This window comes from Leifsonia sp. PS1209, assembly GCF_012317045.1.
Classification (GTDB): Bacteria; Actinomycetota; Actinomycetes; order Actinomycetales; family Microbacteriaceae; genus Leifsonia.
This window is the reverse complement of record NZ_CP051154.1, coordinates 1-111,406: the sequence shown is the minus strand read 5'-3', so window position 1 is coordinate 111,406 and position 111,406 is coordinate 1. Positions and strand designations below refer to the sequence as shown.

At 68.4% G+C, this 111,406-nt stretch carries 117 protein-coding genes and 3 tRNA genes (1 of these 120 cut by a window edge); 48 read left to right on the top strand and 72 right to left on the bottom strand.

The annotated features are described in order from the left end of the window. The 7 genes from HF024_RS00595 to HF024_RS00565 all read right to left on the bottom strand — a co-directional run. A protein-coding gene (locus HF024_RS00595) for a hypothetical protein (protein ID WP_247597228.1) crosses the window boundary here: on the bottom strand, positions 1–167 show its start. It extends 745 nt beyond the left edge of the window; the window shows 167 of its 912 coding nt (coding positions 1–167); it begins with the start codon at positions 165–167; the stop codon falls past the left edge of the window. A gap of 394 nt (positions 168–561) precedes the next feature. Next, on the bottom strand, positions 562–2,301 hold the full coding sequence (locus HF024_RS00590) for a hypothetical protein (RefSeq protein ID WP_168688307.1): 1,740 nt from the start codon (positions 2,299–2,301) through the stop codon (positions 562–564). Positions 2,302–2,318: 17 nt separating this feature from the next. After that, entirely contained in the window at positions 2,319–2,981 is a 663-nt protein-coding gene (locus tag HF024_RS00585) for a response regulator transcription factor (protein WP_168688306.1), read from the bottom strand. A 115-nt stretch (positions 2,982–3,096) separates the two neighbouring features. Continuing rightward, positions 3,097–6,165, bottom strand: a complete 3,069-nt coding sequence (locus HF024_RS00580; RefSeq protein WP_168688305.1) for a glycoside hydrolase family 38 C-terminal domain-containing protein — start codon at positions 6,163–6,165, stop codon at positions 3,097–3,099. Positions 6,166–6,192: 27 nt separating this feature from the next. Beyond that, positions 6,193–7,029: a carbohydrate ABC transporter permease gene (locus tag HF024_RS00575; protein ID WP_168688304.1), complete on the bottom strand. Its 837-nt coding sequence runs from the start codon at positions 7,027–7,029 to the stop codon at positions 6,193–6,195. Next, positions 7,029–7,988 (bottom strand): sugar ABC transporter permease, encoded by a 960-nt coding sequence (locus HF024_RS00570; RefSeq protein WP_085367532.1) that lies wholly within the window; start codon positions 7,986–7,988, stop codon positions 7,029–7,031. Before HF024_RS00570 ends, HF024_RS00575 begins: the two co-directional genes overlap by 1 nt. Before the next feature lie 7 nt (positions 7,989–7,995). Beyond that, on the bottom strand, positions 7,996–9,345 hold the full coding sequence (locus HF024_RS00565) for an extracellular solute-binding protein (RefSeq protein WP_168688303.1): 1,350 nt from the start codon (positions 9,343–9,345) through the stop codon (positions 7,996–7,998). 144 nt (positions 9,346–9,489) lie between these two features. Between HF024_RS00565 and HF024_RS00560 the strand changes: the two genes are divergently transcribed. Further along, positions 9,490–10,002: an ASCH domain-containing protein gene (locus HF024_RS00560; protein WP_168688302.1), complete on the top strand. Its 513-nt coding sequence runs from the start codon at positions 9,490–9,492 to the stop codon at positions 10,000–10,002. Here the strand turns inward: HF024_RS00560 and HF024_RS00555 are convergent. After that, positions 9,999–10,142, bottom strand: coding sequence for a hypothetical protein (locus tag HF024_RS00555; RefSeq protein WP_168688301.1), 144 nt, complete (start codon positions 10,140–10,142; stop codon positions 9,999–10,001). The genes HF024_RS00560 and HF024_RS00555 overlap by 4 nt on opposite strands. Positions 10,143–10,337: 195 nt before the next feature. Here HF024_RS00555 and HF024_RS00550 point away from each other — a divergent pair, with 195 nt between their 5' ends. Together HF024_RS00550 and HF024_RS00545 are read left to right on the top strand one after the other, a co-directional pair. After that, positions 10,338–11,519 carry a histidine kinase gene (locus HF024_RS00550; RefSeq protein ID WP_247597227.1) on the top strand — a complete coding sequence of 394 codons (1,182 nt, stop codon included), beginning with the start codon at positions 10,338–10,340 and terminating at the stop codon, positions 11,517–11,519. Positions 11,520–11,562: 43 nt separating this feature from the next. Further along, positions 11,563–12,240, top strand: a complete 678-nt coding sequence (locus HF024_RS00545) for a response regulator transcription factor (RefSeq protein WP_168688299.1) — start codon at positions 11,563–11,565, stop codon at positions 12,238–12,240. Between the two features lie 8 nt (positions 12,241–12,248). On the opposite strand, the gene HF024_RS00540 is transcribed toward HF024_RS00545, so the two are convergent. From HF024_RS00540 to HF024_RS00495, 10 genes are all read right to left on the bottom strand, one after another. Then, positions 12,249–13,184, bottom strand: coding sequence for a hypothetical protein (locus HF024_RS00540; protein WP_168688298.1), 936 nt, complete (start codon positions 13,182–13,184; stop codon positions 12,249–12,251). Next, positions 13,181–14,437: an insulinase family protein gene (locus tag HF024_RS00535; RefSeq protein ID WP_247597226.1), complete on the bottom strand. Its 1,257-nt coding sequence runs from the start codon at positions 14,435–14,437 to the stop codon at positions 13,181–13,183. Before HF024_RS00535 ends, HF024_RS00540 begins: the two co-directional genes overlap by 4 nt. After that, positions 14,434–15,312 carry a hypothetical protein gene (locus HF024_RS00530; protein WP_168688297.1) on the bottom strand — a complete coding sequence of 293 codons (879 nt, stop codon included), beginning with the start codon at positions 15,310–15,312 and terminating at the stop codon, positions 14,434–14,436. The genes HF024_RS00535 and HF024_RS00530 overlap by 4 nt, the downstream gene beginning before the upstream one ends. Beyond that, positions 15,309–15,977, bottom strand: a complete 669-nt coding sequence (locus HF024_RS00525) for a flavoprotein (protein ID WP_247597225.1) — start codon at positions 15,975–15,977, stop codon at positions 15,309–15,311. The genes HF024_RS00530 and HF024_RS00525 overlap by 4 nt, the downstream gene beginning before the upstream one ends. A gap of 99 nt (positions 15,978–16,076) precedes the next feature. Further along, positions 16,077–16,244, bottom strand: coding sequence for a hypothetical protein (locus HF024_RS00520; protein WP_168688295.1), 168 nt, complete (start codon positions 16,242–16,244; stop codon positions 16,077–16,079). 82 nt (positions 16,245–16,326) lie between these two features. Then, positions 16,327–17,283, bottom strand: coding sequence for a T3SS effector HopA1 family protein (locus tag HF024_RS00515; RefSeq protein ID WP_168688294.1), 957 nt, complete (start codon positions 17,281–17,283; stop codon positions 16,327–16,329). Beyond that, positions 17,280–18,392, bottom strand: a complete 1,113-nt coding sequence (lxmK, locus tag HF024_RS00510; protein WP_168688293.1) for a class V lanthionine synthetase subunit LxmK — start codon at positions 18,390–18,392, stop codon at positions 17,280–17,282. The genes HF024_RS00515 and lxmK overlap by 4 nt, the downstream gene beginning before the upstream one ends. A 188-nt stretch (positions 18,393–18,580) precedes the next feature. Further along, on the bottom strand, positions 18,581–19,402 hold the full coding sequence (locus tag HF024_RS00505) for an ABC transporter permease (RefSeq protein WP_247597224.1): 822 nt from the start codon (positions 19,400–19,402) through the stop codon (positions 18,581–18,583). An 86-nt stretch (positions 19,403–19,488) separates the two neighbouring features. Further along, the gene (locus tag HF024_RS00500) at positions 19,489–20,427 is read right to left on the bottom strand and encodes an ATP-binding cassette domain-containing protein (RefSeq protein WP_168688291.1); all 939 of its coding nucleotides are present in this window, start codon (positions 20,425–20,427) and stop codon (positions 19,489–19,491) included. A gap of 119 nt (positions 20,428–20,546) precedes the next feature. Continuing rightward, a complete protein-coding gene (locus HF024_RS00495) occupies positions 20,547–21,788 on the bottom strand; it encodes an ROK family transcriptional regulator (RefSeq protein ID WP_168688290.1) in 1,242 nt (413 codons plus the stop codon). A 141-nt stretch (positions 21,789–21,929) separates the two neighbouring features. Between HF024_RS00495 and HF024_RS00490 the strand changes: the two genes are divergently transcribed. From HF024_RS00490 to HF024_RS00480, 3 genes are all read left to right on the top strand, one after another. Beyond that, positions 21,930–22,583 carry a hypothetical protein gene (locus tag HF024_RS00490; protein WP_085367529.1) on the top strand — a complete coding sequence of 218 codons (654 nt, stop codon included), beginning with the start codon at positions 21,930–21,932 and terminating at the stop codon, positions 22,581–22,583. A gap of 87 nt (positions 22,584–22,670) precedes the next feature. Next, entirely contained in the window at positions 22,671–23,396 is a 726-nt protein-coding gene (locus tag HF024_RS00485) for a YcnI family protein (RefSeq protein ID WP_168688289.1), read from the top strand. Further along, positions 23,393–24,076, top strand: coding sequence for a copper resistance protein CopC (locus HF024_RS00480; protein ID WP_168688288.1), 684 nt, complete (start codon positions 23,393–23,395; stop codon positions 24,074–24,076). Before HF024_RS00485 ends, HF024_RS00480 begins: the two co-directional genes overlap by 4 nt. An 87-nt stretch (positions 24,077–24,163) precedes the next feature. On the opposite strand, the gene HF024_RS00475 is transcribed toward HF024_RS00480, so the two are convergent. Continuing rightward, positions 24,164–25,057, bottom strand: a complete 894-nt coding sequence (locus tag HF024_RS00475; protein WP_085367526.1) for an SDR family oxidoreductase — start codon at positions 25,055–25,057, stop codon at positions 24,164–24,166. Between the two features lie 77 nt (positions 25,058–25,134). Here HF024_RS00475 and HF024_RS19950 point away from each other — a divergent pair, with 77 nt between their 5' ends. After that, complete coding sequence (locus HF024_RS19950) at positions 25,135–25,263, top strand: hypothetical protein (RefSeq protein WP_256921822.1); 129 nt, start codon at positions 25,135–25,137, stop codon at positions 25,261–25,263. A 36-nt stretch (positions 25,264–25,299) separates the two neighbouring features. On the opposite strand, the gene HF024_RS00470 is transcribed toward HF024_RS19950, so the two are convergent. Next, positions 25,300–25,470, bottom strand: coding sequence for a hypothetical protein (locus tag HF024_RS00470; protein ID WP_168688287.1), 171 nt, complete (start codon positions 25,468–25,470; stop codon positions 25,300–25,302). A gap of 154 nt (positions 25,471–25,624) precedes the next feature. On the opposite strand from HF024_RS00470, the gene HF024_RS00465 reads away from it, so the two are divergent. Both HF024_RS00465 and HF024_RS00460 read left to right on the top strand, forming a co-directional pair. Then, positions 25,625–26,812 (top strand): MarP family serine protease, encoded by a 1,188-nt coding sequence (locus tag HF024_RS00465; RefSeq protein WP_168688286.1) that lies wholly within the window; start codon positions 25,625–25,627, stop codon positions 26,810–26,812. Positions 26,813–26,883: 71 nt separating this feature from the next. Then, on the top strand, positions 26,884–27,903 hold the full coding sequence (locus HF024_RS00460; protein WP_085367524.1) for an NADPH:quinone reductase: 1,020 nt from the start codon (positions 26,884–26,886) through the stop codon (positions 27,901–27,903). On the opposite strand, the gene HF024_RS00455 is transcribed toward HF024_RS00460, so the two are convergent. Beyond that, positions 27,887–29,143: an MFS transporter gene (locus tag HF024_RS00455; protein ID WP_168688285.1), complete on the bottom strand. Its 1,257-nt coding sequence runs from the start codon at positions 29,141–29,143 to the stop codon at positions 27,887–27,889. The two genes, HF024_RS00460 and HF024_RS00455, sit on opposite strands and share 17 nt — an antisense overlap. Before the next feature lie 89 nt (positions 29,144–29,232). Between HF024_RS00455 and HF024_RS00450 the strand changes: the two genes are divergently transcribed. From HF024_RS00450 to HF024_RS00430, 5 genes are all read left to right on the top strand, one after another. Then, positions 29,233–29,787, top strand: coding sequence for a TetR/AcrR family transcriptional regulator (locus HF024_RS00450; RefSeq protein ID WP_085367523.1), 555 nt, complete (start codon positions 29,233–29,235; stop codon positions 29,785–29,787). A 66-nt stretch (positions 29,788–29,853) separates the two neighbouring features. After that, a complete protein-coding gene (locus HF024_RS00445; protein ID WP_168688284.1) occupies positions 29,854–30,594 on the top strand; it encodes an AzlC family ABC transporter permease in 741 nt (246 codons plus the stop codon). Next, complete coding sequence (locus tag HF024_RS00440; RefSeq protein ID WP_168688283.1) at positions 30,591–30,896, top strand: AzlD domain-containing protein; 306 nt, start codon at positions 30,591–30,593, stop codon at positions 30,894–30,896. Before HF024_RS00445 ends, HF024_RS00440 begins: the two co-directional genes overlap by 4 nt. An 82-nt stretch (positions 30,897–30,978) precedes the next feature. After that, entirely contained in the window at positions 30,979–31,377 is a 399-nt protein-coding gene (locus tag HF024_RS00435) for a hypothetical protein (RefSeq protein ID WP_168688282.1), read from the top strand. Further along, on the top strand, positions 31,374–31,880 hold the full coding sequence (locus HF024_RS00430; protein WP_085367519.1) for a DUF6328 family protein: 507 nt from the start codon (positions 31,374–31,376) through the stop codon (positions 31,878–31,880). The genes HF024_RS00435 and HF024_RS00430 overlap by 4 nt, the downstream gene beginning before the upstream one ends. Here HF024_RS00430 and HF024_RS19720 read toward each other — a convergent pair. Further along, positions 31,855–32,613: a GntR family transcriptional regulator gene (locus tag HF024_RS19720; protein WP_085367518.1), complete on the bottom strand. Its 759-nt coding sequence runs from the start codon at positions 32,611–32,613 to the stop codon at positions 31,855–31,857. The two genes, HF024_RS00430 and HF024_RS19720, sit on opposite strands and share 26 nt — an antisense overlap. Before the next feature lie 260 nt (positions 32,614–32,873). Between HF024_RS19720 and HF024_RS00420 the strand changes: the two genes are divergently transcribed. Beyond that, positions 32,874–33,530: a GntR family transcriptional regulator gene (locus HF024_RS00420; protein ID WP_168688281.1), complete on the top strand. Its 657-nt coding sequence runs from the start codon at positions 32,874–32,876 to the stop codon at positions 33,528–33,530. Between the two features lie 169 nt (positions 33,531–33,699). Here HF024_RS00420 and HF024_RS00415 read toward each other — a convergent pair whose 3' ends face one another. From HF024_RS00415 to HF024_RS00390, 6 genes are all read right to left on the bottom strand, one after another. After that, positions 33,700–34,335, bottom strand: coding sequence for a hypothetical protein (locus tag HF024_RS00415; protein ID WP_168688280.1), 636 nt, complete (start codon positions 34,333–34,335; stop codon positions 33,700–33,702). 109 nt (positions 34,336–34,444) lie between these two features. After that, positions 34,445–35,536, bottom strand: coding sequence for a sugar-binding protein (locus tag HF024_RS00410; RefSeq protein ID WP_085367515.1), 1,092 nt, complete (start codon positions 35,534–35,536; stop codon positions 34,445–34,447). Positions 35,537–35,608: 72 nt separating this feature from the next. Beyond that, the gene (gene mmsB, locus HF024_RS00405; RefSeq protein WP_168688279.1) at positions 35,609–36,949 is read right to left on the bottom strand and encodes a multiple monosaccharide ABC transporter permease; all 1,341 of its coding nucleotides are present in this window, start codon (positions 36,947–36,949) and stop codon (positions 35,609–35,611) included. Next, complete coding sequence (mmsA, locus tag HF024_RS00400) at positions 36,949–38,496, bottom strand: multiple monosaccharide ABC transporter ATP-binding protein (protein WP_085367513.1); 1,548 nt, start codon at positions 38,494–38,496, stop codon at positions 36,949–36,951. Before mmsA ends, mmsB begins: the two co-directional genes overlap by 1 nt. 140 nt (positions 38,497–38,636) lie before the next feature. Next, positions 38,637–39,827 carry an ROK family transcriptional regulator gene (locus HF024_RS00395; protein ID WP_085367512.1) on the bottom strand — a complete coding sequence of 397 codons (1,191 nt, stop codon included), beginning with the start codon at positions 39,825–39,827 and terminating at the stop codon, positions 38,637–38,639. A gap of 83 nt (positions 39,828–39,910) precedes the next feature. Further along, entirely contained in the window at positions 39,911–40,258 is a 348-nt protein-coding gene (locus tag HF024_RS00390) for an L-rhamnose mutarotase (RefSeq protein WP_168688278.1), read from the bottom strand. Positions 40,259–40,363: 105 nt separating this feature from the next. On the opposite strand from HF024_RS00390, the gene HF024_RS00385 reads away from it, so the two are divergent. Next, positions 40,364–41,215, top strand: coding sequence for a fumarylacetoacetate hydrolase family protein (locus HF024_RS00385; RefSeq protein ID WP_168690700.1), 852 nt, complete (start codon positions 40,364–40,366; stop codon positions 41,213–41,215). Positions 41,216–41,232: 17 nt separating this feature from the next. Beyond that, positions 41,233–41,982 (top strand): SDR family oxidoreductase, encoded by a 750-nt coding sequence (locus HF024_RS00380; RefSeq protein ID WP_085367510.1) that lies wholly within the window; start codon positions 41,233–41,235, stop codon positions 41,980–41,982. Positions 41,983–42,010: 28 nt separating this feature from the next. Here HF024_RS00380 and HF024_RS00375 read toward each other — a convergent pair whose 3' ends face one another. From HF024_RS00375 to HF024_RS00340, 8 genes are all read right to left on the bottom strand, one after another. Continuing rightward, on the bottom strand, positions 42,011–43,303 hold the full coding sequence (locus HF024_RS00375) for an enolase C-terminal domain-like protein (RefSeq protein WP_168688277.1): 1,293 nt from the start codon (positions 43,301–43,303) through the stop codon (positions 42,011–42,013). Positions 43,304–43,529: 226 nt separating this feature from the next. Beyond that, positions 43,530–44,243 carry a GntR family transcriptional regulator gene (locus tag HF024_RS00370; protein WP_168688276.1) on the bottom strand — a complete coding sequence of 238 codons (714 nt, stop codon included), beginning with the start codon at positions 44,241–44,243 and terminating at the stop codon, positions 43,530–43,532. 55 nt (positions 44,244–44,298) lie between these two features. Next, the gene (locus tag HF024_RS00365; RefSeq protein WP_247597223.1) at positions 44,299–45,285 is read right to left on the bottom strand and encodes an aldo/keto reductase; all 987 of its coding nucleotides are present in this window, start codon (positions 45,283–45,285) and stop codon (positions 44,299–44,301) included. A gap of 14 nt (positions 45,286–45,299) precedes the next feature. After that, on the bottom strand, positions 45,300–46,499 hold the full coding sequence (locus HF024_RS00360) for a mandelate racemase/muconate lactonizing enzyme family protein (RefSeq protein ID WP_247597222.1): 1,200 nt from the start codon (positions 46,497–46,499) through the stop codon (positions 45,300–45,302). Then, positions 46,499–47,371, bottom strand: a complete 873-nt coding sequence (locus HF024_RS00355; protein ID WP_085367507.1) for a carbohydrate ABC transporter permease — start codon at positions 47,369–47,371, stop codon at positions 46,499–46,501. The genes HF024_RS00360 and HF024_RS00355 overlap by 1 nt, the downstream gene beginning before the upstream one ends. Continuing rightward, positions 47,361–48,353 carry a sugar ABC transporter permease gene (locus tag HF024_RS00350; RefSeq protein WP_085367506.1) on the bottom strand — a complete coding sequence of 331 codons (993 nt, stop codon included), beginning with the start codon at positions 48,351–48,353 and terminating at the stop codon, positions 47,361–47,363. The genes HF024_RS00355 and HF024_RS00350 overlap by 11 nt, the downstream gene beginning before the upstream one ends. Positions 48,354–48,357: 4 nt before the next feature. Continuing rightward, positions 48,358–49,554 carry an extracellular solute-binding protein gene (locus HF024_RS00345; RefSeq protein ID WP_247597221.1) on the bottom strand — a complete coding sequence of 399 codons (1,197 nt, stop codon included), beginning with the start codon at positions 49,552–49,554 and terminating at the stop codon, positions 48,358–48,360. Between the two features lie 224 nt (positions 49,555–49,778). Beyond that, complete coding sequence (locus HF024_RS00340; protein ID WP_168688274.1) at positions 49,779–51,143, bottom strand: alpha-L-fucosidase; 1,365 nt, start codon at positions 51,141–51,143, stop codon at positions 49,779–49,781. Between the two features lie 103 nt (positions 51,144–51,246). Between HF024_RS00340 and HF024_RS00335 the strand changes: the two genes are divergently transcribed. The 5 genes from HF024_RS00335 to HF024_RS00315 all read left to right on the top strand — a co-directional run bounded on the left by HF024_RS00335 (position 51,247) and on the right by HF024_RS00315 (position 55,055). Beyond that, positions 51,247–52,590 carry an alpha-L-fucosidase gene (locus tag HF024_RS00335; RefSeq protein ID WP_247597467.1) on the top strand — a complete coding sequence of 448 codons (1,344 nt, stop codon included), beginning with the start codon at positions 51,247–51,249 and terminating at the stop codon, positions 52,588–52,590. 2 nt (positions 52,591–52,592) lie between these two features. Next, positions 52,593–53,420: an amidohydrolase family protein gene (locus HF024_RS00330; RefSeq protein WP_168688272.1), complete on the top strand. Its 828-nt coding sequence runs from the start codon at positions 52,593–52,595 to the stop codon at positions 53,418–53,420. 17 nt (positions 53,421–53,437) lie between these two features. Further along, on the top strand, positions 53,438–54,253 hold the full coding sequence (locus tag HF024_RS00325) for a shikimate 5-dehydrogenase (RefSeq protein ID WP_168688271.1): 816 nt from the start codon (positions 53,438–53,440) through the stop codon (positions 54,251–54,253). A 65-nt stretch (positions 54,254–54,318) separates the two neighbouring features. Then, positions 54,319–54,570 carry a DUF6458 family protein gene (locus tag HF024_RS00320; protein WP_085367500.1) on the top strand — a complete coding sequence of 84 codons (252 nt, stop codon included), beginning with the start codon at positions 54,319–54,321 and terminating at the stop codon, positions 54,568–54,570. 47 nt (positions 54,571–54,617) lie between these two features. Further along, a complete protein-coding gene (locus HF024_RS00315; protein WP_168688270.1) occupies positions 54,618–55,055 on the top strand; it encodes a MarR family transcriptional regulator in 438 nt (145 codons plus the stop codon). 42 nt (positions 55,056–55,097) lie between these two features. Here HF024_RS00315 and HF024_RS00310 read toward each other — a convergent pair whose 3' ends face one another. Next, positions 55,098–55,307, bottom strand: a complete 210-nt coding sequence (locus HF024_RS00310; RefSeq protein WP_055897053.1) for a hypothetical protein — start codon at positions 55,305–55,307, stop codon at positions 55,098–55,100. Between the two features lie 101 nt (positions 55,308–55,408). Between HF024_RS00310 and HF024_RS00305 the strand changes: the two genes are divergently transcribed. After that, positions 55,409–55,777 carry a MerR family transcriptional regulator gene (locus HF024_RS00305; protein ID WP_085367498.1) on the top strand — a complete coding sequence of 123 codons (369 nt, stop codon included), beginning with the start codon at positions 55,409–55,411 and terminating at the stop codon, positions 55,775–55,777. A gap of 23 nt (positions 55,778–55,800) precedes the next feature. On the opposite strand, the gene HF024_RS00300 is transcribed toward HF024_RS00305, so the two are convergent. Further along, the gene (locus HF024_RS00300) at positions 55,801–57,624 is read right to left on the bottom strand and encodes a glycoside hydrolase family 2 TIM barrel-domain containing protein (RefSeq protein WP_168688269.1); all 1,824 of its coding nucleotides are present in this window, start codon (positions 57,622–57,624) and stop codon (positions 55,801–55,803) included. A gap of 80 nt (positions 57,625–57,704) precedes the next feature. Further along, positions 57,705–58,715, bottom strand: a complete 1,011-nt coding sequence (locus HF024_RS00295; protein ID WP_168688268.1) for a LacI family DNA-binding transcriptional regulator — start codon at positions 58,713–58,715, stop codon at positions 57,705–57,707. A gap of 154 nt (positions 58,716–58,869) precedes the next feature. Here HF024_RS00295 and HF024_RS00290 point away from each other — a divergent pair, with 154 nt between their 5' ends. The 4 genes from HF024_RS00290 to HF024_RS00275 are packed head-to-tail and all read left to right on the top strand — an operon-like array spanning position 58,870 to position 63,061. Continuing rightward, positions 58,870–60,180, top strand: coding sequence for an ABC transporter substrate-binding protein (locus HF024_RS00290; protein WP_168688267.1), 1,311 nt, complete (start codon positions 58,870–58,872; stop codon positions 60,178–60,180). Further along, positions 60,170–61,150, top strand: a complete 981-nt coding sequence (locus HF024_RS00285; protein WP_168688266.1) for a sugar ABC transporter permease — start codon at positions 60,170–60,172, stop codon at positions 61,148–61,150. Before HF024_RS00290 ends, HF024_RS00285 begins: the two co-directional genes overlap by 11 nt. Continuing rightward, complete coding sequence (locus HF024_RS00280; RefSeq protein ID WP_085367495.1) at positions 61,147–62,058, top strand: carbohydrate ABC transporter permease; 912 nt, start codon at positions 61,147–61,149, stop codon at positions 62,056–62,058. The genes HF024_RS00285 and HF024_RS00280 overlap by 4 nt, the downstream gene beginning before the upstream one ends. A 4-nt stretch (positions 62,059–62,062) precedes the next feature. Beyond that, positions 62,063–63,061 (top strand): glycoside hydrolase family 43 protein, encoded by a 999-nt coding sequence (locus HF024_RS00275; RefSeq protein ID WP_168688265.1) that lies wholly within the window; start codon positions 62,063–62,065, stop codon positions 63,059–63,061. A gap of 271 nt (positions 63,062–63,332) precedes the next feature. On the opposite strand, the gene HF024_RS00270 is transcribed toward HF024_RS00275, so the two are convergent. Then, positions 63,333–64,418, bottom strand: coding sequence for a hypothetical protein (locus HF024_RS00270; RefSeq protein WP_168688264.1), 1,086 nt, complete (start codon positions 64,416–64,418; stop codon positions 63,333–63,335). A 150-nt stretch (positions 64,419–64,568) separates the two neighbouring features. Here HF024_RS00270 and HF024_RS00265 point away from each other — a divergent pair, with 150 nt between their 5' ends. Beyond that, positions 64,569–64,811 (top strand): hypothetical protein, encoded by a 243-nt coding sequence (locus tag HF024_RS00265; RefSeq protein ID WP_085367493.1) that lies wholly within the window; start codon positions 64,569–64,571, stop codon positions 64,809–64,811. A 61-nt stretch (positions 64,812–64,872) separates the two neighbouring features. Further along, positions 64,873–65,436, top strand: a complete 564-nt coding sequence (locus tag HF024_RS00260; RefSeq protein ID WP_168688263.1) for a dihydrofolate reductase family protein — start codon at positions 64,873–64,875, stop codon at positions 65,434–65,436. Here HF024_RS00260 and HF024_RS00255 read toward each other — a convergent pair. Continuing rightward, on the bottom strand, positions 65,423–65,986 hold the full coding sequence (locus tag HF024_RS00255) for a hypothetical protein (protein ID WP_168688262.1): 564 nt from the start codon (positions 65,984–65,986) through the stop codon (positions 65,423–65,425). The genes HF024_RS00260 and HF024_RS00255 overlap by 14 nt on opposite strands. A 191-nt stretch (positions 65,987–66,177) precedes the next feature. Here HF024_RS00255 and HF024_RS00250 point away from each other — a divergent pair, with 191 nt between their 5' ends. Then, entirely contained in the window at positions 66,178–68,112 is a 1,935-nt protein-coding gene (locus HF024_RS00250; protein WP_168688261.1) for a PKD domain-containing protein, read from the top strand. A gap of 24 nt (positions 68,113–68,136) precedes the next feature. Here HF024_RS00250 and HF024_RS00245 read toward each other — a convergent pair whose 3' ends face one another. The 6 genes from HF024_RS00245 to HF024_RS00220 all read right to left on the bottom strand — a co-directional run bounded on the left by HF024_RS00245 (position 68,137) and on the right by HF024_RS00220 (position 74,430). Then, complete coding sequence (locus HF024_RS00245; RefSeq protein ID WP_168688260.1) at positions 68,137–69,018, bottom strand: CPBP family intramembrane glutamic endopeptidase; 882 nt, start codon at positions 69,016–69,018, stop codon at positions 68,137–68,139. A gap of 115 nt (positions 69,019–69,133) precedes the next feature. Then, entirely contained in the window at positions 69,134–70,282 is a 1,149-nt protein-coding gene (locus HF024_RS00240) for a serine hydrolase domain-containing protein (protein WP_168688259.1), read from the bottom strand. Then, positions 70,279–71,256, bottom strand: a complete 978-nt coding sequence (locus HF024_RS00235) for a glycoside hydrolase family 68 protein (RefSeq protein ID WP_168688258.1) — start codon at positions 71,254–71,256, stop codon at positions 70,279–70,281. Before HF024_RS00235 ends, HF024_RS00240 begins: the two co-directional genes overlap by 4 nt. 5 nt (positions 71,257–71,261) lie before the next feature. Then, a complete protein-coding gene (locus tag HF024_RS00230) occupies positions 71,262–72,086 on the bottom strand; it encodes a carbohydrate ABC transporter permease (RefSeq protein ID WP_085367486.1) in 825 nt (274 codons plus the stop codon). Continuing rightward, a complete protein-coding gene (locus HF024_RS00225) occupies positions 72,083–73,075 on the bottom strand; it encodes a sugar ABC transporter permease (protein WP_247597220.1) in 993 nt (330 codons plus the stop codon). The genes HF024_RS00230 and HF024_RS00225 overlap by 4 nt, the downstream gene beginning before the upstream one ends. 2 nt (positions 73,076–73,077) lie before the next feature. Further along, complete coding sequence (locus HF024_RS00220; protein WP_085367485.1) at positions 73,078–74,430, bottom strand: extracellular solute-binding protein; 1,353 nt, start codon at positions 74,428–74,430, stop codon at positions 73,078–73,080. Between the two features lie 173 nt (positions 74,431–74,603). Between HF024_RS00220 and HF024_RS00215 the strand changes: the two genes are divergently transcribed. Further along, on the top strand, positions 74,604–75,608 hold the full coding sequence (locus HF024_RS00215; protein WP_247597219.1) for a LacI family DNA-binding transcriptional regulator: 1,005 nt from the start codon (positions 74,604–74,606) through the stop codon (positions 75,606–75,608). 73 nt (positions 75,609–75,681) lie between these two features. Here the strand turns inward: HF024_RS00215 and HF024_RS00210 are convergent, their stop codons facing one another. From HF024_RS00210 to HF024_RS00185, 6 genes are read right to left on the bottom strand one after another with little or no spacing between them, the layout of a single operon-like run. Beyond that, positions 75,682–75,855, bottom strand: a complete 174-nt coding sequence (locus tag HF024_RS00210; protein WP_168688256.1) for a CsbD family protein — start codon at positions 75,853–75,855, stop codon at positions 75,682–75,684. Between the two features lie 28 nt (positions 75,856–75,883). Then, positions 75,884–76,513: a hypothetical protein gene (locus tag HF024_RS00205; protein WP_168688255.1), complete on the bottom strand. Its 630-nt coding sequence runs from the start codon at positions 76,511–76,513 to the stop codon at positions 75,884–75,886. Then, positions 76,510–77,082: a DUF6286 domain-containing protein gene (locus HF024_RS00200; protein WP_168688254.1), complete on the bottom strand. Its 573-nt coding sequence runs from the start codon at positions 77,080–77,082 to the stop codon at positions 76,510–76,512. Before HF024_RS00200 ends, HF024_RS00205 begins: the two co-directional genes overlap by 4 nt. Next, a complete protein-coding gene (locus tag HF024_RS00195) occupies positions 77,079–77,408 on the bottom strand; it encodes a hypothetical protein (protein WP_168688253.1) in 330 nt (109 codons plus the stop codon). The genes HF024_RS00200 and HF024_RS00195 overlap by 4 nt, the downstream gene beginning before the upstream one ends. Continuing rightward, positions 77,405–77,596: a hypothetical protein gene (locus HF024_RS00190; RefSeq protein WP_168688252.1), complete on the bottom strand. Its 192-nt coding sequence runs from the start codon at positions 77,594–77,596 to the stop codon at positions 77,405–77,407. The genes HF024_RS00195 and HF024_RS00190 overlap by 4 nt, the downstream gene beginning before the upstream one ends. Next, positions 77,593–78,030: an Asp23/Gls24 family envelope stress response protein gene (locus HF024_RS00185; protein WP_168688251.1), complete on the bottom strand. Its 438-nt coding sequence runs from the start codon at positions 78,028–78,030 to the stop codon at positions 77,593–77,595. The genes HF024_RS00190 and HF024_RS00185 overlap by 4 nt, the downstream gene beginning before the upstream one ends. A gap of 194 nt (positions 78,031–78,224) precedes the next feature. Here HF024_RS00185 and HF024_RS00180 point away from each other — a divergent pair, with 194 nt between their 5' ends. Genes HF024_RS00180 through HF024_RS00170 form a run of 3 tightly spaced genes read left to right on the top strand, consistent with a single transcriptional unit; the run spans position 78,225 to position 79,728 of the window. Then, the gene (locus HF024_RS00180; RefSeq protein WP_085367477.1) at positions 78,225–78,788 is read left to right on the top strand and encodes an RNA polymerase sigma factor; all 564 of its coding nucleotides are present in this window, start codon (positions 78,225–78,227) and stop codon (positions 78,786–78,788) included. Next, positions 78,785–79,378 carry a hypothetical protein gene (locus tag HF024_RS00175; protein ID WP_168688250.1) on the top strand — a complete coding sequence of 198 codons (594 nt, stop codon included), beginning with the start codon at positions 78,785–78,787 and terminating at the stop codon, positions 79,376–79,378. Before HF024_RS00180 ends, HF024_RS00175 begins: the two co-directional genes overlap by 4 nt. After that, positions 79,375–79,728, top strand: a complete 354-nt coding sequence (locus tag HF024_RS00170) for a hypothetical protein (protein WP_168688249.1) — start codon at positions 79,375–79,377, stop codon at positions 79,726–79,728. Before HF024_RS00175 ends, HF024_RS00170 begins: the two co-directional genes overlap by 4 nt. On the opposite strand, the gene HF024_RS00165 is transcribed toward HF024_RS00170, so the two are convergent. Next, positions 79,703–80,710, bottom strand: coding sequence for a hypothetical protein (locus HF024_RS00165; protein ID WP_168688248.1), 1,008 nt, complete (start codon positions 80,708–80,710; stop codon positions 79,703–79,705). The two genes, HF024_RS00170 and HF024_RS00165, sit on opposite strands and share 26 nt — an antisense overlap. A 121-nt stretch (positions 80,711–80,831) precedes the next feature. Between HF024_RS00165 and HF024_RS00160 the strand changes: the two genes are divergently transcribed. Then, positions 80,832–81,860 carry a diacylglycerol kinase family protein gene (locus HF024_RS00160; RefSeq protein WP_247597218.1) on the top strand — a complete coding sequence of 343 codons (1,029 nt, stop codon included), beginning with the start codon at positions 80,832–80,834 and terminating at the stop codon, positions 81,858–81,860. Between the two features lie 49 nt (positions 81,861–81,909). Next, complete coding sequence (locus HF024_RS19945; protein WP_168688247.1) at positions 81,910–84,315, top strand: FUSC family protein; 2,406 nt, start codon at positions 81,910–81,912, stop codon at positions 84,313–84,315. Between the two features lie 34 nt (positions 84,316–84,349). Here HF024_RS19945 and HF024_RS00150 read toward each other — a convergent pair. Next, a tRNA-Leu gene (locus tag HF024_RS00150) sits at positions 84,350–84,433 on the bottom strand. A gap of 116 nt (positions 84,434–84,549) precedes the next feature. On the opposite strand from HF024_RS00150, the gene HF024_RS00145 reads away from it, so the two are divergent. The 7 genes from HF024_RS00145 (at position 84,550) to pknB (ending at position 93,482) form a co-directional block, all read left to right on the top strand. Beyond that, on the top strand, positions 84,550–85,296 hold the full coding sequence (locus HF024_RS00145) for a DUF3662 and FHA domain-containing protein (RefSeq protein WP_168688246.1): 747 nt from the start codon (positions 84,550–84,552) through the stop codon (positions 85,294–85,296). Continuing rightward, entirely contained in the window at positions 85,293–85,880 is a 588-nt protein-coding gene (locus HF024_RS00140; RefSeq protein ID WP_168688245.1) for an FHA domain-containing protein, read from the top strand. Before HF024_RS00145 ends, HF024_RS00140 begins: the two co-directional genes overlap by 4 nt. 2 nt (positions 85,881–85,882) lie before the next feature. Next, entirely contained in the window at positions 85,883–87,133 is a 1,251-nt protein-coding gene (locus HF024_RS00135) for a PP2C family serine/threonine-protein phosphatase (RefSeq protein WP_168688244.1), read from the top strand. After that, positions 87,117–88,514 carry an FtsW/RodA/SpoVE family cell cycle protein gene (locus HF024_RS00130; RefSeq protein WP_168688243.1) on the top strand — a complete coding sequence of 466 codons (1,398 nt, stop codon included), beginning with the start codon at positions 87,117–87,119 and terminating at the stop codon, positions 88,512–88,514. Before HF024_RS00135 ends, HF024_RS00130 begins: the two co-directional genes overlap by 17 nt. Further along, entirely contained in the window at positions 88,515–89,969 is a 1,455-nt protein-coding gene (locus HF024_RS00125) for a penicillin-binding protein 2 (protein ID WP_085367466.1), read from the top strand. It begins immediately after the preceding gene. Further along, the gene (locus HF024_RS00120) at positions 89,966–91,711 is read left to right on the top strand and encodes a serine/threonine-protein kinase (RefSeq protein ID WP_085367465.1); all 1,746 of its coding nucleotides are present in this window, start codon (positions 89,966–89,968) and stop codon (positions 91,709–91,711) included. The genes HF024_RS00125 and HF024_RS00120 overlap by 4 nt, the downstream gene beginning before the upstream one ends. 79 nt (positions 91,712–91,790) lie before the next feature. Beyond that, complete coding sequence (gene pknB, locus HF024_RS00115) at positions 91,791–93,482, top strand: Stk1 family PASTA domain-containing Ser/Thr kinase (protein WP_281727826.1); 1,692 nt, start codon at positions 91,791–91,793, stop codon at positions 93,480–93,482. 23 nt (positions 93,483–93,505) lie between these two features. Here pknB and HF024_RS00110 read toward each other — a convergent pair whose 3' ends face one another. Genes HF024_RS00110 through HF024_RS00100 form a run of 3 tightly spaced genes read right to left on the bottom strand, consistent with a single transcriptional unit; the run spans position 93,506 to position 95,111 of the window. Next, positions 93,506–94,144, bottom strand: a complete 639-nt coding sequence (locus tag HF024_RS00110) for a gamma-glutamyl-gamma-aminobutyrate hydrolase family protein (RefSeq protein WP_168688241.1) — start codon at positions 94,142–94,144, stop codon at positions 93,506–93,508. After that, entirely contained in the window at positions 94,141–94,299 is a 159-nt protein-coding gene (locus HF024_RS00105) for a DUF4175 domain-containing protein (RefSeq protein ID WP_143465528.1), read from the bottom strand. Before HF024_RS00105 ends, HF024_RS00110 begins: the two co-directional genes overlap by 4 nt. Before the next feature lie 5 nt (positions 94,300–94,304). After that, positions 94,305–95,111, bottom strand: a complete 807-nt coding sequence (locus HF024_RS00100) for a class E sortase (protein WP_168688240.1) — start codon at positions 95,109–95,111, stop codon at positions 94,305–94,307. A 121-nt stretch (positions 95,112–95,232) separates the two neighbouring features. On the opposite strand from HF024_RS00100, the gene HF024_RS00095 reads away from it, so the two are divergent. Continuing rightward, complete coding sequence (locus HF024_RS00095) at positions 95,233–95,475, top strand: cell division protein CrgA (protein ID WP_055897136.1); 243 nt, start codon at positions 95,233–95,235, stop codon at positions 95,473–95,475. Positions 95,476–95,700: 225 nt separating this feature from the next. Here the strand turns inward: HF024_RS00095 and HF024_RS00090 are convergent, their stop codons facing one another. Both HF024_RS00090 and HF024_RS00085 read right to left on the bottom strand, forming a co-directional pair. Next, positions 95,701–96,537, bottom strand: coding sequence for a rhomboid family intramembrane serine protease (locus tag HF024_RS00090; RefSeq protein ID WP_168688239.1), 837 nt, complete (start codon positions 96,535–96,537; stop codon positions 95,701–95,703). Positions 96,538–96,560: 23 nt separating this feature from the next. Then, positions 96,561–97,100 (bottom strand): peptidylprolyl isomerase, encoded by a 540-nt coding sequence (locus HF024_RS00085; RefSeq protein ID WP_085367460.1) that lies wholly within the window; start codon positions 97,098–97,100, stop codon positions 96,561–96,563. Positions 97,101–97,201: 101 nt separating this feature from the next. Here HF024_RS00085 and HF024_RS00080 point away from each other — a divergent pair, with 101 nt between their 5' ends. After that, positions 97,202–97,747 carry a hypothetical protein gene (locus tag HF024_RS00080; RefSeq protein WP_168688238.1) on the top strand — a complete coding sequence of 182 codons (546 nt, stop codon included), beginning with the start codon at positions 97,202–97,204 and terminating at the stop codon, positions 97,745–97,747. Positions 97,748–97,888: 141 nt separating this feature from the next. Next, on the top strand, positions 97,889–98,086 hold the full coding sequence (locus HF024_RS00075) for a PspC domain-containing protein (protein WP_168688237.1): 198 nt from the start codon (positions 97,889–97,891) through the stop codon (positions 98,084–98,086). On the opposite strand, the gene HF024_RS00070 is transcribed toward HF024_RS00075, so the two are convergent. Next, the gene (locus HF024_RS00070) at positions 98,083–98,499 is read right to left on the bottom strand and encodes an NUDIX hydrolase (protein WP_085367458.1); all 417 of its coding nucleotides are present in this window, start codon (positions 98,497–98,499) and stop codon (positions 98,083–98,085) included. The genes HF024_RS00075 and HF024_RS00070 overlap by 4 nt on opposite strands. 47 nt (positions 98,500–98,546) lie before the next feature. Between HF024_RS00070 and HF024_RS00065 the strand changes: the two genes are divergently transcribed. Beyond that, entirely contained in the window at positions 98,547–99,410 is an 864-nt protein-coding gene (locus HF024_RS00065) for an Fpg/Nei family DNA glycosylase (RefSeq protein WP_168688236.1), read from the top strand. A gap of 3 nt (positions 99,411–99,413) precedes the next feature. On the opposite strand, the gene HF024_RS00060 is transcribed toward HF024_RS00065, so the two are convergent. Further along, positions 99,414–99,854 carry a rhodanese-like domain-containing protein gene (locus HF024_RS00060; protein ID WP_168688235.1) on the bottom strand — a complete coding sequence of 147 codons (441 nt, stop codon included), beginning with the start codon at positions 99,852–99,854 and terminating at the stop codon, positions 99,414–99,416. Positions 99,855–99,947: 93 nt separating this feature from the next. On the opposite strand from HF024_RS00060, the gene HF024_RS00055 reads away from it, so the two are divergent. Next, entirely contained in the window at positions 99,948–100,412 is a 465-nt protein-coding gene (locus tag HF024_RS00055) for an Lrp/AsnC family transcriptional regulator (protein WP_085367455.1), read from the top strand. Positions 100,413–100,441: 29 nt separating this feature from the next. On the opposite strand, the gene HF024_RS00050 is transcribed toward HF024_RS00055, so the two are convergent. The 10 genes from HF024_RS00050 to dnaA all read right to left on the bottom strand — a co-directional run bounded on the left by HF024_RS00050 (position 100,442) and on the right by dnaA (position 111,406). Continuing rightward, a tRNA-Ala gene (locus tag HF024_RS00050) sits at positions 100,442–100,514 on the bottom strand. A 43-nt stretch (positions 100,515–100,557) separates the two neighbouring features. Further along, positions 100,558–100,634: transfer RNA gene (locus tag HF024_RS00045), tRNA-Ile, on the bottom strand. Between the two features lie 59 nt (positions 100,635–100,693). Next, the gene (locus tag HF024_RS00040; protein WP_085367453.1) at positions 100,694–101,107 is read right to left on the bottom strand and encodes a DUF3566 domain-containing protein; all 414 of its coding nucleotides are present in this window, start codon (positions 101,105–101,107) and stop codon (positions 100,694–100,696) included. Further along, on the bottom strand, positions 101,097–103,637 hold the full coding sequence (gyrA, locus tag HF024_RS00035; RefSeq protein ID WP_168690698.1) for a DNA gyrase subunit A: 2,541 nt from the start codon (positions 103,635–103,637) through the stop codon (positions 101,097–101,099). The genes HF024_RS00040 and gyrA overlap by 11 nt, the downstream gene beginning before the upstream one ends. Before the next feature lie 28 nt (positions 103,638–103,665). Then, the gene (gene gyrB / locus HF024_RS00030; RefSeq protein WP_168688234.1) at positions 103,666–105,639 is read right to left on the bottom strand and encodes a DNA topoisomerase (ATP-hydrolyzing) subunit B; all 1,974 of its coding nucleotides are present in this window, start codon (positions 105,637–105,639) and stop codon (positions 103,666–103,668) included. Positions 105,640–105,763: 124 nt separating this feature from the next. Next, positions 105,764–106,279: a DciA family protein gene (locus tag HF024_RS00025; RefSeq protein WP_085367451.1), complete on the bottom strand. Its 516-nt coding sequence runs from the start codon at positions 106,277–106,279 to the stop codon at positions 105,764–105,766. Next, positions 106,272–107,474: a DNA replication/repair protein RecF gene (gene recF, locus HF024_RS00020; protein ID WP_168688233.1), complete on the bottom strand. Its 1,203-nt coding sequence runs from the start codon at positions 107,472–107,474 to the stop codon at positions 106,272–106,274. The genes HF024_RS00025 and recF overlap by 8 nt, the downstream gene beginning before the upstream one ends. Positions 107,475–107,480: 6 nt before the next feature. Continuing rightward, a complete protein-coding gene (gene gnd, locus HF024_RS00015) occupies positions 107,481–108,368 on the bottom strand; it encodes a phosphogluconate dehydrogenase (NAD(+)-dependent, decarboxylating) (protein WP_168688232.1) in 888 nt (295 codons plus the stop codon). A gap of 35 nt (positions 108,369–108,403) precedes the next feature. Beyond that, positions 108,404–109,549 carry a DNA polymerase III subunit beta gene (gene dnaN / locus HF024_RS00010; RefSeq protein WP_085367448.1) on the bottom strand — a complete coding sequence of 382 codons (1,146 nt, stop codon included), beginning with the start codon at positions 109,547–109,549 and terminating at the stop codon, positions 108,404–108,406. Positions 109,550–109,981: 432 nt separating this feature from the next. Next, entirely contained in the window at positions 109,982–111,406 is a 1,425-nt protein-coding gene (dnaA, locus tag HF024_RS00005; RefSeq protein ID WP_085367447.1) for a chromosomal replication initiator protein DnaA, read from the bottom strand.

The following is a 111,406-nucleotide window of genomic DNA, read 5'->3' as shown; positions in this document are numbered from 1 at the left end:
GTGACGTGCACCGTGCGGAAGATGCCCCGCGTGGGAGCGGCGGCGGGTCCTGGCTGTGCGGCAGCGCGCGCGGCGGCAGCAGCGGATCGCCTGGTCGGCTTGACCACGATGCGCTCGCGCTTCGCGGGCCGCTGACGCTCGTGCTCGACGCGTGCACGACGGCTCACGAATACCTGTCCGGGGTCCGTCGAGAGCTCCGCCGGCTCCTGGACGTCGACGACGACCGGAGCCCGATAGGTGCGGCGAGACCGCGACGGGGCACTGGACTGGGGCAAACCGTAGGCTTTCTGAGCGGGGGTAATGCGCCGGGCCTGGCGCAAACGCGTACTGACTAGTTTTACCCGATTTCGCCTGAAGGTTCCATCAACATGCATGGATTTCCCGGCCGCAGGGGCCCGTCCCGCGCGTTCGGGTCACGCAGGAATGGGCCCCTGACCGGGGGTTTCAGCACGGATCGCTCCGCGTTGATGCATCCAAATCTACGATGTCCGCGTTTTGGAGGACCGGCGGGGTACGGCTGTTACGACAGAGGCGCGTGAACACCCCTGATCGCGACCGGAATCAGCGGATCGCGACGGCCAGTTCGACGCCGCCCGCGCGTTCGCGCAGCGCGACCTCTGCGCGGCCCGCGAGGTCTTTCAGCCCGATGCCCGCGCCCGGCGAGGCGAGTTCGCCGCCGGAGGTCACGAGCACCAGTACGCCGTCGTCCTCGCCGCGTTCGAGCTCCAGGGTCACCGGGGATCCGTCGCCGTGCCGCACCGCGTTGGCGAGGCCCTCGGACATCGCATCCACCACCGCCTCGCAGCGGCGGTCGTCGCCGTCGAGGCGACCCCAGACCTCGTCGTCGATGCGCACGTCGAGGGTCATCGCCGAACGCCAGCTGTCCGCGAGCATCCGGATGCGGGTGCGCGCGTCCGTCCTCGGCCGCGCGCCCCGCAGTTCGCTCCGGATGCGGTCGACGGCGTCGCGCACGGCGGCGGACGCGTCCGCGGGGGTGCCGCCGCTCATCCCGACGGCGAGGGCGCTGGCGATCAGCTCGGACTGGACGCCGGAGTGGAGCAGCCGGGCGATGCCTTCGCGCTCGTGGTCGTATTCGGCCCGCGCCCGAGCCGCGGAGTCGACCGCGGCCTGCATAGACTCCTCGATGGCGCTCTGGTCGGCGCGCACGCGTACGGAGAGCGACGACACCAGGGCGACCGCTGCCGCGACCACCGGGTAGACGAAAGCCTGGAACGCGATCAGCGTGGTCGAGTACCCGGCCGCGCGCAGGAACAGGGAGCTCTCGACCGTCAGCAGCACGCCCACCGCGATGTAACCGGTCAGCACGGTTGCAACCCGGGCTCCCGCACGTTTCACCCGCGAGGAGAGTTTGGCCACGGCGATGTTTCCCAGCAGCAGGATGATCAGGGAGGCGGGCGTCTGCCCGAGAGCCACCCCGATCCCGTACTCCCCGACGGCGAACGGCGCGACCATCCCGACGAACAGCACGGCTGTCGGGAGCGCGGGAGCCGGCCGGATGCCGCTGACCACCGAGCGCAGCCAGCCGATCCGTCCCGGCGCCGGCGCCGGCGGCTCAGCCGCAGCCTCCGCGCGCGACTCCGCACGAACCTCCTGGCGCGCGGGCTGCGCCTCCTCGGCGACGTACAGCTCGTGGCTCGCCGGACGCACGATGTCGTTCGCCAGCGAGCGCAGCAGCCGCGAGGCGTCCGCCGGTTCGATGCCGGCGAGCATCGCGGGGGCTGCGGCGTCCTCGATCTGCGCGAGCACCGCATCCACCGACACCGCCCGCAGGTTCCGGATGCGGCCCAGAGCGGCCAGCTCGTCGGCCTCCGCCGCCTGCCGCACGGCGTTGAGACGCCGGAACACGCCGCGGTGGTCGCGCACCAGGTCGACGCCGATGGCGATGAGGGAGAACACCGACAGGCAGGTGACGACGTTGATGGCGACGCGGACGCCGAGCTCCCCGACCGTCACCGGAATGCCGAGCAGCGCGGCCGACCCGAGGAACACGAACGGCCGGGCGGCGCCGACCGCTGCGAACAGCAGCAGCGCGACGACGGCGCGCATCCGGTCGGGCGTCACCTGCAGGATCCCGTACGCCGCCGCCAGGAGCACGCCGATGCCGATGTGCTCGACGCCCGCGACGGCGGCGGCGCGCCCGAGCGACCGGCCGCCGTCGACGTACTGCAGGCCCGACATGACCGTCATGGCGAACGGGAAGGTGATGATCCAGGTCCACCAGGTGATGGCGTTGCGTCCGGTCGCCCTGGCGAGCAGGCGGCGGGTGGAGACGAGGTTCATCGGACGCTCACCCGCCCTCAGCCGAGGCCCGTGCGCGGGTCGCCGAACGTGGCCGTGTAGAGCGTCGCCGCTGCGACCCTCGGGGTCACGCGGTCGTCTCCGGAGACGCCGAGCGCGCTGAAGATCCGCTCGACGCTCTTCTCGACGGCGCGCACGGTCACCCCGCGGCGGCGGGCGATCTCGGCGTTCGAGAAGCCCGCGGCGAGCAGCCGCGTGGTCTCCAGCTGCGCTTCGCTCAGCCGCAGCATGGCGGCCCGGCCGTCGCCCTCCGGCGCCTCCCGAGAGAGCGGACGCTCCGCCAGCGCCGCCTCGGCGGCGGCGACCAGTTCGTCGATGTCCTCGATGGCGCCCTTGTTCACGAACGACGCGCCGCTCACCGTCTCCCGCGCACGCGCGACGGCCGCCTCCCTCGACAGGTTGCTGAGGAACACGATGGCGATGTGCGGCGCGCGCTCGCGGAGGATGGTCGCCAGCTCCAGGCCGTTCGGCCGCTCCCCCAGGTCGATGTCGGTGACCAGTAGATCGGGGTCAGCCGTGTCGGCCAGGCGCAGCGCTTCGGCGGCGGACGCGGCGGGCGTGACGTCGAACCCGCGCCGTTCGAGCGCCTCGGCGACGAGGGAACGCATCAGCGCGTGGTCCTCGACCACCAGCGCTCTGCGTCTCCACCCGTTGATCGTCATTTCCGACAGGATAACCGGGCGCGGAGGGGGCTTCGGACCGCGCAGTGCACCCCAGTTCGGGGACGTGAGGATGCCCGCCCCGGGGTTCGCGCGGCCCGGGGCGGACAGTCTGGGGTCAGCCTCGCGCGAAGCGGAGGGTGACCAGCTGGAAGGGCCGGAGGGTCAGCTCGACCCGGCCGTGACCGGCGCCGTCTCCGGTCGTGCCGACCACCGCATCCGTGGCCGTCTCGCGTTCGAGGAGGTCGGTCTCCGTCACCCCGGCGTGCGGGAAGTGCACGCCGATGCTCGCCGTGGTGCGGCTGCCGTGCGCCTCGTACAGTCGCACGACCACGTCGCCGGAGCCGTCCTCCGCCAGCTTGACCGTCTCGATCACCGCTGCGGGGCTCGACGACGACACCAGCGGCTCGACCGCTGGCGCCTGCCCGGCGCGCACGGGGAGGTTGAGCCGGTAGCCGGCCTCGATCGCCGCATCCAGACCGCCGACGACGATCGAGGTGCGCAGCGTGTGCTCGCCCTGGTCCGCATCCGGATCGGGGAACATCGGCGCCCGCAGCAGCGTCTGCCGCACGAGCGAGTACGTTCCTCCCCCGTCGCGGGCGTGGCGGGTGATGTCGTGACCGTACGTCGCGTCGTTCGCGACGCCGACACCGAAACCGGCCTCGGCGACGTGCACCCAGCGGTGGGCGGGCGTCTCGAAACGGGCGGTGTCCCAGCTGGTGTTCGTGTGCGTCGGCCGGTCGATGTGGCCGAACTGGATCTCCGACCGGGCGGATGCGGTGTGCACGTCCACGGGGACCGCGAGCTTCAGCATCCGCTGCTTCTCGTGCCAGTCGACGTGCGTGACGATGTCGAGCGCGGCCGAGCCTGCGTCGAGCGTGACGGTCTGGGTGACCACCGACGACCCGAAGCTGCGCACGATCCGCAGCCCGACGCTGTCTCCGCCGTTGCTCCCGCCGTCGGCGACCACCTCGAGGCTGTCGAGAGCGGTGAGGTCTTCGCCGAACCGGCGGTATTCCACATCCACGTCCCAGGCATCCCACTGCGTCGGGGTATCGCGGAACAGCTGCAGCAGGTTGGCCCGCGTTCCGGGAGGCAGCACCTCGCGGCCGGACGCCGCATCGACGATGGAGGCCACCAGGCCGTCCCCGTCGACCGTCACGGTGAGCAGCGCGTTGGCGAGCACGTAGCCGTCTCCGGAGCGCTCGATCCGCGCATCCCCCGTCCGAGATGCTGCCCCTGCACCGAACGCCGGCACGCCGTCCACCAGGAACGGCGAGGCGTTGAACACCACGTCGCCTCCGGATGCGGCACCGGATGCGCCCCCGGATGCGCCGCCCAGCGCCGCCACCGAGCGCGCGATCACGCCCTCCAGCGCCTCAGCCACCGCCGCGTAGTTCTCCACGGCCTGGTCGTGCACCCAGCCGATCGACGAGCCGGGCAGGATGTCGTGGAACTGCTGAAGCAGGACCGTCTGCCACGCAGCGCGCAGCTCGTCCACCGGGTAGTCGGCCCCTGCCCGCACGGCGGCTGTGGTCGCCCACAGCTCTGCCTCGTGCAGCAAGTGCTCGCTGCGGCGGTTGCCGTGCTTGGTGCGCGCCTGCGAGGTGTACGTGCCGCGGTGGAATTCGAGGTACAGCTCGCCCGCCCACACGGGAGCCGGTGAGAACTCGGCCGAGGCGGCCTCGAAGAACGCGGCCGGGGTGGCGACGCGCACGATCGGCGAGCCCTCCAGGTCGGCGGTGCGCTTGGCCGCCGCGACCATCTCCCTGGTCGGGCCTCCCCCTCCGTCGCCGAACCCGAACGGCACGAGCGAGGTGTTCGCGCTGCCCTTGTCGGCGAAGTTCTGCTCGGCGTGCGCCAGCTCGGCCCCGGACAGCACGGAGTTGTACGTGTCGACCGGCGGGAAGTGGGTGAAGATCCTGGTGCCGTCGATGCCTTCCCACTCGAAGGAGTGGTGCGGGAACTTGTTGACCTCGTTCCAGGAGATTTTCTGCGTGAGGAAGTAGTCGGCGCCCGCCGCGCGCGCGATCTGAGGGAGCGCGCCGGAGTATCCGAACGAGTCGGGCAGCCACACCTCTTTCGGCTCGAATCCGAACTCCTCGAGGAAGAACCGCTTGCCCTCCACGAACTGCCTGGCCATCGCCTCCGACCCCGGCATGTTCGTGTCCGACTCCACCCACATGCCGCCGACCGGCACGAACCGCCCTTCGGCCACGCGTGTCCGGATGCGCTCGAACAGCTCGGGGTAGTACTGCTTCATCCACGCGAACTGCTGCGCCGACGAGCACGCGAACACGAAGTCCGGGTCCTGGTCCATCAGGTCGAGCACGTTCGAGAACGTGCGGGCGCACTTGCGGATCGTCTCGCGCACCGGCCACAGCCAGGCGGAGTCGATGTGCGCGTGGCCGACGGCGAACACCTTGTGCGCCGTCGCCGCCGCCGGGGAGGCGAGCACCTCGGCGAGCGCCGCGCGGCCGTCCGCCGCCGTGCCGTGCACGTCGGTCGGGTCGACGGCGTCCACCACCGCATCCAGTGCGGCGAACAGGGATGCGCGCCGCGGCGACTGCTCGGGCAGCACGGCGGCGAGGCCCCGCGCCGTCCACACGTCCTGCACCAGCTCCCACACCTCGCGGTCGCGGTGCACGACGGCCAGTCGGCGCAGCGCGTAGATGGGATGCTGCGGCGCCGTGGACTTGCGGCCCAGCTTGGTGGGCACGAAGTCGACGAACTCGCTGCCCACATCCGGGTTGGCCGCGGCCTCGATGTACAGCTCGAACGGCTGACCTGGTGCCAGCCGCAGCCGCACGTAGCCGTTGAGCGGTTCGATCGCCTTGATGATCGTGCCGTCCGTCGCCCAGACCAGGCCCTCCGCCTGGAAGCCGACCTGACCGGCGGTGAAGCCGAGATCGACCACCAGCTCGACGTCGTCCGGTGCAGCATCCCAGTCGGCGGGCACCGTCCCTGTCACCCGGAACCAGACGGTCCCCCACGGCCGTCCCCACGCCTGCCCGATCTCGAACGGCGCGAACGTGTTCGTGACGGCCTGCGCGAACGGCACCGGCTCATCCGGCACCTCCCACGCCTCGATCGTCACGGGCGCCGATGCGAACTCCAGGGCGGGTGCGAGACGCTCGCGCACAAAACGGTCGACGCGCATCTCGACGAGCTGGTTCTGCTGATACAACGAGACTCCTTATATAAGAGGAACGGGTTAGCCCTTGACGGCCCCGGCGAGGGCGGACGAACCGCCGAGCACCCGGGAGACGAGGACGTAGAGGGCGATCACGGGCACGGAGTAGATGAGCGAGTACGCCGCCAGCTGGCCGTATGCGACCGCGCCGTACTGCCCGAAGAAGGTGAAGATGCTGACGGCGGCCGGCTGGTTCTCCGGGCTCAGCAGCAGCACGAACGGGACGAAGAAGTTGCCCCACGCCTGCACGAACACGAAGATGAACACCACCGCGATGCCGGGGCGGACCAGCGGGACCACCACCGTCCACAGCGTCTTCATGCTGGATGCGCCGTCGACCCACGCCGCCTCCTCCAGGGAGAGCGGCACCGAGTCGACGAAGTTCTTCGTCATCCAGATCGCCATCGGAAGCGACGATGCCGCCATGAACAGGATCGTCCCACCGATCGAGTCGATCAGGTTCAGCGACACGAAAAGGCTGTAGACCGGCACCATCATGGCGGTGATCGGCAGGCAGGTCCCGAACAGGATCGCGTAGAGGAACGGCTTGTTGAACCGGTTGCGGTAGCGGGACAGCGGGTACGCGGCCAGGATGGCGACGATCACCGTGATGAACGCGCATCCGGCGGACAGCAGCAGGCTGTTCCACAGCGGGACGAACGCCAGGTCGGGCGTGAGCACCTTCTGGAAGTTCTCCAGCGTCCACTGCTTCGGCCAGCTGACGGCGAGCGTGGCAGACCCGTCGAACGACGCGAACACCACCCACACCATCGGCAGCACGAAGATCAGCCCGATGAGGAGCAGCAGGATGTTGGCGGTCCACTTGAGGGCCAGACCACTCGGCGATGACAGGCGCATCAGTCCACCTCCGTCTTGAGGGCGCGCACGTAGACGATGGCGAACACCGCGCCCACGAGCAGCAGGATGGTCGCGATGGCCGTGCCGTAGCCCAGCTCGGAGAACTTGAAGGCCTCCTGGTAGGCGAGCACGGGGAGGGTCATGGACTTGTTGCCTGGCCCGCCTCCCGTCATCACGTAGATGAGGGTGAAGACCGAGAGGGTCTGCAGGGTGATCAGCATCAGGTTCGTGGAGATGCTGCGGCGGATCATCGGCAGCGTCACCAGGAAGAACCGTTTGACTCCGTTGGCGCCGTCGACCTCCGCCGCCTCGGTGATCTCCGGCGGCACCTCCTGCAGCGCCGCCGAGTAGACGAGCATCGAGAAGGCGGCGCCGCGCCAGGTGTTGGCGAGGATCACGGCAAGCATCGGGAACGCGAACAGCCACGACGGCCCGGTGATCCCGATGGCGCCGAGCATGGCGTTCAGCGTGCCCTTCTGGCTGAAGAACGCGTACGACGCGAACGCCGCCACGATCTCCGGCAGCACCCACGCGCCGACGACGAACGTCGACACGATCGCGCCGACGACGCGCCCGCCTGCCCGCATGAGCAGCGCCAGGACCATCCCGACGATGTTCTGCCCGATGACGGCGGAACCGATCAGGAAGACCAAGGTGAGGACGACCGCGACGGGGAAGTCCGGGCTGTTGAAGAGGTCGATGTAGTTCTTCAGGCCCACCCATTCGCTCGACGCCGCGGCTGCGCCGGTGAGCGAGGAGTTGGTGAACGACCCGTAGAAGGAGGAGAGGATCGGACCGACCAGGAACACGACCAGGAGGCCGATGGCCGGGATGAGCGGGACGGTCCGGGCAACGGAACGGCGCACTCTGCGCGAACGTGCCGTGCGCTCCGGGCGCGGCGGCCGGGGGGTTCCCCGGCCGCGCACGCCCTCGGCGACGGCGTCGACTGTCGACGTCACTGTCTCGTTACTCCGACTTCGTCTTGTCCTTGCCGACGATGCCGACAACCGTGTCGTCGTAGGCCTTGGCGGCTTCTGCCGGCGACTGCTGCCCGGTCATCACCGACTCCATCGCCACCTGGATGCCGTTGGAGATCTTGGAGTAGTCGGGTGTGGCAGGTCGGAACTTGGTCACATCCACGAGTGAGGCGAAGAACGTGGAGGTGGGGTTCGACTTGGCGTACGACGGGTCGGCCGCGACATCCTTGCGCACCGGGATCTGGCTGAGCGAGATGTCGAAGTCGAGCGAGTTGGCCTTGTTGAGCGCGTAGGAGATGAACTTCCACGCCTCGTCCTTGGCCTTGCTCTTCGACCCCATCGAGAGGGTCCAGCCGCCCGACATGCTCACGCTGCCCGGCTCCTGCCCGTTCTGGGTGGGCATCGGTGCGACGCCCATCGTCTTGTCCCACTCCGGCCAGTTGGTGTCGCCGGTGGACTGCCAGGTGCCTGCGACCCACGAGCCGTCGAGGTTGATGGCGAGCTTGCCCTGCGGGATGAGCTGGCTGGTGACGATGTTCTGGTAGTTGGTGTCGCTGGTGATCTCCTGCGACGGGCCGAGGCCGCCCTGGTAGACCTCTTTCAGCACATCCAGCGAGTCGGTGAACGCCTTGGACCCGGTGATCCACTTGCCGGAGGAGGCGTCGTAGAGCCCGTCCTTGCTCGCGCCGTAAAGCAGCATCTCGAAGCCCTGCATCGAGCTGGCCTCACCGCCGGCCTTGCCGGAGAAGATGTTGATGGGCGTGACGCCGGCAACCTTGTCCTTGATGGTCTTGGCCGCATCCAGGACGTCGTTCCAGTCCTTCGGCTTCCAGTCGGCCGGCAGCCCGGCCTTGGCGAAGATGTCCTTGTTGTACCAGAGGGCGCGGGTGTCCGTGCCCATCGAGACGCCGTAGATCTTGCCGTCGTCTCCCTTGCCTGCATCCTTGGCGTTGTCGTAGAACTGCGACCACTCATCCCACTTCTTGACGTACGGGTCGAGCGGTTCGAGGTAGCCGGCCTGTGCGTCCGAGCGGATGAGGAAGGTGTCCTCGTAGAGCACGTCCGGTGCGGTGCTCGCGCTGCGGTTCATCAGCGAAAGCTTGGTGTAGTAGTCGTTCTCGGCCGCCTTGATGGGGACGAGCGTGACCTTCTCCCCCGGATTGGCCTTCTCGAACCCGGCCTTCGCCTTGGCCATGAACTTGGCCATGAGGTCGGTGCCGAAATCCTGGTAGGCGACCTTGATGGTCTTGCCGTCATTGGACCCGGACGACGAACATCCGGCCAGTGCGACGAGAGTGGATGCGGCCACCACGGCGGCCAGAACTCTGCTGCGTTTCATCGATGCTCCCTTGCTTCGACGTCCGGTGGGCGCCCTTCATGCCCCTGCGGTGCCGGACCTTGGGTAATTTATAAATCAATTTGATTTATTTGGCAATGCTTGCAAGGAAAATGGCTGATCGGTGCCGTCGGTAAACTCGCGCCCATGACCGCCAACGCGCCCATCGACCTCGTGGCCGCCGACCGGATGTGGCGGGAGTACCTGGCCGCGCATCCGGAGTCTGCGGTCGTGCCGGAGCAGCCGGACGAACCGGCCGTGGAGCGTTTCGGCGACAGCGCCGAGCTCACGGATGCACTGCTCGCCCTCGTGCTGGACGGCACGAAGACCGCGACGTCGGCGCTCGTGGCCGAGTATCGCGGCGAAGCGCAGCCGCTCCCCCGCGTCGGAAGCCACTGGATCGCGTGCGACTCGGCGGGGCGGCCGCGCGCCGTGCTGCGGAGCGTCGAATTGCGCGTCGGGCCGATGTGGAGCGCTGACGAGGCGTTCGCCGCCGACGAGGGCGAGGACGATCGCAGCCTGGCGTCGTGGCGGGTCGAGCACGAGCGGTACTGGCGGCGTTCCTGCGACAGGCTCGGGATCGAGTGGAGCGACGGGCTCGAGGTGGTGTTCGAGCGGTTCGCGGTGGTGTGGCCGGCGAGACAGGGCGACGCCGTCTAGCACAGGCCGAGGAAATCACACCAAATCACACGCGAATCACGAGCCGGAGCAGTGATGAACGGCTCCTCGGTCAGCGCGACCACCGTGGGGCTTGCAGTGAGGCCGGCGACGAGGGCTGCGGCGACGAGAATGCGGGACATGGTGTTCCTTCCTGTGGGGCGAGGGCGATGGTGATCTCGCCTGACTCCCACGATCGTGCCGCCATCGACGCCCCAGGGAGATAGACAAAAGACCAGAAGTATCTGACATTGTTTTGGTGCTGTAGCGTTGTCCGAGATATGTCCAGACTGTCGGTGCGATTCTTGAGTTCCATCGAGCCGCTCCCCTATCGCTGGGTGCTGCGGCCGGTCATCGTTGTCGGGACGATAGTGATGCTCTTGGCCGACTCAACGACGCCGTATGTGGACCTGTCGACCACGGCTGGCTGGATATTGTGGCTCGCACCGTACCTGCCGCTCCTTGCGCTGCTGTTCGGGGCGGTCCCCGGCGTCGCCGTGTGGTTTGCGAGCTATGCAGCGATCATCGTGCTCGGTGCCCCGAGCTCGGCGTTTGTCGGGACGATCTTCAGCAATGTCATCGTTGTGGCGCTGGGGACGTTCCTCCTGCCGCGGAGGGCTGCAATCGGGTTCGCGTGTGCGATTCCTGTAACGATGCTCGGGGCGTTCATCAGAAATCCCGCCTCCGGCCTCGCGCTCACTCTCGTGGGGATCCTCGCCTTGATGTCCGCAGCCGCCGGCCTGAGTCTGAACACGTTTCGCAGCAGGCACGAGCAGAGCGCCGAGCGGGTGCGCGATCTGGAGCGCGAGCAGCAGCGTGTTCGCGAGGAAGAGCGGACGCGACTGGCGTACGAGCTTCACGACATCGTCGCGCACGACGTCACAGTGATCGCCATGCAGGCGCGACGCGCGGAATTCGTCGACGACGCCGAGAAGACGGCGCGCATCCTGGATGGGATCGGGCGGGCCGCGCAGCAGACGCTCCTCGACCTGCGAAGCCTCGTCGCCCTCCTCCGCGACGGGCACGACGAGGCTTCCGTGAGCGGCGACCCGTCCAACGACGTGACCGACGAGCGCGACCTCTCGCGTGCCACACCGTCGGACGGCCAGACCACGTCCGCGGTCGGGCTCATGCACGATCTCGACGGCGTGATCGCTGCCCTCACCCAAGCGGGCTTCGCCGTCGCCTTGAGCGTGGAAGGTGAGACCAGCCGCATTCCCACCAGCGTCCGGCACGCGCTGCGTCGCACCATCCGCGAACTCGGCACCAACATCCTGAAACACGCCGACCCCGCGAACGATGTCGAGGTGGTCCTCGCCGTCGAGGGCGAACACGTGACCCTCGGCTCCACGAACTCGATCGCATCCGGACTGCCCGTCATGTCGTCGCGGACGGGGCTCGAGGCGATGCGGGCGCGCTGCGAGGTGTTCGGAGGGTCGGTCGAAGCCACGAGCGAGGACGGGCGGTGGACGACGAGCATGTCGATCCCGCTCGAAGGACTTTCCGCCGTCCGCCGATGATGCGCAACGGTGAATCAGCGAACAGAGGGATGAAGGAGCACGAATGCCGACGATACTGCTGGTCGACGATGAAGCCTTGACGCGGGAGATCCTGCGGGACTACCTCTCCTCCGATCCGACGTTCGAGATCGTCGGCGAGGCCTCGGACGGACGTGTGGCCATCAGCCAGGCCGCCACTCTGCGTCCGGAGGTGATCCTGATGGACATGCAGATGCCCGTGATGGACGGAGTCGCCGCGACGGCGCAGATCCATGCCGAGAATCCCGAGATCGTCATCCTGGGGTTGAGCACCTTCGCGACCGACCGGTACGTCGTGGACCTCCTCCGGGCGGGGGCGTCGGGCTATCTGGTCAAAGACACGCTGCCGAAGACGATCACGGAGGCCATCCACGCTGTGCTGGGGGGCGAGTCAGTTCTCTCGCCCGAGGTGACCAGGCATGTCGTGAAGGGGCTGGAAGAGTCCGTCCCGGCGGAAGTCGTTGCCGATCCTGAGCTGGTCCAGCTCCTCACCGACAAAGAGCGTGAAGTCATCCACCTCCTCGCTCTCGGGATGAGCAACCGCGAGATGGCGGCGGCGCTGTTCGTCACCGAATCCACCATCAAGGCGCGGTTCGTCAAAGTCATGGAGAAACTTCACGTTCGCGACCGCGTGCAGATCCTCGTTACGGCAGTCGAAAAGGGGCTGGTGGATCTGAACGCCCGCCCCGGTCCTGGGCACTGAGGACCAGGCTACGTGCGGCCGAGAACCTCGTTGATCGGCCGGACGATGCCGGCGATGGCCCGCTCCAGCTGCATCGCATCGACGCCCGCGAGTGCTGCGTCGGGGTTAAGGATCAGCGACCCTCCCCATCCCCTGGCTTCGTAGAGCACGAGCGTCCGGGCGAGCTCGATCGGGGACCGCCAGGCGCGGTTCAGGTTCCCCGCTGCGAACGCACGGGCCCTGGCTCGAGCATCGACGTCATTCGCGATGTTCGATCGAGCCACCGCGCTGAGAATCAGGTCGAACGTCGCCTGGCACTTCTCACCCGGAGCGGTCGTCGTCCAGCTCAGTGCGGGAAACCCCGCCCGCAGCACGCGAGCGAACTGCACCGTGGCGCCGATGTTCGCCGCCTCCACGACGGAGGGCACCAGCGCTCCGGGACCGGCAGCGATCAGGCAGACGGCCAAGAAGGTGGCGGCCGCACCGACATCGCGCGATGGATCACGACCGACGATGACGATCTGCTCGTGGCCATGCGCGGTCGACCGACGGAGGCTACTGGGAAGGGATTCGGACGCGGAGAAGGAGGACACGGAGACGAGGTCGCCGAGATCGGATGCGACGCCCGGGCGGGCGACCACGCCGACAGTGGGGGCTCCGGACAGGCCGGCCGCTTCGAGATCCAGCCCGCCGACGACGATCCCCGTCCAGGCGACCGCGATCCGTTCCGGGAGGACGGCGGTCAGGCACGCCACGTCGCCCTCGCCTGTCCATTCGATCGACACCGGCTCAAGCTTGTCGTGGTCGGCGACCACGACCGACTGTACATAACGCCGCAGGTAGGTCGCGTGCCGCGCTCCGAACCCGGGGGCCGTCGGCCAGCACACCCCGATCGTCGCGAACCGGGAACGTCCGTCATGGATGATCAGCGATTCTGTCCGCTGTTCGGCACACATCGTTGTCATGGTGCGCCCCCTCCGTCCTCGATGACCAGCGATGAGAAGACCTGGTTCGCCAATCGCGATGCCGAGGCCCGAAGCGCATCCCGGGCGCGGCGTTCGTCCTCAGAGGCGGTCTCGAGAACGGCCACGAGTTCCGAAGCGAAGCCGGGCGCGCCGTAGAGAAGAAGATCTCTGGTCGTCGCCCGGGCGAGCCGCTCATCGTCGTGGATGAGTGTCTCGGCCCGGTGCAGAGCCAGGAGTGCGGCTCGGCCGACATTCACTTCGTCAGACACAACGAGCGCCCTGAGCCGGTCGGCCGCGCGAACACCCTGGCCGGTATCGTCGACCAGCACGAAGAGGTCGTCGTCCGCGACGTCGCCCGGGCCGAAAAGCCCGGCACTCGCGTCAAGACCGGCCTGATCTTTGAGCGCCTCGGCGACGAGCAGATCGCCGACGAGATCGACCGAACGGGCCGAGGCGGCTGCAGTTACGGAGAGGCGGCGCAGACGTGCGCCGGCAACGGAGACCGAGCTGTCCGTTCCTCTGCCCACGACGGCGCGCGGACCCGGTGGCATCTCCGCCGAGCGGCACTCGACCGACAGACCACTGAGGCTGGCTGCGATGATGGCCAACGCGGCGTCGGGATCGCCAGGTGTCAGGACCGTCATCACGGAATCAGCAGGACGATAGAGGCGACGATGCAGGGCGAGCAGCCTCTCGGGAGTTGCCCGGCCGGCCAGGTCGAGGTCGCCGGAACCGTCGTGACCGTGTGCGTGATCCGTCCAGTACTGCGTCGCGAGATGCGGCCACGGCCGGATGCCCCCTGGCGCCGAGGACAGCCTGGTCGCGCGCTCGAGAGCGACCGCGCGGATCTGGGACGCGACCTGCTCTTCCCTCAGTGCCGGATGGAACACCTGCTCGACCATGCGTTCGCAGATGCGGCGGAGCTGGCCGGGTGATCCCGTCTCATAGAACTCGGTGTACTCCAAGTGCGTGTGACCCCCGAGGACCCCCGCTGCGCGGTCGAGCTCGTGCTCCCTGTCCGACGCCGTCCGGGAACGGCTGTCCTGATAGACCATGTGCTCGAGGAGGTGGAGCATCCCCTCTTCCGTCGGTGCTTCGTGGCGCATCCCTGCCGGCAGGCCGAGACTGACGGAGACGTTGCGGGCGGTGGGGTCGTGAACGGCGACGATGCGGGCGCCGGAGTCGAGCGCGGCGCGATGAGTCCCGCGGCGCACCATCGGCTCCGTTCGGAGGTCGAGCACCGTCGATGTCACAGACCCACCTCCTGTGCGTTCCGGGCATCGAGCTGTCGCCGAGCAAGGTGAAGCAGCGAACGGGTCTGTGCGTCATCCGCGCCGCCGTAGTGATTCCAGTCATACGCATGCTGGGCGAGCCGGAAGGCGACTGCGGAGCCGATGGACGCAGCGGGAGGGATGATTCCGCACTCGTCCAGGAACCCTTTCAAAACGGTGCCGAGCCCGGGGCGAAGCGACGGGTGGAAGGCATGCAATTCGGTCAGCTCGCCGATCACCCACGCGGTGTCGAAGCCCGGATCGGCGATCCCGGTGTCCTCACCGGTGAGAAGCGTGCCGTTCCCGTCTGCCTCGACGACCCAGTGCGCCATTCCGGGATGACCATGGACGACGGCCGAAGACCTCGACGAGATGGTCGACTCCACCCACTCCCGGATCGCCGCGAGGCCGCTCGCACCGATCACCTCTGCGGACGGAGACCACCCGCCGCCGAGCCAGGCTTCAGCGCGGAGCACCGTGCGGGGGCGTCGATCGCCCGGATCGCCCGGATCCGCCACGAGCCTGGCGCGATCATGCAGAGTCCTGAGGGACGCGCCCCATCGCCGTCCCGTCTCTTCGAGAACGGCCGGATTCTGACCGCGTACATGGTCGAAGACCATCCGGCCCGCGGTGGTCACGTAGGAACGGACGGCCCCGTCGCCCACACCCAGGGCGATGTTGCTGGAAGCGGCGGACGGGTCGAGCACGATCCGGTGCGGCGAGAAGGAGCGCGGCGCATCCGCGCCGAGTCGATGAGTCCAGGTGAACGCGCCTGCTTCCCGTCGTGTCTCTGTTGCCAGCAAGCCGGTGGAAAAGGAATGGATGAGGCCGGAGCCCGCGTGGGGTGCGCTGGTCATGCCGACGCCGCCTCCGTGCCTGGAACAGCGACGCTCGGCCGGCCCGACGGTCGTTTTCCTGTCCGTCGCACCCGCTCCTCCTCGATGCGGCGAAGCACGTCGGGAAAGGGCGGCGGAACCCAGGCGAGGGCGATGTCGCTCGACTCGCTCGGGCCGGGAACCGGATCGATGACCAGGAAATTCGATGGCGCGCGGAGTCTGTCAAGGATGCTGTCGATGAGGGGGTTGCCGACCGAGCGCGGTGGGAGCGCTGGGGCCACACAGACCTGCGCGTGCGTGGTGAGCGCTGCCAGGAGCGAGGGAGAGTCGGCGAGCCCGTTGGCCAGCCTGGACGCGTAGTCGAGAGTGGCGGGGTAGATCAGGATGAGATCGGCCCACTCGGCGAGCTCGATGTGCGCGGCTATCAGCTCGTCTTCCCAGGCGTCGACCTGGATCCGGGCCCGAAGCCTGGCCTCGATGTTGTGCCGAGTCGCGAAGCGGAAGGCGGATGCTCGCATGACCACGCGGAAGGTCGTCTCCGGGGCGGCGGAGCGTGCCCAGTCGATCCAATACGGCATGACCTGCGTGACGGCAGATCCGGTGAGGACGATCGCCACCCGCTCGAATCCGAAGCTCTCGAGGGCGAGTTCGGCCAGGAGGGGTGGGCTGCTGTCAGCGGCGGTCATGTGAATCGATCCTCGCAATCGAAAGGTCAGGGTCGGGGACGGGGCGGCGCCGGCACGAAGGAATCGATGCCGGCGCCGCATCGTCGAGAGACGGGCTGGTCAGCAGCCGGCCGTCAACGTTGCACCGATGATGATGCCCACACAGAACGGGGTCGTCGCGGGCGCATCCGTGGCGGCGTCCGCACCGAGTTCGCCCGCGGTCGCGAACGCGTTGTGCGCTGCAGCGAGGTCGGTCAGGTCGGCGTGAACAGCGGTTGTGGTGTGCATAGTGCGTTTCCTTTCGTGGAGAAGCGCCCCGGCCGGGGTGCTTCCTGGTTTTCCTCGGTTCGAGGAATTCTGTGACCGGCGTTCAGCCGATGAGATTCCGGGCGGGATGGTCGGGATCGATGTGCGCCTGACGCGCTTCGACCTTCCACGCGGCTTTCAGCGAGCACCCTTCGCTCGCTGCGCGCAGCACGGCGTCGGCGAGCACCCGGGAACGGTGCTGACCGAAGCTCAGCCCGCGGTGCGAGGCCCGGGAGTCGGCCGGCTCGGTGGCGGTCGTGATCCGAGCTGTCACGGGGAGGGTGAAGATGGACGCCGGCGTCGGAAGAATGCGAACCGCGGGCAGGAGTGGCGTCAGGGCCTCCGCGACCGTAGTGGCTACCGAGGCCGCGACGTAGACCACGACAGCGTCGCTGCGAGGGTACGCGCGAGAGGCGGACAGCGCCTTCGCCTGATAGGCCACCCCTATCGACGCGAGTGCCGTGAGCAGCTCCGGCCACACAGGGAGCACGTCGTCTGCGGAGCCGGCAGCGATGTAGAGGCGTGCGACCGCGGTGGGGTCAAGGCCTCCAGAGGCTCCGAGTGCCACGAGGTAGCCCGGAGTCGCCCGGGTCCGCCAGCTCGGGATACGGACCCCAACCTCTGATCCGTCCTGCGCCCTGGCGATGTCGTCGAGGGGGACCAGAACACGCACCCCGGCGAGTTCCGCCGTGCGATGCCTGGCACCGTTCACGAGATGGATCTCTGGAGCGAATGCCGTGGCCCGGTGGACGACGTCAGGATGCGGGATGCCCGCGATCAGGGAGTCCGCCAGATCCTGCGGCCCCGTGGTGTGCAGGTTCTCGATCCCCGGGTGATCGATGTGGAGGTGCGTATAGATCGTCGCTGCGAGCTGTGCGCGCAGCTCCATGATGCTCATCGCGGCGAGCTGCGTGGAGTCGACGGTCGCGCCGAGGCGGCCGAGGTCGACAGACACTCTTCCATGGAGGGCCGAGAGCGTCGCGTCGAAGGCGACGGCCGGGTCGGCGATGGTCGCGGTCATGTTGTCGTCCTTTCGAATCCGAGGCTGCGGGCGAACGCGGCCGGGTTGATCAGTGCTCTGCGGCCGATTCCGGCCGCCGCACGCTCGATGCCGGGAAGTTGGGCCACCTGCGCGGCTCTGGCGATGGAGCGGTCGACCAGGTGCCAGCCCAGGTGCGCTGTCGCGCGCACCGCCAGGCCTGGGTCGACGGCACGGAGCTTGTCCGAGTACGCCGTCCACATCTCCCTGACGAACGGCACTCTGGACGACATCCGCTCGGCGATGCGTGACGTCGCCGTGTCGTCGTCGAAGGACGGCGGCGGAGCCGTCGCACCCCCGCGCGTCGTCACCGTGTCGAGGACGGCTCGGTAGATCCACTCCCCCGCGAGCATCCCGAGGTCGCGGGCGGGATCTCCCCTCCCGAACTCCTCCCAGTCGAGGAGGAAGAGGTTTCCCTCATGCACGTGGAACTGGTCGAGACGGAGGTCTCCATGGACGGGACTCGTCTGATTCTCCTTCTCCAAGGTCCGGAGATCGGTGACCGCGGCGATGAGCTCGCGATCACGCTGCAGGTCCGACCAGAGGGCGTTCTCTGCAAGCGTGAAGTCGAGGTATCTCGTCACGGGGATACCGACCATGAGCATTTCGACCGGCGGGCTTGCTGGAGTCGAGGTGACAAGTCCCTCAACCGGCACCGAATGCAGCCCGGCGAGCATCCGCCCCGCCCGGACGGCGAAGTTCCTTGGGACGTTCTCGTCGACCAGCAGATGGGCCAGGCTCGTACCGGGGCAATGCTCGAAGACCAGGAGGGACTGATCCCGATCGGTGGCGATCAGACGTGGTGTCTGACCGCCCCACTCGGGATTTCGTCCAGCGAAGTCATCGAAGGCGATGGAATTCTCGTATGCACGCGGACCCGCGATTCGCTCAGTCACCTTCTTCACGAAAACGCGCTCGCCGCTCTCGAGCGTCATGCTCCAGGCTTCGTTTCGGCCTAGAAAGACCGGTGAGGTGACGGACGACACCGGCCCGCTTCCGTGATCGGCGAGAATCCGGCTCACGAGTTCTGCTGTGTGCAGACCCGACGACGAGGCAGGTTCAGCCGAGGCGGCTTTCACGATGGAAGTCATGGTGTCTCCGTCTCCGGCCGGGTTCAGAACAGGTACGTCGTGACGAGGTAGGCGACGAGGATGCCGCCGGCGAGAAGCAGGATGTTCTTGAGCAGCTTCTTGGAGGAGGACGGTCGGCGGGTGTCAGAGTCGGACATGGTGTTCGGTTCCTTTCGATGGGGTGGACGGCTGGTCGTCGCAGGGACGGCTCACGCCGCGTTGTCGGTTGACAAGGACTTGTGGAGCGGGACCCGCGATCCGGTGCGCAGCGCGTTGTTCCGATAGAGCACCGTGCAGAGCCGGAACAGGACCGGGATCGTCACTGCCGCGATCCCTGCTGCTGCGGCCATCTCCCAGGCGGAGACGTCGCCGAGCGCGAAACGCATCGGCATGAGGTAGGACGAGAAGAGCGGCACGTACGACAGTCCCTCCAGCCAGGCGTTTCCCTGGTTCGTCGGCAGGACGTAGAGCGAGAGCACCAGCAGCACCATCTGCAGGACCGAGAGCGGCATCACCGCGGAGCTCAGGTCTTCTTGCCGGGAGACAGTGGATGCGAGGGCAGTGTTCAACGCGGCGAACAGCATGTAGCCGAGGAGGAACCAGAGCAGGAACCACAGGAGGCTGGGGCCGAGTTCGACATCGATCAGCGACCAGCCGTCGACGACCGTGAAACCGATCACGCCCGCTCCGCCGATGATCAGCAGCTGGACGAGAGTGACCAGACCGATGCCGATCATCTTGCCCGCCAGGAGAGGGCCGACGCCGATCTTCGTCAACAAGATCTCGACGATTCTCGAGGACTTCTCCTCGACCACTCCGGATGTGAGCGTCGACGCGGAGTAGACCAGCGACACGAGTAGCGCACAGATCATGGCCGTGGCGAACAGCACATTCGGGTCGAGGGGAAGCGAGCCCGCACCACCGACGGAACGCACCAGGAACCATCCGCCGACTCCGGCGACTGCTCCGAAGAAGACCGCGAGCAGTATGGACGAGAGCAGAAGGGTCCTGTTCTTCGATCGCACGAGCATTTCTCTCCGGACGACGATGTTCGTCTCGCGAATCGTGCGGGCGAATCGCCCTGTGGATCGGGTGATCGAGTGATCGCGTGTCGTTGTCATCGTCGGCCTCCGGCAGATTCGTTTGAACGGATGAAGCGCTCGGACAGGAGATCGCCGAGCGACGTGTGCACGGCCTCCATACTCCTGAGCCCGCCGTGACGTTGTGCCGCGACGAGGAGCTCGGTGGGGATGTCCCTGCCGGACCCGTCGACTTCGATCCGCACGGACGCTCGATCGGCGTCCACGGCCACGGACGCATCGCGAATCAGGGACACTTCGGCGACGAAGGCATCGGCGGGCCGCGAGAACAGGAACCGCCAGCGGCTCATCCCGTCGTCCCGCAGATCCACCACGCTGCCGCTCGCCATCACGCGGCCTCTGTCGAGAACGCACACGGTGTCGCAAAGACGCTCGACCAACTCCAGCTGGTGGGACGAGAAGAGAACGCCGACTCCTCGCGCGGCCTGCTTTCGGATGAGCTCGGCCATCGTGTCGACCGCGACGGGGTCGAGCCCGGAGAACGGTTCGTCAAGGACGAGGAAGGCCGGATCCCCGACGAGCGAGGCAGCAAGCTGGACCCGCTGCTGGTTCCCGAGTGAGAGGTCTTGAACGAGCGTGCCCTCACGACCATCGAGTCCGATCGAGGCGATCAGCTCATCGGCGATCGACCGCGCTCTCTGGATGCTGTTGCCTTCCAGGAGCGCGAAGTGCACGATCTGCTCGCGAACCGGCATCTGCGGGTAGAGCCCCCGCTCCTCCGGCATGTACCCGATGCTCCGGCGGTGCTCTGCGGTGATCGCTTCGCCATCCCAGCGCACGTCGCCGCTGTCCGGGTCAAGCAGACCGAGGATGAGCCGCATCGTCGTGGTCTTTCCGGCACCGTTGCCGCCGATGAAGCCCACGATCTCTCCGCGGCGAATCGTCAGGTCGAGGCCGTGGAGCACCTGGCGGCCACCGAAACTCCGGCTCACGCCGGTCAGCTGCAACCCGTTCATGTGTCCTCCTCGTAGTCGTCGTTCGATGTTGATACGACGCTACGGAAAGGCCAAGACGGCGACCCTGTACTCGAGTACAGAGCTCTACTGCACGAAAGTTCAGACGGAGCGACCGCCCGCTACACCCCGCCGCGCGGCGAGAACGTCGCGTCGAGCACCAGGCAGGCGGCGCCGACCGCGGCCACGTCTTCGCCGACCGCGCTCGATTCGGTGATCACCGGGTGGGTGAGGATCTCCATGTCGAACTCGCGCAGCCAGCCGCGGAGGCGGTCCGCGTAGAAGGGTTCGACGCGGGCCCAGGATGGGCCTCCGAAGACGACGCGGTCGATGTCGAGGAGGGCGGAGAGGTTGGAGAGGTAGTAGGCCGTGTTGCGGATGGACCGGTCGAGGATGCGGGTGGCTGTCTCGTCGCCGGCGGTCGCCGCGGACGTCAGTTCGGTGAACAGGTCGTCGATCGTCTCCACGTCGAGGCCGAGGTCGACGCCGTCCGGCACCTTCTCGCCTCCCGGGGCGGTGAGGACTCCGGCCCAGATGGCCTGCATCACCAGGCGGTACGGGCGCACGGATTCGCCGTAGCAGCCGCGGCGGCCGCAGGCGCAGAGGGCGCCGCCCGGGTCGACGATCGCGTGGCCGACGTCGCCGGCGTTGTGGGAGGCGCCGGTGTAGACGTCGCCGTCGAGGACCATCCCGACGCCGACGCCCGTGCCGTAGTAGACGAACACGTAGTCGCGGCTCGCGCCCGCCGGATCGTGCCAGCGTTCGGCGACCGCCGCCGCCGTCACGTCCTTGGCCACGAGGGCGGAGAGGCCCGTCGCCGCCGTCAGCTCGTCGCGCAGGTGGAAGTCGTTCCAGCCCGGGATGAGCGGAGGGCGCACCACGACGCCGGTGTCCGTGTCGATCGGGCCGGGCGCAGCGACGCCGACGCCGCTGACCTTGGCGCGCTCGACGCCGGAGTCCGCCAGGACCGTGTCGATCGCCTCGACCACGATGTCCAGCGTCTGCATCGCGTCGCCGGAGACCGGGGAGTGGCGGCGCACGTCCGCGACCACCTCGCCCTCCAGGTCGAGCAGCACGCAGGTGATCACCGTCGGGTCGAGGTGCACCCCGACCGCGTACGAGCCCGTCGGCTCCAGCTGCAGGATGGTGCGCGGCTTGCCAGGACCGTCGATGCGTTTGCCCGCCTCGCGGATGAGGCCCTGCTCGATCAGCCGCCTGCTGACGTTCGACACCGTCTGCGCGGACAGGCCGGTCTCCCCGGCGAGTTCCACCCTGCTGAGACCCCCGGAGGAACGGCGCACGGCGTCCAGCACGACCGTGTCGTTGAATGCGGCGATCGCGGGGAGGTTCGCTCCTCTGGGCATACGCCTCCTTCAGTGTGCGCCGGGTCGCCTTCGTAGGATACATACCGAGCCGCACTCGGCCGGGCGGCGCGGCACCAGGGCGCCCGGCGCCCATCCGTTCCGTAGACTTGCTCCGAACCACGGACGACGGAGGGACACAGCATGGGATCGAGGTGGGCTCGCGTCGCGCGCGGGTTGCTCGCATCCGGTGTCGCCATCTTCGTCGCCGCCCTGTTCCACGTGGCCGGCGGCGGCGCGGCGCCGGGAGTCCTCCCGCTCGCGCTGAGCCTCGCGTTCTCGACCATCGCATCCATCGCCCTCACCGGCCGGTCGCTGTCGCTCTGGCGGCTGACCGTCGCTGTCGGCGCCAGCCAGTTCCTGTTCCACCTGCTGTTCGGGCTCGGCACGGGCGCCGCGACGTTCACCGCGCCGGCCGGCACCACCCACCTGCACGCGGGGTCGCACCTCACCATGAGCATGTCCGGCTCGATGCCGACCGCCATGCCCGCCGCCCACGACGAGTTCAGCCTCGGGATGTGGGGAGCCCACCTCACCGCCGTGCTGGTCACCGTGATCGCGCTGCGCTTCGGCGAGCAGGCCTTCTGGGGACTGTTCGACACGGCCAGGATGCACGTGGCCCGGTTCGCCGACCGCCGCATCCTGAGCAGCCTCGCCGTCCTCCCCACGACGCTCGCGCACTCCGCAGCGGCGTCCGCCGCCAGCGCGTTCTCCCGGGAACCGGTGCGCCTGCTCGATCTGGGCGTCCCCCTTCTCCGGCTACGTCACCGCGGTCCGCCGCTCGCCGCCGCGTTCTGACGGAGCGTTCCACGAGTCTGCGTGGCGCCATCCGTCTGCGCGCACCCGCACTCATCGAACGCTTCCGAACAAGGACGAAGAACTCCCATGAAGAAACGCACCATCGCCGCGTCCATCGCGGCCGCATCCACCGCCATCCTGCTGCTGTCCGCACCGCTCGCCGCCAGCGCGCACGTGCACGTCACCCCCGACCAGGCCGAGCCGGGCAGCTACGCCACGCTCACCTTCAAGGTGCCGACCGAGTCCGCGACCGCGGGCACCGTCAAACTCGTGGTCGACCTGCCGACGGCCGACCCGTTCACCTCGGTCAGCTACCTTCCGCTCCCCGGCTGGACCACCGCGGTCGACACCGAGAAGCTGGCGAAGCCGGTCAAGACCGACGACGGCACCATCACCCAGGCTCCCGTGCGCGTGACCTGGACGGCCGACAGCGGCGTGCAGGTGGCTCCCGGCCAGTTCCAGGAGTTCACGATCTCGGCGGGCGCCGTGCCGAAGACCGGCCAGATCCTGCTCCCCACCCACCAGTTCTACAGCGACGGCAGCGTGGTCGACTGGAGCGAGAAGACCCCGGCATCCGGCGCGGAGCCCGAGCACCCGGCGCCCACCGTGTACGTCACGGACCCCGCTCCGACGGAGGGCGGCGGCCCGCTCGTCGTCGACTCGACGCCCGCCCCGGCGGCAGCATCGTCCGGGATGGCGGCGGACGCGCTCTCGATCGGCCTCGGCATCGGCGGTCTCGCCCTCGGCGCCATCGCGCTCGTGGTCGCGGTCTTCGCGGCCACCCGCCGCGGGCGTGGGAAGGTGGAGGCATGACGCACCGTCTGCGCACCGCATCCATCGGGCTGCTCGCCGCCGTCGGGCTGGCGCTGCTGCCCGTGGCGAGCGCCTCCGCCCACGACTACATCATCAGCACGGACCCGGCGAAAGACGCGACCGTGACCACCCCGCTGCAGACGGTCTCGCTCACCTTCAACGACCGCGTGCTCGACTACGGCGGCAACAACCTGGTGACGGTCACGGGCCCGGATGCGGCAACACGCCACTTCGAGACCGGATGCACGACGGTCGCCGACACCGTGGTGTCGGTCCCCGTCGCCCTCGGCGGTGCCGGGAAGTACACGGTGAGCTACCAGGTCGTCTCGGCCGACGGCCACACGGTGTCCGACCAGTACGCGTTCACCTACCAGCCGCCGGCGGGCACGGCGGCGGCGGAGGGCACGGAGAAGACGGCGTGCGGCGCGAGCACCGCAGCGCCCGGCGGAGAGGCGACCACCGAGCCGACCACGCAGGCGACGCAACCCGCCGGTGCCCAGCCGACGGAGACCGCAGGGTCCCCGAAACCGACCGCAGCCGCATCCACGACCGACGTGGGCCTGGTTATCGGCATCGCGATCGGCATCGTGGTGCTCGCGCTGATCGCGGTGGTCATCGTCATCCTCACCGCCCGCCGCAAGCCCCGCCCCAAGTCCGACTCCGAGCCGAAGTCGGACTGATCCCGGCTAACGGCGCTATCGAGCCGGGACTTGTGTACGCCAACGCCCGGCGTGTCGCGTACACAAGTCCCGGCTCGATAGCTGGGGTCAGGGCGTGGGCATGCCGCCGTTGACGTTGAGGGTGTCGCCGGTGACGTAGCTGGACTCCGGGGAAGCCAGGAAGACGTAGGCGGGCGCGAGCTCGGTTGGCTGGCCGGCGCGGCCCATCGGCGTCTGCTCTCCGAAGTCGGGGAGCGCATCCTTCGGCTGGCCGCCGGACACCTGCAGCGGCGTCCAGATCGGGCCGGGCGCCACCGCGTTCACCCGGATGCCGCGCGGCGCGAGCTGCGCGGCGAGCGCCTTGGTGAACGTGTTGATCGACGCCTTCGTGGTGGCGTAGTCGACCAGGATCTCGCTCGGCGCGTACGCCTGGATGGACGTGGTGTTGATGATGCTCGACCCGGGAGCCAGGTGCGGAAGCGCGGCCTTGGTGATCCAGAACATCGCGTACACGTTCGTGCGGAACGTCTCATCGAACTGCTCGTCGCTCAGGTCTTCCAGCCGCTCGCAGAACTGCTGCTTGCCCGCGTTGTTCACCAGGATGTCGAGGCCGCCGAGCGCTTCGACCGCGTCGGCGACGAGGGTACGGCACGCCTCCGCAGTGGTGATGTCGTACGCGAGCGTCGCGACGGTCGAGCCGCTGTCCTCGAGCACGGCAGCGACGCGGCGGGCGTCCTCCTCCTCGTCGGGAAGGTAGGCGATGGCGACGTCGGCGCCCTCCCTGGCGAACGCGATGGCCACGGCGGCGCCGATGCCGGAGTCTCCCCCGGTGACCAGCGCCTTGCGGCCGGTCAGCCTGCCTGTGCCCCGATACGACTTCTCGCCGTGGTCGGCGTGCGGAGCGAGGTCGGCATCCAGACCGGGCGCATCCTGGTCCTGCTTGGGCGCGTCGACCGGATCGAAGCGGTCGACGGGATTCTGGAAAGTCAGTTGATCGGTCATGCCGGGGACGGTACGCGTGCCCGCCGGCGTTCCGAAGGGGGTTTACGGCCGCCTGGCAGGGGGCGTAACGTCGCCGCATGGACAAAGACGCCCAGAACCAGCCGGCCGCGGTCCCCACCGAGCAGATGGACCCGGACATCGTGCCCGCCCCGCTCCCCGACCCTGCCGCCGTCGACGACGGGGACGAGGAGGACGGGCGCGCCTGACGCCCGGCCGGCGCACCCGCTCCGTCGGGTACCCGCTCAGTCGGGAGCGCCGCCCGACGCGGTGTCCTCTTCGGTCTCCGCGTTGTGGTGCTGCTGCTGCGACGGCTCGGACTCCTTGCCGTGGTCAGGATCGGACGCGGTGAAGTCGTCGTTCGTCATCTCCCGCTCGCCGTCGTCGAGGTCTGGGCGGTTCTGCTGGTCGCTCATCCGGTGATCCTTTCGTCGTCTGGACGCGGCTGCGTCCCTCTGGCAACGGACGGTAGCCCTCGCATCCACCCGGTGGAAGGGGGCGACGGGATGGTGCGGAGGACACACACGTGGGGTTGAGCCCGCGCACAGCCTGGTGGGGCATGGTGGGCGGGTGGAGATCGTTGTCGACGTGGTGCTCGTGGTGCTCGCCGTCGTGGCGATCGCCGCCGGCTGGAGCAACGGCGCGATCCGCGCTGCCGGTTCGCTCGTCGGTCTCGGCCTCGGTCTCTGGGGCGGACTGACCCTCGCCCCTGTCGTCGTCACCTGGCTGGCAGACGCCGGATGGGGCAGCGTCACCGAGCGCTCCATCGTCGCCGCCATCGTCATCCTGATCTGCGCGGGCGCCGCGTACGCCATCGCCGCCGGCATCGCCTCCGTGATCGGCAAGCTGGTGCGGCACGGACCGATCCGCTGGCTCGACTCGCTCGTCGGCGCCGTGCTCGGGCTGCTCACCTGGGCCGTGGTGGTCTGGCTCATCGCCGGGTTCGCGATGGCGACCAGCCTCGCCACGGTCGTGCAGGCCGCGAGCTCGTCGCGCGTGGTCGCGGCCCTCGACAGCATGGCCCCCTTCCCCGCCAGCACCGTGCTCGGTGCCGTCGATGACGCCCTCGCGGGCGCCGGACTGCCGCAGGTCTTCGAGGGCGGGGAGCCGATCAAGACCATACAGGCGCCCGACCCGTCCGTCCCGGCCGCCGTGGCAGCGTCCCAGGCCTCCGTGGTCACGGTCCTCGCGTCGAAGCCCGCCTGCGGCGTCGACTCGGAGGGCAGCGGGTGGGTGGTGCAGAGCGGACGCGTGGTGACGAACGCGCACGTCGTCGCCGGCGCATCCAGCATCGTGGTGCGGGAGCCGGGCGACGACAGGGCGGAGCGCGCCACCCTCGTCGCGTTCGATCCGGAGCGCGATCTCGCAGTGCTCGACGTGACGGACATCATGGCGCCGCCGCTCGACATCGGCAAAGACGTCACCGCCGGTGCGCAGACCTACGCCGCCGGCTATCCGGGCAACGGGCCGTTCACGATCAGCCCGGAGCGCGTGCGCGACCGCATCATGGCGCGCGGCACCGACATCTACCAGAGCGGTTCGGTCGAGCGAGACATCTACTCGCTGCGCGGCAGCGTGCGGCCCGGCAACTCGGGCGGCCCGCTGCTCGACACGTCGGGGGATGTGGTCGGCGTGGTGTTCGCGCGCTCGACGGTCGACCCGGACACCGGATACGCGCTGACGCTCGCGGAGCTGCGTCCCGTGCTCTCGTCGGTGAGCGCCGCGCCGATCAGTTCGGGCGCCTGCTCCACCGGCTGACGCGCGGCGAGTCAGCGACCGCGAACGACATTCGTGGAAGAGATTCGGGCGACGGGTGGTTTGCTGGTCACATGAAGGCTGTCACCTATAGCTCCACCGGATCATCGGACGTTCTGCAGTACGGCGAGCGCGAGGAGTCGCACGCCGGACCGGGCGAGGTGCGCGTGCGCATCCGGGTGTCGGGGGTGAACCCCACCGACTGGAAGGCGCGTCGCGGCAGTGGCGACGATCAGCTGCCGCGCCCGCAGGTGCCGAACCAGGATGGCGCGGGCACCGTGGACGAGGTCGGCGACGGCGTCACCGGGTTCGCCGTGGGCGACAGGGTCTGGGTCTGGGATGCGGCCTACCAGCGTCCCGACGGCACGGCGCAGGAGTTCGCGGTGCTTCCCGCGCGCCAGGTGGTTCCACTTCCGGATGGCGCGTCCTTCGATGTCGGCGCCTCCCTCGGGATCCCGGCACTCACCGCGCACCGGGCGCTCACCGTGCACGAGGGCGGCCCGTCGGAGCTCTCGCCCGGCGCGCTCAGCGGTCGTACGGTGCTGGTCGCCGGGGGTGCGGGAGCGGTCGGGCACGCGGCCATCCAGCTGGCCGTCTGGGCGGACGCCACGGTCATCGCCACCGTCAGCAGCCACGAGAAGGCCGAGCTGGCCAGGGCGGCCGGCGCGCACCACGTGGTCAACTACCGCGACGGGGACACCGCCCAGGCCATCGGAGCGCTCGCCCCGCGCGGCGTGGACATCGTGGTCGAGGTGAACGCCACCGCCAACGCCGAACTGGATGCGCGGATCGCCGCCCCGAACGCCTCCATCGCCATCTACGCCGACAGCCCCGGCGAGCCCGCCGTCACCATTCCGGTGCGCCCGAGCATGGGCAAGAACCTGCGCTTCCAGTTCGTCCTCACGTACACGACGACCGCGGAGTCGAAGGACGCCGCCGTGCGGGCCGTGTCCGCTGCCGTCGCCGACGGAGCGCTGCCGGTCGGCGCGGAGCACGGGCTGCCGCTGACGCGGTTCCCGCTCAGCGAGACGGCCGCTGCCCACGACGCCGTCGAGGACGGCATCGTGGGCAAGGTGCTCATCGACGTGGAGTGACCGCGCGGGCCCGCCCGACTTGAACCACCAGGGCGATCACCGCGGCGAGCGCGATCGCCACCGTGTAGCCGAGCGCTGTCGGCAGCAGGCCGACCACGCTGATCAGCTCGCCGGCGACGAGCGCTGGCACGCCGTACGCGATGTAGCTGACCAGGAAGATCCCGGCGAACAGTTCTGCGCGCTGGTTGTTCGGGGCGAGCGGGGCGAGCATCCTGAGCATCGAGGAGAACCCGGCGCCGAACCCGGCGCCCGCGATCACCGCTCCGGCGAACAGCAGCCAGAGCACCGCGAACCCGATGCCGGCCGCGGCGACTGCGATGCCGACGATGATCGCGCCCATCGAGACGATGGCCGTGGTGCGGGCGGGCGCCCGGGTGAGCAGCAGCCCCGCCGTCGCTCCGACGGCGGGCGGCACGGCCACGATGGCGCCGTTGAGCAGACCGCTGTCGAGGTGGAAGACGCCGCTCAGGATGGACGGCGAGAGCCCGATGAACAGCCCCGCGAGCATCCACGTGGCCACGAACAGCGGGATGGCGCCGACGAACTCCGCGCGGGCGGCCCGGGGCACGACGAGCCGCGGGATGAGCGAGTTCACCGCTCCCGGCCGCCGCGTCACCGTCTCGCGGGAGCCGATCACCACGAGGAGTCCGGCCACGAACAGCACGACGAGGCTGACGAAGACGAGCGTGGTCGGCTGCGGCACGAACTGCACAGCGAGCCCGGTGAAGAACGCTCCGAGGGCGATGCCGCCGACCGGGGCGGTGCTGCCGATGGTGGCGCCGAGCTTCTTGTGGCGCTCGGGCGCCAGCTCGACGATCGCGGCGGTGAAGGTGCTCATCGCCGCGCCGGTCGCGACGCCCTGCACGGAGCGGGCCGCGATGATCCAGCCGATGTCCTGCGCGAACAGGAACATCAGCATCGCGACCACCTGCAGCGCGAGCGCCCCGATCAGCACGGGTCGCCGGCCGATGTGGTCGGAGAGCGAGCCGGCGACCAGCAGGGTCACGAGGAGGGTGATCGCGTAGATCGCGAAGGCGACGGTGAGCAGCCACGGGGCGAAGCCCCACTCGTGCTGGTAGAGCACGAAGAGCGGGCTGGGGGCGCCGACAGCGAGGGCCACGGCGACGAACGCCAGGGACGTGCCGACGAAGGCGGGCATGGGGCCCCGGCCGCGCCGGGAGGCGCGGGTGGCGGGGATCGCTGCGACCGGGATGGTGCGCGTCTCTTCGGCTGTCGTCATCATTCCTCCAAAAGCAAATCTGATTGCTTTAGGGATGCTAGCCCCACGCGCACTTCAAAAGCAACAGTTTTTGCTTTAAGCTATTCCGTATGGAAACAACGACCACACCGTCGAGGCGGACGGGCGGACGCAGCGCCGCGGTCATCCACAGCGTCAGGACGGCCGTGGAAGAGCTCGTCAAAGAGCGCGGCCAGGACCGCGTGACCGTTCCGATGATCGCCGAGCGCGCCGGCGTCAACCCCACGAGCATCTACCGCCGCTGGGGAGACCTGCCCACCCTCATCAACGACATCGCCACCTACCGGCTCGACCCGGAGCGCCCACTGCCCGCCAGCGGCAGCCTGCGCGACGACCTCACCGCCTGGGCGAGCGAACTGGTCGCCCACTACCGCAAGCCGGTGAACGCCGCCCTTCTCCGCGGCGGGGCGGGCGCTGCGGGCGAGCGCACCTCCGACTGCCTCCGCAACCGGCGCGAGGAGGCGACCATGTTCGTCGGACGCGCCGCCGAGGAAGGCCTCACGGCCGACGACATCGTGGACGGCGTCGTCGCGCCCATCGTCTACCGCGCCATCTTCCAGCCCTGGCGGCTCGACGACGACACGGCCGGCGAGCTCGTCGCCCGGCTCTTCCGCCACGCGGCCTGAACTGCCACGCACCTGAATCCGCACGCCCCCTGAACCTCCGGCATACCACGGGCTAGGGTCGGGAGGGTGAGTCGGGAACGCAGCCAGGACGAGCGCGCCGCTGCGCGCTCCGGCTGGGCCGTCGGCATCGCCACGGCGGCGTACGGGGTCTCGTTCGGGGCACTGGCGACCGCATCCGGGCTCGACGTCTGGCAGGCGTGCGTGCTCAGTCTGCTGATGTTCAGCGGGGGCTCGCAGTTCGCGCTGATCGGCGTGCTCGCCTCCGGTGGCGTCGCGGCCGGCGGATCTGCTATCGCCGGGGCCGCACTGCTCGGCGTGCGCAACTCGTTCTACGCGCTGCGTCTCTCCCGCATCATCGGGCCGGGCTTCTGGCGGAGGGCGGCGGCGACGCAGCTGACCATCGACGAGTCCACCGCCGTCGCGACCGCGCACCAGGAACCGCGGGCACAGCGCATCGGCTTCTGGACCACCGGCCTCGTCGTCTACATCGGCTGGAACCTGACCACCCTCGCGGGCGCCCTGCTCGGCAACCTGATCGGCGACGTCAAGGCGTACGGGCTGGATGCTGCTGCGGCCGCCGCGTTCCTCGGCCTGCTCTGGCCGCGGCTCAAGGCCCGCCAGACGCAGGCCGTCGCCGTCGCGGCCGGGTTCGTCGCCACCCTGCTCACGCCCTTCCTGATGCCGGGTCTTCCCGTGCTGGCCGCCGCCGCGGTGGCCATCCTAGCCGGCGTCCTCAACGTGTTCGGGCAGCGCTCGGACCCACCGCATCCCGAGGCCATCCCGATGGAGAGGGAGGTGGAGCCGTGACCACGTGGAACATCATCCTGCTGGCGTCGATCGCGGTCCTCACCCTCAAGGCGGTGGGCTGGCTGGTCCCGCCGAAGGCTCTCGACCACCCGACGGTCGCCCGCGCCAGCGACCTTCTGACGGCCGCACTCCTCGCCGCCCTGATCTGCGTGCAGACGTTCGGTGCAGGCCAGGCCCTCCAACTGGATGCGCGCCTCCCGGCCGTCGCCATCGCCGCCGGCCTCTACGCCCTCCGCGTGCCCTTCATCGTCGTCGTCCCCGCCGCTGCGGTCGTCGCCGCGCTCATCCGCCTGCTCACCTGACCGCCGCCGCGCCCGCGGTGTCGGCGGCGGTTCGTATGCTCAGGACGCAGCGGGCCGGGCTGCGGACCCGAGAAGGAGAGCAGTGGGCGCGTGGCACCCGGTGACGAACGCGCAGGCGAGCGAGTGGCTCCTGCGGCAGGGGACGCTCGGCGGCCCGTACGCGGTGGTGCGCCGGTTCGCGTTCGGCGACCCGAACCGGCCGGATGTGTGGTTCCGGGTGGTCACCTGGGCGCCGACTTCGGAGGGTCGCGAGCTGATCGGCTGGTGCCGCACCCTCGAGGCGGCGGCCGCGGCGGGCTGGGACTTCCGCTGCGCGGAGGAGTCGTGGCGCCACCACCTGGCGGCGAAGCGGGTGGATGCGGCGTCGATGGCCCGCCAGCGTCCTCCGGCTTCGGAACTGGTCAGGTTCTATCGCGCGGCATTGCGACGTCGGCCGAGCGGGAGCACGATGGACCGCACACCATCCGGAAGGCGGACATGAGCGAACCCGACGACGTCGACCCGGCCGACGGCAGAACCGAGAGCGCACCCCAGCGTGCAGACCGCAACTGGGTGGAGATCCTGCAGGAGCTCCGCGTGACGCAGACCGGCACGCAGATCATCAGCGGCTTCCTGCTGACGATCGTGTTCCAACAGCGTTTCAGCGAACTCGACGGCTTTCAGGTGAGCTTCTACCTGGTGCTCGTGGTGCTCTCCGCGGCCTGCACAGCGCTCGGCCTGGCGCCGGTCGCGCTGCACCGCCAGCTGTTCCGCCACCACGAGAAGGTGCAGACCGTCGCGATCGCGAACCGGCTGCTGCGGACGACCCTCGCCCTGGTGGCGCTGCTCACGAGCGGTGTGGTGTTCTTCGTGTTCGACGTGACGGTCGGCCCGACGGCCGGGATCGTGGCGGGCGGCGTCGTGCTCGCCGTGCTCGTCGTGCTGCTCTACGTGTTCCCGCGGGCCGTGCTCCGCCGGGTCAGCCCGCGGCAGCCATCGGAGTGACACCCCTGACCACGGCTCCGACCGGGGCGACCGCGGCGGCGGCGGCAGCGGCCCCCGGGGAAGCCGCGGGCGTCACGTCACCGATCACCGCGGCCACGTCGTCGAGCACCGTCTCCACCGTGCGCACGGCGGCATCGTCGCCCGACGCCACGGCACGCGCGAAGTCGAGCACCCGCTCGCGGCAGAGGATGTGCTGCGCGTCCGGGGTGAGGTAGAGGTAGCGCAGCACGCGGAGGTGCACCGTCTCGATGGCCTCGGCCAGCACCTGATTGTCGATCGACGCCAGCGCGATCAGCAGCACGCGCTGGAACGTCTCGATCGGCGAGACACCCTCGTCGCGCTCCAACCGCCCGGCCACCAGGCGCAGCTCCAGCTCGTCGCCGTCCGTGCGCAGTCTCAGGGCCTCGGCGATCGCATCCGGATAGAGCCTCCTCAGCACCATGATGGCGTCGGCGATCTCGGCATCGACCAGCGGAGCGACACAGGTGAAGCGGTTGGGCGCCGTCTTGACCAGTCCCAGCGTGACCAGACGGCTGAGCGCCTCGCGGACCGGGGTGCGGGAGACACGCAGCCAGGAGGTGAGCTCGGCGTCTTTGAGTCGTTCGCCCGGAACGAAGCCGCCGTTCAGGATGCGCGTGAGCAGCACCTCGAAGACATCGTTGCGCAACAGCCTGCGGTCGGCCGTGAGCGCCGGCATACCGGTCGGGAAAGTCGAGACCTCGTCAATTGTCATGGGTTGGTTGATTCTTCCTGTTCACGGATACAGAGGAGAGCCACTGCGGTCAGAGGGTCGGGTTCTCTGGTTTTGAATTGGGCCCCGGCCGGTAACAGCCGGGGCCCACCGCGGCCACGAGGGGGGAGTCGCAGCCGCGCACTGGCCGGATACCCGAATCACGGCCAGAGTCTAGAAGTGGCGAGCTATCGCCAGGTTATATTTATAGTTTATCATTGAGCATCTAAGCTTCACAACCTCTTATTGAATAAGGAGCTCCCATGCCGATGCCGACAGATCACGTCGCCCGGGTTTCCCTCTCCGACGAGGCGTATACGCGCATCGAGGCGGCGATCATGGACGGCACGCTCGAGCCGGGCGAGCGCCTCCGCGATCCCGAGCTCGTGCAATGGCTGGGAATTTCGCGCACCCCCATCCGGCACGCGCTCGACCGCCTCCTGGAGCAGGGCCTCGTCGAGATGGAGCGCAACCGGTACACGAGGGTCGCCGCCTTCGACGTCGACGGCGTGCGCTCCGCCATCGAGGTGGCTGGCGACCTCTGGGCCGGCGCTGCTCTCCGCAGCCACGGGTTCTGGCCGGACGACGACCTCCACCTCCTCGACGACATCGCGGAGACCCTGGTCGAGGCGGCAGGAGACAACGACACCAGCCGCTACGTACGCGCCTTCGAGCACCTGGCCACCATGTACGTGCGGGTGGAGGGCAATCCGGTGCGGCTGCGCACCCTCTCCAACGTCATGCCGCAGGTGCGCCGCATCGCTCGCAAGCTCAACAACCAGGTGAACACCGAGGCCGTCCGCGAGTTCGTCGGCGGCCTGAGCACCGCGACCAGGGCAGGGGACGGCCCGGCGGCCGCCGCGCAGGTCAGTGCGTACATCGCCCGCATCGGCGGCGTGCTCGGCACCTTGAAAAGCTGACACGCGCATCCCGGGCTGGCACGGTCGGGAAGATCCGTGCCAGCCCCGATGCCTCGGCTGCACACCCCCGAATAGCCTGGCGTCAGACGTTCGACCGGGGGCGAACATCCGGGGGGAACCAGAGATCGAGGTCGGAGCGGGAAACCGCACCGGCCTCGATCTTCGTCTGCTAGCGCTCGACCACGAATGCGACGTGACGCCGGAGCACGGTCATCGCGTTCCGCAACGCCCTGTCCGTTCCACAACTCGCCTGCGCGACGAGCCCCACTCCCGCACCGGCGAAGACGCGCACCAGCGCTGCGTCGTGCCGGGTGACGCCGGAGTCGACGGGCGCGAAGACGATGCGCAGCACATCCATCGTCCTGCCAGCACCGGATGCTGCGGTGTCGTTGAGCGCGACGACGGAGCGGGCGCGCAGGGCCCGGTTCTCGTGCAGGTCGCTGGTCGCGTCCACGAGGGCGGCGGAGGAGCGGGCGTCGTCCCCGTCGATCACGTAGTCCTCATCGGCGACGTCGAAGCGGTCGAGGCTGACCAGGCAACCGGTGCCGCGCTGCCGGTATTCGATGTACTCGGCGTCCCCGCCGGGCTCGACCGCCCATCCGGAGACGCGGTCGAGGTCGGTGTAGAAGGAGATCGCGCCGGCGTCGGCCTCGCTGAGGGCCGAGCCGTCCGCGAAGGTGAGGGACGCGGGGCGCCCGGCCATTCCTGGCATGCAGCCTGCCAGCAGCACGGCGACGGCGACGGCCCCGGCGCACGCCGCCACGACCCGGGATGCAGCACGACGGGATGCGGTTCTCGCGAGCACGTCCAGCCCCCTTCCACTCGTCCCAATCCTCGCACGCACCGCCCACGGCGGACAGCACGAAGGCCGGACCCCGATCGGGGTCCGGCCTCGTGTGTTTCGCTGCTGGGGACTACTTGGTCAGCGGCTCGAGGGTCGGGTCGTTGGCGTACGCCTTCGCCGCGTTCTCCTTGGTGACGACGACCGGGGTGAGCAGGTAGGCCGGGACGACCTTCACGCCGTTGTCGTACGACTTGTCGTCGTTCGTCTCAGGCTTCTTGCCCTGCTGCAGGTCGGAGACCATCGCGATGGCCTGCTTGACCAGCGCGCGGGTGTCCTTGTTGATGGTCGAGTACTGCACGCCGGCCATGATCGACTTGACCGACTCGGCCTCGGAGTCCTGACCGGTGACGATCGGGACCGGCTTGCCTGCGCCCTGCACCGAGGTGATGATGGCGCGGGCCAGGGTGTCGTTCGGCGACAGGACGCCGTCGAGCTCGGTCGAACCGTAGTTCGCGGCGAGCAGGGTGTCCATGCGGGTCTGCGCGTTCGCCGGCAGCCAGCCCTGGGTCGAGGTCTGCTTGATGTCGGTCTGCTTGGAGACGACCGTCAGCGTCCCGTCGTCGATCTTCGGCTTGAGGATCTTCATGGCGCCGTCGAAGAACACCTTCGAGTTCGCGTCGTCCGGCGAACCGGAGAACAGCTCGATGTTGTACTTCGTCTTGTCCGGGTACTTGGCCTTCATGCCGTCGAGCAGGGCCTGGCCCTGGAGCTCGCCGACCTTCTCGTTGTCGTACGCGACGTAGTAGTCGACGTTCGGCGAGTTGAGGATGAGGCGGTCGTACGCGATGACGGTCGCGCCGGCGTCGTGCGCGGCCTTGGCCTGCGCGGCGAGCTGGCCACCGTCGACGGCGCCGATGATGACGACCTTGGCGCCGTTGGTGATCATCGACTGGATCTGCGACTGCTGGTCGGAGACGCCAGAGCCACCGGCGTACTGGACGTCGCCCTTGAAGCCGGCGTCCTTGAGCCCGTTGGTGAACAGGTCACCGGCGAGAACCCAGTTCTCCGACGTCTTAGTCGGGAGGGCGACGCCGATCGTGGCGCCCTTGTCGAAGCCGGCGGCTCCGGTGGAGTCGCCCGACGAGCCACGGCTCGAGCAGCCCGAGAGGGCCAGCGCGGCGGCAGCAGCGACAGCCACTGTCGCGAGTGCGATTTTGCGCATCTGTGTATTTCGCTTTCTCTTGTTGAGGTGGTGCAGGGATGGAACAGACGGGTAAGTCTTAGGGGGGATGGATCAGTTGGTCAGCGAGCGCGAGCTCGCTTCGGCGGAGTCGGCGTCCGGCACGACGGCCGGCTGGTCGGCTCCGGCGGCGTCCACGCTCTTCTCGCGGCGCTGCGTGAGTCTGCCGATCAACGACGGACCCCCTCGGCGCTTCGAGTAGACGTCGATGCCGACGGCGATGAGGAGCACGAGGCCCTTGATGATCTGCACCTTGTCGGAGGTGACGCCGAGCAGCTGCAGGCCGTTGTTGAGGACGGCGATGACGAGACCACCGACGATGGAGCCTGCGACGGTTCCGATACCACCGGAGACCGCTGCACCACCGATGAACACAGCGGCGATGGCGTCGAGCTCCCAGCCGAGGCCGTCCTGCGGTCCGGACGAGATCGAGCGGGCGACCGAGATCATGCCGGCCAGTGCTGCGAGCACCGACATGTTCATCATCACGAAGAAGTTGATCCGCTTGATCTTGACGCCGGACAGCTCGGCAGCGTGCCAGTTGCCGCCGACCGCGTAGATGTGACGGCCGAAGATCGTGCTGCGGGTCACGAACGAGTAGACGATCACCAGGATGCCCAGGATGATGCCGGAGACGGGGAAGCTGGTGCCGATGCGGCCGCCGGCGAAGAGGAACGCGGCGTAGATGACGACGGCGTCGAGCACGAGCACCTTGAAGACGCTGACCCAGAGCGGCGCCTTCTCGGAGCCCATCTTGGTCTGGTTGCGGCGGGTGCGCCACTCCATCACGGCGATCACGATCGCGATGATGAGGCCGAGCAGCAGCGTCGAGTTGTTGTAGCCGAAGTCGGGTCCCCAGTCGGGCAGGAAGCCGCCGCCGATGAAGGTGAAGCCGTCGGGGACCGGGATGGTGTTCGCGTTTCCGATCAGCTGGTTGAGGCCACGGAAGATGAGCATGCCGGCCAGGGTCACGATGAACGCGGGAACGCCGACGTATGCGACCCACCAGCCCTGCCATGCGCCGATCGCGACACCGATCAGGAGGCCCAGGATGATCGCGAGCGGCCACGGAACGTGCCAGTCGGTCATCGACTTGGCGACCACGATGCCCACCACGGCGGCCACGGAACCGACCGACAGGTCGATGTGGCCGGCGATGATCACCATGACCATGCCGATCGCCAGCACGAGCACGTATGCGTTCTGGTTGACCAGGTTGATCAGGTTCACCGGCTCGAGCGTCTTGCCGCCGGTCAGGATCTCGAACAGGATGATGATGACGACGAGGGCGCCGAGGATGCCGAACTGGCGTCCGGTCGACTGGCCGCTTCCGAACATCTTGCCGAGGTCGCGGATACCCCCGGACTTCTTCTTTTCGGGAATCTGTGTGGTCATTATCGGGCAACCCTCTTCTTGGCGGATGTCATGCTTTTCAGGAGCGTTTCTGGGGTGGCCTCCGCGATCGGAAGCTCATTGGTGATCTGGCCCTCGAAGATCGTGTAGATGCGGTCCGAGATGCCGAGCAGCTCCGGCAGTTCGGAGGAGATGACGATGACGCCCTTCCCCTGCGCTGCGAGCTGCTGGATGATGCCGTAGATCTCGAACTTGGCGCCGACGTCGATGCCGCGGGTGGGCTCGTCGAGGATGAGCAGGTCGGGGTCGGTGAACATCCACTTGGCCAGGACGACCTTCTGCTGGTTGCCGCCGGACAGCGTGCTCACGCCGCGTTCGACATCCGGGGTCTTGATGCGCAGGCTCTTGCGGTACTCCTCCGCGATCGCGAACTCCTGCTGGTCGTTGACCACGTTGAAGCGCGAGATCTTCTTGAGCTTGGCGGAGACGATCGACTCCTTGATGTCGTCGAGGAGGTTGAGGCCGAGCACCTTGCGGTCCTCGCTCACGTACGCCATCCCGTTGTCGATGGCGTCGCTGACGTTGCGGACCTGGATCTGCTGACCGTCCTTGTAGAGCTCACCGGAGATGAAGTTGCCGTACGAGCGGCCGAAGATGCTCATCGCGAGCTCGGTGCGTCCCGCACCCATCAGCCCGGCGAAGCCGACGATCTCGCCGCGGCGGACGAAGAACGACGAGTCCTTGACCACCAGGCGCTCCGCGACCTGCGGGTGCTGCACGACCCAGTTCTTCACCTCGAAGAACTTCTCGCCGATGTTGGGCGTGTGCTCGGGGAAGCGGCTCTCGAGCGTGCGGCCGACCATCCCGCGGATGATGCGGTCTTCGTCGACGCCGTCCGCCTTCACGCTGAGGGTCTCGATGGTGCGGCCGTCGCGGATGATCGTGATCTCGTCGGCGACGCGCTCGATCTCGTTGAGCTTGTGGCTGATCATGATCGAGCTGATGCCCTTGCTCTTCAGCCCCAGGATGAGGTCGAGCAGGTGGGCGGACTCCGCCTCGTTGAGCGCAGCGGTCGGCTCGTCGAGGATGAGGAGCTTGACCGACTTGTTCAGAGCCTTGGCGATTTCGACCAGCTGCTGCTTGCCGACGCCGATGTTCTTGATCGGGGTGTCAGGGTCGTCGCTGAGGCCGACGCGCGCGAGCAGCTCGGTGGCGCGGGTCTTGGCTTCCTGCCAGTTGATGACGCCGCCGCGACCGGGCTCGTTGCCGAGGAAGATGTTCTCGGTGATCGACAGCTCCGGGATGAGCGCCAGCTCCTGGTGGATGATGACGATGCCCTCGTGCTCGCTGGACCGGATGTCCTTGAAGCGCATCTCCTGGCCGTTGTAGACGATGTCCCCGGTGTACGTCCCATACGGGTACACGCCGGAGAGGACCTTCATCAGCGTGGACTTTCCTGCACCGTTCTCGCCGCAGATCGCGTGGATCTCATCGGCCTTGACGGTGAGGGAGACATCCTCGAGTGCCTTCACACCAGGGAACTCCTTGGTGATCGCGCGCATCTCCAGGATGACTGCGTTCGACGGCATCGTCGCTCCTTCGGGTTGTTGCTAACTGCGAACCATCTGCCTAAGTAGTAAACGCTAAGTTCGGGCTTGGCGTCAAACAGTGAACACAACAAGTAAATAACGGTCTGGATGTTTGCGGCGCGGTCTGCGTCGGTCGCGCGTCAGTCTCGCCCGGCGAGCGAGGCCTGGATCACCAGCGCGGCAGCCCCGAGCGACTCCGCCCTGTCGCCGAGGGACGACATCCGGACGGTGGTGGTCTCGCCGATCACAGGGATGGCGTTCTGCAGGATCCCGTGCCGGATGGGGTCGAGCAGCGCATCCCCGAGCCCGGCGAGCGGGCCGCCGATCAGCACCAGCTCCGGGTTGATGACGTTGGCGATGTTGGCGATGGCCTGGCCGATCGCCGAGCCGGCGTCGCCGACGACGCGCAGGGTGGCCGGATCGCGCTGGAGGCCCTTGCGGAGGATGTCCTCGGTGGTCACCGGCGTCTCGGACCCGCGGCCGAGGGATTCGAGCATCACCGTGGTGGACGCGACCGTTTCGAGGCAGCCGCGGTTGCCGCAGCGGCAGATCACGCCGTGCTCGGTGACCGGCGTGTGCCCGAGCTCGCCGGTGATCCCGAGGTAGCCGTAATACGGCTGGCCGTTGAGGATCAGCCCTGCGCCGATGCCGGAGCCGATCTTCACGAAGATGAGGTTCCGCACGCCGCGGTTGGCGCCCCAGGTCACCTCGGCGAGCGCTCCGAGATTGGCGTCGTTGTCCACGACGACGGGGAAGCGGAAGGCGTTCTCGAGGTCGCGCAGGTTGACGCCGACCCACTCCGGCAGGATCGCGCCCTGCAGCACGGTGCCCGTCCTGCGGTCGATCGGGCCGGGGATGCCGACCCCGACGGACAGGACCGACTCGCGCTCCCAGCCGTTGGCGGCGAGCATCCTGTCGATGAGGTCGGAGGCGGCCTGCAGGCTCTCGTCCACGTCGTAGCCGAGCGGGAGGGCGATGGCCTCCTCGGCCAGCACCTCGTAGCCGAGCGTCGTGAGCACGATCCTGACGTGCCTGCGACCGAAGTCGACGCCGACGGCGATGTCGCCGGTGTCGGTCAGCTGCACCAGCAGGGCTCGACGGCCGCCGCTGTTCACCGGGGAGGTGGCGACCACACCTTTGGCCGCCATGTCCCTGACGATGTTCGAGACGGTGGCGGTCGACAGTCCCGTTCCGCGCGCAAGCTCCGCCTGGGTCGAAGGGCCGTTGGCGAGGAGGAACTCGAAGAGTCGCTCCTGGTTCAAGTGCCTCAGTGCGCCTTGCGACCCGGGGTTGCGTGCGCCACGTACGAGAGAGCCCGAAGTGGCGGTCATGCGATAAGGGTGCAGGAGAGGAGTGTTGTAGTCAAGTTGTGAACGTAACCCCACGGTTGGGGCACAACGTGACTTCAGGTTTCTCAGGGGGTGGGCGCGCCGGACGCCTCCCGTTGCGCCGCCAGGCTCCAGACCTCGCCGACGATCATCCCGGCCGGGCCATCGCCGGTGCTCACGAAGTGGTCGACGTACGGGCCGATGAACGCCTGCCAGCGGGCGTTCGCCTCGTCGTTGTCGAGCGCATCCATCGCGGCGGCGAAGTCGTCGCAGTCGACCAGGTGGAAGAGGTCCCTGCCACTGCGCCAGATGGTCCAGTCGCGGATTCCGACCCGCGCGAACGACGCGACCAGGTCGTCCGGGATCGTGGCGTGCGCCTCCTCGTAGCCGGATTCGTGGCCGTCGCGGACGACGGAGTGGAGGGCGACGCGCATAGTGTTCTCCGTGTTCTCCTGCAGTGTTGGAATACTATAGGAAATAGTAATAGGGTTCATGGACGAGCGAAAGGACCCTCGATGCCCACTCTGCCGACCCCGACGATGCGATTCCAGAGACTCGGCCAGCCAGGAGCGGAGATCCCCGTCGTGAGCGACGGGACCACCACCTGGGATCTGCGCCGGCTCACGGCCGACATCGACGGCGCTTTCCTCGACGCAGACGGCCTCGCGCGTGCGGCGGAAGCGGCCGGCGCGGGCGAGCTGCCGACGGTCGACCCCGCCGGGATGCGCGTCGGCGCGCCGATCGCCCGGCCGACGGCCGTCATCTGCATCGGGATGAACTACGCGGCCCACGCGCGCGAATCCGGCTCCGAGCCGCCCAGCGACATCGTCGTGTTCTACAAGCACCCCAACACGGTCGTCGGGCCGGACGACGCCGTCATCATGCCACCGGGATCGACCACCACCGACTGGGAGGTGGAGCTCGCCGCGGTGATCGGGAAGCGCGCCAGCTACCTCTCGTCGCCGGCCGAGGCGCTCGACTACGTGGCGGGTTTCACTGTCGCCAACGACGTGTCCGAGCGCGAGTACCAGCTGCAGCGCTCGCTCGGGCAGTGGAGCAAGGGCAAGAGCTTCGCGACGTTCAACCCGCTCGGTCCGTGGCTGGTGCCGACCGCATCCATCGGCGACGGCTCGGGACTCGGCATCTGGTCGACGGTCAACGGCGAGCAGCGCCAGAAGTCGACCACGAGCGACCTGATCTTCAGCGTGGCCGAGATCGTCTACCGGCTCAGCCAGTTCACGGTGCTGGAACCGGGCGACCTGATCAACACGGGGACCCCGGAAGGCGTCGGACTGTCCGGCCGGTTCCCGTACCTCGCGCCCGGCGACGTGGTCGAGCTGGGCATCGACGGACTCGGACAGCAGCGCACGACCGTGCGCGCGGCCGACTGACGCAGGGAGAGACGACGATGTCGCAGAACTTCGCAGGACTCGTGGCCGCGGTCACGGGAGGCGCATCCGGGCTCGGCAGGGCGATCGCCGACGAGCTCGCATCCCGGGGGGCACGGGTGTTCTGCCTCGACCTCGACGCCGCGGCCGTCTCGGCGCCGCACACGGGCATCCGGTGCGACATCGGCGACGACGCCAGCGTGCGCGACGCGATAGCCGCCGTGGTGGCCGACGCAGGGCGATTGGACGTGGTGGTCGCCAACGCGGGCATCGGAGCGCAGGGCGACGTGCTCGCCAACGACGACGACGAGTGGATGCGCGTGCTCAACGTGAACGTGATCGGCTCGGCCCGCACGATCCGCCACGCGCTGCCGCACCTGCAGCAGTCACCGTCCGCCGCCGTGGTGCTGACCAGCTCGATCGCGGCGTGGGCCGGGCTCCCCCAGCGCGTGCTGTACTCGGCGTCGAAAGGCGCGGTCTCGGCGATGACGCTCGCCATCGCCGCCGACTGCCTGCCGCTCGGCATCCGCGTCAACGCGGTCGCCCCCGGCACGGCCGACACCCCATGGGTGGGCCGCCTGCTCGACGCAGCCACCGATCCGGATGCGGAGCGCGCAGCCCTCGCCGCCCGCCAGCCGAACGGCCGCCTCGTGCAGCCGCAGGAGGTCGCGGAGGCGGTCGCGTACCTCGCGTCGCCGACCTCGGCGTCGACGAACGGCGTCATCCTGGCGGTCGACGGCGGCATGTACTCCCTGCGCCCGCGGCGCTAGCGGCTGCGCCGGACCGGCTGCCCGAGGGCTAGACGGCGGCCGGGACGGCGAAGGTGTGGGCGGCGAGGGAGGCCTCGTGCATCTCCATGCCGATGCCGGGCGTGAGCGGGGCGCGGTAGCGGCCTCCCGTGACGTCGACCGGCGAGACGAAGTGCTCGTGCAGGTGCTTGGTGTACTCGATCATCCGGCCGTCCTGGCTGCCGGAGACCGCCACGAAGTCGAACATCGAGAAGTGCTGCACGGCCTCGCAGAGGCCGACACCGCCCGCGTGCGGGCAGACCGGCACGCCGAACTTGGCGGCGAGCAGCAGGATCGCGATGTTCTCGTTGACGCCGGCGACGCGGGTGGAGTCGATCTGCACGATGGAGGCTGCTCGCGCCTGGAGCAGCTGCTTGAACAGCACCCTGCTCATCCCGTGCTCCCCCGTCGCGACCGGCACCGGGGCGATGGCCGCGGCGATGGCGGCGTGGGCCAGGATGTCGTCGGGGCTGGTCGGCTCCTCCACCCAGGCGAGGCCGAACGGTTCGAGGGCGTGGATCCACTCGATGGCCTGGTCGCGGTCCCAGCGCTGGTTGGCGTCGATGGCGATCCGGATGTCCTGGCCGACGGTCTCGCGCGCGATGCCGAGGCGCCGGATGTCGTCGTCCAGGTTGTCGCCCACCTTGAGCTTGATCTGCTCGAAGCCCTCCTCGACGGCCTCGCGCGCCAGGCGGCGCAGCTTGTCGTCGGAGTAGCCGAGCCAGCCGGGCGTGGTCGTGTACGCGGGGTAGCCGACGGCGAGCAGGTCGGCCTCGCGCTCTGCGCGGCCGGGGAGCGCATCCCGGAGGATCGCGATGGCTTCGTCGCGGGTGAGCGCGTCGCTCAGGTAGCGGAAGTCGACCAGGTCGGCGATCTGCTCCGGCGTCATGCGGGAGAGGAGCTGCCAGAGCGGGAGGCCGGCACGCTTGGCCTTGATGTCCCAGAACGCGTTCACGACGGCGCCGATGGCCATGTGCATGACGCCCTTCTCCGGGCCGAGCCAGCGCAGCTGCGAGTCGTAGACGAACTCGCGCCAGAACCCGCCGAGGTCGTCGAGGATCGCCTCGACGTCCCGCCCGATCACCCGGTGGGCGACGGCGTCGATGGCCGCGACCTGCACGTCGTTTCCACGACCGATCGTGAACACGAACGCGTGGCCCTCGTGGCCGTCCGGGGCGTCGGTGGTGACCCGCAGGTAGGCGGCCGAGTAGTCCGGGTCCGGGTTCATCGCGTCGGAGCCGTCGAGCATGGCCGACGTCTCGAACCGGACGTCCAGTGTTTCGAATCCTGTGACGATGCTCACGCGCATCCCTTCCCATCCATCGCCGAGCACCCTCGCGTCGACTGATAGACAACATCCTATTGGATATAGGTGGATATGCGCGAATTTGCCATCGCTGGACGTGGTGGCTTCGTGCGGAGAACGCGCGCGAAGGCCCGGCGTGTCCTCCGTTCGAGCGGAGTTTTCGGGCGCGACCGGCAGGAACTCCGCTTGGACGGAGATACTGGATGGGGATGTGGGGCGCGGGTCAGCTGTGCTGGTCGGCGTCTGCCAGGCTGGCGGAGATGCGCGTGTACGACTTGGTGATGTGGTCGAGCATCGCCTTCTCTGCGGCTTCGGCGTCCCCCACGCGCAGTGCTTCGAGGACGGCCTCGTGCTCGCCGGAGGTCTCCTCGACCACGCCGTGCTTGAAGTAGACGCGGTACTGGTGCATGTGCGACCGCAGCCGCGCGATGGCGTCGGAGAGCAGCGCGTTGCCGGAGTGCTCGGCGATGATGCGGTGGAATGCCGCATCCTGGTCGGCGAAGTCGCGGTAGTCGCGGAACCGGTCGTCCCCGCTCTGCGCCGCCTCTCCGCTGGCGTGCATGGCGTCGCAGAGCTCTTCGAGCTCCGCGAGCGTCTCCGTGGTGAGCTCGCCCACCGCCTTGCGGGTGGCGTACGGCTCCATCAGACGCCGCATCTCGAAGAGCTGGCGCAGGCCCTCGCTGTCGAGCAGCGGCGCGGCGGTGTAGCCCTTGAGCGCCTGCTTGACCACCAGGCCCTCCGATTCCAGGCGTGCGAGGGCCTCGCGGACCGGGGTCGGGGAGACGTTGAGCTGGCGGGCGATGCCGTCGATGCTGGCCCGGCTGCCCGGCTCGATGATCTGGTCCATGAGCAGGCCGAGGACGGCGTCGTACACGTCGTCGGCGAGCGCCCTCCTCGCGGGGAGGAAGTGCGCGCCTGGTGCTGATTCGGTGCTCATGCAGACATCGTATGGCTTCGTCGGAGGGAAAGAGAGGATAGAGGATGCAGGATTCTCACGGCAGAAGTCCCGCCTCGGAAAGCTCCGCCCAGAGCGCGTCCGGCACGGGAACAGCGGCCAATCCGGCGTTCCGGGTGATCTGCGCTGCCGAGTCCGCGCCGAGCACGACCGTGGCGACGGCCGGGTGGCGCAGCGGGAACTGCACGGCCAGCTGCGGCACGGTCACGCCGTGCGGGGCGGCGATGTCGGCGATGCGGGAGACGTGCGCGAGCAGCGCATCCGGGGCGGCACCGTAGTCGTACGTCGCGCCCGCCACCGGGCGGTCGGTGGCCAGGATGCCCGAGTTGAACACCGCGGCGACGGCCACGGACACCCCGCGCTCCGCGGCGGCCGGCAGCAGGTCCTGCTCGGCCGACGGGTCGAGCAGCGTGTACCGGCCGGCGCACATCACGATGTCCAGGTCGGTCTCCCGCACGAACCTCGTCAGCATCGCCGACTGGTTCATGCCGGCGCCGTACGACCGGATGACGCCCTGGGCGCGCAGCTCGTCGAGTGCGGGGAACGCGCCGTCCAGCGCCTCCCGCTCGTGCTCATCCGAATCGTGCACCAACACCACGTCGATGCGGTCGAGGCCGAGCCTGGTCAGCGAGTCCTCGATGGACCGCAGCACGCCGTCACGCGAATAATCCAGCCGGCGGCGCAGGGTCGACGGCACCGCGAACAGGTTTCCGAGGTCGGTGTCCCCCTCGCGATAGTCCGGGTTGGGCTCCAGCACGCGACCGACCTTGGTCGACAGGACGAACGCATCCCTCGGGTACTCTTGCAGACCGGCGCCCAGCCGCTTCTCCGCGAGGCCGAGGCCGTAGTGCGGGGCCGTGTCGAAGTACCGGATGCCCGCCTCCCACGCCGCGGGCACGATGCCGGGCCACACGTCGTCGGCGAGCGGCCGGTAGAGGTTGCCGAGGGCTGCGACGCCGTAGCCGATCGGCCCGACCGTCAGGCCGCCCCGGCCGAATGTCCGGGATGCGGTGGCGATGTTCACAGTCTCCATTCTGATCAGCTCACCCTCAGATCGTCGATCGCGTCGAGGTCCCACTCGATGCCGAGGCCCGGCGTGGTCGGCGCGACGCCCGCGCCGTCGCTGACGGTCATCTCGCTGCGCGTCACGGCGCGCAGCTGCGGGATGTGCTCCAGGTAGAGGGCGTTCGGGATGGCGCAGCACAGTGAGACGTGCAGCTCCATCAGGAAGTGCGGGGCGACGGCGACGTTGAACGCCTCGGCGAGGTGCGCGACCTTCAGCCACGGCGTGACCCCGCCGACCCTGGCCACATCCACCTGCACGATCGACGCCGCACCGGACTGCAGATACTCGCGGAAGTGCCCGACCGAGTAGATCGACTCCCCCACCGCCACCGGCAGGCTGGTCGCCTCCGCGAGCCTGCGGTGCCCTGCGACGTCTTCGGCGGGCAGCGGCTCCTCGAACCAGAAGATGTCGAGCTTCTCGAACAGGGCCGCTCGCCGGATGGCCTCGGCGGCCGTCATCGACTGGTTGGCGTCGACCATGATGTCCATGCCGGGGCCGACGGCATCCCGCACGGCGGCGAGGCGTTCGAAGTCCTCGTGCCCGCGCGGCTTGCCGACCTTGATCTTCACCCCGTGCATCCCGCGCGCCTTCGACTCGACGGCCTGCGCCACCAGCTCCTCCGCGCTGAAGTGCAGCCAGCCGCCCTCGGTGTCGTACAACGGGATGCTCGGCCGCGCTCCACCCGCCGCCACCCACAGCGGCAGGCCGGCGGCGACGCAGCGCGCATCCCAGACGGCGGTGTCGACGGCGGCGAGCGCGAGCGACGTGATCGCACCGACCGTGGTGGCGCGGGTGGACGAGAAGAGCGCGTGCCACACCGCCTCCGGACGGTTGGCGTCCATCCCGAGCAGCACGTCGAGCAGGCCGGATCGCAGCAGGCTGAGCACGGCGCCGCCTCCGGTGCCGATCGTGTAGCTGTAGCCGATCCCCTCCACGCCGCCCGCTGTCCGGATGCGCACGAAGATCGTCTCCTGCTTCACGAACGACTGCACGGCGTCTGTGCGGACCGTCTCCACTTCGAGGTCGCTCAGCCAGGCCTCCGCGAAGACGATGGTGCCGTCCACGGCGATGCGGTCGATGGGCGGTGCGAAGGTCATCTGCTCTGCTTTCGGGGTGGGGTGGGTGCCGGAGGGGCCGGTGCCGGCGGTGCCGGTGCGTGCGACGACGGCCATCACCGGCCGCCGAAGCCGCCGAGCGCGACGCCCTTGATGAGCTGGCGCTGCAGCACGGCCACGATGATCAGCGACGGGATGATCGCCAGGGTGGATGCGGCCATCATCAGGCTCCACTGGGTGCCGTGCTCTCCGGTGAACATCGACAGGCCGAGGGGCACGGTCGCGAGCTCCTGGCTGTTGATGATGATCAGCGGCCACAGGTAGGAGTTGTAGTAGCCGACGAACGAGAACACGCCGAGCACGGACAGCGGTGCCGTGAGCTGCGGCAGCAGCACCGACCAGAGCGTGCGGAACCGGGAGGCGCCGTCGATCAGCGCGGCCTCCTCGAACTCGATCGGGATGGTCAGGAAGAACTGCCGGAGCAGGAACGTGCCGAACGCGGTGAACGCGAACGGGATGATCAGGGCCGCGTACGTGTCGACCAGGCCCAGCTGGTTCATCATGATGAACAGCGGGACGACCAGCACCTCCTGCGGCAGCACGAGCGTGAGCACGTAGAGCAGGAACAGACGGTCGCGGTACTTGAAGCGCAGCCGCGAGAACGCGTAGGCGGACAGCACGGCGACGATCACCGACAGCAGTGCGCCCATGATCGCCACGAAGAAGCCGTTGAAGATGAAGCGCCCGAACGGCACCAGGGTCCACGCATCCACAAAATTGGACCACTTCACCTCGGAGCCGATGAACGACGGCTTCGCCGAGAACACCTCGGACTCCGGCTTGAGGGCCGAGAAGAACATCCAGATGAACGGGAAGGTGAACACCAGCGCCACGACGGCCATCACCAGGGTGTTCAGCCAGGTCTTGGCGGCCGTGACCTTCTGGGCGCGGCGCAGGCGGGGCTTGCGGGTCAGCGTCTCACTTGTCATAGTTCACCCACTTCTTCTGCCCGGCGAACTGCAGGGCGGTGATCAGCATCACGACGATGAACAGGATCCACGCCAGCGCCGACGCGTAGCCGAGCCTGTCGAAGACGAAACCGTTGCGGTACAGGTAGAGCACGAACGTGTTGGTCGACTCCCCCGGACCGCCCTGGGTCAGGATCTGCGGCTGCACGAACACCTGGAACGCACCGATCATGGTCATCGTCATGGTGAAGAACAGCGACGGGGAGATCATCGGCAGGATGATCGACCGCAGCCGCTGCCAGGCGCTCGTGCCGTCCATCCTGGACGCCTCGAGGATTTCCTTCGGGATGCTTCCGAGACCGGCGGAGAGCACGATCACGTTGTAGCCGAACGACTGCCACACCGACATCGCGATCACCGAGAACAGGGCGAACGACGCGTCCGACAGCCAGCTGGGACCCTGGATGCCGACGGATGCGAGCGCCGAGTTCACGAGGCCGTTGTCGCTCAGCAGCAACCGCCAGACCAGGGCGTTCGCCACCATCGGCGTGATGGCGGGGAGGAAGAAGATCACGCGCCAGAAGCCGGAGAACTTGATCCTCGTGTTCAGCCACAGCGAGACGGCCAGTGCGAGCACCAGGTTGAGCGCTGTGTAGACGAACGCGAAGATCACCGTGTTGATCAGGACCGTGTAGAACGTGGGGTCGGAGAACAGCTTCTGGTAGTTGGCGAACCCGACGAACGTCGGCGAGCCGAACAGCGGCCACTCGAACAGGCTGATCACCAGCGAGCCGAGCAGCGGCACCAGGATGAAGAACGTGAACCCCGCGAGGCCGGGCCACAGATATGCGAGGGCGACGAGGCCGTCGCCCTTCCGCTTCCTGGTGCCCCGCGGCGGGGTGGGGTGGGGCACGCCGAACGGGCGCGTCTCCGTCGATTCGGGCGCGGCGGACGCCGCCGTCTCCTTCGAGACGACGGCGCCCGAGATCAGCGGGGAAGCCATGCGGCTACTGCCCCACCGAGTTCTGGATCGTGTTCATCACGTCCTTGGCCGTCTTGTCACCGCGGTACCCTTCGACGCCGTACTGGGTGAACAGGGTCTCCACCTGGTTCCAGGTGGGCGTGGTGAGCTGCGCGGTGGCGTTGCCGAGCAGCGCCTGCACGGCGGCAGCGGCCTCGGGCGTCTTGCCCTCCGCCCAGGCGGACTGTGCGTCAGCCCTGGACGGGACGATGCCGCGCTTCTCCGCCTGGCCCTTGAGCACGCTCGTGTCCGTCATCGCCTGGATGGCCTTGAACGCGCCGTCCGGGTCCTTGCAGTTCTTCGCGATGCCGAAGCCGGAGCCGGCCGTCATGCCGTGCGCCTCGCCCGACGTGCTCGGGACGATGGTCACGCCCATCTGGAACTTGGCCGCCGAGGCGAAGGTGCCGTACATCCACGGTCCCTCGATCAGCATGTCGGTCGAGCCGCCGGTGAACGCGGCCTGCGCCACATCGGAGCCGTCCGCCGCGTTCGGCGCCGCCGCGATGCCCTCCTTGCTGACCAGGTCGAAGTACGACTGCACCTGGTCGACCAGCTTGGAGTTGGTCAGGTCGAGCTTCCCGCCCTTCACGGCCTCTGCGCCGTCGGCGATGGCCCAGGCGTTCGGGATGAAGAAGCCCGGCTCGATCGCGAGCGCCTTGTGGTCGCCCGTGGTGAGCTTCTTCGCGTCGGAGAGGAACTGCTCGCGCGAGTACGTCGTGCTCGGCAGCTCCAGACCGGCCTTCTTGAACGCATCCACGTTGTAGTAGAGGACGATCGGCTCGGCGTCGTACGGGATGGCGCGGATCGTGCCGTCGACCGTCATGCCCTTGAGCATGGACGCGTCGAACGCCGAGGTGTCGAGCTTGTACTTCTTGATCAGGTCGTCGAGCGGCATGAGCAGCCCGCCGAGTTCCTGGGCCCGCGCGGCCTGCGTGGTGAGCAGGCAGGGCGGGTTGGAGCCGCTGAGGCGGGTCTTGACCTTCGTCCAGTAGTCGTTGAAACTCGGGCCGTCGATGGTCACGTCGAGCTTCGGGTCGACCTTCTTGCCGAGGTCGATGAAGCCTTCCCACTGGTCGCGGTCGCTCTGACTGCTGACCCAGGTGTACATCGAGATGGGGCCGCCGGACGCGTTGCCCCCGCCTCCGCCCGCACATCCTGCGAGCGCCGTGAGGGCTCCTGCCAATACGATTGCGGTTCCGATACGTCCCGCCGCGCGCGTGGTTCGTGGTGTCACTTGCTGTGCCTCCTCCATTGGATTCATCAAATGTGATCGCCTACTGAGCCTGCTGTTCCGCGGTCTCGCTCCGAGGGGCGGATCCGCGATCCTATAGGGTCTTTGATATAGGTTATGGGGAGCATAAGCTGCTGCGCCCCGGCCGGTCAAGTAGTCGACCCGGTCTGTGCCGGTCAGGCGAAGTCGATCGCGATCACGTCGACGACGGCCCCGGATGCGGCGGGCGCGGGGATCAGCAGCTCGCCCAGCGGCTCGGCATCCCGCGACGCCTGCTCGTGCACCTCGTAGTTGACCTCGTACGGCAGCTGCTCGCCCGTCGCCAGCAACCGGATGCCCGTGACCCGGCCCACCGGGATGCCCCGCACGATCACCTGCTCGATCGGCCGCATCACCAGGTGCAGGTAGATCGTCCCCGGCCGGGCGGTGGACGGCCCGTAGTAGTCGACGCCGACGGTCGGCGAGACGCCGACGACGCTCTCGGCATGCGCATCCATCCACTGGCCGATCTCGTCCAGCGTCTGCACCTGCGACTCGTTGAGGCTGCCGTCGCCCTTGGGGCCGATGTTGAGCAGCAGGTTGCCTCCGCGGCTCGCCACCTCGATCAGTGTGGTCACGAGCGAGGTGGTGGACTTGCTCTTGGTGTCTCCCGGCCGCCACGCCCACATCTGGCCGATGGTCAGGCACAGCTCCCACGGACCCGTCGGCGCCGTCACGGGGAAGCCCTGCTCCGGCGTCTTGTAGTCGCCCTGGCCGAGCAGGCGGTCGTTGATGACCACATCCGGTTGCAGCGACTTGATGAGGGCGCGCAGCCCCGCGCTGTCCCATTCCTGCTCCGAGCGCTCCCACTCACCGTCGAACCAGAGCAGGTCGATGGTGCCGTAGCCGGTGAGCAGTTCGGTGAGCTGCCCGCGCAGGTAGTCCTGGTAGCGCGCCCAGGCCTCCGGCGTCGGCCGGCGGTGCTTGTCCTCCGCGACAGGAGTGCCGGCGTTGGCCGGGTCTGCCGCGGCGGGCCAGTGCTCCAGCGGGTACGGGCGGTCGCTGTCCTGGAAGGCCGGGTAGTCTGCGTGGTTCCAGTCGGGGAGGCTGTAGTAGATGCCCACCCGGATGCCCTCTGCGCGGATCGCCTCGACGAACTCGCGGGTGATGTCGCGACCGAACGGCGAGTGCTCGATGCCGAAGTCGGAGTGCGCGGTGTGGAACATCGAGTATCCGGCGTGGTGGCGGGCGGTGAACACGACGTAGCGGGCACCGGCGCGCTTGGCCAGGCGGGCGAGGGCGACCGCATCCCAGTCGACCGGGTTGAAGGTGGGCGCCGTCGACTGGTATTGCTCGACGCTGACGGTGTCCTCGACCGCGTCGGAGCCGGGGATGATGGACCGGCCGACCAGTGGCCAGGAGATCTCGATGCCCTGCTGGCTGGCGTGGTCCCAGTGCACGAACAGGCCGAATCCTGCGCCGATGAACCACTCCCCGCCTGGCAGCTGGAAGTCGGCGGGACGCACGAACGAGTCGGGTAGAGCGGTGAGGGTCGAATCCACGGGGAGAACTCTCCTTTGAGTAGGGATGCTATTGCCTATAGGATATGGACTTGGGATGCGTCCCACAATCCATTCAACGAAGAAGGAGAATCTCAGCGTGGCCATGTTCACTGACGACCCCGTCCGCCCCGAGAACTACCAGCGGTTCCAGCACGAGCTCCCGTCCTGGTTCAGCGACGCCAAGCTCGGCATCTTCGTTCACTGGGGCCCGTACTCCGTTCCGGCCTGGGCTGAGCCGATCGGCGAACTCGGCACCATCGAGAAGCAGTACTGGTTCGCGCACAATCCTTACGCAGAGTGGTACTTCAACACGATCCGCATCGAGGGCAGCCCGGCTGCCCAGCACCAGAAGGACGCGTTCGGCGGCGCTCCGTACGACGACTTCCTCGACGCCTGGAACCCCGACGAGTTCGATCCGGAGGCGTTCATCGCCCTCGTGAAGAGCACGGGAGCAGGCTACTTCGTCCCCACCACCAAGCACCACGACGGCGTCACCCTGTGGGATGCTCCCGGCACCGACGGCCGCAACACGGTCGCCCGCGGCCCGAAGCGCGACCTGATCGGCGCGTTCGAGAAGGCCACCAGGGATGCCGGCCTCCGCTTCGGCGTCTACTACTCCGGCGGGCTCGACTGGCACTTCTCGCAGCTGCCGCCGATCACCGACGAGGGCCAGGAGTTCGGCCGCCCCGTCGACGCCGCATACGCCGAGTACGCGTACAAGCACGTCGAAGACCTGATCGAGCGGTACTCCCCCGACGTGCTCTGGGGCGACATCGAGTGGCCGGACGCCGGCAAGCCCTCCGGGCCGTTCTCGATGGAGAACCTGTTCGAGAAGTTCTACGCCACCACCCCGGACGGCGTCGCGAACGACCGCTGGGGCACCACCCACTGGGACTTCCGCACCAGCGAATACCAGCAGGGACTCAGCGTGGAGGGCGACGGCGGCTGGGAGAACTGCCGCGGCATCGGATACTCGTTCGGCCACAACACGCTCGAAGACGAAACCCACCTGCTGAGCGGCCCGGATGCGGTGAAGACGTTCGTCGACATCGTCTCGCGCGGCGGCAACCTGCTCCTCAACGTCGGTCTCACCGCCCGAGGGACGGTCCCGGACCTGCAGCGACGCACCCTGGAGCACCTGGCAGCGTGGAACGCCGTGAACGGGGACGCGGTGTTCGGCTCGACCACCCTGGACACGTCGATCGCGGCGGCGGGCTCCGACCCGTGGGTGCGCTGGACGCGCAGCGGCGACGTCGCGAACGCGTTCGTCGACGCATCCGGCGCTGTCACCATCGGCGGGGTCTCGCCCGCGGTCGACGCGGCCTCCGCCCGCCTCGCCGACGGAACCCCCGTCGCCGTGACGCGCGACGGCGACACGCTCGCGGTGACCCTGCCGGACGCATCCATCGCCGGTCCGGCGCTCATCCGCTTCGAACTGGACGCCTGAGCATGACCGTCGACGCCCACCTGCACCTCTGGGATCTCGAGAAGGTCGCGTACCCGTGGCTCACCGACGCGCTGGCGCCGATCAACCGCACGTTCGCGTTCGCCGAGGTCGAGCCCCAGTTGCGTGCGGAGGGCGTCGACGGCGCCGTGCTCGTGCAGGCGGCGAACTCGGTGGAGGACTCCGAGGCGATGTTCGCCGTCGCCGCCTCCTCGCCGCTGGTCGCGGGCGTCGTCGCCTGGGTCGACCTGCTCGACCCAGCCGCGACCGCCGCCCAGCTGGAGACGTGGTCGGCGCATCCCGGGTTCGTGGGGGTGCGCCACCTCATCCACGACGAACCGGACGCCGACTGGCTGGCACGGGATGCGGTCCGCCGCTCCCTAGCCGTCGTCGCCGTCCACGGCATCGCCTTCGACGTGATCGGCGTGCTTCCGCGCCACCTGGAGCTCGCCGTCTCGCTCGCGGAGGAGCAGCCGGAACTGCGCATCGTCGTCGACCACCTCGGCACCCCGCCGGCCGGCTCGGCGAGTTCGGCGGCAGAGAGGGAGCCGTGGGCGTCCCTGATGACCGCGCTGGCCGCGCACCCCAACGTCTCCACCAAGCTCTCCGGCCTCACCACCATCGGGGACCACCTCCAGCCGTACGCCGACCACGCACTCGACGCGTTCGGCGCATCCCGGGTGCTGTTCGGCGGGGACTGGCCGGTCTCCACCCTCGCGGGAACGTATGCGGAGACCACCGCGGTCGCCCGCGCACTCACCGCGGGGCTGAGCGAGCAGGAGCGCACCGACGTGTTCGGCGGGGCCGCACGCCGGGCGTACCGCCTGGGCTGACCTGCGAGAATTGGCGCATGCCCATCCTGAACAAGGACATGCAGGTCTGCATGTCGCTCGCAGCCCGGCCGAGCAACATCGGAACCCGGTTCCACAACTATCTCTACGACGAGCTCGGCCTGAACTTCATCTACAAGGCGTTCACCACCACCGACCTCGAGGGCGCCGTGCGCGGCATCCGGGCTCTCGGCATCCGCGGCTGCTCGGTGTCGATGCCGTTCAAGGAGGCCATCATCCCGCTGGTCGACGTGATGGAGCAGTCCGCTCTCGCGATCGAGTCGGTGAACACCGTGGTCAACGACGACGGTGTGCTGACCGCGTCCAACACCGACTACGAGGCCGTCGCCGCTCTTCTCGCCGAGCACGAGGTCGACCCGGCGCAGCGCGTGCTGCTGCGCGGCTCCGGCGGCATGGCGAAGGCGGTCGTCGCGGCGTTCCGCGGCGCCGGCTTCGACGACCTGACCATCGTCGCCCGCAACGAGGTGGCGGGCTCCTCGCTCGCCGAGAAGTACGACTACGCCTGGGTGGCCACCGACCCGGAGCCCGGCTTCGACGTGATCGTCAACGTCACCCCGCTCGGGATGCGCGGCGAGAGCGAGAGCGTGACGGCGTTCGGCGACGACCACATCGCCTCGGCTTCCACGGTGTTCGACGTGGTGGCGTTCCCGTCGGAGACGCCGCTGATCGTGGCCGGACGCGCATCCGGTGCGAAGGTCATCACGGGCGCCGAGGTGATCGCGCTGCAGGCCGCGCGCCAGTTCGAGCGGTACACGGGCGTCACCCTCACGCCCGACCAGGTGGCCAGGGCGTCGGAGTTCTCCCGCGCTGACTAGCCGACGTCGCCCCGCGAAGCCGACCGGAGTAACGTGAGCCGCACGTCGACCGAAGGGAAGCGCTCATGGGCATCGGCAGTGGCATCTTCTTGGTGGTGGTCGGCGCCATCCTCGCGTTCGCGCTGAACGTGCAGGTGTCGTGGATCGACGTGCAGCTCGTCGGCTACATCCTGATGGGCGCCGGCGTGGTGGTGTTCATCCTGTCCCTCATCTTCATGCTGCGCAGACGGCAGACCACGACCATCCGGCGCGGTGGCGTCGACCCGGCGACGGGCGAGCGCATCCAGGAGCAGCGCACGCGCTCCGACGACTTCTGAGCCGCCCGAACGCGAGGACGCGCCGCCGCCGGACGTAGACTCGAATCGTGTCCGATGACCTGCTCGCCCTGGAGAACCAGGTCTGCTTCGGCCTGGCGGTCGCCGCTCGCAGCGTGATCGCGCTGTACCGCCCTGTGCTCGAACCGCTGTCGCTGACGCATCCGCAATACCTGGTGATGCTCGCACTGTGGGAGCGGGACCCGCGGTCGGTGAAAGAGCTGAGCGAGGCCATCCAGCTGGAACCCGCGACGCTGTCGCCGCTGCTGAAACGGCTCGAAGCCACCGGCTACGTGGAGCGCAAGCGCAGCACGACCGACGAGCGCACGCTCGAGGTGACGCTCACCGAGACCGGCAGGGCGCTGCGGTCGGAGGCGGAGAAGATCCCGGGCCAGATCGTGGCGAAGCTGGGGCTGCCGGTCAGCGAGCTGGAGCACCTGCGCGAGGGGCTGCACGCGATCATCGCGGCGGCGCTGCGCACGGCGTAGGCGCGTCCGCGGAAGGCGCGAGGCGCGCAGACGCGAGCCGCGTTACGGGCAGACGAGCCGCGTGGCGTCGCGCTGGCCTTCTGGCCGGAGCACGGTGTGCTCGGTCATCGGGCGGCCGCAGATGGGGCAGGGCGACGCGGCGGAGCGGTGATCTGGACCTTCCGGGTGACCTGCGCCGAGCTGCGCTGGGCCGGCGACGCTGATCAACTTCTCGTTCATCCGCGTGTACCAGCGCATGAAGCTTCCGGACATGATCTCCTCACTTCGTTAGTGCACTAACTAGTGTACGCCCGATTGACCTTGACCCGCGGGTCAGGGTTTACGCTGTGGGCGGAGGAACGCGGAGGAACACCATGCAGATCAGCGAACTCGCCGAACGCGCCGGGGTCACGGTGAAAGCCGTGCGCTACTACGAGAGCCTGGGCCTCGTGCTCCCCGACCGCCTGCCCAACGGCTACCGCGACTACACCGACGACCAGCTGCGTGCCGTCGCCGAGATCCGCGAGCTCGCCGACTCCGGCATCTCCCCCAGCAAAGCGTCGCCGTTCATCGACTGCCTCGGCACCGGACACGCGTACAGCGACGAGTGCCCCGCATCCGTCGACGCGTACCGGGACAGCATCGCCGACCTCGACAGGACCATCGCCGCCCTCACCCGCCGCCGCGAGACCCTCGCGCACCGGCTCGACGCGAGCGCCTCCCGGGGCTCAGCCCAGGACTGACCCGGCCGAGCGGAAGGCACGCGTCAGGCGTGCCGCCCCTGCACCATCTCCCGGATGCGCTCGATCGCGACCTTCGGGCGGCGGTCGTCCGTCACCAGGCCGTTGGTCTCCTGGCCGGTGTCGGCGAGCTGGGTGTAGCAGAACCCGGCGAGCACCGAACTGGCCAGCGTCGCCTCCAGCAGGGCGCCGACGCGCTCGGCGAAGTCCTCCGGGCTGGAGGCGGCCGAGTATCCCCACGCGCCGTCCACCTCGTGCGCGCGGTCCACGAACGAGACGCCGCCGAACTCGGTCAGCATCACCGGCGCCTGCCGGTCGCGTTCGCCGCGCACGAGCATCCGGCGCCCGGCCGGTCCGAGTCCGTCGAACAGCGCGTCGACCGCCTCCGGCGTTCCATAGCGCGCGGCGACGACCTCTCCGGACGCCTCGTAGTCGTGCACGGAGAGGATGTCGGAGTCGACGTGCTCCCAGCCGTCGTTCGAGATGACGGGACGGGTTGGGTCGAGCGCCTTGGTCAGCGAGACGAGCGCCGCGGCGTAGTCGCGCATCCGGCCGTCGTGGGCGAGGTGCTGCACCCCCCAGCTCTCGTTGGTCGGCACCCAGGTGACGATGGAGGGATGCGAATAGTCGCGGTCGACGATGTCCGCCCACTCCCTGGTCGTGCGGGTGATCGCGGTCGGCGTGAACTCGTATGCAGCGGGAGACTCGCCCCAGATCAGCAGGCCGAGCGAGTCTGCGAAGAACAGGAAGCGCGGGTCCTCGTACTTCTGATGCAGCCGCGCCGCGTTGAAGCCGAGGTCTTTGATGAGCTGCGCCTCCGCGCGCAGGCCGTCGACCGACGGTGCGGCGAGGTGCGACTCCGGCCAGTAGCCCTGGTTGAGCACAGAGCGCACGTAGTACGGCCGGTCGTTCAGCAGGAACCGCCCGCCGGCGACCGCCGCCGAACGCAGCCCGAGGTAGGAGCGGACGGTGTCTGCGCCGACGGTGACCACCGCATCCACCAGTCGCGGGTGCTCCGGCGACCAGAGCAGCTCCTCGTACGCCTGCCCGTTGCGCTGCTGCGGCAGCGGCACCGTCGCCTCGATGGTGCGCCCGACCGCCGGCATCGTCACCGAGCCGAGCGCTCGCCCGTCGTGGCTCAGAGAGATGGCCAGCGTCTCCCCGTCGCGGGCCGGACGGTTCAGCCGGATGCGCGCCGCCACCGTTCCCGAGATCAGGTCGGGGGTCCAGTGGATGCGCTCGATCGCCACCGCCGGCACCGCTTCGAGCCAGACCGGCTGCCAGATGCCTGTGGTGCGGTGATACCAGATCGAGTGCGGCTCGCGGTGCCAGTCCTGCTTGCCCCTCGGCTGGGAGAGGTCGGCGGGGTCGTCCTCCGCGCGCACGACGATCGACACGTCCGCTCCACCGGATGCGCCACCCGCCGCGAGCAGGTCGGTCACGTCGAACGAGAACGGCGACCCCCCGCCCTCGTGCTCGCCAGCGAACCGGCCGCCGACCCAGACGCGGGCACGGTAGTCCACCGCTCCGAAGTTGAGGATCACGCGCGGTGCGTCGTCGCTCGCGCCGATCGTCTCGAGCTCGGAGGCGCCGATGGTGCGCCGGTACCAGACCACCGGGTGGAAACCGGTGTCGCCGATGCCGGATGCGGGCGACTCCGGGGGGAACGGCACCACGATCGAGCGGTCGAAGCGCGTCGCCTCAGCGTCCGAGTACCAGCCCTGCGCCTCGCCGGCGTCTGCGTCGTCGTACGCGAACGCCCACGTGCCGCCCAGGTCGCACCAGTGCTCCCGCACGAGCTGGGGGCGCGGGTATGTTCCATCGAGCGTGCCTGCGGCTGGAAAAGTCATGGTCACTATGGTGCACCAGAAATGCAGCGCTGTAAAACGGTGAGGCGAACACGGCGAGCCGAGCGGGCGGAGCGGGGGACTCAGAGCGTCGGTGCGCTCTCCCTGGTGACCAGCCGATACCCGACCAGCTCGTGCCTGCCCATCGAGGTCAGCCCGTCGATCCGCTCGCAGAGCATCGTGATGGCCCGCGTCGCGAGCGCCGTGAGGTCGGGTGCGATGGTGGTGATGCTCGGGAAGGTGACCGAGGTCATCAGCGTGTTGTCCCATCCGGAGATGGCGACGTCGTCCGGAACCCGCAGGCCGCGCTCCTGCAGGGCGCGCAGGGCGCCGATGGCGGCGAGGTCGTCGCGGCACATGATCGCGTCGAACCGCAGGCCCGCGTCCAGTGCGGCGCCGATCGCCGCTGCGCCGTCCACCGGCGAGATCGCGTTGCTCGGGATGAGCAGCCCGGGGTCCGGGGTCACGCCGGCGGCCTCGAGCGCGGCCTGGTACCCGGCGATGCGGAGCTCGGAGGTGCGCGAGATGCGCTGCGGCTCGTGACCGGCGAACGCGATGCGGCGGCGGCCGAGCGCGAGCAGGTGCGTCGTGGCCTCGCGGGCGGCGGCGACGTTGTCGATCATCACCCGGTCGATGCTGAGCGGAGCGGCCCCCTCGCCCAGGATCACCATCGGGAGGGAGCTCCTGGTCTGCGCCAGCTCGGATGAACTCATCACGCTGGGCTGGAAGATGATCCCGTCGACCATGCCGGCCTCGATCCCGGAGACGGCGGCGCGCTCCCCCTCGATGGTCGAGTCGGTCTGTTCGAGCAGCACGCGGTATCCCTGCTCCTCCGCCACGTCGGACACACGGCGGGCCAGCTCGGCGAAGTACGGCAGGGTGACATCCGCGAACGCCAGCGCGATCAGGCCCGTGCGCCCGGTGGCCAGCCTGCGGCCGAGCAGGTTGGGCCGGTAGCCGAGCTCGTCGATCGCCTTCTGCACGCGTTCGCGCATCCGGTCGCTGACGTGCGGGTAGTCGTGGACCACGTTGGAGACGGTCTTCATCGACACCCCGGCCAACTCCGCGACATCCTGCAAGCGCACACCGGCCACAGCGTCTCCTTCCGTCGTGAGAACTCTACTTTGCGTCGCTGCTCCCGCCAGTCCACCACCGCTCGCCGCTTGACAGCAAATTTCTAGCGCTGTAATTTCGAAGGGCGCGGCCCGGCCGCGCACTCGTGCCTGTCACTCAAGGGAGAGAAATCACATGAAGAAGCGATCTGCCGTGCGGGTCCTGGCCGCCGCGGTGGCCGTGGGCTTCGGCCTCGCACTGACCGCCTGCGGCAGCTCCGGCGGCTCGGGCGGAGAGGTGGCGTCCGGGGACTACTCGGGCCCCAAGGTCACCGTCACGTTCTGGAACGGCTGGACCGGCGGGGCAGCACCCGTCCTGGTCCCGAAGCTCGTCGACAAGTTCAACTCCGAGCACAAGAACATCGTCGTCAAGAACGTCCCGATGGAGTGGGCCGATCTCGCCAAGAAGATGCCGCTCGCCGTCAAGGCGGGCAAGGGCCCGGATGTGGCGGTCGCGCACGGCGACGACGTCGCCACGTACGCCGCCCAGGGCCTGCTGCTCAAGAGCGACTCGATCGTGAAGTCGCTCGGGTACAGCGCCGGCGACTTCCCCGAGGGCCTGATGAAGGCCGGCGAGTACAAGGGAGCCCAGTACGGCATCCCGTGGAGCGTCACCCCGCTCGGTCTCTACGTGAACAAGGACGTGCTCAAGCAGGCGGGCATCGACCCCACGACCATCCCCGCTGACAAGACCTCGTACATGGATGCGCTGGCCAAGCTCAAGACGGCGGGCATCCAGGGCGAGTGGGTCGACGGCTACGTCTTCACCGGCACGTTCGAGTTCCAGTCGCTGCTCTGGCAGTTCGGCGGCGACCTCTTCAACAACGACGTCACGAAGGCCACCTTCAACTCCGACGCCGGCGTGCAGGCGCTCACCCACATGACCGACCTCATCAAGCAGGGATACAGCCCGGCGAACGTCGCGCAGGACGGCAACATCAACGCCCTGATCGCCGGGAAGACGGCCTTCAACTGGAACGGCGTCTGGCAGACCACGAACACCGCGTTCGACAAGCTCGACTGGTCGGCCGTCGCGGTGCCTCAGATCGGCACGGAGAAAGCCGTCTGGTCCTCGTCCACGCACTGGATGTTCATGGCCAACAAGGGTCAGGACAAGAACAAGACGTCGGCCGCGGCCACGTTCGTGAAGTGGATGAACGACAACTCGGCCAGCTGGCCGGACACCGGTGAGCTGCCCGCGAGCAACAGCGTCCGCAACGACCCGGCTCTGGTTCAGAATTACCCGAACCTCAAGCCGTTCCTGGACGAGCTCCCGTACGCGCACTACGAGACCTCCGCCCCCGGCATCACCAACGTCACGGCCACCGTGACCACGGCCGTCAACGAGGCCATCACCGGCAAGAAGTCGCCGAAGCAGGCTCTCGACGACGCGGTCGAGAAGGCGAACACGCTGCTGAAGCAGAACAAGCAGACGTATGGCGAATGAGCTCGCAGTAGAGGCGGCATCACGGCGTAACGCCGTGGTGCCGCCTCGGCGCGCCCGGCGCAGCTCGAACCTGGCTGCGCCGCGCCGTACGAAGACGGCCTACCTGTTCCTGGCGCCGTTCCTCGTCCTCTTCCTCGTCTTCGTGGCGGGCCCCGCGGTCTTCGGCCTCTGGATCAGCCTCACCAACTGGAGCCCGTTCCGCGACACCCAGCAGTTCATCGGGCTCAAGAACTACATCGACCTCTTCACCCCGGACTCCGCGACCTCCGGCGACTTCTGGCAGTCGATGGGCGCCACCGGCATCTTCACGGTCGCCAGCGTGCCGTTCCTGCTGGTCATCCCGCTGCTGATCGCCCAGCTGCTCAACCGCAGGATCCGCGGCGGCACCGTCTTCCGCGCCGTGTTCTTCGCACCGTACGTGCTCGGCGTCGCGGTCATCGGCGTCATCTGGAAGTACCTGCTCGACACCCAGTCCGGCATCGTCAACCACGTGCTCGGGATGCTCGGCCTCCCCTCCGACATCCCCTGGACCGTCAACGTACCCTGGGTCTGGGTCTCCCTGGTCGGCGTCACCGTCTGGTGGACCCTCGGCTTCAATACGGTGATCATCCTGGCCGGGCTCAAGGGCATCAACAACGACCTGTACGAGGCGGCCGCGCTCGACGGAGCCGGGCCCATCCGGAAGTTCTTCAGCGTCACGCTGCCGGGCCTCCGCCAGGTGATGACGTTCGTCGTCACCGTGACCATCCTCGCCTCGGCGAACATGTTCGGTCAGTCGTACATCATCACCAAGGGCGGTCCGGGCAACCAGACCCGCACGGCGATCATGTACATCTCCGACCAAGGCCTCTCGCAGAACAACATGGCCGCGGCGTCGGCCATGAGCTATGTGCTGTTCGTGTTCCTCGCGATCATCAGCATCGTCAACTTCCGCCTGCAGCGGGAGCGCACGGAAAGGGCACCCCGATGACCGCCGTCACCTCTCCCACGCAGAAGCCGACACCGGATGCCGACGGCGAGCGTCAGCTCGCCCGGGCACAGCGGCGCACGTCGCCACGCCGCACCGCCGGGCAGGTCGTGCTCTACGTCGTGCTGTCCCTGGTCACGCTGCTGATCGTGCTGCCGCTGGTGTGGATCGTGCTCACCTCGTTCAAGACGGACAGCGACGCCATCCAGAACCCGTTCTCGGTGTTCCCGACGCCGTGGTCGATCGACGCGTACGTCACCCTGTCGAGCGGCCAGCAGCCGATCTTCCGCTGGTTCCTCAACAGCCTGCTCGCCGCGACGCTGCAGACGGCGATCATCCTCGTCACCGCCTCCGCCGCCGCGTACGCGCTGGCCCGCCTCGAGTTCTGGGGCAAGAAGATCGTGTTCGGCGCCATCGTCGCCACGCTGCTGGTGCCTCCGGTCATCTTCCTCATCCCGAACTACCTGATCGTGCAGAACCTGGGCTGGCTGGACACCATCTGGGCCATCTCCATCCCGGGTGCTGCGAGCGCGTTCGGCGTGTTCTTCCTCCGCCAGTTCTTCATCGGGCTGCCGGTGGAGATCGAGGAGGCCGCGCGCATCGACGGCGCGGGCGACATCCGGATCTTCCTGCAGATCGTCGTGCCGCTGGCGCGCCCGGCGCTGGCGACGCTCGCCGTGCTGAGCTTCCTCGCCAACTGGAACGACTTCCTCTGGCCGGTCTACGTGCTGCTCAGCCCGGAGAACCTCACGCTGCAGCCCGGCCTCGCCCAGCTGCAGGGCGCGTACTCGACGCACTTCGCCATCGTGATGGCCGGCGCGGTGATCGCATCCATCCCGGTGCTGATCCTGTTCTCGTTCGCGCAGCGCCACATCGTGGACAGCGTCGCCAGCTCGGGCGTGAAGGGGTGAGGTCGTGAGGTCCGCCGGGGTCGCGGCGGTGGCGGTGGTGGCTGCCGCCGCCCTCGCGGCACTCGCGGCACTCTCCGGATGCGCATCCGGAGCAGGCTCGTCGTCGCGCCCCGCCTCGGGCCCACCGTCGGCGAGCGCCGGCCCGGCCTTCGCGATCGACCAGGACTTCGCCGACCCGGATGTGCTCGTCCACGACGGCACCGCGTACGCCTTCGCCACGAACACCCCCGGCTTCCTGGTGCGGTCAGCGACCTCCACGAATATGCGCGACTGGACGGTGTCGCAGAAGGACGCCCTCAGCGCCCTCCCCGGCTGGGCGCAGCCCGGCCGCACCTGGGCTCCCGAGGTGGCGGAGGTCTCCCCCGGCGCGTTCGTGATGTACCTGACGGCCCAGGATGCGGCATCCGGTCGCCAGTGCATCGGCACCGCCACCTCCGCGACACCGGGCGGGCCCTTCACCCCCGCCTCGGATACGCCGCTCGTCTGCCCGGTGGAGGCGGGCGGCGCCATCGACGCCGCCACCTTCCGCGACGACGACGGCAGCCTCCACCTGCTGTGGAAGACGGACGGCAACTGCTGCAGCCTCGACACCTGGATCGAGACGGCGCCGCTCTCGGCGGACGGTCTCACCCTGACCGGGCCGCCGGTGAAGCTCCTCAAGCAGGACCGCGCCTGGGAGGGCGCGCTGGTGGAGGCGCCCGACCTGGTGAAACGTGACGGCGTCTACGTGCTGTTCTTCTCCGCCAACGACTACGGAGGAGACGACTACGCGATCGGCACGGCAACGGGCACGTCGCTGACGCAACCGTTCACGTCGCAAGAGAAGCCGTTCCTCACGTCCGCGTCGAAGCTCGGCACGTTCCACGGTCCCGGCGGCCAGAACGTCGTCACGTTCGGCGGCCACGACTGGCTCGTCTTCCACAGCTGGGACGACTCGTACGCCTACCGCGGGATGCTCGTCCGTCCCCTCACCTGGGACGGCGCCACCCCGCACCTCGGCTGACGCCCGGAGCGCCGCCCGGTCCACCGGCTCCGCTCCGACGGAGAACCGGCCGCGTTCCGCATGAACCTTCCGCTCCTACGGAGAATACGGCGACGTGTCGGCCGAATCCTCCTGCGTTACGACCAGCGGATGCGGGCCCGACCCTCGCATCCCCTGGCCTCCGCAGTACAGGAGGTGCACCGCGACACGCCGTCGGAGAGTCCGCTTCTGCGGAGATGGCGGCCGATCGGGCCGGGCTCTCCGCTCGAACGACGCGGTGGCGGCCTCCGGGTCAACTGCCCTCGGACGAGCTGCCGGGGCCCCAGGTGACCGACTGGAAGACGGCGCCCGCGTCGCCGAACGACGAAACGGAGCCCTCCACGTCCGCCTCGATCGGAGCCGTCGACGTGATCGTGCCGGAGTCGCCCGTCGCCGGGAACGAGAAGTCGGCGTGGAACGTCACCGTGCCGGGGGTCGCCGTCTTCACCGGCCAGCAGCCGCCGGCGCTCACGTCGGCCTGGTCGGGAAGGTGGCAGCCGAAGTCCCACGGCCCCACCGTCAGCTCCGGGCGGCTCTGGATGGTCCAGGCGGCGTTCGTCCACACCTCGCCGGCCTCCGCTCCGCTGGAGAGCCCGAAGGAGCATCCCGCCGGCTGGGCGTCCTGCGATGCAGCGCAGCCGTCGAGCCAGCCCTGGGCGGCGGCCTTCGCCGCGTCGAGCCCCTTCGGCGTGAGCACGGCCGCATCCCGCAGCTGCGCGTCTGCGCCGAAACCGGCCACCGTCGCCTTCGCCCCGGCGAGCGTGAACCAGTCGGTGCTCGCCCCGGCGGTGAGCGTGTACGTGCCAGGGAAGGCGTTCAGCCGGAGGGTCGCGCCCTTCCAGCCGAGCGGCACACCCGCGAGCGTCGCATCCACTCGCCCTGGCGCTCCGATGGTCACGGTGACCGTGCCGAGCGTGACCGGCGCGAGCTTCCACCCGTCGACGCCCACCATCGACGCCGGTGTCCACGCGTCCCGACGCACCGCGAAGTCGCGGGTGGTCGTCTTGCCGCCGCCCGTCACTTCCGCGGTGACCGTCGCGTCGCGCCCGTGCGACCGAACGCCCAGGATGCGGTAGCCCGTCAGCTTGTCCGTCGCGTTCTTGTACGCCTTATTGGTGAGCAGCACATCCACTGCCCGGTGCTGACGGCCTTCGAGCTTCGTCGCCGCCTCCACGTCGCCGCGCTTCACGTCCGCGAGGTAGGTCGACACCACCGCCTGCGGGGTGGCTGCGGCACGAGCCCCGATCACCAGCACCAGTGCCGTGATCCCCACGCCGAGGGCGAGCGCCGTACCGACGGCAACCACCACGATCCACAGCGACCTGCGCGTCTTCGCCATCACAACTCTCCCCCGTGGCCGCCCGCTGCCGGCCGATCGTCCCGCCCCGGGAATCATACCGGCGGATGACCCACACACGACCCACGGCTGATGCCGCGCGCCGCGCATCCCGGTTGACTGGATACATCGGCCACACCAAGGGGGAAAACCATGACGACGCTGAACCACCAACTCCCGTTCACGGGGTCGGTTCCGCAGGTTCCGCGAGCTCGAGGGGTGCTCGCGGCCGTTGCGGAGAACGCCTATCTGCGGCTGTTCTCCGTGCTCGTCGTCATCGCGGCCGGTGCCGTGGCGCTCGCCTTCGGAATCGCATTCGTGCTCGACATCGTCGTGCCGGTGTTCTTCGGAGGCGAGCTCCGCGCGCTGGGGGCGCTGTTCCCGCAGGTGGGCTGACCGGGACGGCTCTGGCGCATCCCGCACCGACTGCTTAGAGTCGGTGCGGGAGGTTCCACCGATGCCACGTCTCGTCTATTTCGCCATCGCTTCCGTCGACGGCTACACCGCCGACACGTCGGGAGGCTTCGACTGGGCGGCCCCGGATGCGGAGGTGCACGCCTTCGTCAACGACCTGGAACGCGACGTCTCCACCTATCTGTACGGCAGGCGCATGTACGAGACCATGCAGGTCTGGCAGACGTTCGGCGACGACCCGGACGAGGAGCCGGAAGTGGTCGACTTCGCCGGGATCTGGCGGAGCGCCGACAAGGTCGTGTACTCGTCGACGCTCGCCGAACCGGTCACGCCGCGCACGACCATCCAGCGCCACTTCGATCCGGATGCGGTGCGTGCCCTGGTCGCGGACGCTCCGGGCGACGTCGGCATCGGCGGCCCGACCATCGCGGCCGCGGCACTGAGGGCCGGGCTCGTGGACGAGGTGCAGCTGATCCTGGTGCCGGTGGCTGTCGGAGGCGGGACGCCGGCCTTCCCACTCGACCTGACGCTCGGACTGGACCTGCAGGAGGAGCGCCGTTTCGCGAACGGGAGCGTATTCCTGCGCTACCTGGTCACCCGAGGGTGAGCGTCACGCTCGGCCGCCGAAGCGCCTCGGCCAGCACATCGAGTGTCACCCCGTGCTCCGCGAGGATCGCCACCGGGTAGAAGAACGGGTCGTAGCCGTGCTGCGAGGTCGGCAGCACCAGGCCGTCGCCCTCGAACGGCAGCGGGTCCCCCGCGGTCCTGGTGACCAGGTCGCCGTCGTCCCCCAGTTCCACGGACACCGTCCGCGTCGGGGCTCCGCCCTCGAGGTGGGACCAGCTCATCGCGGGCAGGCGCACGTCGATCATCGCCTGGAAGACGCCGATGCCCTCGCTGAGCACCGCGGCAGCGGCGCCGACCGTCTCGCTGGCGCCGAGCAGCATCACCCAGCCGTTGACCGGCGCGGTGAGCACGAGCAGGCCGGGACCGTCGCCGATGCTGGGATTCTCGGCGAGGCGGAACCGGTCGTCGGTGATCCGCGCATCCAGTGCGGCGGCGAGCGCCTCGGGCGTCGTGGCGGGGAGGAACGCCCAGCTTCCGCTCCCGAACGTCTCGAACAGAGCGTCGCTCAGTACGGGGATGTCGTCGGGCACAGCACGAGTCTAGGCGTCGGGACCCGGCCGGTGGATGCGGGGATCAGCCCACGAGATTTTCTCACTTTCCCTTCCGCCCCACCCCCGCTCAGGGCTACCCTGAGGCCAGGCCCCTCCAGGGCCTCTGCCTCTGCGGGGGCATGCGCCCCGTGGCAGCAGAGCACAGACGTGAGCTGCGAAGGAGCGCTCCAATGCCTGCTCGTCGAACCCTCACCGCCGCGATCGTCGGCCTCACCGTCGCCGCGCTCGCGCTCACCGCCCCCGGCGGAGCGCTCGGGATCGCGCCGAACGCCACCAGCGTCCACTTCACCGCCTCCGGCGACTACGGCACCTCCGCCAACGCGCAGGCCGTGCTCGCGGGCATCGGCGCACTGCATCCCGACCTCCACCTCGCCGTCGGCGACCTCTCCTACGGTGCCGTCGGCGACGAGCAGTCGTGGTGCGACAGCGTGACCCAGGCGGTCGGAGCAGGGTTCCCGTTCGAGCTCGTCTCCGGCAACCACGAAAGCAGCGGACAGAACGGCAACATCAACGACTTCGGCGCCTGCCTGCCCAACCAGCTCCCCGGCGCGGTCGGCACATACGGGCGGCAGTACTACGTGGACGTCCCGCAGGGCGCTCCGCTCGTCCGCTTCGTGATGATCTCCCCCGGCCTGCCGTTCGCGGACGGCACCTGGACCTACAACGCGGGCACCTCGCACTACAACTGGACGGCGGCGGCCATCGACGGCGCACGCGCCGCGAACATCCCGTGGGTGGTGGTCGGGATGCACAAGCCCTGCCTCTCGCTGGGCCAGTACGGCTGCGAGGCGGGCGCCGACCTGATGAACCTGCTCGTCGGCAAGCGCGTCGATCTCGTGCTGACCGGCCACGAGCACCTCTACCAGCGCACGAACCAGCTCGCCACCGGAGGCGCGTGCACGGCGATCGTGCCCGGAACGTTCTCGGCCAGTTGCGTCGCCGACAGCGACGCTTCGATGGTGAAGGGCGCCGGCACGGTGTTCGTGACGGCGGGCACGGGAGGCAACGGCCTCTACAACGTCAACGCCGCGGATCCGGAGGCCAACTACTTCGGTGCGGCATCCGGTGCCAACCAGACGCCGACCTACGGGTCGGTGGATGTGACGGCCACGGCGACGCAGCTCAGCGGGTCGTTCGCACGTGCGGCGGGCAGCAACTTCGCGGACTCGTTCACCATCGCGCCCGCCGGGGGCGGGGGCAACCAGCCGCCGACGGCGAGCTTCACGTCATCCTGCACCGACCTGGCCTGCACCTTCGACGGCGGTGCGTCGACGGATCCGGACGGCACGATCAGCACGTTCGCCTGGGACTTCGGCGACGGCGCGACCGGGACGGGCGGCACGGTCAGCCACACCTATCCGGCAGCGGGCACGTACACAGCGAGACTCACCGTGACCGACAACGGAGGGGCGAGCGGGTCGACCACCAAGACGATCGCGGTCACCGCACCGCCGCCACCCACCGGCTCGCTGGCGACGGACGGGTTCGACCGCGTCATCTCGAACGGCTGGGGAACGGCGCCGACCGGCGGCGCGTGGACGGTCGCCGGCAGCGCATCCCTCTACTCGGTCGGGGCGAGCACCGGCCTGATCCAGCTGCCTGCCGGTTCGGGAGGCACGACCAGGCTCACCGGCGTGAGCTCCGCCAACACCGACCTGCGACTCAACGTGTCCGCCGACAAGCTGCCGTCCTCCGGCAACGTCTACATCTCCATCTCCGGTCGGCGCGTGGTGACGACGGGCTCGTACCAGGCCAAGGTGATCGTCTCGTCGGTGGGCAAGGTGACGCTGCAACTGGTCCGCGTCGACCCGAACGGCGGAGCGGAGGTGGTGCTGCAATCGTCTGTCGCACTCCCCGCCACATACGCGGCAGGGACGAAACTGGCCGTGCGGCTGCGCGTCACGGGCACGAGTCCCACGCTCATCCAGGCCAGGGCCTGGCCGGACGGCACGACGGAGCCGACCACCTGGCAGCGATCCATCACGGACACGACGGCCGGACTGCAGGCGCCGGGCGGCCTGGCGATCACCGGGTATCTGTCCGGCGGCGTGGCCAACGCGCCTGTGGTGATGGGGGTGGACGACCTGGTGGCGGTGACGCCGTAGGCCGCGACGACGCGGGAGCCCCGCTCAGTCCGGCAGCCGCTCCGCGCGACGGCCGAGCCGGTCGCCGACCCGCCCGCGGATGAGGAACAGGGCGACGATCCCGAACAGCATGACGACGTAGTTCCCTGTCCCCGCGATCACCTGCAGCCCGTTCTGCGGACCGGCAGCCGCGGTGTCGATTCCGCCGGTGGCGAGGAACAGGGTCGGGTCGGTGAGGGCGTGGGCGACGATCGCCCAGACGATGCTGCCCGTGACGCGCATCACCAGGTACATGCAGACACCGAACAAGAAGGTGTACGGGATGGTGATGAGGACCGTCGGCGTAAAGCCGGTGCCGATGGCGTTGGCAGTATGCATGAGCGCGAAGATCGTGGACGACAGCACCGCGACCACCAACTCGCCGTATCCCGCGTTGCGCAGTAGCGTCACCGCGGCACCGCGCGTCACCAGCTCTTCCGCCACACCGATGAACACCCCGGCCAGCAGCGTCAACGGCACGACGCCGGGCGCGAACGAGCCGTAGTCGATGCCGATGAGTCGCAGCACGATCGGGTAGGCGACGACGGCTACGGCGATCCACATCCAGCCCCTCGCAGGAACGACCCTGGATGCGAACACCCGCGGCAGCAGCCCGGACACCGCGAGGAACACCACGATGATCACCGCGCCGATCCCGATCGGGAGGATGAGCTCGAGGAAGACGTTGATCGCGCTGCTCAGCGGGCCGCCGTCGGTGAGCGCGTCGCCCCACAACAGCCCGATGAGCCGGCCGACGGCGAGGTACAGGGCCATGTAGACGGCGGCGACGAGCACCGCCTTCCACCATCCGCCGCGTGCCCAGAACGCCTGCCAGGCCGAGGTCCTCTCGGCTGTGCCCGCGCCGCTCTCGTCGTGTTCGCCCGTCATCGTCTTCCCCGTTCGAGAGTGCGGTGTCGGAGCGACCCCGGCGTCACGACCATACAGGCGAATGCACGCAATCACACCGCACGCGCTCGGTGCGCACACATCTCGGTCAGCAGACCTACAGCGAAGCGCGGAACGCGTCCACGATCCGTGTCGCCCTGTCGTCGCCCGCCTCCATCCAATTCGTCACGAACGAGAACCCTGCCTTCGCCCGGCGGTCGGCGAACGCCACCTGGCCGCCGGCGCCGTCGTGGCCGAAGCTCGCGTCGCCGAGGTAGCGACGGGCCTCGGAGTCGAGCTGGAAGCCGCGCGCCCAGCGCGGCCACGGGGCGGGGCTGGGGAAGACGGGCTCGCCATCGCTCATGGGGATGAGCGCCGCATCCAGTGTCGCGTCGTCGAGCAGGGTGCGCCCGTCTGTCTCCGTGACGGTGGCCGACCAGATCGCCGAGAGTGCGTCCGCCGTGGCGATCCCGCCGGCGCCCGGGATCTCGGCCGCCCGAATGCGCGGGTCGTTGAAGCCGCCGTCGGGCGTGACCAGCTGCGCAGGAAGCGCGCCGCCCAGCGTCATCGCGAGCGCCGTCCAGGGCGACGGCGCCTCGCCGAGTTCTTCGCCGGCCTCGACCTGCGAGTCGGACGCCTGGAGGTGCGCGACCCGGGATGCAGCAGCGTCCGGCAAGCCGATCCACGCGCCGGAGGTGTGGTCGCCCGCGAGTGCGGCGAAGTACTGCCCTGCGCTCTGGCCGGTGGTGCGGCGCACCAGCTCACCGGCCAGCCAGCCGTGCGTGACCGCGTGGTACGCGTATCCCGTCCCCGGCTGCCACAGCGGCTCCTCTGCGGCGAGCAGCGACGTGACGTGATCCCAGTCGACCAGCTGGTCGATGGTGAGCGGCTCGCGCAACGCGGACAGTCCGGCGCGGTGGGACAGGAGCTGGGCGACCGTGACGTCCGCCTTGCCCGCTGCCGCGAACTCGGGCCAGTACCGCGCGACAGGAGCCTCGTAGTCGAGCAGGCCATCCTGCACCAGCCGGGCGACCAGGATGGACATCAGCCCTTTGGTGCACGAGAACACCACAGAGGCGGTGTCCTCCCGCCACGGCGAGCGCGACCGCTCGTCGGCCAGGCCGCCCCACAGGTGCACCACCCTCCTGCCGCCGACCCGGATGGTGAGCCCGGCTCCCATCGTCGGGCGTCCGTCGAATGCGCGCTCGAAGGCGTCCGCGACCCGTTCGTACCCTGGCTCGACCGTCCCTGCGATGTCGACCGTCATGCACGTTCTCCTTCTCGTTCGCGCGCGCGGAGCGTGAGGCGCGCGTCGTCCCAACCGATGTCGTACGGGTCGCTGACCCTCCCGCCGAAGCCGCCCGCCGCATCCACGTTCTCGAACGCGAGGAAGACGGAGGCGCCGCTGCGGTCGGTGGTCACCCGGCCGGCGTACAGCGACTCCGGCGTCAGGAGCGTACTGGAGGCGACGTCGAACGGCCCGGCGGCAGACGGGGCCGCCGTGAACCAGACGCCGCCGGTGCCCCCGGTGCGCCGACCTGCGAGGTGTGCCGCGTCGCAGGAGAAGAGCAGGATGTCGCGGCCGTCGACCCGCACGAACTGCGGAACCTCGACGTGGGCGAAGCCGCTTCCCGGTGCGCTCACCGGCGGCTGGACGATCCACTCGTCCAGGTCGGCCGACCTGGCGTGCCCGATCACTCCCCGGTCGCGCACGTCGCCGCCGTCGCGGGAGCGGGCCGTGATCAGCATGTGCCATCCCTCACCGGCCGGATCGCGGAACACCCACGGGTCGCGCCACGCTTCCTCGTGCCACGTCCGGTCGGTGAGGAGTTCGTACCAGCGCGGGTCGGCCTGCAGGTTGACCCGCGGTTCCTTCGTCCAGGTGAAGAGGTCGTCGGAGGTGGCGACGCCGATCGACTCGACGTTCGCGATCTCGTGCGGGGAGAGGAAGACGGAGCCGGTGTAGAACATCCGCCAGCGTCCGTCGTCGCCGCACACGACGCTCCCCGTCCAGGTGGCCGAGCTGTCCAGGTCGCCGGGAGGCCCAGCCGTGAGCACCGGCCCGTGGTCCTCCCAGTCGGTCAGGTCGGTCGACGTCGCGTGCCCGATCGACGCGTTCCTGTGGCGCAGATCAGGATCGCCGAGCGAGGTCGGCGCGTGCAGGTAGAAGAGGTGATGCGTTTCGCCGTCGTCGGCGAGCCAGAAGTCCCAGACCCAGTGATCCCGTTTGCTGAACACCATGCCCGTCAGCCCTTGACCGCACCCTGGATCAGCGCCTTGATGAACTGACGCTGGAAGATCACGAAGACCAGGATGGTGGGAAGGATGATGATGAGGGCGCCCGCGTTCAGCAGCGGGATGCTCAGGCTGTACTGCCCCTGGAAGAAGGTCAGCGCCCCGGCGACGGTGCGCTGCAACGGGTCGGCGATCAACACCACGGGCAGCAGGAACTGGTTCCAGGTCCAGAGGAACAGCAGGATCGCCAGCGCGGACAGCGCAGGCCGGGCGAGCGGCAGGTGGATGTGTCGCAGCTCCTGCCACATCGTCGCGCCGTCCACCCGCGCGGCCTCGGAGAGCTCGGCGGGCACGCCGACGAAGTGCGCGCGCATCCAGAACACGCTGAACGGCATGAACAGCCCGATCAGCGGCAGGATGATCGCCCACTGCGTGTTCAGGACGTTCAGCGACTGCATCTCGTAGTACAGCGGGATGATCAGCGCCTCGAACGGGATGGTCAGCCCCAGGATGAAGAGGATCAGCAGGGCGCGACCGCCCCGGATCTTCAGGCTGCCGAGCGCGTATCCCGCCAGGCTCGAGATGACCAGGCTGACCGGGACCACCCCGAGCACGATCAGGCCGCTGGAGCCGAGCAGCTCCCAGACGTGCCCGGTGACGAAGGCTTCGCCGAAGTTCACCCACTGCGGGTCGCTCGGCCAGGTGAGGCCGGTCGGGTTGAGGTCGGCGGGCTGCAGGGCGGCGGAGAGCATGCTCACCAGCGGGATGACGGTGAGCACGAGGACGACGGAGAGCAGCACGCGCCCCGTCCACTTCTCGACGGGATGGACGATCATGAGTCACGCACTTTCGAGAGACGCTGAATCGGGAGGACGACGATGAGGACGAGGACCATCAGCACGATGCCGAACGCGGATGCCAGCCCGACCTCGCTCTGGGTGAACCCGATCCGGTAGATCGAGATGCCCGGCACCAGGGTCGCCCGGCCCGGCCCGCCGAGCGTGGTCGTATAGATGATGTCGAAGCTGCTGAGGGCCGCGATGATCGTGATGGTGATGAGCACCGCGAGCTCCTGGCGGAGGCCGGGGATCGTGATGGTGAAGAACTCCCGCCACCACCCGGCGCCGTCGAGGCGCACGGCCTCGTAGAGAGATGCGTCGATCTTGCCGATCCCGGTGAGCAGCAGCACGGTGCAGAGCCCGGTCAGCGTCCACGAGCCGATCAGGCCGACGGCCGGCAGCGCGGTCTGGTAGTCGCCGAGCCACGGACGGGCGAGCCCGCCCAGCCCGACCCAGCCGAGGATCTGGTTGACCGCGCCGGTTTGGGCGTACATCCACGACCAGGCGATACCGGCCGCGGCCAGCGGGATGATCTGCGGGAGGAAGAGCACGGTCTGCGAGAAGCTGGAGAAGAACCCGGCCTTGATCGACCGGATGAGGGTGGCCAGCACCAGCCCGGCGATCACCGGGATCACCGTGAAGAACGCGATCAGGATGAACGCGTTCCTGATCGCCCCGAGCAGGTCGGGGTCGGTGAACACGGTCAGGTAGTTCTGCAGTCCCACCCAGGTGGATGCGCCGATCCCGTTCCAGTCGTAGAACGAGAACTGCACACCCTGGATGAGCGGCCACAGCACGAAGGCCGCATAGAAGAGGACGGCGGGCGCCACCAGCACCCAGCCGATCCTGCTGCCGTACCCGCGCGCCCGAGCGCGGGTACGGGCAGGCCGAGGTGCGGCCCCGGATGCGGTTGCGCCATCCGCCCGCCGCACAGCAGGGGCACTGCCGACGGTGTCGTCGCTGATCCGGGGCCGCACTGTGCTCATCGTTACTTCTTCACTTCCTGCTGGTAGAACGCCTGCACCTTGTCCACGAACTCCTGGCCGGTGATCTTGCTGGTCACCAGGAGCTGGGATTCGGGGATGATCGCCCCGGCGTAGATGCCCGCCGTGGTGTTGGCCATGAAGTCGACCTGGCCGTCCTCCTTGGCGATCTGCGCTGCCGACTCCAGGACCTTCTCGGTGAGGGAGCCCTTCTCGACCTTCGGCTGCGCCTGCGACGGGTCGCCGCCGGGGGCCGCACCGGTCACGTCGACGACGATCTGACGCGCCTTGTCGTTGGTGTGGATCCAGTTGAGGAAGTACGCGACCTCGTTGAGGTTCTTCGACTTGGCTGCCGCGGAGAACGAGTTCGCCGCGCCCATCGCCACGTGGTCTCCGCCCTTCTTGGCCGGGGGAACGAGGAAGAACGACACGTCCTTGCCCAGCTTCTTGGCGTAGTTGGCCGCCTCCCAGTTGCCGTTGAAGGTGAAGACACCCTTGCCGTCCTGGAAGTTGCTGACGAAGGTGAAGTAGTCGACAGCGTTGATGTCGGACGGGAAGTAGCCGGCGTCCGCCCACTTCCGGATGAGGTCTGCACCCTTCACGATGCCCGGCTGGTTGTACGTCGCGCCCGGCTTGTTGAACATCCAGTCGAGGAACTCGGTCTTGTCCGCGTACTGGTTCATCGCGGCCTGGACGGTGAAGTTGACCACGCCGTCCTTGTCGCCCTCGACGAGCGGGGCGATCCCGGCCGCCTTGGCCTTCGCGAAGTCGGCCTGCAGCTCGTCCAGCGTCTCCGGCGTGGAGGTGATGCCCGCCTGAGCGGCCAGCTTCGTGTTCATGTAGATGCCGGTCACGCTGTAGCCGAGGCCGAGCTGGTAGAGCGAGCCGCTTCCGCGGACGCCCTCGTCCGTCATGCGCAGCGGTGCGAGCTGCGCGGCCGACCACTTGTCCCAGCCGTATGCCTTGAAATACGGGTCGAGGTTGGCGACCAGGCCGTCCTTGACCGTGTCGCCGAGCGTCGGCAACCGGATGAGGTCGGGCGGCGTCGAGCTGGCGAGCAGCTTGGGCGCGTTGGCCGTGAGGTTCTGGAACGTGTCCCTCGTGATCTTGAAGGTGATGTTGGGGTGCTGCTTGGTGAACTCTTTGGCCAGGTCGTCGGTGAGCGGGAAGCCGGTCTCGTCGGCGATGGTCAGCTGCACCTTGTCTTTGGTGAGCGTGGTGCTGACGTCGGTGGCCGTCGTGGCGCCGGGGGTGCTCGACCCCGGAGCGCATCCGGTGAAGACGACGGCGGTGATCGAGGCGATGAGGCCGGCGGCTGCTGCGCCGCGGAGCCGTCGCCTGCGCGAGGTGGGGGACATACAGGACTCCTTTGTCGAAGGGCGGGATTCGTTGCCCGAAACCCTCTGCTAAATGCTTTCAGCAGGCCCTATACTGAGTGACGTCGCACAGATTGTCAACTAGGTCTCTCGATTGGCCACGTGAGCGGCTAACATCCCGCAAGGAGGAGGACCGCTCGATGTTGAGTAAGCGCGTGACTTTGGCAGACGTGGCCAGGAAGGCCGGATTGTCGGTGTCTGCCGCGTCCATGATCCTGAACGGCCGCCCGGATACGCGGCTGTCTCAGGATGCGCACGACCGCGTCCACGCCGCCGCGAGCGAGCTCGGCTACCGCCCGAACGTCGCAGCACGCGGGCTGAAGACCGACAAGACCCACACCATCGCGTTCATCTCCGACGTGGTCGCCACCACCCGCTTCGCGTCCGGCCTGATCAAGGGGGCGCTGACCGCGGCCGAGAAGGCCGGTCACGTCATGATGGTGCTCGAGACCGGCGGAGAGCCGAAGCGCGAGACCGAGGCCATCGGCGCCGTCCTCGACCGCCAGGTCGACGGGATCGTCTTCGCCACCATGCGCGCCCGCGAACTGTTCCTGCCGGAGATGGCGATCGAGACGCCCGTGGTCATGCTCAACGCGACCAACGCCCGGTTCCCGCACGCCGTGCTGCCGGACGAGTACGGCGGCGGCCGATCCGCCGTCGCCGTCCTGACCGACGCCGGCTTCCGCGACGGCATCGCCCTCCTCGGCCAGAGCGACGAGAAGGAGCGCGGGCTGTTCCGCTCCGCGACGGTGGCGCAGCGCGTCGCGGGCATCAGGGATGCGATGGCCGAGAACGGTCTGACGTTCGCCTCCGAGTCGTCGTCGTGGCTCTGGGAACCGGACGAAGGCTACGAGGCGACGAAGAAGCTGCTCGCCAGGAAGGTGCGCCCCACGGCCATCCTGAGCATGAACGACCGCCTCGCGTTCGGTGCGTACCAGGCGGCGCTCGAAGCCGGGCTCAGCATCCCGGACGATCTCTCGATCGTCTCCTTCGACAACGACGAACTGGCCGCCTACCTGCGCCCGGGGCTTACCACCGTCGCGCTCCCCCACGAGGCGATGGGCGCCAGGGCTGTGGAGATGCTGCTGAACGACGACCCGGTGCGCGAGGCCCTCATCCCGATGGAGGTCGTGCACCGGGACTCCGTGCTGAGCAGGTGACCGGGCTGCGCGACCCGGAGACACGGAACGGCGCGACCAGCCATGCCGGTCGCGCCGTTCCCTCCGAGGACGACTACTTCTTGAACGCGTCCTTCACGTCCTCGACCGTCCCCTTGGCCTTCGCCGCCGTCTGATCGGCCTTGCCGTCCGCGACCTTGCTGTCGTCGTTGGTGAGCTTGCCGATGACCTCCTCGGCCTTGCCCTTGAGGTCCTGCGCGGCGTTCTTGATCTTGTCTTCTGCACTCATCTGCTTCTCCTTCTTTCTTCTTCTGGTGTCACGACGGCCGGACGGCCCTTGTCGTGGTGTCGACCCGCACCGCTGAGCGGAGGCGGGACCGGAATCCGCCCGTCAGCTGGGCGTAGACCGCCGGCTGCGATCCGAGTGCCTCGCCCAGCAGGCGGACGGTGTCGTCGATGGCGTCGACGATGGTGCGCGGCGCGGCTCCTCGTCGGCAGTCGACGGCGATCTTGAGCGCCACGACCTTCCGAACGCGGTATGCGCTGACGGCCACCCTCGCCACGCCGGGAACGGTCGAGAGGCGCTGCTCGATGAGAGCGGCCGCGACGGACACGTCGACATCGAGGTCGCCGTCCCCTGTCCGCGCGCTCAGCACCGTGGACTCCGCCCCGTGTCCCTGCCGCACGATGAAGACGATCAGCAGCACCAGGAGCACGACGGCACCCGCGATTGCGACGACCGCGGCCAGGCTGACCGTCGTGCCCGCCCAGAGCGGCGTGCCGAACACGCTGTCCGTCCACGTCCTCGCGGAGCGTCCGGCGTCCAGCCAGGCCCGCGCGGCCGACGGGGCCACGAGCGTCCAGGCGATGGCCACGGCGACGACGATGGATGCGAGCCCGAGAACCACGAGGAGCCCGCGGTTGAGAGCCCGGTTGGTGCTGTTCACGATCCGACCCTCCCCGTCTGTGCGATGTTCACGGACACGCGCACGGCCTTATCGGCACCGGCGGCCGCGAACTCCTGCTCGACCGCGCGCCGTACCGCCGCCTGGTCGACGCGGTGCCCGGACACGGGGACGATCTGCACCGCAGCGCTGCGCCGGCCGAGGGAGACGCGCACCGCGTCCGGATCGACCCGCGCGGTCCTCGCCGCTGCCCGGGCGAGGGCAGACGCCAGCATCCCGTCGTCGGCGACGACCGCAACACGGTTCGCCGTCAGCGCTCGGCGCGCCCGCCGTCCGGGGAACACGGCCAGCCCGAGCAGGACGAGTCCGATCACCGCGGCGACGACCGCGACGCCGACACGCAGCGCGGCCGGGGCGTCCGGGAAAGTGAGGACGGCGAGGAGCGTGCCGCGCGGGGCGGCCACCAGGGGCCGCATCCCGAGCAGGTGCAGGATGCCCTCGGTCGCGAGCAGCACGATCAGGAGTCCGAGGACCGACGCCACGACGATGGCGGACGTCGACCGCGGCGAGTGCGTCTCGCGGCGGACGACGCGTGTCTCCACCCCGTTCATCGCACCCTCCTCTCCGTGATGATGGCCTTCGTGGCCCGCATGTCGACGCGGGCCACATCCAGGCCGGTCAGTTCGGCGAATCTCGCCCTGGTGTCTGCGGCGGCTGCCGCCAGGCGCTGGATCAGATCCTGGCCGTCCGCGCCGGCGTCGCCGTCGCCGAGGGGCGGCATCGCCACGGGCGACCGCACGGTCACGGCGAGTGCTCCCGCCGCGTCGCTGATGCGCACCGCCGGGTCGCGCGGAGCGACACCGAGCGCGTCTGCCGCGATCGCCTGCACCAGGTGCTCCAGCGCCCGGGGGGCGAAGCGGTCGCGTCCGCCGGTCACGATGACGAGCGGCGGCCGCGGAGCGCGTCGATCAGCCGGGCTCCGTCGATGTCTCCGCTGACCAGGCGCCCGACGAGCCATCCGACCAGCATCGCGACGGCGACACCGACGAACGCCCAGAATCCGAGGGCAGCCCAGACGACGGCGAGCACGGCGCCGACGAGCAGGCCGAATCTGGCGGTGGTCACTGGACTCGCGCCTCCTGCTCGTCCGCGTCGTCGGACGGGACGTGCACGTCGTTGACCGTGACGTTGACCTCGGTGACCTCCAGGCCGATGATGTGCTCGATCGCCTGCGAGATGGAGGCGCGCACCTCCGCTGCGACCTTCTGCAGCGGCACGGGGTACTCGGCCACGATGGTGACGTCGGCGGCGACCTGGGTCTCGCCGACCTCGACGCTGATGCCCTGGCCGAGGTCGGAGGCGTTCATCGCATCCCGGATGGCTCCGAGTGCGCGGGCCGCCCCGCCGCCGAGCGCGTAGACGCCGGGAACCTCGCGGGCGGCGATCCCCGCCACCTTCGCGACGACCGCGTCGCTGATGACGGTCTTGCCCTGCGTGCCGGATGCGGCGCTCGCGGTCGTGATCCCTGTGGTTGCGGGGGCAGTGGGTGTGGTTGCCATGCGCTTTCCTTCCGTCTCGTGGCGGGGTCTCCCGCCGCGGTCACCGTTGTGACCTGTGCTTCTCAGACGAGCCGAGTCCGGGATTCGTCACGTCCTATTTCGAAAATCTTCAGAAGAATCTCGCTTGGCTTGCTATTCGACTGTCTAACATGATGTTGGTCAGCGCTCAAGGATGCGGATCGGGAGGGGGCGCCGTGCGGAAGTCCACCCTGGCCGACCTGCTGGATGCGGCGGACGACACCCTCGTCGGTCGCGCAGCGGACGGAGACACCGTCGCATTCGAAGTGCTCGTGCGCCGCCACGGACCGCTGATGCGCGCATACGCCGCCCGGATGCTCGGCTCGACCTACGAGTCCGACGACGTCGTGCAGGAGACCTTCGTGACCGCGTGGCGACGTCTCGGCGAGCTGGAGAACGGCGCGGCGGTGAAGAGCTGGCTGATCCGCATCCTGAGCAGACGGTGCATCGACCGCATCCGGGCGCGGCACGAGCACGACGACGTCACCGAGCTGGACGTGCCGACGCAGCAGAAGGACGATCCCGGCCATCTCGCCGAGGTCAGGACGGCCTCTGCCGCACTCGGCAGGGCGCTCGACGGTCTGCCCGAACTGCAGCGGAGGTGCTGGGTGCTGCGCGAAGTGGGACAGTACAGTTACGACGACATAGCGACCGAGCTCGGCATCCCCGCATCCACGGTGCGCGGCCAGCTGGCGAGAGCTCGCAAGAATCTGCTCGAGGCGATGGAGGACTGGCGATGACAGACCCGCTCCTGCCCGAGGACGAACTCATCGACGGCCACACGCTCGACGAGCTGAGCGACTACCTCGCGAACGGCCGCCGTCCGGCCAACCCGGCCATCGACGACTCCCCCGAATGCCAGGCGGCTCTCGCCGCGCTGGAACGTCTCGGCCGCGCCACCACGCAGCTCCTCGAAGCCGAGGCCGCCGCCACCCCGGCAGACGACACCTGGGTCTCCCGCATCCTCACGGGCATCCGGTTGGATGTGCAGGCGGGCAGGCGCGTCCCGATCGTGCACGACGACCCCGCCGCGGACCTCTCGCTGACCGAGGGGGCGGTCCGCGCCCTTGTGCGCAGCGTCGGCGACGACGTCGACGGCGTGATCGTCGGCCGCTGCAGACTCGACGGCGACATCGAGACCCCTGGGTCCCCGATCGCCGTGCACCTCGAGATCTCGGTGCGTTTCGGCCTCCCCCTGGACGGCACGGCCGCTGCGGTGCGCAACGCCGTGGCGGCGGAGCTCGTCAAGCACGCCGAGCTGACGGTCGCCTCAGTGGATGTGGTGGTCACGGACGTGCGCGAGCCTCGCGCGGGCAAGGAGCAGGGATGAGCGCGACGCACGCCTCCGACGAGACACCGGCGGACACGAGCGGCCTCTCCGATCACATCCTCGGCGTGCCGGGCGTCTCCACCGTCTACCCGGCGGCTTCGCCGGTCGCCCAGGTGGTCTCCGCGATCGGCGCTGCGCTCACGCCGGCCGACGCGGACCGCGAGGGCATCGCAGACCGGGTGGACATCGCGGTGAGCGACGACCGGATCCGGGTGCGAATCGGCGTGGACGGCGTCGAACCGGCCGGCGAGGTGTGCCGCACGGTGTACGCGGTCGTCCGGGCGTGGGCGGACAGGACGGGCCGCACCGGGTGCGTCGTCGACGTCACCGCGGCGACCATCGGGGACTGACGGGGTCCTCGTCCGGCTGAGCCGTGAGCTCCGCCGCGTGCTCGCGCGCGTAGCGCTGGGCGCGGCCGATCCGCACCGCGTAGTACGGCACGAGGAACACCAGCATCGCGACCAGCAGCACCGCGAGCCCGACGGAGAACGCCGCGTTCCGGCCGTCCACGATGGAGCGCACCTGCTGCACGGCGATGCTGAGGTAGAGCAGCGTCGTCCAGCCCAGGGTGAAGCCGAGCACCGTGGGGACGATCGCCGCGTATTTCGCCGCTGCGACGCGCTCTGCGGGGTCCAGGTCCAGGTCCTTCTTACTGAGGACGACCCTCCCGACCTTCCTGACCGTCCCGAGATCCCCGCCCACCGTGCTCCGCAGCCGCCGGTTGAGCGGCACAGTGAACGCGATGCACGCCACAGCAGCGGCGAGCGAGGCGAACTGGAGGGCGATGACCAGCGCCCCGCCGATGTCGGGTGACAGGAGCGCGCCGAATGCGACGACCCCCACCGCGTACGCCGCGACGAAGATCCCGGCCACGATCAGCACCTTCCGCTGGATCTCCCGGCGGCCGACGGGCATCCACTCGTCATCGGCCCGTGGATGCGCCCGCTCGTGCCGCTGGAGCAGCCCGCCGACGGCGAGCGCCAGTGGCGTGAGCACCGCTCCTCCCGCGATGAACAGGATCGGCAGCCACACCGGCGCCCCGGCCAGCACGGCGAACAGCACGATCGCGACAGCCGCGAGCACTTCGAGGCCGACCACGACCCACAAGTAGCGGAGGAAGAACGACCGGCTGCCCTGCGACCCGCGCACATCCCAGTACGACGTCAGCGAACCGAGGACCAGGGGCCCGTAGATCAGGATCGTCAGGGCGAAGATCGCCAGCAGGTCGAGTCCGGCGGAGTGCCTGGACGACTGGGTGACGATCAGCAGCACGCCCCCGGCCACCAGCGCGGTGCCGAGAACGGTGGAGAGAATGAAAGCCAGAACCTTCACAGCGATGCCCTTTCGCGAGGCTGACCGCGACACAGCGGCCCTTCGCATCAAACGCCGCCACGCGCGGCAACACAAGGTCGATCTGACGATTTCTCACTTCGCCGCGACCTATTCTTGACCGGTGAACGCTGACGCGAAGGACCCGGCGCCGCCCCGGCGTGCGGCGATCGTCTACAACCCGACCAAGGTGGATGTGGGCACACTCCGTGCTCTCGTCGCGCGCGAGGAGGCCGGAGGCGGCTGGGCGGAGTCGTACTGGTTCGAGACGAGCGCTGACGACGACGGCCGGGCGGCCGCGCAGAGCGCTCTGGCCGAGCATCCGGAGTTGGCCGTGATCGTCGGAGGCGATGGGACGCTCCGCGCGTCGGCCGAGGTCCTCGCCGGGACGGGCATCCCGCTCGGACTGGTCCCGGCGGGCACCGGCAACCTGTTCGCCCGCGAACTGCGCCTCCCCGTCTCCAACGTCAAGGCCGCGGTGACCACCGCGTTCACCGGGGTGGATGCGAACGCCGACCTCGGTCTCGCCGTGCTCGACCGGCCGGACGGCACGCAGACCAGGCGCGCCTTCCTCGTGATGGCCGGGATCGGACTGGATGCGCACATGGCCGGGCACACGAATCAGCGCCTCAAGAAGCGCATTGGCTGGCTGGCGTACTCGGACCCGATCGCGCGCAGCATCCTGGGCAACAAGCAGTTCGACCTCCACTACGCGCTCGACGACGAACCGGAGGTGGCCCTCCGGGCGCACACGGTGATCGTCGGCAACTCGGGCAGCCTCACCGCCGGCCTGCTCCTGATCCCCTCCGCGACCATCGACGACGGCCTGCTCGACGCTGTCGTCCTCCGCCCGCGCGGAGGCGGCGGCTGGACGAACATCGGCTACCGCCTCACCTTCAACCGGATGCTGCACCGCACCGGCTTCGGCCGCTTCGTGTCGCGCTACAGCCCTACGCCGCGTGCGATCCGCTACGCGCAGGCGAAGACCATGCGGGTCCGGTTCGACGAGCCGCAGGAGATCCAGCTCGACGGCGACCCGAACGGCGTGGTGGTCGGGGCGACCCTCACGGTGCAGCCGCACGCGCTGACCGTGCGGGTGGACCCGCAGCGGGCAGCGCAGCGCCGCAGCGCCGCTCCCGTGCTGGCGTCGTAGCGGCGGCTGCTCCGGTCGCGCTGCCCAGCGCGGGGGATACACTGCCGCCATGCACGCTGGGTCTTCCCCGCCGCGGGCCACCGACGCGACACCGTCGCGGACCCTCGCGCGCCTGTCGGCCTGGTACACGCGCCACGATCCCGGCCACGCAGCCCTCCGCCGCGCCGCCCGCACGGCGATCGTCATGCCGGTGCTGTTCGCCTTCAGCAGCGTCGTGCTCGGCGACGCCCAGGTGGGCACCTTCGCCGCCTTCGGCTCGTTCGCCATGCTGATGCTGGTGGATTTCGCCGGCCCGATGCGCGAACGCCTCCAGGCCCAGCTCGGCCTCGCGATCACCGGCGCTGTGTTCGTCTGCCTGGGAACCCTCGCGTCCTCCCCGATCTGGCTGGCCGTCGCCGCGATGGCGGTGGTGGCGTTCGCGGTGCTGTTCGCCGGGACGGTCAGCTCGGTGCTCGCATCGGCGAGCACCTCCCTGCTGCTGGCCTTCATCCTGCCCGTCACTCTTCCAGGGACGGTCGCCGACATCCCACCGCGCCTCCTCGGCTGGGGTTTGGCGGCGGTCGTCGGCCTGGTGGCCATCGCGGTCCTCTGGCCGGCGCCAACCAGGGAACCCCTCCGAGCCCCGGCCGCCGCGGCGTGCCGCGCGCTGGCCGCCCGCCTCCGCGCCGACGTCGCCTACCTGCACGGCGACGGCGACCCGGCCCTGTCCTCGGCCCGCGCCACTGCCGTCACAGCCGCCGACGCCGCGGTCGACGCGCTGCAGACCGTCTTCCTCGCGTCGCCATACCGCCCCACCGGCCTCAGCACGTCCGCCCGCACCATCGTGCGCCTGGTCGACGAGCTCACCTGGCTCAACATCCAGATCTCCCAGTCGGCGCTGTCCCCTCCCCTCGGTTCCACCCCGGCCTCCCCGCTCCGCGAGACCGCCCTGCAGTCGAAGCTCGCCGCGGCGGCAGCACTGGATGCGGGAGGCCGGCTGCTGCTGACATCCGGCGGAGACCCCGCCCCCCTCGAGTCCGCCCTGGCGGGCCTCCGGCAGGCACGCGCCGCCATGTACGCGGCCGCCATGTCGATGCCCGCGCTGCCGGGCGGCGCATCCACCCCGGGTGGCGCCTCCCTCACCACTTCCGCCCCCAGCCCCCTCGTCTCCGCACTCGACCCCGGCTTCCGCGCCCAGGAGCTCAGCCACGCCGTCGACCAGGCCGCCCGGAACATCGCACTCACCGCGAGGGCGGAGCGCCGCACCTGGTGGCAGCGCGTCCTCGGCAGGCAGCCCGGCGACGTGCCCGGCCCGCTCGCGGCCGCCGAGGAGCGCGCGAGCGGCTACTTCACCTGGCATTCCGTCTGGCTGAGGAACAGCATCCGGGGCGCGGCCGCCCTCGCGCTCGCGGTGTTGCTGGCGGACCTCACGGGCGTGCAGCACTCGTTCTGGGTGGTGCTCGGCACCCTCTCCGTGCTCCGCTCCAACGCGCTCAGCACCGGCCAGACCGCCCTTCGCGGCGTGCTGGGCACATCGCTCGGTGTCGTGGCCGGAGCGATCCTGCTCCTCGCGATCGGCACGAACACGGTCGCGCTGTGGGTGCTCCTCCCCATCGCGGTCCTCTTCGCCGGAATCGCCCCCGCAGCCATCTCGTTCGCCGCGGGCCAGGCCGCGTTCACGATCACCCTCGTGCTGCTCTTCAACATCATCGCGCCGACAGGCTGGACCGTCGGCCTGCTCCGCATCGAAGACATCGCCATCGGCTGCGGCGTCAGCCTCCTGGTCGGCGTGCTCTTCTGGCCCAGGGGAGCCTCCGCCGCCCTCCGCCAGGCCCTCGCCGAGGCATACGCCGACGGCCTCCGCTACCTCTCCGCCGCCGTCGCATACGGCCTCGGCCGTTGCGCCCAGTCACCAGACGCCCTCCCGCGCCCCACCCCGCAATCGACGAAAGCCGCAGCCTCCTCCCGCCGCCTCGACGACACGTTCCGCACCTACCTGGCCGAGCGCGGCACCAAACACCTCCCCCTCGCCCAGGTCACCGCCCTGGTCACGGGCGTGGCCGGCGTCCGCCTCGCCGCCGACTCGATCGTCGACGTCTGGCAGGGCCAACTCCCCGTCCCGGCCGACGTCACGGCAGCCCGCCACCCCCTCCAGCAACTGGCCGCCCGCCTCACCACCTGGTACGACCAACTCGGCGCCGCCCTCGTCACCCACGCCACGCCACCACTCCCCCTCCACCGCGACCCCGCCGCCGAGCGCAGCCTCGCCGAGGCGATCACGCCTGACCTGGATGCGGTTGTCTCCGATGCCGCCGCCCCCACCTCCCCAAGCGCTGCCACCACCGTCCGCCTCATCTGGACAGCCGACTACCTGGATGTGGTCCGCCGCCTCCAGGCACTCATCACCTTCTCCGAGACCGCGGCCCGCGACACGCCCCAGCGCACACCCCCCGGGAACGACGAAGGGCCGACCTGATTTCCATCAGATCGGCCCTCGTACGTTATGTCCGTGCGCGAGGGGGGACTTGAACCCCCACGCCCTTTCGAGCACTGGCACCTGAAGCCAGCGCGTCTGCCAATTCCGCCACTCGCGCGAACTAGGAGAGACTAACACGACCTCCGCATCCATTTCGAATCAGGGCCCCTTCGGTGCCTTCTCACCCGTTCCGACTAACATGCTCATAGTCGACGAGCCGGGAGCGGGAGACCTGTGGGCATTCTGGACAACTTCGAGAGGGGTCTCGAACGTGCTGTCAATGGCGCGTTCGCCAAGACCTTTCGGTCGGGGCTGCAACCGGTCGAGCTCACCAGCGCGCTGAGGCGGGAGCTGGACACCAAGGCCGCCGTCGTCACGCGGGACCGCATCCTGGCTCCCAACCGGTTCGCCCTGCGCATGTCGCCCGCCGACTACAAGCGGATGCGCGGGATGGGGGCGGCGCTCACCGATGAGCTCGTCTCGTTCGTGCAGCAGCACGCGACCACCCAGCACTACCAGTTCGCGGGCGGCATCTCCATCGACCTCGTCGAGGACTCCTCCATCACCGAGGGCATGCTGCAGGTCGACTCGGAGAACGTGAAGGGCGCCGTCGCGTGGACGCCCGTGCTCGACATCGGCGGCAAGCGGTACCCGCTCACCCGGTCCACCACTGTCATCGGGCGCGGAAGCGACGCGGACATCACCGTCGACGACACCGGCATCTCCCGCAAGCACGTGCAGATCATCTGGGATGGGCAGCGCGCCCAGGTGCAGGATCTCGGCTCCACGAACGGCTCCCAGCTGAACGGCCAGCCGGTGCGGAAGGCGATTCTCGAGCCGGAATCCGTCATCACCATCGGTCGTACCCGTATTGTGTTCCGGGTGCTGCCGCAGGCGGCGCCAGCCCCGTCCGCCGGTCAGGGCTTCGCCGACGACGTGACGCGGCGCAACGACATCGGGAATTTCTGGAGCGAATCGTGAACCCCAGTGAGCTGACGCTGCTCGTGCTGCGGTTCGGCTTCCTCCTGCTGCTGTGGCTGTTCGTGTTCGGCATCGTCTACGCGCTGCGCACCGACCTGTTCGGGCAGCGGGTCCGCAAGCTTCCGGATGCGCAACAAGCCGCATCCCCGTTCGTCGCGGCCCCCGGCGGCGTGGCACCGGCGGGTGCGGCAGCGGGCGCAGCGGCAGCCGGCCGCCCCATGCAGGCCCCTCCCGTCTCCAGCCTCCCGTCCGGCGCGAACACCGCCACCGGACGCCCCAAGGCCACCACGCAGTCCGCCGGCCGCCTGGTCATCACCTCCGGCCCGCGCCAGGGCACCGAGCTCGCCCTCGGCCGCGACCCGATCACCATCGGCCGGTCGAGCGATTCCGGGCTGGTCATCCGCGACGACTACACCTCCACCCACCACGCCCGCCTGCTCCTCTGGAACGACGAGTGGATGGTCCAGGACCTCGACTCCACGAACGGCACCTTCCTCGACGGCCGCCGGGTCACCGTCCCCACCCAGATCCCGCTCGACACCCCGATCAAGATCGGCACGACGACGTTCGAGCTGCGACGGTAGACGTGGCGGCGAATCGGGCAGCGGCCGTCTCTCACGTCGGGAAGATCCGCTCCAACAATCAGGACTCCGGCTATGCCGGGCATGACCTGTTCGTCGTCGCAGACGGGATGGGCGGTCACGCGGGCGGCGACGTCGCCTCCGCCATCGCCGTCAACCGCATCCGCGAGGCCGACAAGGAGTACGCGACGGCCACCGAGGCGGAGTTCGCCCTGCAGTCCGCGCTGATCGCCGCCAACTCGCTGCTCGCCGAGACCGTGTTCGAGCATCCGGAGCTCACCGGCATGGGCACGACCGTGAGCGCCATCGTGCGGGTCGGCGACCAGCTCGCGCTCGCCCACATCGGCGACTCCCGCATCTACCTGTTCCGCGATGGAGAGCTCAAGCAGGTCTCCATCGACCACACCTTCGTGCAGCGGCTCGTCGACAGCGGCCGCATCACCGAGGAGGAGGCGATGGTCCACCCTCGCCGGTCCGTGCTGATGCGCGTGCTCGGCGACGTGGATGCGTCCCCCGAGATCGACACCTGGATCCTGGACACCCGGCCGGGAGACCGCTGGCTGATCTGTTCGGACGGCCTGAGCGGCGTGGTCAAGCACGACGACATGGTCGCGGCCCTGTCGTCGAGGGATGCGCCGAAGCAGGTCGCCGAGAAGCTCGTGCGTCAGAGCCTCGACGCCGGAGCGCCGGACAACGTCACCGTCGTCATCCTCGACATCGCGGACACGGCTCGCGGCGAGACCATGAAAGACCCGGTCACGGTCGGCTCCGCCGCCTCCCCGCTGTCCTTCGACACCGAGGCCAAGCCGACCACCCGCACCACGCGCCTGCCGTCGCTGCGGTTGCACCCCATCCGTCCGGCCACCGGACCGACGCACTTCGAGCCGCAGTCCGAGGACTATCTGGACGAGCTGATCGAGGAGGATCAGCGCCGCGTCCGCCGTCGCCGCGTCACCTGGCTCGTCGGCGTGATCGTCCTCGTGCTCGCCATCGCCCTCGCCGCCCTGTTCGGCTACCAGTGGACGCAGTCCCGGTACTTCGTGGGTGCGTCATCGTCCGGAAACGTGGCCATCTTCCAGGGGGTCCAGCAGAATCTGGGCCCGATCTCCCTCTCGCACGTCTACGAGGAGTCGAGCGTGAACGTCGACGAACTCCCCGCGTACGACAAGCAGCTCGTGGAGCAGACCATCAACGCCGACAGCCTCGAGTCGGCCAAAGCGATCGTGAATCAACTGTCCGATGCCGTCAAACAGTAACGCTGCGACGCTCGACCAGCCCGCGCCGGCCACCGGCAGGGTCAAACGACTGCGCCTGCCCGCCAAGCTCCGCAACCTGGAGCTGGCGCTGCTCATCGTCGCCTGCGCCATCAACGCTGTCGCCGTCGTGCTCGTGCAGCTCGGCGCCCTCGGCCACGTAGACCTCACGCTGCTCTACCTCGGCGTCGGCCTCTCCGTCCTGGTGTTCGGGATGCACATCGCGCTCCGCTACGTCGCCCCCCAGGCGGACCCGTTCCTGCTGCCCATCGCCACCGTGCTCAACGGCATCGGCATCGCCGAGATCTACCGCATCGACATCCACTACCAGGACACCGGCTGGAACAGCGCCGGCGTGCGCCAGATCGTGTGGAGCGCCATCGCGATCATCTGCGCGCTGGCGGTCATCGTCGTCATCCGCAACCACCGCGTCCTGCAGCGGTACACGTACATCTTCGGGTTCGCGGCGCTCGTCCTGCTCCTGCTGCCGATGCTCCCCGGCATCGGCAAGGAGATCTACGGCGCGCGCGTCTGGATCGGCATCGGCCCGTTCAGCTTCCAGCCCGGCGAGATCGCCAAGCTCTGCCTCGCGATCTTCTTCGCCGGCTACCTCGTGCAGCACCGCGACTCGCTCTCGATGGTCGGCAAGAAGTTCCTCGGGATGCGGTTCCCGCGCGCAAGAGACCTCGGCCCCATCCTGATCGTCTGGCTGATGTCGATGGCGGTCATCGTGTTCCAGCGCGACCTCGGAACCGGTCTCCTGATCTTCGGCCTGTTCCTCGTGATGCTGTACGTCGCGACGGCCAGGATCAGCTGGGTCATCCTGGGTCTGCTGCTGATCGTGGGCGGCGCCGTCGTCGCCAGCCAGGTGCTCGTCTACGTGCACGACCGGTTCGAGAACTGGCTCAACCCGTTCGCGCAGAAGGTCTACGACGCGGACGGCGGCAGTTTCCAGCTGGTGCAGGGCCTGTTCGGGCTCGCGCACGGCGGGCTCATCGGCACCGGCCTCGGCCAGGGTCAGCCGTGGGTGACGCCGGTCTCGCAGAGCGACTACATCATCGCGAGCATCGGCGAGGAGCTCGGCCTGGCCGGCCTGTTCGCGATCTTCGCGCTGTATCTGCTGTTCGTCGCGCGCGGTCTGCGCATCGGGTTCGCCGGTCAGGACGACTTCGGCAAGCTGTTGGCCGTCGGCCTCGCGTTCACCGTGGCACTGCAGTGCTTCATCGTCATCGGCGGCGTGACCAGGGTCATCCCGCTGACCGGTCTGACCACGCCGTTCCTCGCGGCGGGCGGTTCGTCGCTCGTCGCCAACTGGATCATCGTCGCTCTGCTGCTCCGGCTGTCGGACACCGTCCGCAACCAACCCCGTCTGGTGGTGAGCTGAGTGAATCGCGAGATCAAGCGGATCAGCACGATCGTGCTGCTGATGTTCGTCGCCCTGCTGGTGTCGACGTCGATCCTCGCCGTGTTCCAGGCGGACGCCCTGACGGCGGATGCGCGCAACAGCCGCGCGCGCAACGACAGCTACGCGCAGCAGCGCGGCGCCATCCTGGTCGCCGGACAGCCGGTCGCGCAGTCCGTCCCGTCGAACGACGTGTACAAGTTCCAGCGCGTGTACAGCAACGGCCCGCTCTACTCCTCCGTCACGGGCTTCTTCCCGGTCAACGGCGAGCCGACGGGCCTGGAGGGCGCCCTGGACGACAAGCTCTCCGGTTCGTCGAACTCGCAGTTCTTCGACCGCGTCAACGCGATCCTGACGGGCAAGAACCCGCAGGGCGCCTCCGTCGAGACCACCATCGACCCCGTCGCTCAGCAGGCGGCGTACGACGCGCTCGGCAGCTACCAGGGCGCCGTGGTGCTCATGGAGCCGAAGACCGGCCGCATCCTGGCGATGGTCTCGAAGCCCGATTTCGACCCGAACACCTTGGCGGGCCACGACGGCGACACGGTCAACGCCAACTATCAGGCCCTCCTGGATGCGCAGGGCAGCCCCCTGACCAACCGCACCATCGGCGGCGACCTCAACCCGCCGGGCTCCACCTTCAAGCCCGTGATGAGCGCCTCGGCGTTCGAGTCGGGCAAGTTCACCAAGGACAGCCAGCTGCCCAACCTGTCGTCCCTGCCGCTGCCCGGATCGCCCACGGTCGTCAAGAACGACAACTTCTCCACCTGCGGCCCCGGCGCCACCGTCTCGATCGCGACCGCGCAGATCCTGAGCTGCAACATCCCGTTCGCCGAGCTCGGGATGCAGCTGGACCCGCAGACGATCCACACGCAGGCCGAGAAGTTCGGCTTCAACCAGTCGCTGAAGATCCCGATCCCGGTGGAGAAGAGCGTTTACCCGCTCTACGTCGACGACGCGAAGCGCGCGCTCGGCTCGTTCGGTCAGTACAACGACAAGGCGACTCCGCTGCAGATGGCGATGGTGTCGGCGGCGATCGCGAACGGCGGCAAGCTGATGTACCCGAACCTGGTCGACTCGATCCGCTCGGCCGACCTGCAGACCCTCGAGAGCTTCCAGGCGAAAGAGTTCAGCCAGGCGCTCAGCCAGCAGAACGCCGACACGATCAAGCAGATGATGGTCGACGGCGTCGATCACGGCGTGGCGAGCAATGCAAGAATAGACGGGGTCGAGGTCGGCGGTAAGACCGGAACGGCGCAGAACGGGGACAACGACCCGTTCACGCTCTGGTTCACAGGTTTCGCGCCGGCGAACGATCCTCAGTTCGCTGTGGCGGTTGTTGTTGAAAATGGCGGTGGACAAGGTCAGAACGGCACGGGTAACTCCATCGCCGCTCCGATCGCGAAGAAAGTACTAGAGGCGGTGCTGAATAAATGAGACCCACAGCAGGGCTCACCTTCGGGGGACGTTACGAGCTGCAGTCGCGTATCGCGATCGGCGGCATGGGCGAGGTCTGGCAAGCGACAGACCTCGTCATCGGACGCACCGTCGCCATCAAGATCCTCAAGGACGAATACCTGGGTGACCCGGGCTTCCTCGAGCGCTTCCGTGCCGAGGCCCGCCACGCCGCCCTGGTGAACCACGAGGGCATCGCGAACGTCTTCGACTACGGCGAGGAGGAGGGCAGCGCCTTCCTGGTGATGGAGCTCGTCCCCGGCGAGGCGCTGTCGACCATCCTGGAGCGCGAGCACGTGCTCAGCACGGACAAGACGCTCGACATCGTCGCGCAGACCGCCGCCGCGCTGCACGCCGCCCACGCCGCCGGGCTCGTCCACCGCGACATCAAGCCGGGCAACCTGCTGATCACGCCGGACGGCCGCGTCAAGATCACCGACTTCGGCATCGCGCGCATCGCCGACCAGGTTCCGCTGACGGCCACCGGCCAGGTCATGGGAACCGTCCAGTACCTCTCGCCGGAGCAGGCGTCCGGTCACCCGGCGTCTCCGACCACCGACATCTACTCGCTCGGCATCGTCGCGTACGAGTGCCTCGCCGGCCGTCGCCCGTTCACGGGCGAGTCGCAGGTCGCCATCGCGATGGCGCAGATCAACGAGGCTCCGCCCGAGCTCCCCGCCACCGTCGCCGAGCCGGTTCGCAACCTGGTCTTCGCGTGCATCGCGAAGAACCCGGCCGACCGTCCGGCATCGGCAGCGCACCTGGCGCGCGCAGCTCAGGCCCTCCGCCGCGGCGACGTCCAGGCGGCCGCCGCCTCCGTGCCCGCCGTCCTCGGCGGTGCTGCTCTCGGCGGCGCGACCACGATGCTCATGCCGTCGGCGAACGCCGGCGCCACCGAGGCGACCACCGTGCTCCCGTCCGCGGGCGCGAGGACCATGCAGACCGAGGTGCAGGAAGCCGAGCCGTCGACCACGACGAAGAAGCGCAGCCCGTGGACGTGGCCGCTGATCGCGCTGATCGCTCTGCTGGCGCTCGTGCTCATCGGAACGATCATCGCCCTGGTCGCACAGCCGAACACGCCGGCGCCCACCCAGACCAAGACCACGACGAGCCAGCCGCCGGCGCCCAAGCCGACGACGCCGAGCCCGACCCCGACGAGCAACACCGTGCAGATCACGGAGGCCGACTTCGACGGGCTGACCGCCGACGCCGCGCGCGCCAAGCTGCAGGGCCTCGGGATGGTCGCCGACGTGCAGACCGGCAACGCCGCCACCGCGCAGGCCCAGGTGAACACGGTTTACTCCGTGAACCCCACCGGACCCGTGCAGAAGGGCGCCACGATCACGGTCAAGGTGTTCGGACCGGTGACCCCGATCCCGACGCCGACGGACGAGGTCACGGCCAACCCGAGCGAGGTCGACAACTTCGACCCGAACAACATGCCCAAGGTCACGGTCACCTTCGGATCGGCCACCTGCCCGGCCGGACAGGACCTCAAGGGCCGCGCGCTCTACGTCAACGGCACGCAGCAGACACCGGTGAACGCCACGTCCACGACGTGGACCCCGAACGCCGTCGGCACCTACCAGCTCTCGTACACGATCTTCTGTGGGGAGTCGATCGAGTCGGCGCAGTCGCCCGCGGTTCCGTACGTGGTCAAGGCCAGCGCATCCACCGGGGGGAACAACAATGGAGGAACAGGGACGGGGACGAACGGCGGCTGATCGCGCGTCTTCATCACGGGGATATACCCAGACTGAGACCGCTACACTAGCCGGAGCCACCACCCAGAAGGAGTCCGCATTGAGCCCAGATAGCCGCCTGCTCGCAGGCCGATATCAGGTGGGCGAACTCATCGGACGGGGCGGCATGTCCGATGTGCACCGAGGCAAAGACACCCGCCTCGGCCGCACGGTCGCGATCAAGCTGCTCAAGCCGTCTCTGGCCACAGACCCAGCTTTCCGCACGCGTTTCCGCCAGGAGGCGCAGGCCGCGGCCCGCATGGCGCATCCCACGATCGTCCGCGTCTTCGACGCCGGCGAGGAGACCGTCCGCGAGCCGAACGGTCACGAGGCGCAGCTGCCCTTCATCGTCATGGAGTACGTCGACGGCGTGCTCCTCAAAGACCTGATCAAGAAGGGGCCGCTCGAGGTCTCCGAGGCCGTGCGCATCACCGAGGGCATCCTCACCGCGCTCGAGTACTCGCACCGTGCAGGCGTCGTGCACCGCGACATCAAGCCGGGCAACGTCATGATCACCAAGTCCGGCCAGGTCAAGGTGATGGACTTCGGGATCGCGCGCGCGATCAGCGACTCCTCGGCCACGGTGGCGCAGACCACCGCCATCCTCGGCACCGCCAGCTACTTCTCTCCGGAGCAGGCCAAGGGCGAGTCCGTGGATGCGCGCACCGACCTCTACTCCACCGGCGTGGTCCTCTTCGAGATGCTCACCGGCCGCCCGCCGTTCCGTGGGGACACCCCGGTCGCCGTCGCGTACCAGCACGTCAGCGAGGCGCCGGTCAAGCCGAGCTCCATCAACCACAAGATCTCCCCGGCGATGGACGTCGTCGTCGCCCGCGCGCTCACCAAGGACCGGTTCGAGCGCTACCAGACGGTCACCGAGTTCCGCGACGACCTCGAATTGGCCGCCTCGGGCAAGGTGCCCGTCCACAAGACCCCGGATGCGCTGGGCGAGACCCTCTTCGGCGCCCCGCCGAGCGTCGTCTCCGGCCCGGAGGCCGCGTTCCGCCAGCTCGCAGAAGACCAGACGATGGTCCGCACGCAGCGCCGCCCACCGGTCATCTGGATCTGGGCCGGTGTCGCGATCATGGCCGTCGTCATCGTCGCCGTGCTGGCGTGGGTGCTGCGGCTCGCGCCGAGCACCACGATGCCGGAGACCTCGCGCGAGGTGCCGAACCTGTCCGGCCAGACCCTCGACAAGGCCACCGCGCAGCTGCAGGACATGAAGCTCAAGTGGACACAGGCGTCCGAGGCGAGTTCGACGTATCCGCAGGGCGAGGTCATCCGCACCGATCCTGGCGCAGGCATCGTCGTCGCCACCGGTGACACCATCACCGTCTACGTCTCGACCGGCAAGAAGACAGTCAGCGTGCCCGACGTGCACAACATGACCACGGATGCGGCCAAGGCGGCCCTCGCCGCTGTCGGCCTCTCCGTCGGCCCCGTCACCACGACGAACTCGTCGACGGTCCCGGCCAACGTCGTCATCACCACCGACCCTGCCCCCAACGCCAACGCGCACGAGGGCGACGCCATCGCGCTCACGGTGTCGAGCGGCAAGGTCACGGTCACCGATCTCACCGGTCAGTCTCTGCAGGCGGCGACGGGCATCCTGTCGGATCTCGGCCTCACGGTGAACCCGAAACCGGATGCGACCTGCCCGCAAGACAAGGGAGCGCCCCTGGTGCACACCCAGTCGCAGGTGGGCGACGTGCCGCAGGGCTCAGCGGTCGACCTGACCTACTGCTCGGGCTAAGTCAGCCCGGCTAGACCAGGGGTCTAGACCAGCTTCACGAGCGGGTTCAGCGCACGGGATGCGTCGGCGGCGCCGTGCAGTCCCGCCACCTCGAGCCAGTTGCCGAGCATCCGGTAGCCCCCCTCGGTGAGCACGGACTCCGGGTGGAACTGCACACCGTAGATCGGGGCCTCGCGGTGCCGAAGCGCCATGATCACGCCGCCGGGCGTGCGCGCGGTGACGATCAGGTCGTCCGGCATCGTGCCGTCGACGACCGCGAGCGAGTGGTACCTCGTGGCGGTGAAGGGCTGACCGACGCCGTCGAAGAACTGGCTGTCGTCGTGGTTGACCTCGGAGGTCTTGCCGTGCATGAGCTCTTCGGCGTTGGTGACGACGCCGCCGAACGCCTCGGCGATGGCCTGGTGACCGAGGCAGACGCCGAGCAGCGGCATCCCGGTCTGCAGTGCGAGCTTCACGATCGGGATGGAGACCCCGGCGTCCGCGGGCTTGCCAGGGCCCGGCGACACCAGCACGGCGTCGTATTCGGCGAGGCGTGCCGGCAGGTCGGCTTCGGCGATGTCGTCGTTGCGGACGACCTCGGTCTGCGCCCCCAGCTCATGGAGGTAGCCGTTCAGCGTGTAGACGAAGCTGTCGTAGTTGTCGATGACGAGTACGCGGGTCACGGCCCCACGGTACCTTCCTGGGGGCCCAAGAGCGAATCAACCCAAGGGAACACCCAGGTGACGAGCGCTGCGAGCACCGCCACGAACAGCACGATCAGAATCAGGATGCGCACCCACACCGGTCCAGGCAGGATGCGCCACAGTGCGCCGTACATCGTCGTCACCCTCCGTTGGCCGCAACGGCGGCCGCGATCTCGCTGGGCACCTGCTGCATCGGTGCGTAGTCCTGGAACACGGTGTATGCGATCAGCCGCTCGCCTGCGTGGAACGGCGGGTTGCAGGTGGTGATCGTCATCAGGCGGTCGATCGGCGTCGCATCCGGTTGTCTCGGCACGGGCAGGATCACCTCGACGGCGCTCGGCTGCACGTACTCGAAATTGCGGAACGTGTACGTGTACCAGCCGTCTTTGGTCTGCACGTAGATACGGTCGCCGATGTGCAGCTTGGACAGGTCGATGAAGGTGTTGCCCCATCCACTGTCGTGCCCGGCGACCGCGAAGTTGCCGACCTGGCCGGGCATGGCCGTTCCCTTGTAGTGGCCGACGCCGGCGTCGTAGCTGTTGAGCACCCGCTCGGTGTCGACGGTTTCCCGGATGGTGCGCTTCCAGTCCGCACCGAGCCGCGGGATGTAGATGACGGCGAACGGCTCGTAGTCCGCGGGCTCGGCCTGCACGGGAGGTGCGGGAGGTTGCGCGGTGTCCGTCGGTGTCGGCGTCGGGGTAGGGGCCTTCGCCGCCTCATCCAGCCAGCGCTGGCTCTGCGCCTGCGCTGCGCCGGTCTGCTGGCCGGCAAGCACGAGGCTGTTCCACCAGATCTGCCAGCCGAGGAAGAGGAGCACGAGCACGCCGGCCGTGATGAGCAACTCGCCCAGCGCGCCGAAGAAGGTGACCCTTTGACGCGGGCGTCGACGTCGCCGGACCCGTCCGGGGGACGCAGTGGCGTCCTGCGGGAGGTTCGGGTCGGTCATATGTGTGATTCTAGGAGACTCCGCCTGTGTAATGGCACCGCGCATCCCTCGGAAAGTCCCCTGAAAGCGTGGGGAGGCTGACAGCGGAGTCCCACAGCCTCTCCCGCTACACTATGGAGCTATGGCACGCACCAAGTCGAAGACCAAGCCCGAGCGCACTGTCGCCCAGTCGGGCGAGGACGCCCCCAACCCTGTCTGGTTCAAGCCGGTGATGTTCGGCTTCATGCTTCTCGGGCTGGTGTGGATCATCGTCTTCTACGTGAGCCAGAACATGTATCCCATCCCGGCTCTCGGCGCGTGGAACATCCTCGTCGGCTTCGGCATCGCCTTCATCGGCTTCCTCATGACCACCCGCTGGCGCTGAGCCTTCGGCATATTCTCCACCCGGGATCGGCAGCAGCCGGTCCCGGGTTTTTTCATGCCCCGGCGGCCATGACGACGGAGTTATTCACAGGTGTCCTCCACAGTGAGGACAATCACACTGGTGTGGTTCTCCCCAGTGTTAATAAGCCTGTGGAGAGTTACACGGGTGTAATTATCCCCATTGTTAATAAGCCTGTGGATAACTTATCCACGCGTTGGGGAGGAATTACAGGAATCGGATCAGGCTCAGCGCGACGAGCAGCACGCACAGCACGATCAGGAGCGGCAGCTGCCAGCGACGGCGCGCGATGCTGCGCGTCTCGACGTAGATCAGCCCGACCAGCGCGCCGCCGATGAGGCCGCCGATGTGCGCCTGCCACGCGATCCCGAACTGCGGGATGAACCCGATCACCAGGTTGATGCCGACCAGCACCAGCAACTGGGTCGCGTTGCCGCCGAGGCGCCGCTGGATGATGAAGAACGCTCCGAGCATCCCGAAGATGGCGCCGGATGCGCCGACCACCGGCTGCAGCGGATTGGCGATCAGCAGCACACCCACCGAGCCGGCGAAGCCGCTGATGATGAACAGGGCGGCGAACCGGGCTCGGCCGAGCAACGGCTCCAGCATCATGCCGAAGATCCACAGCGTGTACATGTTGAGCGCGATGTGCAGGATGCTGCCGTGCGTGTACACGGTGGTGAGCATCCGCCACGGCTCGAACGCGATCGGCGTCGAGTAGACGCCCGCGTACTGCAGGGCACCCGTGACCGTCGAACCGAGCACGGGAAGCTGCTGCAGGATGAACACGACCACGCAGAGCGCGATGATCGCGTACGTGACGACGGGCGCGCCGCTGCCGGTCATCCTGGTGACCCAGGCCGGCTTGGTGCGCGGAGCCTCAGCCCGCTGCTGGGCCATGCACTCCGGGCAGATCACACCGACAGCGGCGGGCGTCTGGCATTCGGGGCAGATCGTGCGACCGCACCGCTGGCAGAGCACATAGCTCTGCCGGTCGGGGTGCCGATAGCAATAGGTCGCCCTCGCGTCGACGGGCTGAGACATCGTTCGACCCGCCCCCGCCGCTGCTAGACCTGCTCGACGGTGACCGACTCGATGACGACGTCGTCGAGCGGCCGGTCGCGTGCATCCGTCGGCAGCTCGGCGAGCTTGTCGACGACCTTGCGGGAGGCCTCGTCTTCGACGGCGCCGAAGATGGAGTGCTTGCCCTGCAGCCACGTGGTGGGTGCGACGGTGATGAAGAACTGCGAGCCGTTCGTTCCGTGGCCGCCCTGGATGCCGGCGTTGGCCATGGCGAGGATGTACGGCTGCGTGAAGTCGAGCTCGGGGTTGATCTCGTCGTCGAACTGGTAGCCCGGTCCGCCGATGCCCTGACCGAGCGGGTCGCCGCCCTGGATCATGAACCCGGGGATGATGCGGTGGAAGACGACACCGTCGTAGAGCGGGTCGGTGCTCTTCACTCCCGTGCCCGGGTGCGTCCACTCGATTTCACCGGTCGCCAGGCCGACGAAGTTCCTGACCGTCTTCGGTGCGTGGTTGCCGAAGAGGTTGACCTTGATGTCCCCGTAGTTAGTGTGGAGGGTGGCGACAGCGGTGTGCTTAGACATGGCACCAATTCTTGCACAGGGCTTCTCGGCTCTCGGGCCATCCACAGGCCTTTAGGTGGCAAGATGGAGTGAGTTCGCTACACGACGCAATGGAGGTCCAGATGAACCTGACACGGAAGCGGAAGAAGGAGCTCAAGCGACTGCGCAGTAGCGCCGAAGAGCTTTGGGGGCAGCAGCAGGACGTGCTGGCGAATGCCAATGCGGTTGCCGCAGAGGCCCGCAAGCAGGCTGCCTACTACACGCGTGAGGAGATCGCTCCGCGCGTGCGCGACGGGTACGAGCACTACGTGCGCCCCGCGACGCAGACCGCCGGCCGTGTCGCCGGCGTGGCACGCGAGCGCCTGGTCACCGACGTGATCCCCGCTGTGGGAACCGTCGTCGGCACGGCGATGTCCGTGGTCGACCACGCTCGGGATGCACGAGCACGCGCCTTCATCGGCGACGTGAAGAAGGCGGGCAAAGACGTGTCGAAGAAGGTCAAGGCCGCCACCAACGACTCATCCGGACCGGGAGCAGGCACGGTCATCGCGGTCGTCCTCGGGGCCATCGCCGCCGTCGGGCTGCTCTACGCCGTGTGGCAGACCTTCCGCGCAGACGACGAGCTCTGGGTCGCCGACGAAGAGCCGACGGCTCCCGCAGCCGAGTAGCAGCGACGTCGAAAGGGGTGGTGCCGGAGGGCGCCACCCCTTTCGCGTGCCGTCGAGCGTCCGCGACCTGGTGCTTTCCTCAGGGTCGATTGGGGGGATTCCCCGATACCGGGTCCGGCGGCGCACGGCCAGAATCGAAGCATGAACACTCTCTACCGTCCAACCTCCGGCCGCGTGCTCGGCGGGGTCTGCGCGGGACTCGCTCAGCGCTTCGGATGGAGCGCCACCACGGTGCGCGTCCTGTTCCTGCTCTCCTGCCTGCTCCCCGGCCCCCAGTTCATCGCGTACCTCGCGATGTGGATCATCATCCCGTCGGAGCTCAAGCCCCGCCAGGCTTAGGCCAGCCCGGCCATCCCGAGCGCCACGTTGACGAGTTCGACCCTCCGCGACGGGATGCTGTGCAGCGGGAACCAGCGCGCCTCGTCGGTGGTGCCGTCCAGCTCGTTCGCGAGCGTGCCGCCCACCACGGATGCGCGGTAGACGATCCTGAGCGCGTGCAGCGGTCCGGCGTCGGCCGCGAACCGCGCTTCGGCGGGCACGATGTGCGAGTCGATGCCGAGCAGCTCGCCGGCGACCGCCTCGTAGCCCGTCTCTTCCGCGATCTCGCGGACCACCGCATCCACCGGGTCTTCGCCGGGGTCGATGCCGCCGCCGGGCAGCGTCCAGCCGGAGCGACCGCCCTCGTTCCAGTGCGCGAGCAGGATCTTGCCGTCGTCGACGATGACCCCGTAGGCAGCGACCCTGATATCCATTCCGTTACCCTACTGCGCTTGTCGGTCGCACGCGGCAGACTGGATGCGTGCCTGAACTCCCCGAAGTCACGGCCCTCGCAGCCGACCTCGACGCGCGCCTCCGCGGCCGTGTCATCGACTCGCTGCGCATCGTCGCGTTCGCGGCACTCAAGACGTTCGATCCGCCGGTATCGGCGGTCAGCGGCCTCACCATCGGCGGCGTGACGAGGCACGGCAAGTTCCTGGACATCTCCGCCGGCGACCTGCACATCGTGATGCACCTGGCCAGGGCGGGCTGGGTCCGCTGGCGGGATGCGCCGCCTCCCCCTCCGTCCGGACGGCCCGGCAAGGGCCCGCTGGCCGCGCGTCTCGTCCTCGACGACGGCACCGGGCTCGACATCACGGAGGCCGGCACCAAGAAGAGCCTGTCGATCTCCGTCGTCCACGATCCGGCCGATGTGCCCGGGGTGGCCAATCTCGGCCCCGACCCCCTCGCGCCGGAATTCACGGAGGAGGTCTTCGCGGGCATCCTGGCCGGCGCCGGCCGCGCCCAGATCAAGGGTGTGCTGCGCAGCCAGTCGATCATCGCGGGAATCGGCAACGCGTACTCGGACGAGATCCTGCACACGGCACGCATGTCGCCGTTCAAGCCGGCCTCGATGTCTCCGGAGGAGGTCTCCCGCCTCTACGCCGCCATGCAGAGCACGCTCCGGGATGCGCTCGCCCGCGCCGACGGCCTCGCCGCCTCCGAGCTCAAGGGCGAGAAGAAGCTCGGGATGCAGGTGCACGGCCGCACGGGTCAGCCCTGTCCGGTCTGCGGCGACACGGTGCGCCAGGTGATCTTCGCCGACTCCACGCTGCAGTACTGCCCCACCTGCCAGACCGGGGGCAAGCCGCTGGCCGACCGCGTGCTGTCGCGGCTGCTCAAGTGACGGTCAGCAGTCGCAGCTGATCGCATCCACCGCCAGGGGCGCCGTCAGCTCGTCGGTGGGCCGCTCCACGGGGCCGAGGTCGTTCTCGATGCCGAGCCCTTCGCGTGCCCAGTACTCGAACCCGCCGATCATCTCCTTCACCGGGTATCCGAGCAGGCTGAACGCGAGCGCGGCTCGGGTGGAGCCGTTGCAGCCCGGACCCCAGCAGTAGACGACCACCGGAGTGCCCTCCGGGATGAGCGCTGCCGCCCGCTCCCGGATGTCCGCCGTCGGCAGGTGCACAGCGCCCGGGATGCGCGCCTGCGACCACGCAGCGTGCCCCCGGGAGTCGACGAGCACGAACCGCTCCCCCGCATCCCGTGCAGCCTTCACGTCGGACGGGTCGGTCTCGAAGTCGAGCTTCGCGGCGAAGTGGCGGGCGGCATCTGCGGCTGAAACGGTCATGAGCAACAGATTAGGGATGCGCGTGGCCGGTTTGAAGAGACGATCACCGGCATTCGGCGCTCACCGCCGGGGATCTGATGGCAGAATCGGCGCATGACCGCGAATCCCCCATACGTGACCGATTCGGTCGACGACGCCCTGCTCGCCGAGCTGCAGCGCGACGGCCGCCAGTCCATCGCCGAGCTGGCGCGGCGGGTACACATGTCGAACTCCGCGGTGGCCGAACGGGTGCGCCGCCTGGAGGAGGCCGGAGTGATCGGCGGCTACCGGGCGCTGATCGACCCGGAACGCCTCGGCTACGGCATCCTCGCGTTCCTGCGTCTGCGCTACCCGAGCAGCGTGTACACGCCGCTGCACGACCTGCTCGCGGACACGCCGGAGGTCGTGGAGGCGCACCACGTCACCGGAGACGACTGCTTCATCCTGAAGGTGGTTGCCACCTCGATGCGGCACCTCGAACAGGTGAGCGGCAAGATCGGAACCCTCGGCAGCGTGACGACGAGCGTCTCGTACTCGAGCCCGTTCCCGACGCGGCCGATCGTGCCGCCGGCGGGCTGAACGCGGGAGGAGAAGCAGGGGAAAAACTGTGGAGCCTAGGAGATTCGAACTCCTGACATCCTGCTTGCAAAGCAGGCGCTCTACCAACTGAGCTAAGGCCCCGAGGGGCTGCGATTCCGGAAGAACATCGTCTTCCGAATCACAGTGGTGGGGATACGAGGACTTGAACCTCGGACCTCTTCGTTATCAGCGAAGCGCTCTAACCGCCTGAGCTATATCCCCGATTGGGCAGATTAGAGACTACCTGATCTGCCCGGCCAATGCGAAATCGGCGGGTGCTGCTAGTTGTTCGTGAAGCCGACGAGCAGGCCGCCGGTGATCTTCACAGAGAGGTTGTACAGCAGGGCGAAGACAGCGCCGAGCGCGGTGATCACGATGATGTCGAGGATCCCGACGACGAGCGAGAAGCCCATCACCTGGCCGAGGCCGAGGATCGACTTGAGGTCGCTTCCTCCTGCGCCCGAGATGTCCTTGAACAGGCTGTTGATCTGGTCGAAGATCCCCGTGCGGTCGAGGACCGTCCACACCAGGAACGTTCCGACGATCGCGATTATCGCCAGGCAGATCCCGGCCAGGAACGACAGCTTCACGGTCGACCAGAAGTCGATGTACACCAGCTTGAGTCGCACCTGCTTAGCGGACACGGGTCTCCGGGATGACTTCTTGGCGAGCTTTTCGGCAACACTACTGCTCATCTACGGTTTCTTCCTTCCCGACGTCACCAGATTCTTCGTCATCTTCCTGAGAATCAAGGTTTCGTTCGGTGTTCTTGGCCAGAGCGATGATCTTGTCGGACTCGGCAAAACGTGCAAAGACGACACCCATCGTGTCGCGGCCCTTGGCGGGTACCTCGGCCACGGAGGAGCGTACCACCTTGCCGCTGGCAAGAACCACAAGGACCTCGTCGTCGTCATCCACGATCAGCGCGCCGACCAGGTCGCCCCTGTCGTCGCTCAGTTTCGCGACCTTGATGCCCAGACCGCCGCGGTTCTGCAGGCGGTACTGGTCGACGGAGGTGCGCTTCGCGTACCCTCCCTCTGTCACCACGAACACGTATCCGTTGTCGGAGACGACGGATACGTCGAGCAGGGTGTCGTCGCCGCGGAAGTGCATCCCGATCACACCGGAGGTGGACCGGCCCATCGGGCGCAGCGCCTCGTCGGTCGCGGTGAACCGGATCGACATGCCCTTGCGGGAGACGAGGAGCAGGTCGGAGTCCTCGTCCACGAGCAGTGCGGAGACGAGCTCGTCCTCCTCGCGCAGCTTGATCGCGATGATGCCGCCGGAGCGGTTGGTGTCGTACTCGCTGAGCGCCGTCTTCTTGATCAGGCCGTCGCGGGTGGCGAGCACCAGGTACTTCGCCGCCTCGTAGTCGGGGATGTCGAGGATCTCGGCGATCTCCTCATCCGGCTGCATGGCGAGCAGGTTGGCGACGTGCTGGCCCTTGGCGTCGCGCCCGGCCTCCTGCAGCTCGTACGCCTTGGCGCGGTAGACGCGGCCCTTGGTCGAGAAGAACAGCAGCCAGTGGTGCGTGGTGGTGACGAAGAAGTGGTCGACCACGTCCTCGCCGCGCAGCTGGGCGCCCTTGACGCCCTTGCCACCGCGGTGCTGGGAGCGGTAATTGTCGCTGCGGGTGCGCTTGATGTAGCCGCCGCGGGTGACCGTGACCACCATCTCCTCTTCGGGGATGAGGTCTTCCATGCTCATGTCGCCGTCGAAGCCGAACATGATCTCGGTGCGGCGGTCGTCGCCGAAGCGGTCGACGATCTCGGTGAGCTCGTCGCTGACGATCGTGCGCTGGCGCACCGGGTCGGCGAGGATGGCCTGGAAGTCGGCGATCTCACGCTCGATCGCGTCGTGCTCGTCGATGATCTTCTGACGTTCGAGGGCGGCCAGGCGGCGCAGCTGCATCGCGAGGATGGCGTCCGCCTGGATGTCGTCGACGTCGAGGAGGTCTTTCAGGCCGGTGCGGGCGTCGTCCACCGTGGGCGACCGGCGGATGAGCGCGATGACCTCGTCGAGCGCATCCAGTGCCTTGAGGTAGCCGCGCAGGATGTGCGCCCGCTCCTCCGCCTTGCGCAGACGGTAGCGCGTGCGCCGGACGATGACCTCGATCTGGTGGTCGACCCACGCGGTGATGAAGCCGTCGAGGGCGAGCGTGCGGGGCACGTTGTCCACGATCGCGAGCATGTTCGCGCCGAAGTTCTCCTGCAGCTGCGTGTGCTTGTACAGGTTGTTCAGCACGACCTTGGCGACAGCATCCCGCTTCAGCACGATCACGAGGCGCTGGCCTGTGCGGCCGGAGGTCTCGTCGCGGATGTCGGCGATGCCGCCGATCTTGCCGTCCTTGACCAGGTCGGCGATCTTGATCGCCAGGTTGTCCGGATTCACCTGGTACGGCAGTTCGGTGACCACCAGGCAGATGCGGCCCTGGATCTCCTCGATCGCCACGACGGCACGCATCGTGATCGAGCCGCGGCCGGTGCGGTAGGTGTCCTGGATGCCCTTGACGCCCAGGATCTGCGCGCCGGTCGGGAAGTCCGGTCCCTTGATGCGCTTGATCAGCTCTTCGAGGAGTTCCTCGCGCGGCGCATCCGGGTTGGCCAGGTACCACAACGCACCGTCGGCGACCTCGCGGAGGTTGTGCGGCGGGATGTTCGTGGCCATGCCGACCGCGATGCCGACCGAGCCGTTGACCAGCAGGTTCGGGAAGCGGGCGGGGAGGACCGCCGGCTCCTGGGTGCGACCGTCGTAGTTGTCCTGGAAGTCGACGGTCTCCTCGTCGATGTCCCGGACCATCTCCATGGCGAGCGGGGCCATCTTGGTCTCGGTGTAACGCGGGGCTGCAGCTCCGTCGTTGCCGGGGGAACCGAAGTTGCCCTGGCCGAGCGCGAGCGGGTAGCGGAGGCTCCACGGCTGCACCAGGCGGACGAGCGCGTCGTAGATGGCCGAGTCGCCGTGCGGGTGGAACTGCCCCATCACGTCGCCGACCACGCGGGCGCACTTCGAGAATGCCTTGTCCGGACGGTATCCACCGTCGAACATCGCGTAGATCACGCGGCGGTGCACCGGCTTGAGACCGTCACGCACCTCGGGCAGCGCACGCCCGATGATGACGCTCATGGCGTAGTCGAGGTAGGAGCGCTGCATCTCGGACTGCAGATCGACCTGGTCGATCCTGCCGTGGACGCCGAATCCGGCCCCTGCGGTGTCGTCGGTCACGATGTCGTCTCCGGGAATGCCGTCGATGTTGTCAGATGTCAAGGAAACGCACGTCCTTCGCGTTCTTCTGGATGAAATTACGGCGCGATTCGACGTCCTCGCCCATCAGCGTGGCGAAGATCTCGTCTGCGGCGGCCGCGTCGTCGAGGGTGACCTGCAGCAGCGTGCGGGTCTCGGGGCTCATCGTGGTCTCCCACAGCTCCTTGTAGTCCATCTCGCCGAGACCCTTGTAGCGCTGCACGCCGTTGTCCTTCGGGATGCGCTTGCCCGCCGCGATCCCCTCGGCCAGGAACGCGTCGCGCTCCCGGTCGGAGTAGACGTACTCGTGCTCGGCGTTCGTCCACTTGAGCCGGTAGAGCGGCGGCTGCGCGAGGTAGACGTAGCCGAGCTCGATCAGCGGGCGCATGTAGCGGAAGAGGAGCGTCAGCAGCAGCGTCGTGATGTGCTGGCCGTCGACGTCGGCATCCGCCATCAGCACGATCTTGTGATAGCGCGCCTTCTCGGGGTTGAAGTCCTCGCCGATGCCGGCGCCGAACGCCGTGATCATGGCCTGGACCTCGTTGTTGGCGAGGGCGCGATCGAGTCGCGCCTTCTCCACGTTCAGGATCTTGCCGCGGAGCGGGAGGATCGCCTGCGTCTCCGGGTTGCGGCCCTGCACGGCCGAGCCGCCTGCCGAGTCTCCCTCGACGATGAAGATCTCGGAGATCGACGGATCCTTGGACTGGCAGTCCTTGAGCTTGCCGGGCATCCCGCCGCCCTCGAGCAGCCCCTTGCGGCGTGCGGTCTCGCGGGCCTTGCGGGCGGCGAGCCTGGCGGTCGCAGCCTGCAGCGCCTTGCGGATGATCTCCTTGGCCTGGTTGGGGTTGCGATCGAACCAGTCGCCGAGCTGATCGCCGACGACCTTCTGCACGAACGCCTTCGCCTCGGTATTGCCGAGCTTGGTCTTCGTCTGGCCCTCGAACTGCGGCTCGGACAGCTTCACGGAGATGACGGCGGTGAGACCCTCGCGCACGTCGTCGCCGGAGAGGTTGTCGTCCTTCTCCTTCAGGATGTTCTTCTCACGCGCGTACCGGTTCACCAGCGTGGTGAGTGCGGCACGGAAACCCTCTTCGTGCGTTCCGCCCTCGTGTGTGTTGATCGTGTTCGCGTACGTGAACACGCTCTCGTTGTAGCTCGTCGTCCACTGCATCGCGACCTCGAGCGCGATCTTGCGCTCGGTGTCCTCCGACTCGAACGCGATGATCTCGTCGTGCACGACCTCGGCCTTCTTGGCGGAGTTGAGGTAGTGCACGTAGTCGATCAGGCCCTGCTCGTAGAGGAAGACCTCGGAGCGCGGCTCCTCCTGCCCTTCTTCGAGGCGCTCGTCCGTCAGCGCGATACGAAGCCCCTTGTTGAGGAACGCCATCTGCTGGAAACGGGTGCGTAGGGTGTCGTAGTCGAAGACGATCGATTCGAAGGTGTCCGGGCTCGGCCAGAACGTGATGGTCGTACCCGTCGCATCCGTCTCCTCGCCCATCTCGAGCGGAGCCTGCGGAACACCGTTGCGGTAGCTCTGGCGGTAGACGTTGCCCTGGCGGCTGACCTCGACGTCGAGCCGGGAGGACAGTGCGTTCACCACGGAGCTGCCGACGCCGTGCAGACCACCGGAGACCGCGTATCCGCCGCCTCCGAACTTTCCGCCGGCGTGCAGGATCGTGAGGACGACCTCGACGGTCGACTTGCCCTCGACGGGGTGGATGTCGACCGGGATGCCGCGACCGTTGTCGACGACGCGCACGCCACCGTCGGCGAGGATCGTCACATCGATGTTGTCGGCGTGACCGGCCAGTGCCTCGTCGACGGAGTTGTCGACGATCTCCTGCACGAGGTGGTGGAGTCCACGGGGACCGGTCGAACCGATGTACATTCCGGGTCGTTTGCGTACGGCTTCGAGACCTTCGAGAACCTGGATCTCATTGGCGCCGTAGTCGTGTTCCGACTCAGCCTTGCTCGGTTCCATCGTCATATGAAATTAGGCTCCTGACCGCACTCAGTAGTGACCTATTCATTCTACCAAGCAAGGCGCGTCGATATGGCCGAAATCGCCCGTCTGACGCGTTGTTTTCCGCCTATTGACCTCTTTTGTGCACTCAACCGTAAGTATCGCGCGGGCCACGCCCTGGAATCGACCTGGGGCCTCTTTTCCAGGAGGGGGCGTCTGGGCCTTGAAAACGGATCGACTGGATGTCCGCATCCGGGAACCGATCCGCGATCCTCGCGAGCAGGTCGGAGCGCATGATCCGCAGCTGCGTCGCCCACGCCGTCGATTCGCAGCGCACGGTGAGCACGCCGTCGGTGATGCCCTCCGGAGTCGCGTGCTTCGCGGTCTCCTCGCCGGCCAGTTCGAGCCATCCCTCGAGGAGGTCGGACTGAGCCAGCGGCGAGACCCAGCCGAGCTGCACGGCGAGCGCATCCACCACGTCTCCGAGTCCGCGGGGGTCGCGGCCCTTCCCGAACGGCTGGCTCGCGGACGGGTCGACGTCCTTCTTCTTGACACGACGGCTGCGGGTGGTGGGTGCACCGCCGAAGAGCTCGCGCATCCTGAGATAGGTGGCGGACGCATCCGAAAGCGGAGCCGGGTCGAGCGATGCCCTCTGCTCAGCCATCGGTCTCTCCCTTCTCCTTCTCTGCGTTCTCCGAGCTTCCGTCCACGACGGCTCCCGCTTCGATCCGCACGGTATGCGCGGTCAGACCGTCGGGCACGTCGTCGAACACCGCCGCCGTGATGAGCACCTGCTCGTAACCCTCTACGGCGGTTGCAAGCATCCTACGTCGCGCCTGGTCCAGCTCGGCGAACACATCGTCGAGGATCAGCACAGGGTCGCCGGTGTTCGACTCGCGCCTCAGCAGCTCGGCGGATGCGAGCTTCAGGGCGAGTGCGAACGACCAGGACTCACCATGGCTGGCGTAGCCCTTCGCCGGGAGCCCGTTGAGCTCGAACAGCACATCGTCGCGGTGCGGGCCGATGAGGGTGAGCCCGCGGTCGAGCTCCTTGCGTCGCACGGCGGCAAGGGCCTGACGGAAAGCATCGGCCGTGGCGACACCGGATGAGTCGGTTACAGCGTCGGCCGGCCCCCCGTCGTCGGCATCCTCCACCTCTGCGCCGCGGACGGTCAGCAGCGGGATGAGCCGCGGGTGGTGATCGTCGCCGGCTACCGAGCGGTAGGCGGTGGTGAGCGGATCGGTGAGGCGCGCGATCAGGTCGAGCCGCGCATCCACCAGTTCGGAGCCCAGTGCGACCAGCCGCTCGTCCCAGATCTCGAGGGTTCCGAGCTGGTTCTCCTTGACCCCGGATGCGCGCGCCGACTTGAGCAGCGTGTTCCGCTGCTTGAGCACCCGCTCGTAGTCCGACAGCACCCCGGCGAACCGCGGGTTCCGCTGCACCAGCAGCTGGTCGACGAAGCGACGCCGGATGCTCGGCTCGCCTCGCACCAGCGCCAGGTCTTCCGGGGCGAACAGCACGCTCGAGAAGTAGCGGGGAAGCTCGCGGGTCTTGATCGCCGACCTGTTCACCTGCGCCCGGTTGGCCGAACCGCGGTTCAGCTGCAGCTCGACCAGCAGTTCCCTGCCATCGTGCTGGATGCGGGTGCGCACGATCGCGGACTCCGCACCCTGCCGGATCATGGCCTGGTCGCTCGACACCCGATGGGACCCGAGGGTGCTCAGGTAGCCGAGCGATTCGACCAGATTCGTCTTGCCCTGGCCGTTGCGGCCGACGAAGAGGTTCGCGCCGGCCGCAAGCGACACTTCCGCCGTGCGGTAGTTGCGGAAGTCGGTCAGGGAAAGATGTGTAACTCTCAAAGAGGGTTAGTCCACGGCCTTCACGGCGTGACCGCCGAACTGGTTGCGCAGGGCAGCCACGGCCTTCATCGCCGGGGAGTCCTCCTGGCGCGAGACGAACCGCGCGAAGATCGACGCGCTGATCGTGGGGACGGGCACCGCGTTGGCGAGTGCCTCCTCGACGGTCCAGCGACCCTCGCCGGAGTCCTGCACGTATCCCTCGATGTGCTCGAACTCGGGGTCCTGCTCCAGCGCGCGCACCAGCAGGTCGAGCAGCCAGGAGCGGACGACGGTTCCACGCTGCCACGCCTTGAACGTGCCGGTGACGTCCTTGACGATGTCCTTGCGGGTGTCGAGGAGTTCATACCCCTCGGCGTATGCCTGCATCAGCGCGTACTCGATGCCGTTGTGCACCATCTTGGCGTAGTGCCCAGCGCCGACCTCGCCCACGTGGACGAAGCCCTCGTCGCGCGGCCCCTCCGGACGGAGTGCGTCGAAGACGGGCATGACACGCTCGACCTGGTCTTTGCTGCCGCCGACCATCAGGCCGTAGCCGTTGTCGAGGCCCCAGACTCCGCCGGAGACGCCGGCATCCATGAAGTCGATACCCTTCGGCGCCAGCTGCTCGGAGTGCTTGAAGTCTTCGGTGAAGCGCGAGTTGCCGCCGTCGATCACGAGGTCGCCCTTTTCGAGGAGCGGTTCGAGATCGGTGATGACCGCGTCCGTGATCTTCCCGGCCGGGACCATGACCCACACCGTGCGCGGTGCGGGGAGCGCTGCGACGAGGTCGGCGAGGGTGGCGACGTCCGAGACCTCGGGGTTCGTGTCGTAGCCGGTCACCTCGATGCCGTTCTTCTCGAGGCGGGCGCGCATGTTGTTGCCCATTTTTCCGAGACCGACGAGGCCGATGTGCATGATTGTCCTTCTTCTCTGTTCGAGCGGACGGCGGGTTACCTGAGCAGCAGGTTGGGCTGCAGGAGGTACTTGTAGTTGTCCGCGCCTGCCTGGTCCTTTGACGTCTGGCTCGTGATCAGCACAGGACCGGGCTTGTTGGGGTTTTCGGTCTTGGTGAAGGAAATGCGCACGAATTCCGAGTGCACGGCACCGAGACCATCGAGCAGGAACTGCGGCTTCAACGAAACCACCGTTTCCTGGCCAGTGAGGAGAGCGTCGATGCTCTCGGATGCTTGAGCCTGCTCCGAACCGATGGCTTCGAGCGTCAGCCCGTCGGCGGAGAAGGTGTAACGGAGGGCGGCCTCGCGCTCGAGCACGAGGGAGACACGCCTGGTCGCCTCGATGAGCTCGGCGGTGTTGATGACCGCGTAGTTGTCGACCTGCTCGGGGAAGAGCCGGCGCACGGGCGGGAAGTTGCCCTTGATCAGCAGGGAGGTGACGGTCTTCTTGTCTGCCGTGAACGCGATCAGCTCGCGGTCGTCCCTGTTCGTGATCGAGACGGCGATGGTGCCGCTGTGGCCGAGCGTCTTACCGATCTCGGTGAGGGTGCGCGCGGGAACCAGCGCGGTGACGGGCTCGCCCGAGGTGGTGCCGTTGTCCCAGTTGATCTCCCGGACGGCCACGCGGTAGCGGTCCGTGGCCACGAGGCCGAGCGTGTTGTCGCCGACTTCGAGCTGCACGCCGGTGATGACCGGGGTGACGTCGTCCCTGGATGCTGCAACCCCGACCTGAGCGACGGCCTCGGCGAACTCTTCGGCCGGGACGAGCCCTGCATCCCCGCTGACCTGCGGGATGCTCGGATATTCCTCGACCGGCATGGAGAGCAGGGTGAAGTTGGCCGATCCGGCGCGGACGACGATCTTGGAGTCCTCTGTCGAGAACTGCACGGGAGCATTCGGAAGCTTCGATGCGATCTCGGCCAGGAGGCGCCCGGAGACGAGCACACGACCCGGTTCTTCGACCTCGGCCGCGATCTCGGTCTGTGCGGAGACTTCGTAGTCGAACGACGAAAGCTGCAGTCCCGTCTCGGTCGTCTCGATCAGCACACCACTCAGGATGGGGAGCGTCGTCCTCTGGGGAAGGAGCTTCACGGCGAAGGAGACGGCTTCACTGAATACATCCCGGTTGGCTTGGAACTTCACGAAGTCACCTCTGTCGTCGGCGGGAAATGGATCGTGACAAATCCTAGCGCCTGCCCTCGGCGCGAGAAATTGTGATTCGAGCGATCGGGGTTCAGGTTGTCGGCCGCCCTATTCAGAAGACTTAATGATTAATGGTGTTAACCGCTGTGGAAACTGTGGATAACTCTGTCGATGCCAGTCAACCACTGGGAACTACACGTCTGTGACTTGTTGATGACCTGGGGATTCCTGTTGTTTACAGGGAACCCGAGTTGCGACCCGAGAGGCCTCAATTCACAGGCATCCATGATTCGTCCCCATTAACGGGCCGACTTTCCGGAGATTCTCCACAAGTTATCCACAGGTGTTAATAATCGACTGTCCCCACTCTGGGGACAGATTTGTGGATAACTCGACCGAATGGATGTGCGCGAAGCGCGTGTCCCGGGTGCGCTACTTGCTGTAGCGGTGGTTCTGCTTGATGCGGCTCGTGAGCTCTGTCACCTGGTTGTAGATCGAGCGACGCTCCTTCATGAGCTCGCTGATCTTCTTGTTCGCGTACATCACCGTGGTGTGGTCGCGGTTGCCGAAGAGCTGGCCGATCTTGGGAAGGGAGAGGTTCGTGAGTTCGCGGCAGAGGTACATCGCGATCTGGCGGGCGGTGGCGACTGCCTGCGACCTGCTCGACCCATAGAGGTCGTCAACGGTGAGCTTGAAGTAGTCGGCCGTGTTCGTGATGATGTCCGTCGGCGCGATCACGTTGTCGTCGTCGAGCGTGATGAGGTCTTTGAGCACGGTCTGGACGAGCGGCATGTCCACAGGCGTGCGGTTGAGGCTGGCGAATGCGGTGACCCGGATGAGCGTGCCCTCGAGCTCACGGATGTTGCTCGATACCTTCGACGCCATGAATTCCAGGATGTCGTCCGGTACCTGGATCTTCTCGCTCTGCGCCTTCTTGCGGAGGATCGCGATGCGCGTCTCGAGGTCGGGCACCTGGACGTCTGTGATCAGGCCCCACTCGAAGCGGGACCGCATCCGGTCTTCGAATCCGGTGAGGTGCTTCGGCGGCAGGTCGCTGGTGATGACCACCTGCTTGTTGTGGTCGTGCAGGGTGTTGAACGTGTGGAAGAAGGCTTCCTGGGTCTCCACCGCTCGCTGCAGGAACTGGATGTCGTCGATCAGCAGGATGTCGATGTTGCGGTAGCGCGCCTGGAACGACGAGCCGCGGTTGTTCGCGATCGAGTTGATGAAGTCGTTCGTGAACTCCTCACTACTGACGTAGCGCACCCGGATGCCCGGGTAGAGGCTCATCGCGTAGTGGCCGATGGCGTGCAGGAGGTGGGTCTTGCCGAGTCCGGAGTCGCCGTAGATGAAGAGCGGGTTGTACGCCTTCGCCGGCGCTTCGGCCACGGCGACCGCTGCGGCGTGGGCGAAGCGGTTGGACTGGCCGATGACGAAGTTGTCGAAGCTGTACTTCGGGTTGAGGCGTGTGTCGTTGTTGCGCGGCGGCGCGGTGATCTCGGTGGGCGGCGCGATCATCTGCGCAGGAGCCTCGATGTATGCGGCGTCGGCCGGCTCGGTGGGCCCGGCCATCGTCTCCTGCTGGATCTCCGGGTTGACCACGATGGCGAAGGTGTTGACCGCGAGCGATTCGTCGAGGCCGCCGATGGCGTTGAGGAGGGGGACGCGGCTGCGCTGCTCGATCATCCCGCGGGTGAACTCGTTGGGCACCTCGAGATAGAAGGTGCCGGCCATGATGCCTTTGGGCTCGACCAGGCTGAGGAATCCGTGCAGCTGCGGTGTGATGCGGTCGTCCGACTCCAGTGAGTCGAGCACGCTCTGCCATGCCGCAGAAATGGACTCTTCGCCGCCTGCCAT

What these genes read in the sequence shown, in the direction of transcription:
- HF024_RS19945 (WP_168688247.1), top strand. Translation starts at nt 81,910, where the DNA reads ATGCACGCTGGGTCTTCCCCGCCGCGGGCCACCGACGCGACACCGTCG.
- HF024_RS00430 (WP_085367519.1), top strand. Translation starts at nt 31,374, where the DNA reads ATGAGCGAACCCGACGACGTCGACCCGGCCGACGGCAGAACCGAGAGC.
- gyrB (WP_168688234.1), bottom strand. Translation starts at nt 105,639, where the DNA reads ATGACGATGGAACCGAGCAAGGCTGAGTCGGAACACGACTACGGCGCC.
- HF024_RS00590 (WP_168688307.1), bottom strand. Translation starts at nt 2,301, where the DNA reads ATGAACCTCGTCTCCACCCGCCGCCTGCTCGCCAGGGCGACCGGACGC.
- HF024_RS00095 (WP_055897136.1), top strand. Translation starts at nt 95,233, where the DNA reads ATGGCACGCACCAAGTCGAAGACCAAGCCCGAGCGCACTGTCGCCCAG.
- gnd (WP_168688232.1), bottom strand. Translation starts at nt 108,368, where the DNA reads ATGCACATCGGCCTCGTCGGTCTCGGAAAAATGGGCAACAACATGCGC.
- HF024_RS00515 (WP_168688294.1), bottom strand. Translation starts at nt 17,283, where the DNA reads ATGACCGCGACCATCGCCGACCCGGCCGTCGCCTTCGACGCGACGCTC.
- HF024_RS00330 (WP_168688272.1), top strand. Translation starts at nt 52,593, where the DNA reads ATGACCGTCGACGCCCACCTGCACCTCTGGGATCTCGAGAAGGTCGCG.
- HF024_RS00025 (WP_085367451.1), bottom strand. Translation starts at nt 106,279, where the DNA reads ATGGCTGAGCAGAGGGCATCGCTCGACCCGGCTCCGCTTTCGGATGCG.
- HF024_RS00460 (WP_085367524.1), top strand. Translation starts at nt 26,884, where the DNA reads ATGAAGGCTGTCACCTATAGCTCCACCGGATCATCGGACGTTCTGCAG.
- HF024_RS00040 (WP_085367453.1), bottom strand. Translation starts at nt 101,107, where the DNA reads ATGAGCAGTAGTGTTGCCGAAAAGCTCGCCAAGAAGTCATCCCGGAGA.
- HF024_RS00350 (WP_085367506.1), bottom strand. Translation starts at nt 48,353, where the DNA reads ATGGCTTCCCCGCTGATCTCGGGCGCCGTCGTCTCGAAGGAGACGGCG.
- HF024_RS00100 (WP_168688240.1), bottom strand. Translation starts at nt 95,111, where the DNA reads ATGACCGACCCGAACCTCCCGCAGGACGCCACTGCGTCCCCCGGACGG.
- HF024_RS00055 (WP_085367455.1), top strand. Translation starts at nt 99,948, where the DNA reads ATGACCGCGAATCCCCCATACGTGACCGATTCGGTCGACGACGCCCTG.
- HF024_RS00230 (WP_085367486.1), bottom strand. Translation starts at nt 72,086, where the DNA reads ATGATCGTCCATCCCGTCGAGAAGTGGACGGGGCGCGTGCTGCTCTCC.
- HF024_RS00385 (WP_168690700.1), top strand. Translation starts at nt 40,364, where the DNA reads ATGCGATTCCAGAGACTCGGCCAGCCAGGAGCGGAGATCCCCGTCGTG.
- HF024_RS00380 (WP_085367510.1), top strand. Translation starts at nt 41,233, where the DNA reads ATGTCGCAGAACTTCGCAGGACTCGTGGCCGCGGTCACGGGAGGCGCA.
- HF024_RS00360 (WP_247597222.1), bottom strand. Translation starts at nt 46,499, where the DNA reads ATGGCCGTCGTCGCACGCACCGGCACCGCCGGCACCGGCCCCTCCGGC.
- HF024_RS00395 (WP_085367512.1), bottom strand. Translation starts at nt 39,827, where the DNA reads ATGACCGCCACTTCGGGCTCTCTCGTACGTGGCGCACGCAACCCCGGG.
- HF024_RS00075 (WP_168688237.1), top strand. Translation starts at nt 97,889, where the DNA reads ATGAACACTCTCTACCGTCCAACCTCCGGCCGCGTGCTCGGCGGGGTC.
- HF024_RS00490 (WP_085367529.1), top strand. Translation starts at nt 21,930, where the DNA reads ATGGGATCGAGGTGGGCTCGCGTCGCGCGCGGGTTGCTCGCATCCGGT.
- HF024_RS00495 (WP_168688290.1), bottom strand. Translation starts at nt 21,788, where the DNA reads ATGCCCAGAGGAGCGAACCTCCCCGCGATCGCCGCATTCAACGACACG.
- HF024_RS00270 (WP_168688264.1), bottom strand. Translation starts at nt 64,418, where the DNA reads ATGGCGAAGACGCGCAGGTCGCTGTGGATCGTGGTGGTTGCCGTCGGT.
- HF024_RS00250 (WP_168688261.1), top strand. Translation starts at nt 66,178, where the DNA reads ATGCCTGCTCGTCGAACCCTCACCGCCGCGATCGTCGGCCTCACCGTC.
- dnaA (WP_085367447.1), bottom strand. Translation starts at nt 111,406, where the DNA reads ATGGCAGGCGGCGAAGAGTCCATTTCTGCGGCATGGCAGAGCGTGCTC.
- HF024_RS00530 (WP_168688297.1), bottom strand. Translation starts at nt 15,312, where the DNA reads ATGACCAGCGCACCCCACGCGGGCTCCGGCCTCATCCATTCCTTTTCC.
- HF024_RS00575 (WP_168688304.1), bottom strand. Translation starts at nt 7,029, where the DNA reads ATGCGCCTGTCATCGCCGAGTGGTCTGGCCCTCAAGTGGACCGCCAAC.
- HF024_RS00235 (WP_168688258.1), bottom strand. Translation starts at nt 71,256, where the DNA reads ATGGTGTTCAGCAAACGGGATCACTGGGTCTGGGACTTCTGGCTCGCC.
- HF024_RS00370 (WP_168688276.1), bottom strand. Translation starts at nt 44,243, where the DNA reads ATGAGCACCGAATCAGCACCAGGCGCGCACTTCCTCCCCGCGAGGAGG.
- HF024_RS00200 (WP_168688254.1), bottom strand. Translation starts at nt 77,082, where the DNA reads ATGAACGGGGTGGAGACACGCGTCGTCCGCCGCGAGACGCACTCGCCG.
- HF024_RS00565 (WP_168688303.1), bottom strand. Translation starts at nt 9,345, where the DNA reads ATGAAACGCAGCAGAGTTCTGGCCGCCGTGGTGGCCGCATCCACTCTC.
- HF024_RS00210 (WP_168688256.1), bottom strand. Translation starts at nt 75,855, where the DNA reads ATGAGTGCAGAAGACAAGATCAAGAACGCCGCGCAGGACCTCAAGGGC.
- mmsB (WP_168688279.1), bottom strand. Translation starts at nt 36,949, where the DNA reads ATGACCACACAGATTCCCGAAAAGAAGAAGTCCGGGGGTATCCGCGAC.
- mmsA (WP_085367513.1), bottom strand. Translation starts at nt 38,496, where the DNA reads ATGCCGTCGAACGCAGTCATCCTGGAGATGCGCGCGATCACCAAGGAG.
- HF024_RS00175 (WP_168688250.1), top strand. Translation starts at nt 78,785, where the DNA reads ATGACAGACCCGCTCCTGCCCGAGGACGAACTCATCGACGGCCACACG.
- HF024_RS00390 (WP_168688278.1), bottom strand. Translation starts at nt 40,258, where the DNA reads ATGCGCGTCGCCCTCCACTCCGTCGTCCGCGACGGCCACGAATCCGGC.
- HF024_RS00070 (WP_085367458.1), bottom strand. Translation starts at nt 98,499, where the DNA reads ATGGATATCAGGGTCGCTGCCTACGGGGTCATCGTCGACGACGGCAAG.
- HF024_RS00265 (WP_085367493.1), top strand. Translation starts at nt 64,569, where the DNA reads ATGACGACGCTGAACCACCAACTCCCGTTCACGGGGTCGGTTCCGCAG.
- HF024_RS00310 (WP_055897053.1), bottom strand. Translation starts at nt 55,307, where the DNA reads ATGTCCGGAAGCTTCATGCGCTGGTACACGCGGATGAACGAGAAGTTG.
- HF024_RS00410 (WP_085367515.1), bottom strand. Translation starts at nt 35,536, where the DNA reads ATGCGCAAAATCGCACTCGCGACAGTGGCTGTCGCTGCTGCCGCCGCG.
- HF024_RS00455 (WP_168688285.1), bottom strand. Translation starts at nt 29,143, where the DNA reads ATGACGACAGCCGAAGAGACGCGCACCATCCCGGTCGCAGCGATCCCC.
- HF024_RS19950 (WP_256921822.1), top strand. Translation starts at nt 25,135, where the DNA reads ATGGACAAAGACGCCCAGAACCAGCCGGCCGCGGTCCCCACCGAGCAG.
- HF024_RS00085 (WP_085367460.1), bottom strand. Translation starts at nt 97,100, where the DNA reads ATGTCTAAGCACACCGCTGTCGCCACCCTCCACACTAACTACGGGGAC.
- HF024_RS00260 (WP_168688263.1), top strand. Translation starts at nt 64,873, where the DNA reads ATGCCACGTCTCGTCTATTTCGCCATCGCTTCCGTCGACGGCTACACC.
- HF024_RS00450 (WP_085367523.1), top strand. Translation starts at nt 29,233, where the DNA reads ATGGAAACAACGACCACACCGTCGAGGCGGACGGGCGGACGCAGCGCC.
- HF024_RS00545 (WP_168688299.1), top strand. Translation starts at nt 11,563, where the DNA reads ATGCCGACGATACTGCTGGTCGACGATGAAGCCTTGACGCGGGAGATC.
- HF024_RS00325 (WP_168688271.1), top strand. Translation starts at nt 53,438, where the DNA reads ATGCCCATCCTGAACAAGGACATGCAGGTCTGCATGTCGCTCGCAGCC.
- HF024_RS00485 (WP_168688289.1), top strand. Translation starts at nt 22,671, where the DNA reads ATGAAGAAACGCACCATCGCCGCGTCCATCGCGGCCGCATCCACCGCC.
- HF024_RS00355 (WP_085367507.1), bottom strand. Translation starts at nt 47,371, where the DNA reads ATGACAAGTGAGACGCTGACCCGCAAGCCCCGCCTGCGCCGCGCCCAG.
- HF024_RS00185 (WP_168688251.1), bottom strand. Translation starts at nt 78,030, where the DNA reads ATGGCAACCACACCCACTGCCCCCGCAACCACAGGGATCACGACCGCG.
- HF024_RS00420 (WP_168688281.1), top strand. Translation starts at nt 32,874, where the DNA reads ATGCCGATGCCGACAGATCACGTCGCCCGGGTTTCCCTCTCCGACGAG.
- HF024_RS00300 (WP_168688269.1), bottom strand. Translation starts at nt 57,624, where the DNA reads ATGACTTTTCCAGCCGCAGGCACGCTCGATGGAACATACCCGCGCCCC.
- HF024_RS00480 (WP_168688288.1), top strand. Translation starts at nt 23,393, where the DNA reads ATGACGCACCGTCTGCGCACCGCATCCATCGGGCTGCTCGCCGCCGTC.
- HF024_RS00500 (WP_168688291.1), bottom strand. Translation starts at nt 20,427, where the DNA reads ATGAACGGGTTGCAGCTGACCGGCGTGAGCCGGAGTTTCGGTGGCCGC.
- HF024_RS00290 (WP_168688267.1), top strand. Translation starts at nt 58,870, where the DNA reads ATGAAGAAGCGATCTGCCGTGCGGGTCCTGGCCGCCGCGGTGGCCGTG.
- HF024_RS00320 (WP_085367500.1), top strand. Translation starts at nt 54,319, where the DNA reads ATGGGCATCGGCAGTGGCATCTTCTTGGTGGTGGTCGGCGCCATCCTC.
- HF024_RS00285 (WP_168688266.1), top strand. Translation starts at nt 60,170, where the DNA reads ATGGCGAATGAGCTCGCAGTAGAGGCGGCATCACGGCGTAACGCCGTG.
- HF024_RS00305 (WP_085367498.1), top strand. Translation starts at nt 55,409, where the DNA reads ATGCAGATCAGCGAACTCGCCGAACGCGCCGGGGTCACGGTGAAAGCC.
- HF024_RS00505 (WP_247597224.1), bottom strand. Translation starts at nt 19,402, where the DNA reads ATGCTCGTGCGATCGAAGAACAGGACCCTTCTGCTCTCGTCCATACTG.
- HF024_RS00475 (WP_085367526.1), bottom strand. Translation starts at nt 25,057, where the DNA reads ATGACCGATCAACTGACTTTCCAGAATCCCGTCGACCGCTTCGATCCG.
- HF024_RS00225 (WP_247597220.1), bottom strand. Translation starts at nt 73,075, where the DNA reads ATGAGCACAGTGCGGCCCCGGATCAGCGACGACACCGTCGGCAGTGCC.
- HF024_RS00130 (WP_168688243.1), top strand. Translation starts at nt 87,117, where the DNA reads ATGCCGTCAAACAGTAACGCTGCGACGCTCGACCAGCCCGCGCCGGCC.
- HF024_RS00540 (WP_168688298.1), bottom strand. Translation starts at nt 13,184, where the DNA reads ATGACAACGATGTGTGCCGAACAGCGGACAGAATCGCTGATCATCCAT.
- HF024_RS00240 (WP_168688259.1), bottom strand. Translation starts at nt 70,282, where the DNA reads ATGACGGTCGACATCGCAGGGACGGTCGAGCCAGGGTACGAACGGGTC.
- HF024_RS00120 (WP_085367465.1), top strand. Translation starts at nt 89,966, where the DNA reads ATGAGACCCACAGCAGGGCTCACCTTCGGGGGACGTTACGAGCTGCAG.
- HF024_RS00245 (WP_168688260.1), bottom strand. Translation starts at nt 69,018, where the DNA reads ATGACGGGCGAACACGACGAGAGCGGCGCGGGCACAGCCGAGAGGACC.
- lxmK (WP_168688293.1), bottom strand. Translation starts at nt 18,392, where the DNA reads ATGACTTCCATCGTGAAAGCCGCCTCGGCTGAACCTGCCTCGTCGTCG.
- HF024_RS00060 (WP_168688235.1), bottom strand. Translation starts at nt 99,854, where the DNA reads ATGACCGTTTCAGCCGCAGATGCCGCCCGCCACTTCGCCGCGAAGCTC.
- HF024_RS00220 (WP_085367485.1), bottom strand. Translation starts at nt 74,430, where the DNA reads ATGTCCCCCACCTCGCGCAGGCGACGGCTCCGCGGCGCAGCAGCCGCC.
- HF024_RS00280 (WP_085367495.1), top strand. Translation starts at nt 61,147, where the DNA reads ATGACCGCCGTCACCTCTCCCACGCAGAAGCCGACACCGGATGCCGAC.
- HF024_RS19720 (WP_085367518.1), bottom strand. Translation starts at nt 32,613, where the DNA reads ATGACAATTGACGAGGTCTCGACTTTCCCGACCGGTATGCCGGCGCTC.
- HF024_RS00170 (WP_168688249.1), top strand. Translation starts at nt 79,375, where the DNA reads ATGAGCGCGACGCACGCCTCCGACGAGACACCGGCGGACACGAGCGGC.
- HF024_RS00525 (WP_247597225.1), bottom strand. Translation starts at nt 15,977, where the DNA reads ATGACCGCCGCTGACAGCAGCCCACCCCTCCTGGCCGAACTCGCCCTC.
- HF024_RS00335 (WP_247597467.1), top strand. Translation starts at nt 51,247, where the DNA reads ATGTTCACTGACGACCCCGTCCGCCCCGAGAACTACCAGCGGTTCCAG.
- HF024_RS00090 (WP_168688239.1), bottom strand. Translation starts at nt 96,537, where the DNA reads ATGTCTCAGCCCGTCGACGCGAGGGCGACCTATTGCTATCGGCACCCC.
- HF024_RS00470 (WP_168688287.1), bottom strand. Translation starts at nt 25,470, where the DNA reads ATGAGCGACCAGCAGAACCGCCCAGACCTCGACGACGGCGAGCGGGAG.
- HF024_RS00520 (WP_168688295.1), bottom strand. Translation starts at nt 16,244, where the DNA reads ATGCACACCACAACCGCTGTTCACGCCGACCTGACCGACCTCGCTGCA.
- HF024_RS00080 (WP_168688238.1), top strand. Translation starts at nt 97,202, where the DNA reads ATGAACCTGACACGGAAGCGGAAGAAGGAGCTCAAGCGACTGCGCAGT.
- HF024_RS00555 (WP_168688301.1), bottom strand. Translation starts at nt 10,142, where the DNA reads ATGTCCCGCATTCTCGTCGCCGCAGCCCTCGTCGCCGGCCTCACTGCA.
- HF024_RS00560 (WP_168688302.1), top strand. Translation starts at nt 9,490, where the DNA reads ATGACCGCCAACGCGCCCATCGACCTCGTGGCCGCCGACCGGATGTGG.
- HF024_RS00105 (WP_143465528.1), bottom strand. Translation starts at nt 94,299, where the DNA reads ATGTACGGCGCACTGTGGCGCATCCTGCCTGGACCGGTGTGGGTGCGC.
- HF024_RS00585 (WP_168688306.1), bottom strand. Translation starts at nt 2,981, where the DNA reads ATGACGATCAACGGGTGGAGACGCAGAGCGCTGGTGGTCGAGGACCAC.